The following is a 110831-nucleotide window of genomic DNA, read 5'->3' as shown; positions in this document are numbered from 1 at the left end:
CAGCCACTCGGCCTTCTCGGCGAATCCGGACTGCGTCTCCTCGACATTGGTGAAGCCGGTCACCTCGTACCCGGCGAACGCGTTCGAGCCGTCCTCCGTGGTCGCGGCGAGCAACGCGGCCGGGCCGTGGCAGACGACGCCGAGCGGCATGCCGACTTCCAGGGCGGTGGTCAGGAGCCTGCCGGATGCGGCGTCGACGGCGAGGTCCTCCATGGGGCCGTGGCCGCCGGGGTAGAAGACGGCGGCGTAGTCGGCGAGGTCGACCTCCTCGAGCTTGAGCGGCCGAAGGAACTCGCTGATCTCCGCCAGTGTCGTGGCGACCTTGTCGGCGCCTTCCTGGCCGCCGTTGAACTGGGGCGCCAGGCTCGCCTGGTCGACGGTCGGCACGACGCCGCCCGGTGTCGCGACGACGATCTGGTGTCCTGCGGCCGTGAACGCCTCGTACGGCGCGACGACCTCCTCGGCCCAGAAGCCGGTCGGGTGCTGGCTGCCATCGGCCAGCGTCCAGTGGTCGGCGCCGGTCACGACGAACAGGATCTTGGACATGGTGTCTCTCCGAGGCTGGAATCTCTGACGTTCTGTGCTCAGAACGTCAGTCGGTGCTGTTCTCGAAGGTAGGTGGGGGAACCCAACGAAATCCAATAGGCTGACCCATATGGACGATAGGAATTCCAATGGGTCGACGGGAATAGCGCGGGGGGCCGCCTCGGACGGGGCATCCGTCGCATCCATGGCGCAGGCCGCCTCCGGGGGCCCGCTCGACCTGAACCTGCTGCGTACGTTCCTTGCCGTGTACCGGTCGGGTTCCTTCACCGCCGCGGCCCGGCTTCTGGGCCTCTCGCAGCCCACCGTCACCACCCAGATCCGAGCCCTGGAGCGGCAGGTCGACCGGGAGCTGTTCGAGCGGCTGCCGCGCGGCGTCGCGCCCGCACCGTACGCGGACGCGCTCGCGGCCCGTGTCGTGGACCCCCTCGACGCCCTCGCGGCGGTCACCGGACACGGCGGCCCCTTCGACGGCGCCCCCGCGGAGCCCGTCCACCTCGCGGGCCCGGCGGAGATGCTCTGCCACTGCGCGCTGCCCGCGCTCGCGCCGCTGGTCGAGAAGGGGGTCAGGCTGCGGGTGACGACGGGCCTGACCGATCGGCTCATGGACGAGTTGCGGGCGGGGCGGCACGACCTGGTGATCGCGACGGCCCGCCCGCGCGGGCGCTCCCTGAGCTCCGTGCCGCTTGCGGACGAGGAGTTCGTGCTGGTCGCCTCGGCTGCGTGGGCCGAGCGTATCGGCGGCCCCGCGCGCATCGCCGCCGAAGGTCCCGGGGTGCTGCACGGCGTCCCCCTCGTCACCTACGCCGAGGACCTGCCGATCGCCCGACGCTACTGGCGCCACGTTTTCGGCAAGCGGCTGACCTGCGAGGCCTCCGTCACGGTCCCCGACCTGCGGGGCGTACTCGCGGCCGTGATCGCGGGCGCGGGATTCTCCGTGCTGCCCCGCTATCTCTGCCGCGACGCACTGGCCGCCGGCGCGCTCGTCCTTCTCCACGACCCTCAGGACGCCCCGATCAACACCGGCTTCCTGGTGCAGCGCCCCGGGTCCGCGGACAACCCGCACGTCGCCCTCGTGCGCGACCACCTGGTCCAGTCGGCGCGCTCCTGGTAGCCGCGGCGCCTACGCGCCGTCGGCCGCCTCCTGGGTGATCTGGTCCCACTGGGCGCCCATGGCCGCGGCGAGCGCCTGGGCGGCGGACAGCGGGCGGACCATCACCATGAGCTCGTCGATCAGCCCGTCCTCGTCGACGTGGAGGAAGTCGCAGCCGGTGACCTGCCGGTCGCCGACCCGCGCCTCGAAGACGAGCGCCGAGTCCCGTCCTGAGGCGTCGTTGATCTCGCGTACGTACCGGAAGTCCTCGAAGACCCGCGTCACGCCGCGCAGGATCGCGGCGGTCGTCGCCTTGCCCGGATAGGGGCGGAACACGACCGGGCTGGAGAAGACGATGTCCTCGGCCAGGAGCGCCTCGATCGCCTCGTGATCGTTGGCCTCGACGGCCTTGCGGAAAGCCTGCATGCCCACACCTCGCATCGTGAGAGATCCCGGGGGACCTCGATCGACATCTATAGTCAATTTGTTGAGTAGGTGTGAAGGAGAGTAATCACATCGGTGTACGGTGTCCAGATGTCTCTCAAGTACGCGGTGCTCGCGGCGCTCCTGGAGGGCGAGTCGTCCGGCTACGACCTGGCCAAGATCTTCGACGTGTCCGTGTCGAACTTCTGGTCCGCGACTCCCCAGCAGCTCTACCGCGAGCTGGAGCGGCTCGCGGGCGACGGCCTGATCGACGCGCGCGTGGTGCAGCAGGAACGCAGGCCGAACAAGCGGATGTTCACGCTCACCGAAGCCGGCGCGCGGGATCTGCACGCCTTCGCCGCCGAGCCCCCGCGGCCCATCGCGATCCGGGACGAGCTCATGGTCAAGGTGCAGGCCATGGACGGCGGCGACCCCGCCGCGACCCGGGCGCTGATCGAAGAGCGCATGGAGTGGGCCCGCGGCAAGCTCGCCCGGTACGAACGGCTGCGCCTCCACCTCCTGGGCGGCCGCGACGAGGCGGAGTATCTGCGCGACGCCGAGCGCATCGGCCCCTACCTCACCCTGATGGCGGGGCGCTCCCTGGAGGAGTCGAACCTGCGCTGGGGTGAGCGGGTCCTTGAGATCCTCGACCGACGATCCAACTACGCCGAAAAGGGCGGAGCTTGAGGAGGCAGCAGTGGCAGCAGTGAATGACGCGGATGGCCTGCGCGAGGTGCGGCCGGACGCCAGGCCGAGTGCGGTGCTCACCGACTTCGGCGGCGTCCTGACCACCAGCGTGCTCGAATCGTTCCGCTGCTACTCGGCGCGGGTGAGCGACGATCCGCTGCTGATCGAGCGGCTCTTCCGGGAGGACACGGAGTCGTCGGCGCTGCTGGTGGAGCACGAGTGCGGGCGCCTGGGCGAGGCCGAGTTCGAGCGGGGCATCGCGGAGCGGCTGAGCGAGAAGGGCGTGGAGGTGGAACCGGCGGGCCTCGTCGCCGCCATCGGAGCGGGCATGCGGCCGGACGAGACGATGCTCGCCGCGCTGCGTGGACTGCGCGCCCAGGGCGTCCCGGTGGCGATCGTGTCGAACGCGCTCGGCGACGACTGCTACCAGGGATACGACCTGGAGGCGCTCGCGGACGCCGTCGTGATCTCCAGTGAGATCGGCTCGCGCAAGCCGGGCCGCCGTATCTACAAGGCGGCCTGCGAACGCCTGGGCGTCGAACCGTCGGCCTGCGTCATGATCGACGACCTGGAACACAACCTGACGGGTGCGGCACGGCTCGGCATCCGGGGCCTGCACCATCTGGACAGCGACGAAACGGTCAGTGCTCTGGTCGAGTTGTTCGACGTCAACGCCAACTCCGTCGCCGGAACTGCCCAGTAGACACCCGCATGCGGGGTCCCGCCCCACAGATCGGACCCCGCATGCCGAGCCCTGCGCGTCGGGTCTCGCACGCCGAGCCCCGGTCCGGCGTGCGTCGGCTGCCTCGCCTATCCGGCCGCGTACACGTCCTCGACGTAACGCCCCTGCGCGGTCAGCTCGTTCAGCCACTGCTCGGAATCCGCCGCCGTGGCCCCCGGCGTACGGTCCCGGTGGAGCGTGCGCAGGGCCTCGCGGACGCCCGGTGCCATGCGTGAACCGTCGCCGCACACGTACACCCGGGCCCCGGCGGACAGCAGGTCCCACACCTCGTCACCCTCCGCCGCGATGCGGTGCTGGACGAAGGCGACCCCGTCGACGGGGGCCGCGCTGAAGGCGGGGCGCAGCGAGACCGCTCCGGCGGACTCGGCGGCGCGCAGCTCCTCCGCGTGCAGGAAGTCGGCGTCCGGAGCGTCGCAGCCGAAGTAGCAGAGGGCGAGCGGGAGTTGATCCCCCTCCTCCGTCAGCCTCGCGCGGTCCGCGATCGTGCCGCGGAAAGGGGCGAGACCGGTGCCCGCGGCGACCATGATGACCGGCGCCGCGTCCGCGTGGTCGATGCGGAAGGCCTCGCGGCACGGTTGGACGCGGGCCAGGACGGTGTCGCCCGGACGCACCCCGTTGAGATGACCGGAGCCCGTACCGCGGTACAGCGGCCCGCTGCCCGAGCGGGCCGGTGCCTCCAGGAGGGACACCATCAGGTCGGCGTGGCCCGGATGCGCGCCCGGCGAGGAGGACACCGAGTAGTGCCGGGGCCGCAGTGGCGTGAGGACGTCCAGGAGCTGGGCCCACCCCAGCGCCCCGCGCAGGGCCGGGCACGCCTCGACCAGTTCGAGCAGCGTGCGCCCGTCGGCCGCGCGGGCCGCGGCGTCCTCGGCCAGGGCGCCGAGGGTGGCCCGCTCGGGCGGGCAGGGGTTGGCGGCGGCGAGCACGGCCAGTTGACCCGCGGTGGGTTCGTCCTGCAACTCGACGTGGTGAGACAGGAGTTGACGTACAGTCAGGGGGCGGTCGACGGCCAGGCCGTCCCGGCGCGGGCGACCGGAGCGGATGTCGAGCACCGTGTCCAGGTCCACACCGAGCGCGCCAGCGGCCCGCTCCACGAGCGCCGGGTCGTTGACGGGCAGCACGGTGAGGTGGTCGCCGGTGCGGTAGGTCACGCCGTCCGGCAGGGCGAGCCGTACGAAACGCTTAGTCCGGGGATGGCCGGGCGCGGTGAGGTCGTAGGCCTCGCTGACCGTCGTCGGCACGAGCCCGTGCCGCGCGGCGAGCGCGTCCAGCGGGCCGCCGGTCACCTCGCGCACCTCGTACGCGTCCGAGGCAGCGTCAGGACCAGATGCTTCGAGCGCGTCGGGATCGCCGTACTGCTCCAGAAGCGCCCCGCGCAGCCGCGCCGTGAACTCCCGTACCGCGCCGCCGAGATCACCCGACGCGTCGGCCGCCGTGCGCTCCAGGAGCCGGGTGCCGCCAAGCTCCGCGAGCCGCTCGTCGAAGCGGGTCGGGACGTGCTGATACGTGGCGGCCCAGTTGCGGTCGCCCACGCCGAGGACCGCGTACGTGACGTTCTCGGCAGTGGCGGTGGGGGCGCCGTCCAGCCAGGAGGCGAACACCGTGGCGTCGTCGGTGGGACGGCCGTTGTACGAGGCTGCGGTGATGACGACCGGGCGGTCGGTGGGCAGGGCGCCCGCGTACTCGTCCAGCGGCGCGACCTCCGTGTCGCAGCCCACCGAGGCGGCCTCGTCGGCCAGTTGGGCGGCGAAGTCCCGGCAGGTCCCGTAGTTGCTGCCGTGCAGGAAGAGCGCCCGCGTGCCGGGCATGACGCGCGCGGGCAGCACGGCGGCGTCCGGCTCCGCGACCGCATGGCCCGCCGTCGCGCCCGGCAGTGCGCCGTGCACGCGGTCGGCTGCGGTGCGTGGCGTCAGCGTGAGCGTGAAACCGTCGGGCTTGAGGGTGAGCGTCTCCTTGACGGTGAGCCGGTAGTCGGCGTGGTCGTGCAGCCGGTAGCGGTGCACCAGCATCCCGAGCAGCATGGTCGCCTCATGCAGCGCGAACTGCCGTCCGATGCAGGCCCGTTCACCAGTACCGAACGGCTTGAACGCGTGCGGAGAGCGCGCGGCCTCCGCCTCCGCGGTGAAGCGCGCAGGGTCGAAAAGTTCCGGGTTGTCGCCCCACACGGGCTGCCGGTGCAACATCGGCGTGAGCACGGTGACACCCTGGCCCGCACGCAGCGGGATGCGGCCGCCGAGGAGCGTGTCCTCGCGGGCATGGCGGCCGAACGCGGCGGCCGTCGGCCACAGCCGCAGCGCCTCGTTGAGCACCTGACGGGTGTAGGTGAGCCGCCCGATGTCGTCGAAGCTCGGCTCGGGATCGGCGTCGTCGCCCCAGAGGGCATCGACCTCGCGCCGCACCAGATCAAGCACCGCGGGGTGCTTGGCCAGGTAGTACATCGCGAACGACATCGCGCCGGACGTCGTCTCGTGCCCCGCGATCAGGAAGGTGATGACCTGATTGCGGATGTTGGCGGTGTCCAGCTTCGTGCCGTCGCCCGGGTGCGTGGCGCTGAGCATGAGGCCGAGCAGGTCCTCGGCAGGTTCCGCGCCGGGCGTGTCGCCGGACCGCGCCGAGATGACCTCGTCGACCACCTGCGCCAGATGGTCGGCGTCGGCCCGGAAGGCCGCGTCCGCCGCCGAGTGGTCACTGCCCGGCGTGCGACTCAGCCGCGTCATGCTCCACTCCAGGCAGCGGACCATGGACTCGACGAAGGGATGGGGCTCGGGCCGCTCGAACGAGCCGAAGTCGTAGCCGAATCCGGCGAGCCCGATCGTGTCCAGCGTCATCCGGGTCATGTCGCCGGGCACGTCCACCGGCCGCCCGTCCCGCGCTCCGCGGTCCCACGACTCGATCAGCCGCCGGGCCACGCGCAGCATCATCGGGTGGTACGTCCGCATCGAGCCCAGCGCGAACGCGGGCATCAGGATGTCGTGCGCGCGGGTCCAGTTGGGCTCGTCGTTGTACGCGGTGAACAGGCCGTCGGCGGTGAACTCGCGCACGTTCTCCAGGGCGGGGCCGACGTGCTTGGCGAAGCGGTTCTCGTCGGCCAGCTCGGTCACGAGATCGAGATCGCTCACGAACAGCGCGTCGCGGCCGTGCAGCCGCCGCCGCACCACGGGCCCGTGCCGCCGGACCAGTTCCATGACCTGCTGCAACGGAGCGGGCCCTGGCCCGGTGGCGGAAATGTCGATGAGCGGTACGCCGTCGAGGTCGGAGCCGCCCTGGGGGAGGGGTGCGGTGGTGGTGGGGGGCATGGCGTGACAACTGCCTTTCGCCGTACGGAAGTCACTGCTCACCAGCTTGATCGCCGATCCCCGCGGGTCCGCGCCGCAGGGCTACATGATTGTGTAGTGGCGCATGACGCCCCGCTCTTGACTGCCCCCGCTCTTGACTGCCCCCGTTCCTGACCGCCCTGCTCATGGCCGCCCGCTCACGACTGCCCTGGAAGGAGTCGCCCTGTGGACTCCGCGGACTCCGTGCTGTGGCGCAACCGCGCCATGCTCCTCTTCAACCGCATCCCGATGCCGGTCGCGGTCTGCGACGCGAGCGGGGCGATCATCCTGGCCAACCCCGCGATGGCTGCGCAGTGGGGGGAGACCTCCGGCACCCTGCGGGATCGCAACGTGCTCGAACTGTTCCGCCCCGAGGAGAAGACACAGGTGCTCCGGATCGCCGAGGCGGTGCGCCTCGGGCACCGCTCGCGCTATCCGGTCGCGGTGCACTGGGAGGCGGCCGACGGGGTGCGGCGCCACGGCGAGCTGACGGCGGAGCCGGTGAGCGACACGGTCGACGAGGCTCCGGCCCTGCTGGTGCTGCTGCGCGTCGTGGGCGAGGACCGCCCCCCTGCTCCGGAGCCCGTCGAAGCCGCCTCGGCGGCCGAGACCCGCATCCTGGCCCTGCTCGCCGGCGGCGCCACCACGGCTCAGGTGGCCCGCGAGACGGGCCTCACCCGCGACGGCGTCACCTACCACCTGCGCCGCCTTACCGAGCGCTGGGGCGCGGCGAACCGGACGGAACTGGTGGCGCGGGCGTACGCGCTGGGGGTTCTCGCTCCGGGGGTGTGGCCTCCGGTCCTGTGAAGCGAGCCTGACGGGCCCTTCTCAGCGGGGTGGGGGCTCAGTTCTCAGCGGGGCGGGGCTCAGTTCGGGGTGTCGCTCGAGTCGGCCTCGGCGCGGCGGTACTCGGCGTTGAGGCGCTTGGCCTCTTCGAGCTGGTCCTCGAGGATGACGATGCGGCAGGCCGCCTCGACCGGGGTCCCCTGGTCCACCAGCTCGCGGGCGCGCGCGGCGATCCGCAGCTGATAGCGGGAGTAGCGCCGGTGGCCGCCCTCCGACCGGAGCGGTGTGATCAGCCGGGCTTCTCCGATGGCTCGCAGGAAGCCGGGTGTGGTGCCGAGCATCTCGGCGGCCCGCCCCATGGTGTAGGCGGGGTAGTCGTCGTCGTCCAGACGACCAGTGAGCGGGGTATCTGCAGTCATGTCACCTCGTTGTGCCAACGCGTCGAGGGGCCTTGGTGCCGTACGGCACCAAGGCCCCGAAGGAAATTCAACACCATCTGTCGGCCCAGTTGCTGCGCCGACCTCTTATTTCCGCCTTCCGGCCCGAGAACAGCCGGGAATGCGGGGATCGCTGATGCGTGACCGAGGACCACCTTCCAATCCGGGGTCTTGCGGCACCCGGGCCGAATCGATCTCGGGCCGGGCGATCCTGATGGCGTCTGCTCCTCCGTCCTTACCGGGTCTATAGCTACGAGAGAAACCCTAATCATGTCACCGGCCAATGTCTATGGTAGCGAGAGTAGATTTTGTGTGCTGACTCCCGGGGATGCACGCACAGGGCATACGAAGCAGGGCATACGAAGCAGGGCATACGAAGCAGGGCCCCGCCGGCACATGCCGGCGGGGCCCTCTTCGTATGCCCTGGTGTCGTGGCCCGCGTGTCCTGCTACGCGGACGTGGAGGCGCCCAGCATCGCTGACGCCGCCTCGAGCGGGGTGGGGTCGGGCCGGGCCGCGTCCTCCGAGGGGGTGCGGCAGGTGAAGCCGAGCTGCGTCATGGCACGGGTGACTTCTCCGGCGCTGAAATCACGGCGGTCCTGTCGGGTGATCACCGCGCCCACCTGCTTGATGGGGTAGTGGCGGCGGCCGATGATGACGGAGTCGCCCGTGACGGGCTCGGGCTTGATGCCCTTCATCGCGTCGAGCACACCACTCTTGGTGAGGTCGAACGGGAAACGGGCGATGACGCAGCGCATGATGCCTCACAGGGGGTGAGAGGGGCCGACTGACAGGAGTGGGGCGCTCGGTGTACGAGGGCGAGAGCGTCCCGGAGGGGGACCTGGTCCGCTCAGGCGGAGCCTTCGCGGACGGCGACGAGCCGGGTCCGATCAGGCCGCCGGGCTGGCGGCGGAGGGCCCCTGTCCGGCGAGGCGCGGAGCGCGGTCGGTGCGCCGGTCCTGGGCGCTGCGGCTCCGGCGGCCCCGGGCGGAGGAGGAACTGCCGCGGCGGGGGCGCTCCGCGGGCGGCATGGTGATGGTGACCGGTACGCCCGAAGGAGCCTGGGCGCCGGTGATGCGGCTCAACTCCTCGTCGCCGGAGCGCACTTGGGCGGTCTGCGGGGTGATCCCCGCAGCGGCCATCAGGCGGCTCATGTCGCGCCGCTGGTTGGGCGTCACGAGGGTGACGACGCTGCCGGACTCACCGGCGCGGGCCGTACGGCCGCCTCGGTGGAGGTAGTCCTTGTGGTCGGTGGGCGGGTCGACGTTCACGACCAGGTCGAGGTTGTCGACGTGGATACCCCGCGCGGCGACGTTGGTGGCCACGAGCACCGTCACATGACCGGTCTTGAAGTGGGACAGCGTGCGCGTGCGCTGCGGCTGCGACTTGCCGCCGTGCAGCGCCGCGGCGCGGACACCGCTGTTCAGGAGGTGCTCGGTCAGCCGGTCGACGGCGTGCTTGGTGTCCAGGAACATGAGGACCCGGCCGTCGCGGGCCGCGATCTCGGTGGTCGCCTGGTGCTTGTCCGCGCCGTGCACGTGCAGCACGTGGTGTTCCATCGTGGTGACCGCGCCCTTGGACGGGTCGACGGAGTGGACCACCGGGTCGGACAGGTAGCGGCGGACCAGCAGATCCACGTTGCGGTCGAGGGTGGCCGAGAACAGCATCCGCTGGCCCTCGGGGCGCACCTGGTCGAGCAGCGCGGTGACCTGGGGCATGAAGCCCATGTCGGCCATCTGGTCGGCTTCGTCCAGGACGGTGATGCCGACCTGGTTCAGCCGGCAGTCGCCGCGGTCGATGAGGTCCTTGAGCCGGCCGGGCGTGGCGACGACGACCTCCGCGCCGGAACGCAGCGCACCGGCCTGCTTGCCGATCGACATGCCGCCGACCACGGTGGCGAGCTTGAGGCGCAGCGCGCGGGCGTAAGGGGTGAGGGCGTCGGTGACCTGCTGGGCCAGTTCGCGGGTGGGGACGAGGACCAGGGCAAGAGGCTGGCGCGGCTCGGCGCGTTGGCCTTCCGTACGGGAGAGCAGCGCGAGTCCGAAGGCGAGGGTCTTGCCCGAACCGGTGCGGCCACGGCCGAGAACGTCGCGGCCCGCAATGGAGTTGGGCAGGGTCGCACCCTGGATCGGGAACGGGACGCTCATGCCTTCGCGGACGAGCGCGGCGAGCAGCGGCGCCGGCATGGCGAGCTCGGCGAAGGTCTCGACGGCCGGGAGCGCGGGGGTGACCGTGACCGGCAGGGCGAACTCGCCCTGGGGTGCGGACGGTCGGCGCCCGTAGCCACCGGAGCGGTTCGGACCGCCGGAGCGGCCGCCGCTCCTGCCGGAACCGGAGCCGTAGCTGGAACCGGAGCCGTAGCCGGAACCGGAGCCGTAGCTGGAACCGGAACCGGAGCCGTAGCCACCGGAGCGGGAGCGGGAAGAGCGGTCATTCGTGCGTGAGCGGTTCATGTGGAACCTTCCTTGATGCGGCACGTACCAAGGAATTTCCGCAGCGAGAACGCAGCGCGGAGAAACACGAGAACGGGCCGGAGTAAATGCGTGAAGCGGATCCGGCCGGCGGCAGGTGTTCTGCGGGCGGATGCGCGGGAACGTGTGACGTTCCGGACAGGGCACGGCGAACAGCAGGTCGATGACGAAAGTCGATGACGAAAGTCGATGACGAAGTGTTCGCGCGGGAAAATCCGTGGCCCTGGATGGTGCGTGGGTGGTGCTCGAAATGCACGAGCTGGGGCCCGCACCCCTAGGTGCGGGCCCCAGCTGCGAAGTACGCGTGAGCGTCAGGCGGGAACGATGTTCTCGGCCGTCGGGCCCTTCTGGCCCTGGGCGATGTCGAAGTTCACCTTCTGGCCTTCCTGGAGCTCACGGAAGCCCTGGGCGGCGATGTTCGAGTAGTGGGCGAAGACGTCGGGGCCGCCGCCGTCCTGCTCGATGAAGCCGAAGCCCTTTTCCGAGTTGAACCACTTCACGGTGCCAATAGCCATGTTAAATCTCCTTCGGGGCAGTGCCCGGAGTCCGCACCGTGCGGACTCCGCGTCGCCGCGATGATCGCCCCGCCGGAAATGACCGGAAATACAAAAGTGCTCCCACCTGCCCAAAAGAGCGGTGAGGGCACTTGAAGTTTTTTGGGAACCACAACTGCAACTGATATTGAGACTAGCACGTTACGGTCGGTGCCGTGTGGTAGAAATTCCCGTTCCGACTGTCGCCCCAGATATTCTCAGCGCGCGTCGCGCTGATTTCTGTCACGGCCGACACATATATTGCGCCGCTCGAAACGGTCACCCCGTGGTGTGCGGGTCGATGCGGCCGTGGATCTGGAATCTGCCGACCGTGTCACCACCGGCCGGGCGCAGGCTGACCGCGACAGGGCCCGCGAACGTGTAGCCCTGCTCGGCGGCGTGCCGGTGTACCTGAGCGGCGAGGTAGCGACCCAACTCCGCGCTTGTGGTGGTGAGTTGGCGATGGCTGTCCGGCGGCAGCTCGATGACGAACGCGTTGGGGACGAGGACGCGCTCGCGCCCGAGGATCAACGCGCTGTCATCGCACTGCCGGCGCAGTATGGCGACCACTTCCCCGCGCTTCTGCTGGGACGGAACGAGCGTCGTCCACACGGTAGTTGTCCATCGCTCCATGGTGTCTTCGATCCGGTTGATGAGTCGCATGGCGCTTCGGCTGCCCGGTGTCGAAGGACACATACTCACCCAATCGGGTGGTCGGACCGGCGGGCAGGATCGGCGGGTGTGCGGCTCCCGGCACCGAGGACCAGTGCGTAGGGGTCCAGGCCGCGGCCAGGGCCTCCAGGTAGGACGGTGCCCAACTCCAGCCCCGCGTCGCTCAGTACCCGCGCCCCGTGCACCTGCCCGGTCTCAGCCTCGCCCCCGGATGGACCAAGTTCCCCGGAACAGGCTATTGATACGGAGAGTCAAGTCACGGGAATGTAACGGAGGATGGGGGGTAAGAGCCCGTGCACGGCGCGCTCTCACCCCGAGGGCGCCTTGCGTTCCGGGAGTGACGATGGTGACCATGACGAACAGTGCTCCAGCACCCGTGATGTCGTTCGCGGAGCGACATACCACCGGCCCCGACCAGCGCACGGCCGATCTCCGGGCCCTCTCCAACACGCTCTTCGCCCGCCTCGACGCGGTGGAGGAGGGCACGCCCGAGCACTCCTACGTACGCAACTCGCTCGTGGAGCTGAACCTCAACCTCGTGCGGTACGCGGCCCATCGGATGCGCCCGCGCGACGAGTCGTACGAAGACGTCGTCCAGGTGGGCACGATCGGCCTGATCAAGGCCATCAACCGCTTCGACCTCCAGCGCGGCGTGGAGTTCCCCACCTTCGCGCTGCCGACCATCATGGGCGAGATCAAGCGCTTCTTCCGCGACACCACCTGGGCCGTGCGGGTGCCGCGCAGGCTTCAGGAGCTGCGCCTCGACCTGGTGAAGGCCACCACCGACCTCGAGCAGACGAACGGGCACGCCCCGACCACGGCCGAACTCGCCGAGCACCTCGATCTGGACCAGGCCGAGATCAGCGAGGGCCTCACCGCCGCGAACGGCTACACCACGGCCTCCCTGGACTTTCCGGCCGACGGCGTCGACTCCGACGACACGCTGGCCGACCACGTGGGCTACCGCGATCCCGAGCTGGACAAGGTCGAGGACCTGCACTCCCTCAAGCCGCTCATCGCCGCACTTCCGGAACGCGACCGCAGGATTCTCGCGATGCGTTTCGCCGCCGACATGACGCAGAGCGAGATCGGTGCGGAGCTGGGCATCTCCCAGATGCACGTCTCGCGGATCCTCACCCGGACCCTCGGCGGGCTGCGCGCCAAGATGCTCGACAAGAGGTAGCAGCAGGGCGTGAGCCGCTCGGAGCTGTTTCGGGAGAGGCCACTGGGCTGACCTCGGTACGATGGCGCCTGGGGGTGCGATGTCCACTGAGACCCATCGCCTGACCATCACCGAGCTCGCGAGTTGCTCCGACTCCGCGGTGCTGCGGGTCAGCGGCGAGCTGGACCAGTCCTGCGAGGAGTACTTCCTGCGTACCCTCGGCGCTTCAGTCGAGGCCGGGCACCGGCATCTGGTCCTGGATGTGACCGCGCTGATGTTCTGCGACTCGCGCGGACTCAACTGCCTGCTCGCCGTGCGCTGGCTGCTCGCCCGCCGTGAGGGCAAGCTGCTGCTCGCGGGTGCGGGGCGCCGGCTCTCGGAAATGCTCACGCTTACCGGCAGCACGGAACTGCTCCCCGTCCACCGCACGGTCGGCCAGGCCCTGCTGACCCTGCCGGCGGAGGACCGCCCGCTGTGGCCGCCGAGGGAGCCCTAACCCCGGCGGCCCGCTGCCGCGTCACTCCGTGCGCAGCGCCGTGGCCGTGTGGGTCCTGGCCGCCAATACCGCGGGGAGCAGCGCGCCGAGGAGCGCGATGACGACCCCGGAAAAAGCGCGTGGACACCACGAGCCGACCCGCCGGATCGGCGGCCGGGGGAGCCGGGTTCGCCTCCGGGGGCTCTCTTCCTCAGCCCGACCACCGTCAAGACGCACATCGGCCGCATCCTGTCCAAACTGGACCTCCGGGACCGGGTCCAGGCCGTGGTACTCGCCTACGAGACCGGACTGATTCTCGCCGGGAGGCCGGAATGAAGGTGCCTGAACGGCTCGTGGCCGCAGTCGAGCTCCTCGACGTCGCGCCGGACGACCGCGTCCTCGAGATCGGCTGCGGGCGCGGGGTTGCCGCCGCGCTGATCTGTGAACGGCTCGTGCGGGGGCGGCTGTTGGGGGTTCCGTACGACGGCGTCGACCCGGGCACTGCCCGGGTCGACATTGCTCATGGTCGTGGGACGCCATCAGGCCTGACGGGTCAGTGGCGGCCTCGGAACTTGCGGAGCATGCGCTTGGCCTGGGCCCGCTTGCGGGGGTCGGCCGACGCCTGGCGGACCTGGCGGATCGTGCGCTGTCCCTGGGGGCTCCGTACGAACTGCTTGATGCGGTCGATGACTCCGGGCATGCCGACTCCTAAGAATTCGAGAACTACCAGCCTACGACGGATGCCCAGGGGCAATGGTCCGATGGTCCTCCTGTGGCATGGCAATGCAGATGAATAGTGTGCCAATGGTCCAGTGAAATAGGAGCCTGTTGAGCCAGTAGGGCTCTGGATGGTGTGATGTGTCCGTCGATGGCGCTGCGGATTCCCGCGGCGCCTTTTTCATGCGGACAGATCGTGCTGGAAGCGAAAGGGGCGGGGGAGCCGTGCTGAAGAGGGTGTTCGTGGCGCCGGACCCGGGGAGGACGCGGCTGCGGTTCGCCGCGCGGGCCGTCATCGGCATCGCGCTCGCGGTGGCCGTGTGCGGTCTGGCCGGGCACTCGCTCGTCGCGGCGATCACCGGCGGGCTCGCGGCGCTGCTCGCTCTCTTCACCGTGGGCGACGCGACGGTGAAGGGGCAGGCCGTCACCACGGCTCTGCTCCCCGTGGTCGGTTTCCCGGTGCTTGCCCTGGCGGCGGTCCTGCACGACGTACCCGTGGCGCGGGACGCCGCTTTCCTCGCCGTGATGGGCGTGGGTGTGTACGCGCGGCGGTGGGGGCCTCGCGGGCACTCGCTCGGGGTGTTCGCGTTCATGATGTTCTTCGCGACGCAGTTCCTGCACACGGTGCCGGGGCAGCTGCCCGAGCTGTTCGCCGCCATCGTGATGTCGCTGTGCGCCTCATCGGCCGTGCGGTTCGGGTTCTGGTGCTACGAGCGCCGCCTGCCGCCCCCCGCTGTCCCCGCCGCGCCGGGTGGCAGGGGCCTGGCCAGGACGACCACCCGGCAGGCGGTCCAGGCGACGCTCGGCGGCGCCTTCGCCCTCGCGGCCGGGCAGGTGCTCTCCGACGAGCGGTGGTACTGGGCCGTGGGCGCCACCTGGTGGGTGTTCGTGAACACCGCGTCGAGCGGGGAGACCCTCGTACGGAGCTTCCGGCGGGTCCTCGGCACGGTCATCGGGATCGGCGCGGGCCTTCGTCCTGGCGATCCCGCTGCACGGCGCCCCGGTGCCTTCGGCGGTCATCGTCGCCGTCTGTGTCTTCGGGATCTTCTACACGGCCGCAGTCTCGTACACCTGGATGATGCTGGCGGTCACGGTGATGGCCGGCGTGCTCTACGGACTGCTCGGGGTGCTGGACCCGGGGCTGCTCGCCCTGCGGGTCACGGAGACCGGCGTGGGGGCGCTCGGCGCCGTCCTCGCCGTGCTCCTCGTCCTGCCCGTCACCACGCATGCCACGACCAACGCCTGGATCGAGCGCGCCCTGCGGTGTGTGCACACCTGCACGGCGGAGGCCGCGGCCCGGCTCGCCGGGTCCGAGAGCGCCGATCCCGGGCCGCGCGTCGCCGAGCTGGAGCAGCTCTTGGGGAAGGTGCGCTTCTCGCTCGCTCCGCTGGTGCACCCGCTCAGTCCGCTGCGGGCCCGCAAGGCACGCGCGCGTCAAGTGCTCGCGCTGCTCGACGCCTGCGCCCGCGAGGTGCGCGGGCTCGCCTCGATCGCCGCGGACCCCGAGGCCTCGCACGACGACCGGCTCGCCGCGGCCTGCTGGCGGGTGGAGGCCGCCGTGGCGGCGCTCACCGCGCCGGAGCCGGCACACGCCCCGTCCGCCGACGCCCTCGCCCTGCCGCAGCCCTCCACCGTCGAGCCCGTACTGGCCCATCTGCACGGCCTGGAGAAGGCACTCGTCGAGCTGGCCGTGCCGCTGCGCAGCTCGACCCGGACGCCCCTGATCGGGGCCTGAGCAGGCCCGTTCCCCTCGCGGGGCGACGCCGGACCGAGCACGCCGGGCGATCACACTCATCGAAGACTCCGCCGATGACACATGAGTGGCTCATCGCGTGGTAGACGAACTCCCGCTCCTCCGGGCGCCGGGCCACGCCGCGCGTCTCCGCCCGGAGGGTGCTGCCGGGCCATGCGGCACTCGACCGGAGAGGGATGCTGACCATGCAGGAGGAGTCACCGTCGATCGTGCATGACGTGTCGGTCGCGGCAGCCGTCGGACGGCACGCGCTGCCGAACCCCGGCAGTGCGGCCCGCTGCTCACCGACGGCTCACCGGCCAGTGAACCCCTGACGCCCACGGCCTTCGTCGATGCGCTGGGCACACGTGTCGACGACGACGCGGGGCAGGCACGCCGTGCCGTCACCGCGGTGCTCGGCACGGTCGCGGAGGTCGTCGACGACGCGCTGCTGCGCCGCATCCACACGCAGCTTCCGCCGGGGCACGCGGGTCTGTTCGGTCGTACGGACCCCGCGTGACCTCCGACGAACAGGAGCGGCTCCGGCTCCACCGAACGGGCAACGGACGGCACAGACAGCTCACCCCCCTGAAGGGAGGCTTGTGATGGCACGGACGGTCCCCGAGGGCAAGCCCGTGAAGGCAGGCAACACGGTGAAAGCGCGCAAGAACGTAAAGGCGCGCAAGCCCGCGAAGGCAGGCAACTCCGCGAAGCCGAGCAATTCCGCGAAGGCAGGCAAGCCCGCGAAAGCAGGCAAGCCCGCGAAGGCGTCAGAGGCCCGGCGCGCTCCCGGCGCGCCGCCGCTCTCCGCCTGGGGGCGCGCGATGGCCATGCTGCTGGCCTTCGCGGGGACGGTGGTCTTCGCGGTGCTCCTCGCCCGGCTGACGCTGGAGCCTTCGGCCGCCTCCGAATCCCTGACGCACAGCAATCTGCGCCCCGGCGACTCCATCCGTGACTACCTCGCCCAACCCGCGTTCCGCGACACCGTCAAACAGCTCGGCGGCAACATCGTCCTCGGCCTGCCGTTCGGCATGCTGCTGCCGGTGCTCGTGCCCCGCGTCCGTGGGCTCCTGCGCGTCATAGCCGTCACGGCACTGGTGATGCTGCTCGTCGAGCTGGCCCAGGGTTTCCTCGTCACCGGGCGGGCCTTCGACGTCGACGACGTCCTGCTCAACACCACCGGTGCCGTACTGGGTTACCTGCTGATCGGCCGCAGGCTGGGCCGCGCCGTGCATCCCCGCCGCCGGCACTGGTGGCACCGCTTCACGAAGCGGCCGACGGCAGCCAAGTAGCGGCGGTTCAGGCGGTCAGGGCTGTCAGGGCGTCAGGGCTGTCAGGCCGTCAGTCGGCCGATGGCCTGCGGGTCGAGTCCGGTGAGCCGGGCGATGCGCGCGGCCAGCGCCCTGTGCACCAGAGCCGGCGACGCTTCGTGTGCCTGCAGCCAGCCGTGGACGGCGGGGGTCTGTGCGCACTCCAGGGCGCCGACGGCGGCCAGCGCGGTCCCCAGGCGGGGGTGTTGGTCGGGAAGGAGGAAGAGGTAAGCGTCGTCGGCCATCGTGGGGGCCGCCTTCTCGATCGGACATCAGCGGCGCACTGATGCTAGTGCTCCTGGGGCGGCCGCAATCCCGCCTTGCTCCCGGCGTCCCCCGACGGGGTGTCAGCGGGTGGTGAGCATCCCTTCGCGCAGGCGGGCCAGGGTGCGCGACAGGAGGCGCGAGACGTGCATCTGGGAGACGCCCAGACGTTCGCCGATCTGCGACTGGGTCAGTTCGTCGACGAACCGCAGACGCAGGATCTGCCGATCGCGCTCGTCGAGTTGGGCGAGCAGCGGTGCCAGGGCGTGGAAGTCCTCGACGAGCTCCATGGCGGGGTCCTCCGCGCCGATGAAGTCGGAGAGGGCCGCCTCGCTGTCGTCGCGGTCGCCGTGCACGGTGGCGTCGAGGGAGGTGGTGTTGTAGCCGTTTGACGCCGTGCGGGCCTCGATGACCTCGTCCTCGGTGAGGTCCATCAGCTCGGCGAGTTCGCTGATCCTGGGGGAGCGACCGAGGCGGGTGCTGAGCTCGTCGGTGGCCTTGGCGAGTTCGACGCGGGCCTCCTGGAGACGGCGCGGAACGTGGACGGCCCAGGATGTGTCGCGGAAGAACCGCTTGATCTCACCGACGATGTAGGGCACGGCGAACGTGGCGAACTGGACCTCGCGGGAGAGCTCGAAGCGGCCGATGGCCTTGATCAGACCGATCGTGCCGACCTGGACGATGTCCTCCATGTCGTCGCTGCGGTGACGGAACCGCCCGGCGGCGTACCGGACCAGCGACATGTTCATCTCGACGAGGGTGTTGCGGGCGTACTGGTACTCGGCCGTGCCCTCTTCGAGCGTGGCGAGCCGCGTGAAGAACAGCTTCGACAGGGCGCGGGCGTCCTTGGGCCCGACCCCCTGGGGGGATGCGATCTCCGGCAGGCCCGACAGGCCCGGCAGGTCCGGCAGTTCCGCGATGCCGCTGTCGATGGAGGCGTCCGTGGATGTACCGGTGGCCGTTGTCATGTTGCCCTCCCCAGTCCGCACCGGCCCTCCGTCGTCCCCCGACCGGCCGGTGAAGCGCACGTACCCCCGCGTCGGAGCTTCATGCGCCGAGCCGTGCAACAAGATCCGTTATCTGTTGGGGCGTTACAGGTTCGCGTTGCCGGGCAAGTGAGCAACTCGGACAGCGGCCACCCCATATTCGGACAGAGGCCACCCCGCACGAGGAGGGCTCATGAAGACGCACGGGATGCGACTGGACACCGGAACGGCTGACCAGGCGGTCTTCGACAAGAGGCCGGAAGCCGTCGCCGACGCGCGGGACTTCACACGGGCCTTCGTGGGCGGGCTCCGCCCCGCCGTGGGCACCCAGGATGCCGCGAGCGTAGAACTCGCGGTCTCCGAACTCGTCACCAACGTCGTACGGCACGCACGGGGTACGTCGTGCTCCCTGCGCCTGCAGGCGCAGCCGGACGGCATAGCGGTGGTGGTCGGCGACGCCGATCCGCGGCCGCCGCAGGAGCGGGCGCCCGACCTGGCCGGCGGCACCGGCGGGTTCGGCTGGCCCATGGTCCAGCACATGGCCAAGGCGGTCACCGTGACCAGCGGGCGGAACGGCAAGACCATCCGGGCCGTCCTGCCGCGCTAGCGGCGACCCCGCGACCCCGCGACCCCGCGACCCCGCGACCCCGCGGCATCGCGGCATCGCGCCGCGAACGCCGTGCCGCGAACGCCGTGCCGCGACGCCGCGCCGGGACCCCGCACGGCGAGGCGTACGGCATGAGACCGGGCGCACGGGGCAGGAGAGGTCAATGGACGACCTCTCGCAGCTGCTCCAACAGACCATGCGGCGCCGTCACTTGACGCCGCAGGCGGTCGCGGACAAGACCGGGATCCGCACCCCGCGCATCCGGGCCTTCGCGGAGGACGGAGCCGAGGGGCCCGTCCGCCCGACCGACGAGGAACTCGCGGAACTGGCCGGCGCCCTCGCACTGCCCGCCATCAAGGACGCATCGCGGCCCACGGCCGCGGCGACCTTCCCCTGACCGCGCGGAACCCACGGTGACCTGCCGTTCGCGGTCATGGCGTGGACAATCGGCCCGATTCTGAGGCATGTTCACCGGGCACGCACAGGGTGGATCACCCCGTGGGAGGGGTAACTGCGCGGCTAACAGACGTGCGGACCGTGCGGGAGCGGTCCGCGCCCCCGCGCCGCCCCTGGGGGTGCACCATGCGGAATTTCCTGCGCAGGGCCGGATCCGGATCCGCCGCTGACCGCGGTACGCGGCGGAGCGCGCCGGAGCACTGCCCGGCCGGCCCCCACCAGCGTGCCGTCGACGCGGCTCGCCCGGAGCGTGCCGTGGGCCACGAGGACGCCGTCGCGCCGTCGGCGCCGCGCGCCAGGGACGGCGCACCGGCGGGACCAGCGCTGCGCGGCGCCGCCGCCGAGTTCATCCGCCTCCACCACGCCGAGACCCGCCGCGGTGACCCCGCCCCGCGGATCGCCCAGGTGTTCGCCGAGATCGCGGAGGCGGGGACGTACCGCCACACCCACGAGGAGCTCGTCTTCGGCGCCCGGCTCGCCTGGCGCAACGCCGCCCGCTGCATCGGACGTCTGTACTGGCGCTCCCTGCGCGTCCTGGACCGCAGGGAGCTGACCGCGGCCGAGGACGTCGCCGCCGCGTCGGCGGATCACCTGCGGGACGCGGTCAGCGGCGGGTGCCGGATCAGGCCGCTCATCACCGTCTTCGCGCCCGACGCCCCCGGCCGTCCGGGGCCCCGCATCTGGAACGAGCAGCTCATCCGGTACGCCGGATACCCGGGCCCCGGTGGACGCGTCGTCGGCGACCCGCGCAACGTCGGGATCACCGCGTTCGCGCGGGCCCTCGGCTGGCCGGGCGGCCCCGGCACCCCCTTCGACGTACTCCCCCTGGTGATCCAGGGCTCCGACGACGGGCCCCGCTGGTTCCGGCTGCCGCCCGACGCCGTGCTGGAAGTCCCGATCGAGCACCCCGACCACGCCTGGTTCGCGGGGCTCGAACTGCGGTGGCACGCCGTGCCCGCGCTGGCCTGCATGTGCCTGGAGATCGGGGGCGTCTGCTACCCGGCGGCGCCCTTCAACGGCTGGTACATGGGCACCGAGATCGGCGCCCGCAACCTCGCCGACAGCGACCGCTACGACCTGCTGCCGCGCGTCGCCGAGCGGCTCGGGCTCGACACGGCGAGCGACCGCTCGCTCTGGAAGGACCGCGCCCTCGTCGAGCTCAACCGTGCGGTGCTCCACTCCTTCGACAAGGCCGGCATCACCATGTCCGACCACCACACCGAGTCCCGGCGCTTCCTGACCCACCTCGGCCGCGAGGAGAGCAAGGGACGCAGCGTAGGCGCCGACTGGTCCTGGATCGTGCCGCCGCTCTCCGGCAGCACGACACCCGTCTTCCACCGCACGTACGACACCGTGGAGCGGCACCCCGCCTACGTCCACCACCCGGAGGCCCTGGCCAGGACGCGCGGTGAAAGCAGCGGAGCCTTGGTCTAGACCGACTGCTAGCGTCTGCCGCACGGGCGTCCCCTGGACACGGCGCTCGGTCGAGAGTCGAGAGGGGAACGCAGTGGTCGGCAGGCACGGGATGAGTCAACGGGCGTACATCGGGTCCTTCACCGCGGCGGGCGGCGCCGGAATCCTCACCGCGGCCGTCGACGCGGACAGCGGTGCGCTGACCGTTCTCAGTACCACGGACACGGTCGCCGACCCCTCGTACCTCGCCCTCTCGGCGGCGGGCGACACGCTCTACGCCGTCAGCGAGACACCCGACGGCGCCGTCGCCGCGTACCGCCTCAATGGCGACAAGCCCGAGCAGGCCGGGCCGCCGGTCGCGGTCGGCGGGGAGGGGCCCACGCATCTGGCCCTGCACGCCGGGCACGTCCTCACCGCCAACTACGGCTCCGGCAGCGTCACCGCCGTGCCCGTGCGCTCCGACGGCAGCCTCGCGCCCGCCCTCTCCGGCGTCCTGTCGCACACCGGCGCGGGGCCCCACCCGCAGCGCCAGCAGCGGCCGCACGCCCACCAGGTCCTGCCCGACCCGAGCGGCCGCTGGGTGGTGAGCGTCGACCTCGGCACCGACTCCGTACGCATCTGCGAGCTCGACGAGGCGGGCGAGCCGACCCTGCACCGCGAGGTCGCGCTGCGGCCGGGCTCGGGCCCCCGGCATCTCGCCTTCCACCCGCGCGGCGACCGCGCGTACGTCCTGAACGAGCTCGCCCCCACCGTCACCATCTGCGCCTGGGACGCCGCCGACGGGGCCCTCAAGCCGCTCGGTGAGGCGGCCGTGCTGCCGGGTCCCACGGACGGCGACGGCGATGCCTACCCCTCCGAGGTCGTCGTCGCGCCCGACGGCCGCTTCCTGTGGACCGCAACCCGCGGCCAGGACGTCATCTCGGTGCTCGCGCTCGACGAGGCGGGCGACACGCCGCGGCTCACCGCCACCGTCCCCTGCGGCGGGCACTGGCCGCGTGATCTGGCCATCGACCCGTCGGGACGGTTCCTGTACGCGGCCCATGAGCGCTCCGGTGACGTGACCTGGTTCGCGATCGACCCGGCGACGGGCATCCCGCGCCGCGCGGGCTCGATCCCGGCCCCGGCCGCCTCCTGCGTGATCTTCGGCTGAGCGCGCTCGCGTACGCCGATGGGCCCACCCCCTGCATCAGGGAGCGGGCCCATCGGCGTGACGGCATCAGTTCTGCCGGCGCGGTGCGGTCAGTGGACCGGCGCGCCCGACGGCTGCGGGGCGATCCCGAGTGCCGTCGCGTACTTGGAGAGGGCGAGCTTGCCGATCGCCGGGTAGGCGCCGAGCGACTCGGCGACCGAGCAGCCGGCCTCCTTGGCGGCCGCGTCGAGCAGGCTGCCGTCGATCTCGGGACCGATCAGGTACGGGGCGAGCGCGAGCTGCGTCGAGCCGGAGCCGCGCAGTTCCTCGGCGGTGCTCGCGATGGCGCCCTCCTGGTCGAGGGCGGCGGCCATCACCGGCACCGCGAGGCGGGCGGCGAGCAGCATGCCGGTGATCCCGGCGGCCTGCACGGCCTCCTCGCCGCCGACCGTGGCGAGGATGATGCCGTCCGCCGCGGTGGCCACCGTGAACAGGCGGGCGCGGTCGGCGCGGGCCAGACCGGCCTCCGAGAGGCGCACGTGCAGCGCCTCGGCGAGCAGCGGGTGCGGGCCGAGGACGTCCGTCAGCTCGGCGGGGGCGCGGCTGTCCATCACGGCCTGCCGCACGCGACGCATCAGCGCGTTGTCGGGGCCCGCGAGGAGGGGCACCACGACGGCGACGGGGCCGTCCGGCTCGGCGACGTCCGCCCCCGCGGCGCGCGCCTGCTCGTAGCGCGCGGTGCGCTCGGTGGCGGCGTGCGCGAGCACGGACTGCAGCGAGGGGAACTCCGGGAACGAGGCCGTCGTGGCGTCCTCGGTCCCGTCGAGGTACCCGATGCGTGCGTCGAGGCCGGGCAGCTCGGAGCGGGCGATGCTCACGACCTCTTCGGCGAGGCTGCGTGTAGCGGTGCTGGGTACGCCCGGTACGGCGAGAACGAGCGCGGGCGCGTTCTCGGGAGCCGCCACGGGCTCCGGGCGGCGGTGCCGACCGGGCTGGCGGGGTCGCGGCATTCGTACGGGCAGGCCTGATGCGGGCCCGGTGGGGGAGCTCATGGCCCCGCATGCTACTGGTCTTCGGGGCTTCGCTGTTCGGGGAGGGTGCAGGTGGGCGGTATAAGTCCGCTTTTGTCTTATGAGTTACGCGGAGGTCGACTGTCACCTCGGGGAGCAGTCAACCCGACGCGGTCAACTGTCCTGCTCCGTCTCCCTGTGCACGGTCAGCATCCGCGGGTCGAGCGGCAGGCGAAGCCGGTTCGCGGCGACGTCGGCGGCGATGCGCACGGCGCCGTCGAGCGGATCGCCGGCGGCCGGAACGAGCCGTACGTGCGGCAGGTGGACCTGCAGCTCCGCCCGGACCGGGCCGAGCAGCGCCTCGCCCATCTTGAACAGGCCTCCGGTCAAAGCGACTTCGGGCCGCTCGCCCCTGCTCACCGCGTCGGGCGCCGGGCAGACGGCTGCAGCGGCTTCGGTGATGTGCCGGGCGGCGTCCCGCAGGATCGCCTGGGCCACGGGGTCGTCGGGGGCGCAGCGCGCCACTTCGGGTGCGAACGAGGCGAGCAGGGCGGGCCGGTCCGTACGGGGATAGAGCTGTCCGGGCAGGCCCGCCAGGGGCCCGAAGAGCTCCTCGGCGCGGGCGAGCAGCGGCTTCGAGCCGCGGTGCCTGCCGTCGAACGCCCGCATCGCCGCCTCCAGGCCCGCGCGGCCGATCCACGCGCCGCCCCCGCAGTCGCCGAGGAGATGCCCCCAGCCGTCGGCGCGGTGCCAGGCGGTCAGGTCCGTGCCGATCGCGATCATGCCGGTGCCCGCGGCGACGACCGCTCCGGGGTGCTCGCCGAGCGCGCCCGCGTACGCGGTGACGGCGTCCGCGGCGAGCGCCAGGTTTCTTGCGCCCAGGGCCTGGTGGAGCGCGGACGGCAGCTGGGCGCGCAGGTCGTCGCCCAGGGTCGCCATGCCCGCGGCGCCGATGGCCACGGCGGTGATCCGCCCGCCGCTGGCCCGGTCGAGCAACTCGCGGGCCATGGGCACCAGTTGCCGCGTGAAGTCCCCGGCGTCGATGCCGCGTGCCCCGGTGCGGACCGGCTCCTGCGAGCTCACCGGTGCGGGGCAGCCCGCCCCGTCCGGACTCCCGGGGACTGCGAGGCCGACCCGCAGCCCGGAGCCGCCTGAGTCCACCCCGAGGACGTACGCGGCGCCGTCCGTCACGGAAGCCGCCAGTCCACCGGCTGCCCGCCCTGCTGGACCAGCAGATCATTGGCCCGGCTGAAGGGGCGCGAGCCGAAGAAACCGCGGTCCGCCGACATGGGCGAGGGGTGCGAGGACTCGACCGACGGCAGTGGGCCGAGCAGCGGCCGCAGATTGCGGGCGTCGCGCCCCCACAGGATGGAGACGAGGGGGCGGCCGCGTGCGGCGAGCGCCTTGATGGCCTGCTCCGTGACCTCCTCCCAGCCCTTGCCCCGGTGCGCGGCGGGACGCCCCGGGGCCGTGGTGAGCGCCTTGTTGAGCAGCAGGACGCCCTGCTGGGTCCAGGGCGTCAGGTCGCCGTTCGACGGCGGCGCGACGCTCAGGTCCGAGCCCAGCTCGCGGTAGATGTTGATGAGGCTGCCGGGCAGCGGGCGCACTTCGGGTGCGACCGAGAACGACAGACCCACCGCGTGCCCCGGGGTCGGATAGGGGTCCTGGCCGACGATCAGCACCCGCACCTCGTCGAAGGGCTGCTGGAACGCCCGCAGGACGTTCGGCCCGGACGGGAGGTAGGTGCGTCCCGCGGCGATCTCCGCGCGCAGGAACTCCCCCATCTCGGAGATCTTCCCGGCGACGGGTTCGAGGGCCTTCGCCCAGCCGGCTTCGACGATTTCATGCAAGGGTCGTGGTGCCACGGCGTCACCCTACTGCCGCAACCGGGGCGTCGATCAACCGATGGCCGCCGCCCTGACGCACAGTACGTCGGGCAGGTGGGACGCCAACTCCCGCCAGCTGTCCCCGTCGTCCGCCGACGCATACACCTCGCCGTTGCGATTGCCGAAGTAGATGCCCGCCGGGTCCTGGTCGTCGCTGCACATCGCGTCGCGCAGCACCGTGCCGTAGTGATCGCCCGTCGGGAGGCCCGTGCTGAGCGGCTCCCAGCTCTTGCCCGCGTCGGCCGTGCGGTAGACGCGACATCGGTGGTCGGCGGGGACGCGGTCCATGTCGGCGTTGATCGGGAAGACGTACGCCGTGTCGCCGCGGTGCGGGTGGGCGACGGCGGCGAAGCCGAAGTCCGAGGGGAGGCCCTCGCCGATGTCCGTCCAGTGCGCGCCCGCGTCGTCGCTGCGGAACACCCCCCAGTGGTTCTGCAGATAGAGCCGGTCCGGGTCGACGGCGTCCCGCGCGACCTTGTGCACGCACTGGCCGAACTCCGGGTTCGGGTCGGGCAGGAAGACCGCGGAGACGCCGTTGTTCGCGGGGGCCCAGCTCTTGCCGCCGTCCAGGGTGCGGAAGACACCGGCGGTGGAGACGGCGACCGTCACCGCGTTCGCGTCGCGGGGGTCGGTCAGGACGGTGTGCAGGCCTTCACCGCCGCCGCCCGGCACCCACTTGTCGCGGGTGGGGTGCTCCCAGAGCGGGCGCACGAGCTCGAAGGTCTCGCCCCGGTCCTGGGACTTGTACAGGGCCGCCGGTTCCGTGCCCGCGTACACGACGTCCGGTTCGGCGGCGGCGGGGTGCAGCTGCCAGACCCGCTCCAGGGAGGCATCGGTGTCCTTGGGGAACTTGACGGGCGCCTTGGGCGGCTCCGTCCAGGTCCTGCCGAGGTCGTCCGAGTGGAAGACGGACGGGCCGAAATGGGAGCTGTCGCCGCCCACCAGGAGGCGGGGGGAGCTGCCGCGGGTGTCGATGGCCACCGAGTAGATGGCCTGGGCGTTGAAGTACGGACTCTCGTCGAACTGCCAGGTGCTCGTGCCGTCGCGCTTGCGGCCGATGAAGAGGCCTTTGCGGGTGCCTACGGTCAGGATCATGTCGGCCATGGCGGCCACCTCCGGGGACGTCATTGTCTCAGGTAGGGCACAGTCTGCACCCAGGCACTGACAGTTCCACCTGTACCGGGCGTTCACGCAGGTCGGGGCGGGTGTGGTGGAGGTGGCGCGGACCTCGGGACGTCACTTCCGCCGACCGGTTTCGGACAGCTCCGCCGCCACCCGCGCGATCGTTTCCGGCCCCACCCGGCAGCACCCCCCGATCAGCCGCGCCCCCGCGTCCCGCAGGCCCGCGACCTGACCCGCGGTGAAGTGGGCCGGGCCCCGCCAGGCCCTGGCGGTCGCGTCCCACGTCTCGCCGCTGTTCGGGTACGCCACCACCGGCTTGCCCGTGATCCGTGCGGCCAGGCGCACCGCCGCGTCCGCGTTCCGCGGGTCGCAGCAGTTGATGCCGACCGCGAGGATCTCATCGGCGTCGGCGGCCAGCGCGAAGGCCTCCGCCAGGGGCTGGCCCGCCCGTGTGTAGCCGCCGGAGACCGTGTACGAGAGCCAGGCGGGCACCCCCAGGCCGCGCACCGCCCGCAGCAGGGCCCGCGCCTCGTCCGTGTCCGGGACCGTCTCCAGGGCCAGGACGTCCGGTTCCGCGTCGGCGAGGACCTCCAGGCGCGGGCGGTGGAAGCGCTCGAGCTCCGCCACCGTCAGGCCGTAGCGGCCCCGGTACTCGGAGCCGTCCGCGAGCATCGCCCCGTACGGGCCCGCGGAGGCCGCCACCCACACCTCACGGTCGGCCTCAGCAGCCGCCTCGCGGGCCGACTCCACGCTCAGGCGCAGCAGTTCGGCGGTGCTCACCGCGTCGATGCCGTGCTGCGCGAAGCCCTCGAACGTCGCCTGATAGCTCGCCGTGGTGGCGATGTCCGCGCCCGCTTCGAAGTACGCCCGGTGTGCCGCCACGACCGCCCCCGGGTCGTCGGCGAGGAGCCGTGCCGACCACAGGGCGTCGCTCAGGTCGTGCCCGGCGGCCTCCAGCTGGTTGGAGAGGCCGCCGTCGAGCACGAGCGGGCGGCGGGTCAGGGCATCCGCGAGTTTCACACTGCCGACGCTAGTCGAGGCGCGGCCAGGGGGAAGTGGCATGCCACCTGGTGTCCCGCGCTGTTCGGGGTGCTCACCGGCGGCTCCGTGGTGGCGCACACCTCCTGGGCCACGGGACATCGGGTGCGGAAGCGGCAGCCCGACGGCGGTTGCGCGGCCGACGGGGTCTCGCCCTCCAGGGGCGTGCGGCCTGGGTCCTTCGCCGCCTCCGGGTCCGGCAGGTTGACCGTGTCCAGAAGTCCCCGCGTGTAGGGGTGCAGCGGATGGGCGTACACCTGTGTCGCCGGGCCCGACTCGACCAGCTTGCCCAGGTACATCACGCCGACCGTGTCCGCGAGGTGGCGCACCACCGCCAGGTCGTGCGAGATGAACAGATAGGTCAGGCCGCGCTCCCGCTGCAGCTCGCGCATCAGGTTCAGGATCTGCGCCTGCACGGAGACGTCGAGCGCGGAGACCGGCTCGTCGGCCACCACCAGGTCGGGGGAGAGCGTCAACGCCCGTGCCAGGCCCAGGCGTTGGCGCTGGCCTCCGGAGAACTCGTGCGGGTAGCGGTGCACGGCGCCGCGCGGCAGGCCGACCGCGTCCAGGAGTTCGCCGATCAGCTGCTCCTGGTCGGCGCGGCTGCCCACGCCCTGGATGACCAGCGGCTCCCGCAGGATCTCGCCGACCCGCATCCGGGGGTCCATGGCGGCCGTGGAGTCCTGGAACATCAGCTGAACCCGCCGCCGGTGCGCACGCCGCTCGGCCCGTGACATCCGCGCCGGGTCGTGCCCCTCGAAGCGCACGTGCCCGGCTGTCGGCTCCTCCAGGCCCGCGACGATCCGGCCGAGCGTGGTCTTGCCGCACCCGGACTCGCCGACCATGCCGAACGTCTCGCCCTTGCGGATCTCGAGCGACACCCCGCCGACGGCGCTGACCGTGCCCCGACGGCGCGAGAAGGCGCCGCCCTTGAGGGGGAAGTCCTTGACCAGGGCGTCCAGTTCGAGGAGTACGTCGCCGGGGGCGCGCGGCGCGGGCACGGTCGGCGGGACCACGATCTCGTCCTCCGATGCGCTGTCCGGCACCGGATGGAAGCAGGCGAACCGGTGCTCGTCGCCCCGCAGTTCATCGTCCGTGAGCCGGGGCTCCTCCGTCCGGCACTCGTCCGTGGCGAAGGAGCAGCGCGGCGCGAAGCGGCAGCCCGCCGGGCGCACCGCCAGGCTCGGCGGCAGGCCCGGGATCGTGTGGAGCGCGGTGCCGTTGTCCGCGGCCCGTTCGGGGAGCGAGGCGAACAGTGCCTCCGTGTAGCGGTGCCGGGGGCCGGCGAACAGGCCGCGCACGTCGGACTGTTCGGCCACCTTGCCCGCGTACATCACCGCGACCCGGTCGACCCGGCTTGCGATGACGCCCAGGTCGTGCGTGACCAGGATCATCGCCATGCCGAGCCGCTCACGCAGGCCGTCGATCAGCTCCAGGATCTGGGCCTGCGTCGTCACGTCCAGGGCGGTGGTCGGCTCGTCCGCGATGAGCAGCTTCGGTTCGCAGACCAGGGCCATGGCGATCGCCACGCGCTGGCGCATGCCGCCCGACAGCTGATGCGGATAGGCCTTCATGCGTTCGGTGGGCTGTGGCATGCCGACCAGGCGCAGCATCTCCTCGGCCCGCGCCCACGTCTCTTTCCTGCTGAGCTCGGGACGGTGCAGGACGAGCGGCTCGGCCACCTGCGCGCCGATCGTCATCGTCGGGTTCAGCGAGGTGAGCGGGTCCTGGAAGACCATGCCGATGGTGTTGCCGCGTACGCCCTGAAGGACCGGGGCGGGAGCCGTGGCCAGGTCCCGGCCGTCGAACAGGACGCGTCCGCCGACGACTTCGCCGCCGGGCGGAAGCAGGCCGAGGACGCTGAGCGCGGTCATCGTCTTGCCGCAGCCCGACTCGCCCACGATGCCCAGGGCCTCACCCGGGGCGAGTTCGAGGCTGACGCCGTCGAGGGCGTGGACGGTGCGCTCGCGCGCGGTGATGTCGACGCGCAGATCGTCGATCCTGAGCAGCGGCTCGGACGTCGGCAGCGGCTCGGACTTGAGCAGTGGCTCGGTCATCTCGTCGGTTCTCCCTTACTTCCTCAGCCGTACTTCGAACGCGTCCCGCAGCCCGTCACCGATGAAGTTGAACGCGGCGACGACCAGGACGATCGCGATGCCCGGCGGGAAGATCAGCCACCAGTAGCCGTTCTGTGTGTAGGTGATGCCGGCCGAGAGCATCGAGCCCCAGTCGGCCGAGGGCGGCGGGATGCTCAGGCCCAGGAAGGCGAGATAGCTGACGTAGAGGATGGCGTCGGCGATCTGGAAGGTGCAGTTGACGATGACCGTGCCGATCGCGTTCGGCACGATGTGCTTGAACACGGCCCGCGTGCCGCCGCCGCCCATCATCCGCATCGCCTGTACGTACTCGCGGTCGCGCAGCGAGAGCGCCTCGCCGCGCACCAGGCGGGCGGGGGAGAGCCAGGCGACCGAGGCGATGATGACGATGAGGACACCCTTGCTGGGCGTGATGATCGCGGCGACCACGACGAGCAGGAACATCGCCGGGATCGCGAGCGCGGCGTCCGTGATCCGCATCATCGCCGCGTCCACCCAGCCGCCGAAGTACCCCGCGACGGCGCCGTACACGGTCCCGAAGACCGTCGCCAACAAGCCTGCCGCCAGGCCTATTTCGAGCGAGGTCTGCCCGGCGACCATCAGCCGCCCGACCATGTCGTAGCCGAGGTCGGTGGTACCCAGGAGGTGGCCGGGGCTGCCCGGCGCGAGATTCGCCTGGGACAGGTCGGTGTGCACCTGCTCGGTCGGGTGGATCAGCGGGCCGAGGTAGCTGAAGGCCAGGAGCAGGAGCAGGACCACCACGCCCGTCAGGGCGAGCTTGTTGCCGGTGAAGACCTGGAGGGTGCGGCGGGCGAGCGAGGGCGTGGCCTGCGCCGCCGCCTCGTTGCCCGGAGCGGCCTCGGGGGTGACGTCTGCGGTCGCGGTACTCATGCCACGCTCCGGATCCGGGGGTCGAGGACGGCGTACAGGATGTCGGTGAGCAGCGAGCCGACGACGGTGGCGACGCCCACGACGAGCGTCACGCCGAGCAGCACCGGGAAGTCGGAGCCCTGCGCCGCGTTCCAGAACAGCAGCCCCATGCCGGGGTAGTTGAACATCGACTCGACGACGAGCGCGCCGCTGAAGAGCGTCGGCAGATAGAGGCCGAGCAGCGTGGCCAGCGGGATCAGCGCGTTGCGCAGGACGTGGCGAACCATGATCCGGCGGCTGGACTGGCCCTTGGCCATCGCCGTACGGACGTATTCCTCGGTGAGGTTGTCCAGGACCGCTGACCGCATGTAGCGGCTGAACATCGCCACGATGCCGAACGCCATGGTGACGACCGGAAGCACCAACCCCGTGAAGTCGCCGAGGAGTTCACCGACGCTCTCGCCCTGCGGTGCCTCCGCCGGGAGGATCGGCAACACCTGCGCGAACACGATGATCATGATGAGCCCGAGGAAGAACACCGGCGTCGCGTAAAGGAGGAAGGCGAGCCCCGTCAGGGCGTAGTCCGACGCCTTGCCGCGTCGCACGGCCTGGAGCAGACCCAGCGGGACGGCGATGACCACGGCGAGCACGGTGGAGAGGACCGTCAGGAGCAGGGTCTTCGGCAGTCGCTGCTTGAGCAGGTCGAAGACCGGCGAGTTGAGCTTGAACGACTCGCCGAGGTCCCCGGTGAACAGCCGCTTCAGGTACATCACGTACTGCGCGGGCAGCGAACGGTCGTAGCCCTGCTGGTGGTTGAAGGTCTCGATCTGCTGCGGAGTGCCCTTCGGGCCGAGGATGGCGCGTGCGGGGCCGCCGGGCAGCATGTGCAGCAGCGTGAAGACGATGACCGAGACGAGGAACAGCACGACGAGCGCCTGAAGGAAGCGCTTGACCAGAAAGCCGGTCACTTGTCGGCTCCCTTCTTCTTGACGTAGTACCAGTCCTGCGGCGCGAAGGTGACGGTGGGGTTCTGGCCGATGCCCCGCAAGTCGTTGCGGATCACGGAGACTTGATAGGCGGGGTTGGGCATCCACATCACCGGGAGCTGCTCGGCGAGGTATTCGCCGTACGCGTGCATCGCCTTCATGTCGGGCGAGTACTGGACGGCGCGAATGATCCGGTCGGCCTTCTTGTCGCTGTAGTTGCCGAAGTTGGCGGAGGCGCCGGTCGAGAAGAGCTGCTCACCGCTGGGGTTGAGCGGGTAGTACCAACTGCCGGCCGTCCCGAAGAACGACATGTCCCAGTCGCAGCCGGGGTCCTTCGCCTTGCAGGGCACGGAGTTGCCGAGCACCGAGTTCAGCGGCTGCTGGCGCACGGTGAGGTCGATCCCGCCCTTGGAGAGCGAGGACTTGAGCTCCTGCATCATGTTCGTCGTCTCGGTGGAGCCGGACTGGGAGAGCAGGGTGAGTTCGAGCGGGGTGTTCTTCGCGATGCCCTTGCCGCACTCGTCGGCTCCCGTTCCGGGGCGTACGCAGCGTGCGGTGCCGTCCACCGTCTTCCAGCCGTGCTCGGTGAGAAGCCGCTGAGCCTTCTTGACGTCGAAGGGGTACTGGTTCTTCTCCATCGCCCCGGACAAGTACTGGCTCTTCGGTGTCACCGGGACCGGGCCGAGCGTCGGCGTCGCGCTGCCCTGCCAGATGACGTCGCTCATCGCCTTCTGGTCGACGAGGTGCTGCATGGCCTGGCGGATGTACAGCTGGTCCATCATGGGGCCCGCCTGGGTGGAGTTGAAGTTGTAGACGATGTACGTCGCCGCCCAGCCCTCCCACGGATCGACGCGGTAGCCCTTCTCCTCGAACCTCTCCTTCTGTGCCATGACCGACGGCGGGATGTAGCCGTAGTCGACGCCTCCCGACCGCAGCACGTTGTACTCGGAGTCGGCCGTGGTGAAGGGCTTGAAGACGACCTTGTCGAGGTGCGGGCGCTGCGACTTCGGGCCGGTGTACTTCTCGTTCGGCACGATGGTGACCTGGCCGCTGTCGCGCCAACCCGCCAGCTTCCACGGCCCGTTGACCGTCTTCCAGAGCGGGTCGGTGCCGTACGACCCGAGGCTCTTGGCGTGTCGCGTGAGCCGGGCGAAGACGGTCTTGGCGCCCGCCTTGGTGCGGTCCCAGTCACCGACCTCGCCGCCGTCGGTCCTGGCGTCCCAGGCGTGCTGGGGCAGGGCCCGCATCAGGGTGAGCTGGTTGGCGGTGAACCAGTCGGGGTTGTACGCGCGGCTCAGATGCAGGCGCACGGTGTGGTCGTCGACCGTCTCGAAGCGCTTGACGTTGTCGGGCATCGTGCCGACCGAGTAGTTGCCCCAGCTCGTCTTGTTGGCCTTGACGAGGTTGAACCAGAACTCGATGTCGCGTGCGGTGACCGGCTTCCCGTCGGACCACTTCACGCCTTCGCGCAGCGGCACGGTCACCGTCTTGTTGCCGTCGCTGAACTTCGGTTCCTGGCCCAGCGTGCTCGGGCCGTGCGTGGTCAGCTCACCCTTCTCCTGCACGGCGTCGTACACCGGCATATAGAGCAGTGACTGGATCCCGTAGTTGTACGAGGCGCCGTAGCCGGGGGCGCCGATCGGGAAGATCCAGTTGGGCGTCGCGGCAGGTGGCAGCGCCATCGTGGCGGTGCCTCCCTCGACCGGAGTGCCGCCGGTGGGGCCCATGTCGACGCGGCCGCCCTCCTGGGTGCAGCCGGTCACCGCCGTAAGGGCGAGCGCGACGGCCGCGGCCGCCGTGGCCATGAGGGCGCGGCGCCGCGCGCGGGGACATGATCGCCTTGAGCGCATGGCGAAGGGCCTCCAAGGATGCGAGAGCCGGACCGTGCCGGAGATCGACGGGCGGCGCCTGAACGCTAGGACCGGCGACAAAATCAAGTCAAGAGCTTCGTTCGGCAAGAAGTCCTAAAGTCGGGAGAGTCTGGCCAACTTGCTTCGAAGGGACTTAGTGTTCGTCCCGATGTCGAATGAACTGATCGAAGCAACTGGGGGCGGCATGGCCGGAACACCGCACGGCGAACCGGGCTCGGCGCAGCACATCCTGCAGCTGGTCTCCTCGGGCGCCGCCTCCTCCCGGGCCGATCTCGTACGGGAGTTGGGGCTCGCCCCCTCCACCGTGTCGCTGCGTGTGCAGGAACTCGTCGCTGCCGGTGTGCTCACCGAATCCGGCGAGGGAGCCTCACGCGGTGGCCGCCGCCCCCGCCTCCTGCGTGTCCACGCGCAAGGCGGCGTCGCCCTCGCCGCCGACCTCGGCAGCCACCACGCGCGCATCGGCGTCGTCGACCTCGGCGGCACCGTCCTGGACGCCGTCGACCTGCCGCACGACATCACCGCGGGGCCCGAGTCCGCCGTCGACTGGCTCTGCGGTCAGGTCGCCGAACTGGGCGCCCGGCAGCGCGCCGCGGGCCGCACCGTCCGCGCACTCGGCGTCGCCTTCCCCGGCCCCGTGCAGCCCGCCCAGGGCCGCGTCCTGAGCCCGTCCCGCATGCCGGGCTGGCACCGCTATCCGCTGCGCGACGTCCTCGCCGAACGCCTCGGCATCCCCGTCACCGTCGACAACGACGCCACGATGATGGCCGTCGGCGAACACCGCACCGCTCGCCCCGACCTCGACCACCTGGTCGTGGTCAAGGCGGGCCGCGGCATCGGAAGCGGCGTCATCGTGGCGGGCCGCCCGCACGACGGCGCGGGCGGCGCCGCCGGAGACATCAGTCACGTACGCATCGAGGCGGCGGGCGACCGCCCGTGCAGCTGCGGCAACATCGGCTGCCTGGAGACCGTGGCGAGCGGCGCCGCCCTCATCCGCGAACTCGGCATGGAGGGCGTCGAGGTGGCGGACACCACCGAACTCCTTCGCCTGGTCGCCGACGGCGACCCGCAGGCCACCACGCTCGTCCGCACCGCGGGGCGGCACATCGGCACGGTCCTGTCCGTCGTCGTGAACTTCTTCAACCCCCAGGCCGTCGCCCTCGGCGGCGTCCTCGCCACCGCCGAACCGCTCGTCGCCGCCGTACGCGGCGTCCTCTACGAGCGCTGCCTGCCCCTGGCCACCGCGGACCTGGAGATCACCACCACCGTGACAGGGCGCGACGCGGGCCTCCTCGGCGCCGGACTCACCGCCCTGCGCCAGAACCTCCCCACCCCCACGTCACCACAGGACCCGTCGTCCCAGGAAGAGAGCGTCCAGGCATGACCACCCCCGCAACGAACCAGCGTCGCCTCCGCATCGGCATCGGCGGCATCGGCATCGAGTCCTCCACCTTCTGCCCGCACCGCTCCACCACCGACGACTTCCGCCAGACCCGCGGCCAGGACCTCCTGGACCGCTACACCTGGACCCGCCCGGAGTCCGACCTCGCCTACACGGTCGAGTGGGTGCCGCTGCTGCACGCGACCTCGCTGCCCGGCGGCCCGGTGGAGGCCGAGTCGTATCTGATCCTCAAGGACGAACTGGTCACGCGCATACGGCAAGCGGGCCCCCTGGACGGCCTCGTCTACGACATCCACGGCGCGATGAGCGTCATCGGCCTGACCGACGCCGAGGCCGACCTGACGGAAGCGGTCCGCGCCGCACTCGACGCCGTCGGCACCCCGGACGGCGGCCGCCCGATGATCTCGACCGCCATGGACCTGCACGGCAACGTCTCGCGCCGGTTCGCCGAGCCCATCGACCTGCTCACCGCCCACCGCCTCGCCCCGCACGAGGACGCCTGGGAGACCCGCGAGCGCGCCGCGCGCAATCTCGTACGCTGCCTGCGCGAGGGAACCCGGCCGCACCGCGCCTGGGTGCAGGTGCCCGTGCTGCTCCCCGGCGAGAAGACCAGCACCCGCCTGGAGCCCGCCAAGTCCCTCTACGCCTCGCTCGCCGACATCGAGCGGCTGCCCGGCATCCTCGACGCCGCGATGTGGGTCGGCTACGCCTGGGCGGACGAGCCGCGCTGCAAGGCCGCGATCGTCGTCACCGGCGACGACGCCGAACTGGCCGCAGCCGAGGCCGAGAAGCTGGCACGGCGCTACTGGGACGCGCGCCACGACTTCGTCTTCGTCGGTCCGACGGGCGGCGCCGAGGAGTGCATCGAGAAGGCGGTCGCCTCGGACAAGCGGCCCTTCCTGATCAGCGACTCCGGCGACAACCCCACGGCGGGCGGCGCGGGCGACCTCGCGTACATGCTGGGCAAGCTCCTGGAGAACGACGCGATCCGCTCCGGGCAGGTCACCGCCGTCCACCCCGGCATCACCGACCCCGTGGCCGTCGCCCGCTGCTTCGAGGCCGGAGTGGGCGCCGAGGTCACCCTGAGCGTCGGCGGCAAGGTCGACGCGCACCACGGCGGCCCGTACGAACTCACCGGAACCGTCGTGGCGTTGCAGCGCGCGGCCGAGCAGAAGGACCGGGCGGAGGGCGGCGCCTACGACCGGGGCGTCGACATGGCGGCGGTGCGGACCGGCGGCGTGACCGTGATCCTCGTCGAGCGCCGCAAGCCCTTCCACACCCTCGCGGACTTCATGGGCCCGGCGGACGGCGGCCTCGGCATCGACCCGCGCACGTTCGACCTGGTGGTCGTCAAGATCGGCTACCTGGAGCCCGAGCTGCACGACATGGCCGCCGACTGGCTCCTCGCCCTCACCCCCGGCGGCGTCGACCAGGACCTGCTGCGGCTCGGCCACCACCGGGTGGAGCGGCCCCTGTACCCGTTCGACGAGGACGCGTACGACGGCGGTGCGGGACCCGACCTGACGGCGTCCCAGCTGGGCACGCCCGCCAGGTGAGAAGGGGCTTCACCGGCCGGAACGGTTCTGCGAAGGTGATCCCTTCGAGCCCGCGAACCCGCCCGGAGGAGCCCCCGTGAAGCGTGCCGCCACCCTGTCCGCCCTGGTCTGTCTGCTCGCCGTCACGGCTGCCGCGCCCGCCGCGCCCGCCGCGCCCCAAGCGCCCGACGCCGGGCGCGGCAAGGACCGCCACCACGGCAGCCTCCTGGACTCCGTGCCCAAGTCGGGCGTCCTGAAGGTGTGCACGACGGGCGACTACCGCCCGTTCACCCACCTCGACCCCGCCGACAAGACGTACAGCGGCGTCGACATCAAGATGGCCGAGGACTTGGCCGAGAGCCTGGAAGCCAAGCCCAAGTACGTGGCCACGACCTGGGCGAACCTGACCAAGGACGTCGCGGCGGGCCGCTGCGACATCGCGGTCGGCGGCGTCTCCATCACCCTGCCGCGCGCCCGCCAGGTCTACTTCAGCGAGCCGACCCGCGAGGACGGCAAGACGCCGATCATCCGCTGCGCCGACAAGGAGAAGTTCGGCGAGGGCACGCTCAAGGACATCGACAAGCAGGGCACCACCGTCATCGTGAACCCCGGCGGCACGAACGAGCAGTTCGCGCGCGCCAACATCAAACAGGCCACCATCAAGCTGCACCCGGAGAACACCACGATCTTCCAGGAGATCATCGAGGGCCGCGCGGACGTGATGATGACGGACGCGAGCGAGACCCGCTACCAGTCCAAGATCCACCCCGAACTCTGCTCCCTGCACCCCGAGAAGCCCTTCACCTTCTCCGAGAAGGCGTACGCAACTCCGCGCGGCGACGAGGAATTCAAGGAGTACGTCGACCAGTTCACACACCTGGCGACGCATGACGGGACGTACGCGCGGTACGAGGCGGAGTGGATGGGCGCCCCCTCGGGTTCCTAATCAGGGGTTTCCCTGAGGTGGTCCCCGATGTCGGGGCGGGGTGGCCGTCCTACCTTCCATGGCATGGCTTCCTTCCGTGATCGCTGTATCCACAGCCGGCAGGGTGGTCGGCTCGCCTCGACCACCACCGCCGACATCGACGAGCTCGTGGCCGGGCTCAAGGACAGGCCGCGCGTCGTCCTGCACTTCCACGGTGGACTCATCGACGACACGCTGGGATTCGCCAACGCCGCGCGGCTCGCGCCCGTCTACGAGGCGGCGGGCGCCGATCCCGTCTTCTTCGTGTGGAGCAGCGGGCTCCTGGAGACCTTGCGGGGGAACCTGCCGCAGATCCTGAACGAGAGCGTCTTTCGCACGCTGCTCAACAGGGTCACGCGGTACGCCACCGGCACCGTGTTCCGGCCGCCGGGACAGCGAGCTCTCGGGGCGGTGGCCACCCCTGCCCCGAGGGCTGTGGCAGCCGAACTCGCTCAAGTGCGGGCGGGACAGGAGCCCTACGCGCGGCTGACCGCACCGCCGGAGGTGCCGCCGCTCAGCGAGTCCGAGCAGCAGCAGATCGCCGCCGAGCTCTCGGCGGACATCGAACTGGCCGAGCGCACCCGGGAGATCGTGAACTCGGTGGTGCCCCCGGAGCAGCAGACCCATGAGCCGGCCGCCGCGGCGCGAGACGTCATCGGGGGGCGTGCCGCGGCGGCCACACTGATGTCACCGGATGTCGTGGCCGACCTCGCGGCCAGGGCGGGCACGGGGGAACGTGCCCTGGTGAGCACCGCGTTGATCGTGCGCAAGACCGTGCGGGTGGTGGCCGCCGTCGTCGGCCGCTTCCGGCAGCGCACCGACCACGGGCTGTATCCGACGGTCGTCGAGGAGATACTCCGCGAGTTCTACCTCGCCAACGTGGGCGCCGCGATCTGGGACGCCATGAAGCGCCAGACCGCCGACACCTTCACCGCCCCCGACGACGAGGTCCGCGCCGGACGGTACTTCCTCGACCGGTTCGCCGAGCTGCTTGCCGCGGGGACCCGGCCCCAGGTGACCGTGGTCGGCCACAGCGCGGGCGCCGTGTTCATCAGCAACCTGCTCGACGACCTCGCCCGCAGGCGTGACGCGGACGACGACCCCCTTCCCGCCGACTTCCGGGTGCGGGACGTGGTGCTCCTCGCGCCCGCCTGCACGGTGGCGCTGCTCGCGCCCGTGGTGCGCCGCAAGGCCGAACTCTTCGACCGGTTCCGGATGTTCACCATGACCGACCCGGCGGAGCAGGCCGACCACCTCGTGCCGTTCCTGTATCCGAGGTCGCTGCTCTACTTCATCTCCGGAGTCCTGGAGCGCGGGCCGTCAAGGCAGTCGGCCGTCACACCGATCGCGGGCATGCAGCACTGGTACCTCGACCCCGCCGCGGTGGGGCCCGACTCGGACGACCTGCGCCGCTTCCTGCGCGCCGACCCCGCACGCACGGTCTGGTCGCCGGGCGTGGGCGCGGGGGCCCGCAGCCACACCGCGTTCGACGACGACCCGCAGGTCCTCGTGAGCGTGGCCGCCATGCTCGCCGACTGAACGGCGCAAGGCTGAACGAGGGGGAGAGTGGGATGAACGACCTGCACTACGCCGTGGTCGTCGGCATCAACCGTTATCCGGCCATCGGTGACCTGCAGGCCGCGCGAGGTGATGCGGTCCGGTTCCGTGACTGGCTCGTCGACCCCAGGGGCGGCGATGTGCCCGCGGACAACGTCACGCTGGTGACCGCCACCGAGGAGCAGGAACGCACGGCGGACTTCATGACGGCCGTCCCGACCAGGGAGAACGTCGACCAGGCGCTCTACCGGGCGAACGTCGCGGTCCAACGGGCGATCGAGGGGCGGCCCGAGGAGGAGTGGGAGGCCGCGAGGCAGCGGACCCGTCTCTACTTCTTCCTCGCGGGACACGGCTTCATGACACCTCCCAACAGCACCGCGCTGCTGATGGCCAACGCCGCGTTCGACCTGCTCGGCAATCACCTCGCAGTGGGCCAGTACCTGGACTGGTACGAGTCGTCGTCGCCGTTCCGCGAGATCGTCTGCTTCGTGGACTGCTGCCGGACGAGCAACGGCAACGGCTCCATGTTCCCCTTCGGTCCGCCCTTCACCACCACGGTGGGAGCCCTGGAGAAGGTCGACTGCTTCGTCGGGTACGCCACCTCGCAGGGTGACCCCGCCTACGAGCAGCAGGACGCCGACCCGGACCTCGCGCGCGGTCACTTCACGACCGCGCTCCTCGACGGTCTCGGCGGCCGCAGCGTCACCCGCAAAGGGCTCATCACCTCCGACAGCCTCGCGGACTACGTCGTACGGCATGTGGAGGACCGCACCCGGCACCTGCTGGTGCCGCAGCAGCCCCGGTTCGTCAAGGCCAGCGCCCCGATGGTCTTCGTGCGGGACGTGGAGAACGGCATGCCCTCCGTCACGCTGCGCTTCCCGGAGGGATTCCGGGGCTGGGTGCAGCTGCGGGGCGGCGACCCGGACGAGGCTCCGCTGCGGCTGTACGTCGATGCAGCGGAGTACGTCGAGAAGCTCGCCCCCGGGCTCTACCGGGTGACGCCGGAGAGCTGGACGGCGGACGACTTCCAGAACCGTGGATTCTTCGAGGTAATGACAGGTGGTGGCAATGGTGTCCAGCTCTGAAGCCCCTGACGGGCGGCGGCGCACACGAGGGGAGACGGCGAAGCACGTGCCGTTCGTCGTCATACCGGACACCCCGTCGGTCCTCGTCACCGTCACGGACTCCGCGTTCCGCGAGGTGGCGCACGCGATGGGCACCATCGACACGACGCTGCCGCCCGGCATCTACCGCATCGAGCAGCGCTTCGGCGGCGAGGTGGAGAGCCGGTTCGTCGAGGTCGGCACCGAGCCGTTCACCGAGCGGCTCGCGCTGCCCCGCCTGCCCACGCCCACGCCCGTCGAAGGCACTCCCACGACCCGTGAGGACCACCGCGCGGCCGCGATGCGCTGGAGCACCGAGGCGACGCACGGCGGGGGCCCGCCGACCCTGATGGTGCTGATCCGCAATCTGCGCCGGGGCTGGCAGCTCGACCCGTTCGCCCTGGAGATCGCCGACGAGCACGGCATGCCCGTGGACGGCGGAGCCGGGGGCTGGGAGCCCGCGGGCGGCCAGGAGTGGTCGGCCTGGAGTGGTGAACTGCCGCCCGGCGGCTACCGGTTGAGGACGCGCAGGGAGCCTGCCGACGGACTGCCGCTCGCGCAGGCGCTGCACGTGCTCGACGGGTGGACGACCCTGGTGTTCGTGAGCAACGGACCGCAGGGTCCGCAGCCGCAGTTCGCCTCGATCCAGATGGTGCGCCACGGCGCCGGCTGGCAGCCGGCGGACCGCACCCTGGGCCTCGCCATGGAGGCCGCGCTGTCGGGCCTGCGGCAGGGGATCGACCTCGTGTCGACACAGCAACTGCTGGGTCTCCTGGACGCGAAGAGCGTCAACCCGTTCCTCGGCGTCATCGGGGCGCACGCCCTGCTGCTGCACCCGACCCCCGATCTGGGGCGGATCGGCAGCCTCCTGGAGCGCCTCGTCCACTACGCACCCGCCCAGCCGGACATCGCCGCCCTGTGCACCCTGCTCGACGAGCCGGTGCCGCCGGTCGCGTCACCGCCCATGTTCGCGGCCTCCTGCCGCCTCCTGGTCCGGGCGGACTCGGCCGCCCCGGGGGTCCTCCAGGACGGCTCGGTGGCCGAGAGCGTGGCGGAGCACCTGGTGGGGCGCGGTGTCTGGACGACGTGGCTGGAGCAGGAGCCCCGGCGGTCGGCCGTCGCAGTGCGCGGCGGCATCGTCCCGGCGGTGCGGGGGGACGATGCCGCCGTGAGGCGATCCCGGGCAGCCGATCCGGTCGACCGGGTCCGGCGCTACGTACGGCAGATCGCGAACGTCGAGGAGAAGAGCGTGGCCGACGTACTGAGCCGCATGGAGCCGAAGGACCTGTCACGCAGGACCGGCATACCCCATAAGGCGGTCGACCAGGCCATCGAGGAGCTCAGGCACCCGCGAGGGAAGCCGGAGGGAGAGTGACGCCCGCAGGGGGCGTGCGGCTTGCCCGGGAAGTGACGCCGCGACGGCCCGGAGGCGGTGCCCCCGGCCGTCGCGGGTCCCGACATCTCCGCTCCCGCGCACGGCACCCCCGTGTCCGTGCGCGGGGGAGAGTCGGTGGCCTGCCGGCCGCGTCCCCCAACACGGCCGGCAGGGGCGGGTGGGACGACCTGCAGCCCGTGCACCCCCGAGCGCGCACGGACAGACAGGCCGACGGTGACGTGGTGGCGCGTCACCCGTTCTTGAGGAACCCCCGCCGCGGTCACGGCCACCCCCGTCAGATCAGCGCGTGGCGCACCATCGTGACGAACTGCTCCGAGGGCTCGACGCCGATTCCGTGCGGAGCAGCCCGCGGAACACCTTGAAGTGGCGCACCGCCTCCGCGAGGTTGTTCTCGGCGAGGTGCACCGTCACGACCGCCCGGTGCGCGCTCTCGCGCAGCGGATCGATCCGGGTGCTCTCCAGCGCGGCCTCCAGGGCGGGGGCGTACTGCTCCTGCGCGACGAGCCGGGCCGAAAGGGCTTCCAGCGCGTGCAGCCGCAGCTGGTGCAGCCGCTCGCGCTCGAACACAACCCAGTCCTGGTGCCAGCCGGGCAGCAGCTCACCCATGCCCATCAGCGAGGCGCACGCGGCCCCGGTCCCCTCTGCCGAGGACGCCAGAATGCGGTGTGCCGTGGTGGTGAAGTCCTGGATGTCCATCCGGACGCGCCGGCTGAGCGCGAGTACCCCGGGCCGGGGACTCATGACGGCCGAACTCGTCGCGTTCAGACGCCAGATGGCGGTACGGAGGCAGGCACGCGCACGCTCCTCGGTCACGTCGGGCCACAGCGTCCCCGCGAGCACCGAACGTGTCGCGGGGCCGCGGAGCCCGAGCAGGGCGAGCACCTGCTGCCCGCCGACGGGCACGTCGACCTGCCCGCCGCCGTCGCCCTCGCCGCCGCTGAGGTGGAAACCCCCCAACAGCCGCAGGCGTAGGGCCGGTGGCGCGTCGCCGCATACCGCCGGACGTTCCGTGACAGCCATCTGTGCACCCCCAGTCGTGCATCCCATCCCCTGACCAGCCAAGAAACTACGCCGGGCAGGGGCCGGGGTGCCTCAGGGAACCGCCCAGGGATATCCCCGGTGTGCCGGGGCTCCGGCCAGGGAGGGGGTGGCCCCAGGGGACGGGCCGGGACCCGGGGGCCCGGCTAGGACGAGGTGCGTCGCTCCTGGGGGGCGAAGTGGTGCACGAGCCCGATGCGCGAGGTGATGCCGAGCTTCGTATAGGTGTGGCCCAAGTGGTACTCGATGGTCTTGACGCTCAGCGCCAGGGCGGTGGCGATCTGCCGGTTGGTGAAGCCCTGCGACGCCAGACGCGCGACGGCAAGCTCCTGCGGGGTGAGTCCCTCGGCGGCGGAAGCGGAGTCGGCGGCCGCCGGATCGTGCGCGGGCCGGGGTGGCGCGGCGCGCCCGCAGGCGTCCAACTCCCGCTCGCACCGCGCCAGATAGGGCGTGGCGTCCAGTTCGCTCATCGTCGTGTACGCCGCCTGGAGCTGGGCCACGGCGACCGAGCGGCGGCCGATCCTGCGCAGGAACGCCCCGTGGTCGAGCTCGACGCGGGCACGGCCGAACGGCGAAGGGAACTGCGCCGCCTGGTCGTGCGCGCGCAGGAACGACGCCTGGGCGCGGTCCGTCTCGCGGCGCGCCGCGTGCAGATTGCCGCGCACCCGCGCCGCGGCGGACAGCGCCGAATGCCGCCCGCGCGCCGCGGCCCGCTCCTCGTAGGGGCGGAGCACCGCCTCGGCCTCGTCGAATTCGCCGAGCTGGATCAGCGCGTCGACCAGGAGTTCACGCCAGGACACCACGCCCGGTTCGTTCACGCCGTCGTGCGAGGCGAAGTCGAGGAGCGGGCGCAGCGCCTCGACGACCCGCTCCGGTTCCGCGCGGGCCTCGGCGAAGGCTCCGTGCGCGGATGCCGCGTACGCGTAGGCCAACGCGCTCTCGTCGCAGCCGGGCGCGTCCAGGGCGAGCCGCAGGTGCACCGACGCGCGGTCCCAGGTGCCGCGCGCCGAGAGGATCCAGCTGGCGATGGCGTGTGTGACGGGCTTGAGCCACGACTGTTCGGTGTCGTCGGCGATCGACGCGGACGCCTCGGCGTGGATCAGCGCCTCGTCCCAGTCACCGAGCCGGTGCAGGGTCTGGGCCAGCGCGGACGCGGAGAGCAGCCGCAACGGCACCGTACCCCTGCGACAGTTGGCAACGGCTCCCAGCAAGTCGGCGCGGGCGCCCGGCAGATCGTCCGACCACAGCCTCAACTGGCCGCGCGCGAGGAGCAGATCGATGCTCGCGGGCGGAACCAGCAGCGGGTCGGGCAGGTCACCGGCGAGTTCGATGCCCTTCTTGGCGAATCCGCTGAGGCCAAGGGCGAGGAGGTGGTTGAAGCGCAGCATCCGGCTCGGGCCCTGGAGGGTGGACAGACGCTGCGCGCGCTCCGCCCACAGGGCGGCGTCGGCGGAGCGGCCGCGCATCACGGCGGCGTAGCTCAACTGCTCGGCCGCCCGCGCGGCCAGCGAGGGGTCGCTCCCGTGGTCGCACTGGTTCCAGGCGTCGACGAGCAGCGTCTGCGCCTGCTCCATGCGCCCTTGGACGCGCGCCACATAGCCGCGTACATAGCCGCGCAGCGCCGGGTCCGCGCCGGCCGGGAGGCCGGCCGCGAGCTCGGCCGACTCGTGCACCCGGCCGTCGAGCAGCAGCGCCTCGACCGCCTCGACGGCGAGCCGGTCGCGTTCGAGGTCGGTCGTGGCCACCCGTGACGCGTGCCGCAGGTGTGTGCCCGCGACCGCCCACTGCCCGGTGGCGGCCTCGCGCCGGGCGCACGCGGCGAGCGCGGCGGCGAGATGCTCGTCCGGGCCCGTGGCGGCGAGCACGCGGTGCCGCAGACTCGCGTAGTCGTCGTCGACCAGGGCCGCGGCGCGGGTGTGCAGGTCGGCTCGGTGCGCGGGGCCGATGTCCTGGTAGACGGCGGCGTGGACGAGGGGGTGCGGGAAGGAGATCCCGGGCGCGGCGCCCGGGTGCGTCTCCTTCAAGAGCCCTGCCTTGACGGCCCGTTCCAGCGCGGGCAGCGGCGCGGGGACCCGCGCGAGCGAGGCGGCGGCGCTCAGCGGGCAGGAGAGCCCGAGGACGCTGACCGCCTGGACGAGCCGCAAGGCCTGGGGGCCGCACTCCGCGAGGTTGGCGAGGACCAGCATCGCGTACGAACGGGGAGCGGGCAGGGGTGTGGTGACGTCCCGCAGGACGTGCGAGGGCACCTGGTCCAGGAGCGCGCGGGCGTGCAGCGGATTGCCGTGTGTGTGGTCGCGGAGGCGTACAGAAGCGGAGTGCGGGAGCCGGTCGGCGCCCAACTGGGCGCTCAGGGAGCCCAGTTCGTACGGGCTGAGTCCGTGCAGCGGGATGCGCCGGGTGCGGACGTCGGCGAGCAGCCGGCGGATGCCGTCCGGTAGTTGGGGGGCCTGCGGGTCCCGCGCCGTCACGATCGCCAGGACCTTGTCGACGCGCAGCCGCCGCAGGGCGAACGTCAGGGCGTTCAGCGAAGCGGAGTCGGCCCAGTGGGCGTCGTCGAGCACCAGGATGACAGGGCCCTTGTCCTGCAGCTCGCTCAGCAGGTCGAGCAGTCCGAAGCCGGCCGCGAGCGGCGGCAGGGTGCCGGGCGCCGAGCGGGGCGTGCGCACCAGCGACCCCAGGCTGTCGGGCAGCGGGAGAGGGCTCTGCCCGACGAACTGCGCGAGCACCCCGCAGGGCAGCACGCTCTCGTTCTCCTCGCCGCTGGCCTGCAGCACGCAGGCGTCGCCCGCCGTGTCCAGGAACCTGCGCACCAGCGCGGTCTTGCCGATGCCGCCGGGCCCGTCGATCAGGACGAGGCGCGGCACACCCTCGCACGCGTGGCGGAACTCCTCCTGGAGCACCGCGAGTTCATGCGTACGACCGGAAAACGCCTCATGGGGCGCCGGTGGGTGGGCATGGCCGTTCAGTGTGTCCCCGGACGTCATCACCGCCCCCACGTGTCGGCACCCGGTACGGGCGCCAGGACTGTGACGGCGACCCGTGCCGGGCGCATGGCCCTGAACGTCCACGATGATGCCGGAACCGGTCTGGTACAAGCAGATTGCCCGCTCCCGGAGAGCTGTTTGCCGTGCCGTGGAATCAGGCGCCCCAGGAGTCGCCATCCGCCGCGGAAGCGGGTTCTCCGGTCTCCGTGGACGCGTCCGGGGGCGGTTCGAGGAGCGAGAGCAGTTCGAGCCAGCCGTGGAACGGCACGCAACGCCCTGTGTCCCCTTCCTCGTTGCCCTCGTCCACCACGTTTCCGTGCACGCCCCCAGGCGAGCGGAACACCTCGATGACGTAACGCACAACGCCCTCCCGAGGGCCGGTACGGGCCCCGAACCGTGACACATCGCGACAGCGCCACGGTACGAACGCACATCCGCCCGTCGCTTCGGGGAGTCACCTAGGGATGTCCCCAGTCGGCGGCCCTTGGCCAAGGCTGTCGCCGGCCCCGAACGCCCCCCGGGATCCCGAACATCCCCTGGAATAACGCAGGTTGATGTGTCCCGCATCACTCTCTGTGGCATCCTTGGCCTCCACACGCATCAGTTGCACGCGGGGGTGTCACATGGTTGCGCCGACGGAGCGCGCCCCGGAGGGCGGCGGAACCCGTACCCCGGAATCCAGGGAAAAGACCTTCCTCGGGCAGCAGTTCACCCTTCATCTCGTGGCGATGCTCGTCCTGGCCGCCGTCGCGGTCTGGGGCGGCACGGCCGGCGCGGTGACCGCGGCCACTCTCTTCATCGCGTACGCCTCCACGATGACGGGGCGCGCGGCCAAGAGTGAACGCCCGGAAGCGGCCCAGCACTTGCGGGCCTTCCTCGGCGCGGTGCTCGTCGCGCTGCTGGTCGGGGCGCTGGCCTGGGGCATCCGCTCGTCCGTGGCCGCGGGCAAGCCGGTCGACGTGACGCCCCATGCGGAACTGACGGGCGCCACCCTGGACGCCGACGGAACGGCCAGGCTCACCGTGAAGTCCGATCCGGGCGACTACGGAGAGCTGAAGGTGACCCTCGCGGCGCGTGACGGGGTCGCGGGCGGATCTCCCTGCCTCGCTCTGAGCAGCCTGCGGTTCCAGGGCGCGGACATCGACGCGAAGGGGCCCGTCGACCTGGCGGGCACCCTCACCACCACGCTCGATCTGGGGGACGGCACGGGACCGGAAGTCGCGGTCGACATTCAATTGGCCGGCGGCGACGACTGCCGGGTCGGCCTCACGCTCGAGAAGGCGGAGTACCGCCGGTAGCCCAAGGGAGAGTCCATGTCCTGCAGAGCGCGACGTCCTCGGCTCATCACCGCCGCATGCCTGCTCGCCCTCAGCCTGACCGCCGCGTGTGGCGGCGGGTCGGGGAACGGGTCCGACCACGCCGAGCCTTCCGGCGGTGCCACCACGAAGAGCGAGGCGCCGCCCTCGATCTTCGACGCGAAGACCCTCAACGTCGCGGTGAAGAAGGGGCAGCCCGGCTTCAGCACGCGCAGCGAGGAGGAGGACGACTTCGCCGGATTCGAGGCGCAGTTGGTGGAGTTCCTCAGCTCGAAGCTCGGATTCAAGGCCGCGGACTGGGACGTCCAGTCGCGCGACCGCGAGAACGTGCTGCGTGACGGCAGCATGGACATGGTGGTGGCCACGTACTCCGTCACCGGCGAGCGGGACAAGGCGGTCGACTTCACGGCCCCGTACTTCAAGACGTACCAGGGGGTGCTGATCCGCAAGGATTACACCGGCATCGCCAAGCTGGCGGACGTCGACGGGAAACGGGTGTGCAGCGTGCGCGGCTCCACAGGCGACCCGGACAGCGAGCAGGACGAGAAGGCCAAGGAAGCCATCCGGGCCGCCCTGGGCCAGAGCGTGGTGGCCGAGCTCCGCAACAGCTACAAGACCTGCGTCAAGGAGCTCATCAACGGCAACTTCGAAGCCGTCTGGACGGACAAGATCATCCTGGAGGGCTTCGCCCAGGACCCGCGGTACGTCGACGAGGTCGAGGTGGCGCGGAGCATCACGGTCAAGAACCGGCAGTTCTACGGCATCGGCCTGCGGGAGGGGCAGACCGCCGACTGCCACCGCCTGAACGACGTCCTGGAGGACTTCCTGCAGACCAGTTGGTCGCTGGCCTTCCGGACCTACTTCCCCGAGGTCACGGCGCGGGCGAGCGCCTTCGAGCAGGACTACAAGCCCACCGACTCCGAGTTCAGGAAGCTCAAGAAGACCTCGTGCGGCGGCAATTAGCCCCGGGCGGCGGCTAGTGGCCCCGGGCGGCGGCTAGTGGCCCCGGGCGTCGGGGCTGGCGGGGCTCACACCATCCGGTGGTACTGCTGCGGGGTGGCGACGTCGCCGCCGAGGTCGTTCGCGGCGTGGCGGGCCCACGAGGGGTTGCGCAGGAGTTCGCGGCCCAGGAGCACGGCGTCCGCCCGGCCGTCGGCGAGGATCTTCTCGGCCTGCTCGGGTTCCGTGATCATGCCGACGGCGGCCACGGGCAGCGCGGTCTCGGCCTTGACCCGTGCCGCGAACGGGACTTGGTAGCCGGGGCCGGTCGCGATGCGCGCCCGCGGGGCGTTCCCGCCGCTGGACACGTCAAGGAGGTCCACGCCGTGGGCGTGCAGGTCCTTCGCGAGGCGGACCGTGTCGTCGGCCGTCCAGCCGTCGCGCTCGTCCTCGGGGTTCTCCGTCAGCCAGTCGGTCGCGGAGATCCGGAAGAAGAGGGGCAGCTCCTCGGGCCACACCGCGCGGACGGCGGCGACGACCTCGAGGGCGAGCCGGGAGCGGTTCTCGAAGGAGCCGCCGTACTCGTCCGTGCGGCGGTTGGTGAACGGCGAGAGGAACTCGCCGATGAGGTAGCCGTGGGCGCCGTGGATCTCGACCACCTGGAAGCCGGCGTCGAGCGCGCGCCGGGCCGCGTCCGCGAACTGGCGGACGACGTCGCGGATCTCCTCCGTGGTGAGTTCGTGCGGCAGGTGGTGGCCCTCGTCGAAGGGGAGCGCGCTGGGTGCGAGCGGCTGCCAGCCGTGCTCGTCCGGGCCGATGGGCCCGCCGCCCTTCCAGGGGCGGTCGGTCGAGGCCTTGCGGCCCGCGTGCGCGATCTGGATGCCCGGAGTTGTGCCGTGGGTCTTCAGGAAGCCGGTGATGCGGCGGAAGGCCTCGACCTGCGTGTCGTTCCATATCCCGAGGTCCGCGGGGCTGATGCGGCCCTCGGGGCTCACGGCCGACGCCTCGACGAGGATCAGGCCGGTGCCGCCCGCGGCGCGCGCCGCGTAGTGGGCGAAGTGCCAGTCGCCCGCCACACCCGCGTTCGGCCCGGACACCTCCGCCGAGTACTGGCACATCGGCGCCATCCACACGCGGTTGGCGACGGTCAGTGATCGCAGGGTGTAAGGCTCGAACAGCGCGCTCACGGCGGCCTCCATTCGTCACGGGCGTTGGTACGGCCCGTACGGTAGACCGCTGAATACGGCAGAAGTCAAACTACGATGGCTCTCGTACTATGGAGGCCTTCGAGAAGACGTGAAGCCCGGATGAAGTGGAGCCGTCATGACGACCGCCGCACCGATCAGCAGCCGTGCACTCGACCATCCGCAGCGCCCCGAGATCCGGCTGGAAAGCGTGCTCCACGCGCTGTCGGACCCGATGCGCCTGCGGGTCGTGCGGCAGCTGGCCGGGTGTAAGCCGGGTCTCGACGGTCTCTCCTGCTCGCAGATCGACCTGCCTGTGACGAAGTCCACGAGCACCCACCACTTCCGGGTGCTGCGCGAGAGCGGCGTGATCCAGCAGATCTACCGCGGCACGGCCAAGCTGAACGGGCTGCGCCGAGCCGACCTGGACGCGCTGTTCCCCGGCCTGCTCGACAGCGTCCTGGCCGCGGCAAGGACGCAGGCGGAGCGCACGGGCGCCCCGTAAGGGGCGCGCGGCGAACGCGACCAGCCCCCACCGGGCCCGCGGACCGGTCACCACCCGAGCCAGGCGCGGCGCCGAGGGGCCTACGACAGATCGCCCCGCGCAGCGGACCGCAGCCCCGGCCAGTCCGGGATCTTCACAGGGCCGCGGCCCAGCGAGATGCCGAGCTCCGCCTCCGCGCGCTCGATCCCGAGCCAGCCCTGCCACTCGACGGGGTCCTGCCCGGCGTCGCGCAGAGCGGGCAGCGGGTCCTCGGGCACCCGTTTCCGTACGAGGGCGGGGGCGTCGTCCAGCAGGGAGAGCACCGTCTCCTTGGCGCACGGACGGTTGGTCCCGATGACGCCCGTCGGGCCCCGCTTGATCCAGCCCGCCACATACTCGCCGGGGGACGTGGCGCCCGCCCGCAGCACGCGCCCCGCCGCGTGCGGCACCGTGCCGAGGGCAGGGTCGAACGGCAGGCCGTCGATGGGGACCCCGCGATAACCCACCGAGCGCAGGACCAGCTGCCCCGCGATGTCCTCGTACTGCCCCGAACCCGTCACCCCGCCACGCCCGTCCGGCAGCGTGCGCTCGAACCGTACCCCGCCGACCCGGCCCGCGGCGTCCGTCACGGCCACGGGGCGCAGGAAGAAGCGGAGCCGGATGCTGCGCGGCAGGTGCTGCGCGGGGCGCTCGGCCCAGCCGCGCATCACCTCGATGTTGCGGCGGATCGCCGCGGGCAGGCCGGAGGGGTCGGCGTACGCCGGATCGAGCGCCAACTCCTCGGGATCCACGATCACTTCGGTGTCCGGGAGCGAACCGAGCTCCCGCAGTTCCTTGGTCGTGAAGCGTGCCTGCGAAGGGCCGCGCCGCCCCACCATGTGGACCTCGCGCACCCGGCTCTCGGCCAGCACGCCGAGCGCCGCCTGCGGCATGTCGGTGGGCCGCAGCTCCGCCACACCGCGCGCCAGCATCCGCGCGACGTCCACCGCCACGTTCCCGACGCCGATGACGACGGCGGACTCCACGCCCCCGATGAAACCGTCGGCCGTCGCGTCCGGGTGCGCGCTGTACCAGGACACGAACTCCGTGGCCGAGTGGCTCCCCGGCAGATCCTCGCCCGGCACGCCCAGCTTGCGGTCGGCCGCCGCGCCCACGCAGTAGACGACCGCGTGGTAGAGGTCGAGCAGCCGCGCGACGGGGAAGCCGTTCGGGCCGATCTCGATGCCGCCCAGGAAGCGGACGCGGTCGTGTTCGAGGACCGTGCGCAGGTTGTTCTGGAGGGACTTGATCTTCTCGTGGTCGGGTGCGACCCCGTAACGGACGAGGCCGTACGGGCAGGGCAGCCGGTCGATGACGTCGACGCGCACCCCCGGCACGCGTTCCTGCTGGACAAGGGACTGCGCGGTGTACACCCCGCTCGGGCCCGATCCGACGACGGCTACCTGCAGCACGGCGGTGCTCCTTCCGCGAGGCGGCCTCGGGGATGAATTCAGCATCGCACCCCAGTGGGCTGAGGGGGAGATGCGGTGTGCCGTTCGTGACCTAATGCGATCGCACGGCTACCTTTTGATGGTGCTTGAGAGCCCCTTTCTTGGCGTTTCTGATCACTATCAACCGAATGCTGATGGCTCACCCTCTTTCTCCCCCTATGCCCCACCCTCGTTCCACGTCCGGCTGACCTTCGGGGACGGAGCGGCCATCGACGCGCGGGCCGTGGTGTCGGAGGGGCGGGTCACCCTGGAGGGTCTGCACGCCCGGCCGCCGCATCCGGCCGACGGGCCGATGTGCCCGCACCTCAATCCGGAGCTGACTCCGGAGCTGTGCCCTGACCTGAACCCTGAGCTGTGCCCGCACCCTCATCCGCAGGACCCGCCCGCCCTGCGACGCGCCCGTCCCTCCTGGCCGCGCGGGCGCACCGGGCGGCTGATGGCGGCTCAGGAGTATCGAGCGGCGCAGGCCGACGGGCGGGACCCCGTGCTCGCCGTGATGCACGCGACCGGCCGCAGCCGCCGCAGGTCCCTCAAGCTCATCGCGTCCGCGCGGGACGCGGGCGCCCTGCCCCCGCGCCACAACCGCCGCCAGGGTCCTTCGCCCGGTCGTTGATCACTGAGCCCACCGCGGCGTCCACGTCCCGGCGTCGTGCGGGTCGGGCCGCGTCGCGGCGAGGTGGTCGCGCAGGGTGGTGAGCGCGGGGTGCGGGTTGTCGCCGCGCCAGATCAGTGAGTGCGGGTACACCGGCGTGGGCTCGCGCATCGCGATGCGCCGCAGGTCGTGGTCGGCGGGCCAGACGAGGCGGGTCTGCTCGCCGACGAAGGTGGCGAGCGTCGAGGACCCGGCGATCGTGTCGAGCAGTGGCTCGGTGCCGAAGTCGGGCCCGGTCGCCTCGATGGAGATCCCGAACGCGGCGCCGAGCGCCTCGTAGTAGGCGGCCCATTCCGTACCCGGGACGATGCCGGGCATCCAGATCCTGTGCCCGGTCAGCTGCGCGGGGGTCACCGCTCGGGCCGCCGCGCAGGGGTGGGCCGGTCCGGCGAGGAGCTGCACGGGCTCGTCGTACACCCGGGCGGCCTCGATGCCCTCGGGCAGCTGGCGCGCGGGCAGGGTGAGGGCGCGGAAGGACGCGTCGATCGTCCCCGACCGGACGGCGGTCAGGGCCGCGTCGGCGTCGAAGAGCGTCACGACGTCGAGCTCGATGCCGGGATGCGCCCGGCGGAAGCCGCTCAGCAGCCCCGCGGGCGCGAGCCGCCGCCCGATCACGTCGACCCTCAGCGCCCGGCGGCCGGGCCGCACGGAGGCCGTCGCCCGCTCCTCGGCCCGCAGCAGATCACGGGCGTGGGGCAGGAACGCCTGACCGTCGACGGTGAGCCGGGCCCCGCGCGCGGTACGGGTGAACAGCCGCACCCCGAGGTCCTTCTCAAGACCGGCCACGCGCTTGGAGACCGCCTGCTGGGTGATCGCGAGGGCGGCCGCCGCCTCCCGGAACCGGCCGGTGTCCGCGACGGCGACGAAGGTGCGCACGGCAGGGAGATCCACGCCCGCCATCCTAGGAGTACAACCGACGGTTGTGGCCGCCCCCGCGATGCGGTTGTTTGACCCGCGGGCCTGGCGCCGGTTTGGATGCCGCAGGTCAAGGTGGGGTTGTTCGAGCGCGACGGCAAGGGGTGGCACCGGCGGATGGGAGCCAGGAGGTCCCTCGGGCGACAGTTCGGATGGCTGTGGGCGGCCTACACGGTCAGCGCGTTCGGCACGCGGCTCGCGTTCGACGCGTTCCCCTTGATCGCGATCCTGGCCCTGGACGCCGGCCCGACGGAGGTGTCGGTCCTCGCGGCGGCGGGGTTCGCCGTGGGCGCGGTGGTGGCGGTGCCGCTCGGGCCGTGGGTGGAGTTCCACCGCAAGCGTTCGGTGATGATCGCGATGGACCTGGTCCGGTGCGCGGCGCTGCTCAGCATCCCCGCCGCGTACGCCTTGGGCCTGCTCGGCTTCGTCCAGCTCCTGGCCGTGGCGGTCGTGGTCGGCGCGGCCGACATCGCCTTCACCGCGGCGAGCGGCGCGTGTATCAAGGCGCTCGTACGGCCGCAGGACCTGCTCGTCGCGAACGGGCGCCTGGAGTCCACGAGTTGGACCGCTCTGGTGCTCGGGCCGCCGCTCGGCGGGGCCGCGATCGGGCTCTTCGGCCCGGTGATGACGGTGGTGGCCGACGCGGTCAGCTATCTGCTCTCGGCCCTGGGGGTGCGCGCGATCGGCGGCAAGGAGCCGCGACCCGTCCGCGACGACCCGTCACCCCGGTTCCGGGCGGGCGACCTGCTCGACGGATGGCGGTACATCCTGGCCGGTCCCGTGCTGCGTCCGCTGTTCTTCAACACGGTCCTGAACAACGGCCTGATCATGGCGACCTCGCCACTCCTCGTCGTCCTGATGGTCGGTGAACTCGGCTTCGCGCCCTGGCAGTACGGCCTGGCCTTCGCCGTGCCCTGCGTCGGCGGCCTGATCGGCTCGCGGCTCGCGGGCCCGCTCGTCGAGCGGTTCGGGCGGCACCGGGTCCTGCTCGCCGCGGGGACGCTGCGGGCCTGCTGGCTGATCGGCCTCGCCTTCATCGGCCCCGGCGCCGCCGGGCTCGTGCTCGTCATCGTCGTCGAGTTCGGTCTGATCACGTGCTCGGGCGTCTTCAACCCGGTGTTCTCCACCTACCGGCTCGACCACACACCGGCGGACCGCGTCGCACGCACCCTGTCCGCGTGGTCGGTCACCAGCAAGCTCAGCATCGCGGCGATGACGGGCCTCTGGGGCCTCCTCGCGGGCGTCACGGGGCCGCGCACCGCGGTCGGGATCGCCGGGATCCTCATCCTGGCCACCCCGTTGCTGCTGCCGCGACGTGACCACGCGCCGCACGACGAGCGGAACGCCGCGGCCCGGAGCCAGGCCTGACGACCCCGGGGCCGACACCCCACGCCACGCCTCACATCTTGCGCATCCTGCCGATCTCCGCCGTCTGCTGTGCGATCACGTCGTTCGCCATCTCCTCGACCAGGATGTTGTTGCCGTCCGAGAGCGCGTCCGTGGCCATCGTGACCGCGCCGTTGTGGTGAGTGATCATCAACTTCAGGAAGAGCTCGTCGAACGTCTTGCCCTTCGCGGCCCGCAGCTGCTTCAGCTGTCCCTCCGTGGCCATGCCCGGCATGGTGCCGTGGTCGTGCCCCGACTGCTTCTTCGCGCCGCCGTTGTTCTTCAGCCAGCCCTTCATGGCGCCGATCTCCGGGCGCTGCGCGGCCGCGATGCGGTCGGCCAGGCGCTTGACCTTCGTGGACTCGCCCCGTTTCGGGGCGAGTTCGGTCATCTTCAGGGCCTGGCCGTGGTGCGTGATCATCATTTGGATGTAGGTGAAGTCCGCGGAGTTGGGGCTGTCGTCGTCGGTTCTCTTCTTGGCCGCGTCCTCGGCGGACATGGTCTCGGCGCTCTCGCCCGGTTTGCCGGGGGCGATGACCGAGGGCCCTGGCGCGGCCTTCTTGCTCGGCTGCGAACCGGCGTCGGAGCCTTCGGAATCGCAGGCGCCGAGCGCCAGAACGGCGGCCGTGAGGAACACGGCGACGGCGGGCGTACGACGGTGGTGCACGGCTGCCTCCTGTGGCGCGCGGGGGAGTTGGGGACCGTCCTAGCACGCTTACGCGTGGAGTTGATCAAAAACTTTCATTACAGATGCGTTGCCACCTGTTGATCTGTGCATGATGAGCACGATACTGCGGGGTGTCGGTGAACCGTTCAACTATGAACGGCGACTAGGGAGGACGCAGTGACCCTGTTGAGCAACTCTCGAACACGGCGCAGACGCCTCGGCGTCGGCGCGGCCGCGCTCGGTCTGATCGCCGCGCTGTTCAGCGCCGCGCCCGCCGGAGCGACGCCCGACCCGGGCGACTCGCCCGCCGCGCCCAAGAGCGTGTCGAAGAGTGATGCCGCCGAAGCGAAGGCGGCCATGAAGAGCGGGAAGATACCCGCGCCCGACGAGATCGTGCACTCGGCCAACATCAAGCATCTCGCCAACATCCCCAAGGACGCGCTGCCGGGCACCAACTCGGACCTCGCCTTCCAGGGGAAGTACGCCTTCGCGGGCAACTACGACGGCTTCCGCATCTTCGACATCAGCAACCCGAAGAAGCCGCGGACCGTCTCGCAAGTCCTGTGCCCCGGCTCCCAGAACGACGTCTCCGTCTCCGGGAACCTGCTCTTCCTCTCCACCGACTCCTCGCGCAGCGACGACTCGTGCAACAGCACGTCGCAGCCCGCGACGGAGAAGTCCTCGTGGGAGGGCATGAAGGTCTTCGACATCAGCGACAAGTCGAACCCGAAGTACGTCTCCGCCGTCGAGACCGCCTGCGGCTCGCACACGCACACCCTGGTGCCGGAGAAGCGGAACGTCTACGTGTACGTCTCCTCGTACTCGCCCAGCGCGACGTTCCCGGACTGCCAGCCGCCGCACGACGGCATCTCCGTCATCAAGGTGCCCCGCAAGGCCCCGCAGAAGGCAGCGGTCGTCGACTTCCCCGTGCTCTTCCCGGGTGAAGGCCCCGACGGCGGCGGCAACCCGGGCGGGCCCACCAACCCGGGCGTCTCCAAGACCACCGGCTGCCACGACATCACCGTGCTGCCCTCCAAGGACCTCGCGGCGGGCGCCTGCATGGGCGACGGGATCCTCTTCTCCATCGAGAACCCCGAGAAGCCCAGGGTCATCGACCAGGTCCAGGACAACAAGAACTTCGCGTTCTGGCACTCGGCGACCTTCAACCAGAAGGCCAACAAGATCGTCTTCACCGACGAGTTGGGCGGCGGCGGTGCCGCCACCTGTGACGAGGCCACCGGGCCGGAGCGCGGCGCCAACGGCATCTACGACGTCATCGGCAAGGGCGATAAGCGCAAGCTGGTCTTCAAGAGCTACTACAAGATCCCGCGCCACCAGGCCGCGACCGAGAACTGCGTGGCCCACAACGGCTCGCTGATCCCGGTCAAGGGCAAGGACCTGATGGTCCAGGCGTGGTACCAGGGCGGCGTCTCGGTCTGGGACTTCACCAACTCGTCGAAGCCGAAGGAGATCGGCTACTTCGAGCGCGGTCCCCTCAGCGCCGACACGCTCCAGACCGGCGGCTCCTGGTCGGCGTACTACTACAACGGCTACGTCTACTCGAACGACATGGCCAAGGGCTTCGACGTCCTGAAGATCGACGACAAGCGGACGGATCCCGCCGAGCGGGTCCGTATCCGTGAGCTCAACGTCCAGACCCAGCCGGACTACTTCGACTGAGTGGACCGCTGAGCGGATCGCCGAGAGGACCGCGTCTCCTGCGCGGCCTGATCGTCGACTCGCGCATGTGTCCCGTCGGGCGGCTCGTCGCCCGGCGGGACCCCGAGCTCCCACGCGAGCCCGTACCGCTGGAACAGTTCGGCCCGCAGCGCGCCCGCCGGCATCGGCGCCCCCGGGAGCAGCAACGCGAAGACCGCGCCCATCAGGAGCGCGCGCAGCAAGGGATAATCGGTGTCCACGTCGAGCGACCCGTGGCGTACGACGGTGTCGCGGAGCAGTTCGGCGAGGTGCTGCTGCTCCGGGCAGCGCACGAAGCCGTCCGCCTGGAGGATGCCCGCCATGTGGGTGCGCATGAGGACGGGATGGTCCCGGGCCAGGCCCAGGATCGCGTCGATGGCGCGGGCCAGGAGCTCATCGCCGTCCGTCGTCAGCGGCTCGCGCTCCAGCGCGGCCTCGAGCGTGCGGTGCATCAGGCGGTGGACCGCCGATTGCAGGAGCTGTCGCTTGCCGGGGAAGTAGTAGGACACCAGACCCCGGGCCGAGCCCGCGCGGTCCGCGATGTCGCCGAGGGTCGTCGCCTCGTACCCGCGCTCGCTCACGAGGTCGACCGTGGCCTGCAGGAGTCGTTCCCTGGAACGCCTTCGCAACTCTTCATTGACCGATGCGCTACGCGGGGACATCCTGTAACTCCTGCGTTGACTGGCTGAGAGCCAGTATACTCGGCGTGTCTCGGGCCAAGACCCCCAGTGGGTCCTTCATGGTCCGGTGTGGCCTGGAGCAGGCAACACCGCGGGGGAGTGTTGCCTGCTCACAGGTGCCGATCGGCCGGAGCCTCCTTACAGTGGGCCGGGGGGCCGAGGAGGCGTACTGAGATGGATCAAGAGCAGATTCTGTCCCGGATCGCGTCGATGGTCGACGACGAGCGGACGCTGCGGGAATCCCTGGCTTCGGGAGCGATCGACGAGGCGACGGAGCGCGCGAGGCTCGGCGTGCTCGAACGGGAACTGGACCGGTGCTGGGACCTGCTGCGCCAGCGGCGCGCGAAGGCCGAGTTCGGCGAGAACCCCGATGAGGCGCGGGCGCGGCCCGCCGCCGAGGTCGAGGGCTACCAGTCATGAGCCGAGCCCCCGTGCGGTACGGGGAAGCCTCCCGCGACGCCTGACACCTCAGCCCCGGTCGACGAGCCCGAGAACGGGACGCAGTCCGTCCGGCCGCCGGTCCACCGGCAGGTGGTCCACGAAGTGCACCGCACAGCCGAGCGCCGCGGCGCCGGCGTCCGCGTGCCGGTCGTCGCCGACCATCAGCGCGTCCGCGGGATCGACGCCGAGCGCCTCGCAGGCCCGCGCGAACAGGCGGGGGTCCGGCTTCTGGATCTCGTGCTCGTACGACAGGGCGTAGGCGTCGACGAACGGGTCCAGGCCGTGGGCGTGGACGACGGGGCGCAGGTCCCATCCGATGTTGCTGACCACCGCGACGCGGACGCCCCGCTCGCGGAGTCCGGTGAGCACATCGGCCGCGTCCGCGTAGGGCCGCCAGGCCTCCGGACTCATGTGGCGGTCGTAGAGGGCGTCGTGCAGGCGGGGATCGGGCAGCGGGACCTCGCGCGACAGACCCGTGAACGCGGCGCGGTGCTGTGCGGCGCTGCGGTCGCGCTGGGCCCACAGCTCGGCGAGGCGGGCGGGCACGGCGGTGGGGGGCGGCCCGGCGGGCAGTGCGCCCGCCTTCTCCAGGTCGGCCGCCAGACGCTCGAACTCCGCCGAGGGGAGCGGAAGCCGGGCCTCCCGGAGCACCGCACGCAGCCAGGCCCTGGTGGACTCGATGCGGAACAGGGTCCCGGAGAAGTCGAAGAGCACGCCCGTGATCGTCATGGCAAGGATCCTCGGGGACCGGCCGACAAGGGGTCAAGTGGCCCCGGGCGCAGGCGCGTTACACGGTGTTCGGCCGTGTGCGGTGCTCAGCTTGTAGGGAGTCCGGCGTGGAGGGCGGCGGGATGCCGCGCTCCATGGTCGGCCGATCATCGTGTTGCTCGTGTTGCTCGTGTTGCTCCCGGCGACCGTCGCGGCCGTGCGCGCCACCGGTCGCGACCGGTGGCGGATCAGCCCCGGCCTCGCCCGTGGATCCGCGACGGCGGGTCGGTCAGGCCGATGCCGGTCGCCCTCCCCGTCACGCGGCGGTGTCGGCCGTGCGGGCGTCCGGCCGGTACGCGTACGTCGCGATCGCGAGGGCGACCATCAGCGCACCCAGGAGCCAGCCGCCGACGACGTCCGTCGGCCAGTGCACGCCGTTCCAGATCCGGGTCACGCCGACCCCGACGACGGAGACCACGGCGATCGCCACACCCGCGCGCCACACGGCGGGCCCGACGCCGTACAGGCGCAACAGCCACAGGAGCAGCCCGCAGACGACCGTGGCCGTCATGGCGTGCCCCGAGGGGAACGCCGCGAAGTGCGCGGAGTCCACCGGGTCCGGCCACGTCGGGCGCGGCCGGTCGAGCGCCGCCTTGAGCCCCTGCTGCACCACCGTGCCCACCGCGCACGCGGCGGCGATCCACAGCGCAAGCCAGTACGCGCCGCGGAAGGCGAGCCACACCACGGCCACGGTGCACAGCGCGCGCATCGTCCACGGGTCCCACACCCAGTCGGTCAGGATGCGGCTCGCGTGGGTGAGGCCGTCGTGCGCGACGGCCCAGCGGTGTGTGGTGCGCGCGATGTCGCCGTCGAGCGTGTGTAGCGGGCCCCACTCCAGCTCGACCAGGACGATCAGCAGGACCGAGGGGACGCACAGGAGGGTGGCGATGAGCGCGGCACGGGAGCCGCGCGGGCGGGGCGGGCTGGGTGGCGAGTCGGGTGGAGCGGCGGAGTGCATGGGGAGATCCTCGCCGACGGGTGGTGGCGGGGGCCATACCGGGGGCGCGATCCCTGCGGGGCGAGTACCGATGGCCTCGGTCACGGGCGGGCGTCGCCGACCCGGCGCGCGTCGGTCTCCGTGCGGCAGGCCGTTATCCCAGCGCGCGCAGGCCCGGCACGAACGTCACCAGGAGCGGGACCACCGGCACCAGCGCCGCGGCTGCCGTCAGCCGCAGCCGCCGCCCCGCGGTGAGCCTCGGCCGCGCGGAAAGCAGGCGGTGCACCCGCTGCGGCACGTGCGCCTGCGGGGTCGGGCAGGGGCCGAACACGCCGCGGTCTTCGTTGAGCTCGACCAGGGCAAGGGCGATCGTCAGGCGCCCGAAGCGACGCGATGCCACGTCGTCGGCGGCGAGCTCGACCAGGCGGTGCATCTCGCCCCGGAACGCGGCGAAGACCGGCACCTGCGGAAACCCCGCCGCCAGCGCGCCCGAGCAGTGCAGCAGCCAGTCGTGCCGCGCCTGCGCGTGCCCCTGCTCATGGGCGAGCACCGCATCCAGCTGACGGCCCTTCAGGCGGCGCAACGCCGCGGTGGTGATGACCAGTTGGGGTGCCGTGCCCGGCAGCCACCAGGCGTCGGGGCGCTCACCCTCCAGGACCACGAGACGGTCGGCGCCGGGCTCTTCGCCGGGCAACAGCGGTGCGCGCAGGAGGAGTTCGGCACGCCGCCTGCGGCGCCTCGTCCGCGCCCGGGAGATCTCCCGGGTCAGCATCGCCGCGGTCCAGACGCCGCCCAGGGCAAGGGTCACAGCGGTCGCCGGGGCCCAGGATCCGCCCGCCCCGAGCGCGTACGCGTCCACCACGTCGTGCGACGCGGGCGCGAAGACATGGCCGCGCACGGCCTGCCACGCGGCGGCGGCGCTCAGGGTCATCGAGAGGGCGCAGCACATGAGCACGCCCGCCACGACGCACTGCCACGCCCACAGCGCGACCACCGGTTCGCGCTCCGGCCAGTCGGCGCGTGCGAGGAGACGCGGGGCGACGACGGCGGTCAGGGCGCCCAGCAGCAACAGCGCGACGGGGAGCAACATGCGTCAAGACTATGAGGGCGGCGCTGCCGGAGGGTATGGCCTATCGCCTCAAGTGACGCACGACACGGCCGATGGTGGGTCATCACCCCTTACGGCCGCGCCGTCGCGGTGTCCTGGGCCTTCCCCGGCGGTCTACAGCGTCAGGAGCATCGCGATCATGGCGATCCCCATGGACAGCCGGCACACCATCGCAAGCTCCGTGCGGTCGGCCCACCCCGTGACCGGGCCGCCGCCCCCACCCTCCGCGGCCGCGAGGCTCGGCACGGGTGACGGCACGGGCAGGAGGCGGACCCCCGACCAGAGCACGTACCCGGCGAAGTACAGCAGCAGTGCCCCGGTGAGCGCCGGTGAGCCCCCGCCGCCGTGGCCCGCGTGCGCGGTGGGCGTCGCGGCCATGGCAACCGCCATGTGGACCATGGCGCAGGCGCCGACCAGATGATGCAGGTGGTGCCGGTCGCGCCGGGCCGCCCAGAGGGCGCGGAGCGCCGCCGCGCCGAACACGGCGGCGTAACCCAGCCAGGCCCAGCGCGGCGGCGTCAGGACGGCCGCGGGCAGGGCCATCAACGCCATCGCGAACCCCATGAGCGCCTCGCCGCCGGCTGCCCGGCGCTGTTCCTCGACCCTGCTGCGCATCCGCAGCAGACAGTAGGACCCGGTCGCCGCGCACAGCGCGACGAGCAGCCAGCCGGCCTGCGCCGGTCCGTGCACCGCGCACCTCCCCGATCGACGGTGTCGTCGGGTCGATGCCCTGGCACGGGGCGTCGTATGCGAGCGCACGGGTGTACGCGGGGAGCGCGGAGGGGGGCAGGAGGGGCTCCTCGGGGCTAATAGTTTCTGAGTAAAACACTTGCTAAGGTTTTGGGTATGAGCAGTACGCCGCCACCTTCGCCCCGCCCCTCCAGCCCCGCCCGCGTCCGCCGACTCCCGCTCGCCGGTGTGCTGCGTCCGGGCAGGCCGTCCGACATCTGGTTCAAACCCGCGTCGAGCGTGGTCGTCGCCACCGCGATACCGAATCTGACGCTCCTGACGATCGGCCGCCTTGACCTGGTGATGTACACGATGGCGGGATCGTTCTGCGCCCTCTACACCCACAACCTCCCCTACGCCGCCCGTGCCCGCGCCCTCGCCGGAGTCGTCGTGGGCATGCTGGCGAGCGTCGGCATCGCCATGGTCGCCGCCTCGCTCACCACGTCGGCGGCGGTGCTCGTCGCGGTCGGCGCGCTGCTCGCCGCCGCGCAGAAGACGCTCTGCGACGCGACCCGCATCGGCCCGCCCGGCCACCTCATCTTCACCTTCATCAGCTCCGCCACCCTGTTCGCGCCGCAGGCCATCGGGCAGGTCCCCGGCCACCTCGCCCTGACGCTCGGCGCGGGCGCCGTGGCCTGGCTTGTCGGCATGGCCCCCGCCCTGATCCGGCCGCACGGCCCCGAGCGCCGGGCCACCGCACGGGCCCTGCGCGCGGCCGCCGCGTACGCCGACGCTGCGGGCCCCGGCCGCGAGCGCGCCCGGCAGGGGGCTGCCGCCGCCGTCCACGCGGCCTGGCAGTCGCTGCTCGCCACCGGCACCCGCACGGCGGCCCGCCGCGCCCTGGAGCGCCTGGTGATCCGCGCCGAGGACGCCCTGGCGGCGCCCGCGGCGGCGGACCCCGCCCAGCTGCGCTCCTGGGCGGACGGCCTGCGGGGAACGGGCGCGGTGCCGCGCCCCGGCGACGTACGCCCCGAAGCGGACGACGAACTCATCGGAGTGGAAGCCGAGTTGGCGGAGGGTTCGGCCAAGGGCTCCCTGCTGCGGCGCCTCGGGCCCGGCTCGCCGCTGCTGCCCATCGCGCTGCGGACCGCCGTCGGCTGCGCGCTCGCGGGGTACGCGTCGCTGGCGCTCGGCGTCGGCCGCCCCTACTGGGCACTCGTCACGGCGGCCTCGCTCTACCAGGCCAACGTCACGCTCACCTGGAACAGGGGAGTGCAGCGCGTGGTCGGCAACATTGTCGGGGTGCTCGCCTTCGCCGCGATCGTCCCGCTTGCCCACCTCAGCCAGGCCACGCTGATCGTCTGCTGCCTGGCGCTCGCCTTCGGGGCAGAGGCGCTGATGGGCCGCAACTACTGGCTCGGCAGTGTGTGCGTCACGCCGATGGCGCTCCTCGTCACCGAGTTCGCACGGTTCCAGGAGCCCGGAGGTCTGATGCTCGACCGGGTCGTGGACACGTTCGTGGGCGCGCTGCTCGGCATCGTCGCGGCGATGGCCGTCACCAACCGGCGCGCCGCCGACCACATCGAGCTGGCCATCGACGCCACGGACCGGGCCCGAGCCCGCGCCGAGCAGGCCCTGACCGCACCTCGCGGTACCTCAGGAACCCCCGGCGCCCTGCGCCCGGCGCGTCGCGGCCTGACCGCCGCCCTCGTCGACCTGCGCACCGCCCATGACGCCGCGGCGGGCGAATGGTGGCAGCGCGCCCTGCCGGAGCAGCGGGTGATGGCCGCCGAGCAGGCGGGACACCGTACGCTCGCGGCGACGGTACGCGGCATGGAGCACGGCGAGCGCGTACGGGTGTGACGAGCAGGACGCGGAAGGGCGAGGGCAGGGGCGCATGAGGAACGGGAGCGAGCGGGACGCGGCGGAGGAAGCCGCGGCCCGTGCGGGAGACGGTGGCGCGGGCGCGAAGGGCAGCACCCCGGGAGCGCCCCGTGACACCGTCGCCGCCGTCGTGCGGCAGTGGCAGGCGGCACGGCCAGACATCGACACCGGCCCGATGGAGGTCATCGGGCGGATCAACCGCTGCGCGGCCCTCCTGCAACAGGCCGAGGACGCCCCGCTGCGCCGCGTCGGCCTGACCCGCCCCGAGTTCGACCTCCTGGGTGCGCTGCGCCGCACCGGCCACGAACTGACCCCCGGCGAACTGGCCCGCGAGACCTTCTCGTCGGGGGCCGCCGTCACCAAGCGCCTCAAGCAGCTCCAGGAGCGCGGGCTGGTCGACCGGCGTGCCGACACCCGTGACCGCCGCGTGTCGCACGTCGGCCTGACCGACACGGGCCGCGACCTCGTCGACTCGATCCTGCCCGACCAGCTCGCCTACGAGACCGTGGTCCTCGCGGGGCTCGACGACGGCAGTCAGGGGCAACTCAGCGCGCTGCTGGGGGACTTGCTGTCGCAGCTCGAGGGGCGGCTCGGGCTTTCGCCGGGGTTCCGGGGCTGAGCCCGGCGCCGTCAGTGGTCCTCGACGGACGCCGCAAGCAACTCCCGTGTCTCGGGCTCCACATGCTCCGCGTAGTACTCGTGCAGCGCCGTGCGGCCCAGACGGGCTGCGAGAGGGCCGTCGCCCGCGGTGATCGCCGCCAGGACCTCGCGGTGGTGGGCTATGGAGCGCTCCATCCAGGCCGTGGTGTCCGTGACGCCCGCGATCTTCTTCTCGATGACCTCGACCACCGCCTCGTGCACGGCGCGTGCGCACAGGCCCAGGAGTGAATTGCCGCTCGCCTCGGCGATCGCGCGGTGGAAGAGCGCGTCCGCCTCGCTGAAGGCGTGCAGGGACGCCGGGCCGCCGCCGCTGAGTGATTCCATGCGGGCGATCTGCTCGCGCATCCTGGCCAGGTCGTCCGCGCCGTGCAGGCGGGCCGCGAGGCGGTTGCTCTCGGCGTCCAACACCATGCGGAACTGCACCAGTTCACCGAGCGTCGCCACGCTGGAGCGCGTGAGGCGGCCCAGGGCCTGGCTGAGGTTGTCGGGCGAGACGCCGAGCACCTCGGCGCCCAGCGGGTCGCCGGGACGGGAGCGGATCAGGCCCGCGGACTGCAGGACCCGCAGCGCCTCGCGGACGGTTGAACGCCCCACGCCGAAGCGGTTGACGAGCTCGCGCTCGGCGGGCAGCCGGGAGCCGGGCGGCAGATCACCGCTGAGGATGCGCTCCTCGATCTGCTCCGCCACCCGCTGATAGGCGCGGACGGGTGTGACCGGCCGGAACAGGTCGGTGTCGTCGGCGGCCATCGGCCCGCCCCCTCCACGGTACGTAGCTGATACGCGATGCCGGCGCGGGAAAACCAAGATCTGGTGGTTGACCCGGCCGTGAACGTGGAGGCAGAGTACGGGAACTCAACTGGTCTGACCAGTCGACTGGCCTCGTGGTCGGCCGACTTGGAGGGTTCCATGCACACCAGCTCACGTCAGACGGCCTCAGGGCCCACCGTCGCCGACCCGGCCGTCGACTCCGCCGCCGTCGTCGCCTTCACCCAGGACCTGGTCCGGCTGCGTACCGTCAACGCGGCCGGAGCCACCGAGGTGGAGAAGCCCGCGGCCGAACTCGTCGCCCGGCTCTTCACCGAGTTCGGCTGGGCGTACGACGTGGTGGAGGTCGCGCCGGGACGGCCCAACACCGTCGCCGTCATCGAGGGCGGAGGAGGCGACGGGCCGACCCTGATGTTCGAGGGGCACATCGACGTCGTCACGGAAGGGGATCCGGGGGACTGGAGCGTCGATCCCTACGGCGCCGAGATTCGGGACGGAAGACTGTGGGGCCGCGGCTCCGCCGACATGAAGTCCGGCGTCGCGGCGATGATCTACGGGGTGCGGGCGTTGCAGCTCGCCGGGCCCTTCCCCGGCCGCGTGGTCCTCGGCGTCCTGTGCGACGAGGAAGGGCTGATGCTCGGCGCGAAGGCGTTCGCCGCAACGCCGCTCGCGCGCGAGGTGGACGGCGTGATCGTCTGCGAGCCGGAGGGGTACGAGGTGTGCACCTCCGCCCGCGGCGGCATCCGGCTCCGGCTCGATCTCGACGGGGTGATGGCCCACGGCGCCATGCCGCAGGAGGCCAAGAGCCCGATCGTCGCCGGGGCGCGCATCGTCGACGTACTCGAGAATGTCCAGGCCTGGGCCCAGGAGCGGTACGGCACCCACCCGCACGCCGGAAGTGTGACGGTCACGCCGACCGTCCTGCACGGCGGCGACCCCGACCAGCTCAACGTCATCCCCGCACACGGACTCGTCGGCATCGACGTACGCACGATCCCCGGCACCGATCACGTGGAACTCATCGAGCGGGTCAGGGGGTTCGCGGTGGAGGCGGCCGGGAGTGTGGGCGTGAACGTCGGGCTCACCGTCGTCGACGACCGGCCCGCCATCGAGATCGCCGAGGACCACCCGGTGGTCGCCGCGCTCGTCGACGGACACCGTCACGTGCACGGTGAGCCACCGCCGTTCGGGGCCGTGCCGGGCACCACGGACGGGACCATCCTCACCCGCGACGCCGGTCTGCCGACCGTCGTCTACGGGCCGGGCGGCAAGTGGATCGCACACCAGAAGGACGAGTTCGTCGAGGTGCACGAGATCGTCGAGTACACACGGGTGTACGCCGCCGCCGCGCGCTCCTTCCTCAACGGCACCACCGGAGGCGCACGATGACCAGTCCGACGACCTGCCCCGAAGGGCTGCCCGTCGGGGACGGCTGGGTGTCCGCGCCCGGCAGCGAGCCCATCCGCTTTCCGTACGACGGCACCGAGATCGCCGCGGCGCCGGTCGGTGACGAAGACCTCGCGGGGCGGGCCGTCGAGCACGCCGCGGCGCTGCGAGTGACGGTCGGCAGGCTGACCGCCGGGGTGCGGCGACAGGTGCTCGACGGTGTCGCCGGCGCGCTGGCCGACGCCGTGCCGGACCTGGTGGACCTGCTCGTCCTGGAGACCGGGAAGCCGCGGGTCGACTGCCGGGTCGAGATGCACCGGGCCGTGGCCACCTGGCAGGCCGCCGCGGACGAGGTGGCCCATCTGCACGGGGAGACCGTGCCGTTGGACCTCCAGCCCTCCGGGGAAGGCCTCTTCGGGTTCTGGACCCGGAAGCCCGTGGGCGTCGTGGTCGGCATCGCGGGCTTCAACTACCCCGTCCTCCTCGCCTCCCACAAGGTCGCACCGGCGCTCGCCGCCGGCTGCCCCATCATCGTCAAGCCCGCACCGGCCACACCCCTCGCCACCCTGCGGCTCGTCCATCTCGTACGGGAGCAGCTCGTGGCGGCGGGCGCGCCCGCCGGAGCGGTACAACTCGTCACCGGGGACGCCGAGGTCGGCCGTACGCTCACCACCCATCCGGAGGTCGCCGCGGTCTCCTTCACCGGATCCGCGGCCGTCGGCCACCGCATCGCGCGGGACGCGGCTCCCCGCAAGGTGGTCCTCGAACTCGGCTCCAACGCGGCGCTCGTCGTGGCCGCCGACGCCGATCTCGACGCGGCGGCCGACGCCGTGGTGCGGGGCGGGTTCTACGCATCGGGCCAGGCCTGCATCTCCGTACAGCGGGTGATCGTCGTGGACGCGGTCGCGGCGGAGTTCGAGAAGCGGCTCGCCGAGCGGCTGCCCGACGTGGTGGTCGGCGACCCCCGCGACCCCGGGACCCGCGTCTCGGCGCTCATCGACGAGAGGGCGACGGACCGGGTGCTCGGCTGGGTCGGACGGGCGCGGGACGCGGGCGCGCGCCTCGTGGCCGGTGGAGTGCGCGACGCGGGCGGCAGGTGCATCGTCCCGACCCTGCTCGCTGACGTCCCCGACGGCGAACCGGCCTGGGACGAGGAGATCTTCGGGCCGGTCGTCTGCCTGCGCACGGTGCCGGATCTGGACACCGCGTACGACGTGGTCAACGCCAGTCGCTACGGCCTGCACGCGGCCGTCCACACCCGCGGCCTGCGGGCCGCCCTGGAAGCCGTGGACCGCCTGGAGGTCGGCGGCGTCGTCGTGAACGACGTCCCCGGCTACCGCAGCGACATCGCCCCCTACGGCGGAGTCAAGGACTCGGGCATCGGCCGCGAGGGCCCCAGGTTCGCGATCGAGGAACTGACGGTGACGCGGATGGCCGTGATCAGGCCCTAGCGCCCTCAGCGGACGACGGTCGGTCACCCGAAGCCACGGCAAGAGAGGCAACACCACCATGGATTACGGCAATCTGTTCCGGCTCGACGGCCGCCGCGTCGCGGTCGTGGGCGGCGGCAGCGGCATCGGCCGCGAGGCCGCACGCGCGCTGGCCGCCCAGGGCGCGCACGTCGTCGTCGCCGACCGGGACACGGCGGGGGCGGCCGAGACGGCGGAGCTCGCCGCGGCGGACGGCGGGAGCACCGGCACCGCCGTCCCCCACCCCCTGGACGTCCTCGACCCCGACGCGGTCCGTGCCGCCGTCGCCGCATGGGGGCCGCTCGACGGTCTCGTGGTCACCGTCGGGGCCAATGTGCGCAAGCGCGTCGCCGACTACAGCCTCGAGGAGTTCGACCGGGTCATCGCGCTGAACCTGCGCTCCTACCTCACGCTCATCCAGGCCGTCGCCCCCGGAATGGCCGAGCGCGGCCGGGGGAGCGTGGTCGGGTTCGCCTCGATGCGGGCCTTCCAGGTGGAGCCGGGGCAGGGGCCGTACGCCGCGTCCAAGGCGGGCCTGGTCCAGCTGCTGCGGACCGCGGCCGCCGAATGGGGGCCGCAGGGCGTGCGGTTCAACGCCGTCGCGCCCGGCGTCGTGCGTACTCCGCTCACCGACCAGATCGCCGCCGACCCCGCATGGTTCGATGCCTACGCCCAGGCCTCCGCCCTCAAGCGATGGGCCCGCGCCGACGAGATCGCGGGCGCCGTCGCCTATCTGGTGTCGGACGCGTCCACCTTCGTCACCGGCACCGTGCTGAGCGTCGACGGCGGCTGGACCGCGGTGGACGGCCGTTACGACCCGTCCTTGTGACGTGAGCGTTCGTGTGCCCTGAGCCCCCGTGTTCCCTGAGCGAACCTCCCCCTCCGCTTCCCCGGGTGCGCCCCATGCCATCCCTCAAGGAGTCCCCCCATGCCCCCGACAGCTGACGATGCCGCGAAAGACGGCCCCCTCGACGGCTTGCCCACCCTGCGCGGCGTGGCCCGCCCCTCCCTCTGGCTGCTCCTCGTCCCCGTCCTGCTCTACGGCGCCGCCCCCTTCGTCGCCAACCGCATCGAGCCGCGCATCCTCGGCGTCCCCTTCCTCCTGGCCTGGGTCATCGCCGCCACGGTGATCAGCCCCCTGGTCATCTGGCTCGCCGCCCGCCTCGACCCGGCGTACCGCGCGAACGCCGTCGAGCCCATCCCGGCCGACGACACCGCGGCCCCCGACACCGAAGGAGGCCGCCGATGAACGGCTCCGCAGCCGTCGCCACCACCGTGTTCGGTCTCGCCATGGTCGCCACCATCGGGATCGGCGTGTGGAGCGCCCGCGGGCGCTCCAAGGGCCTCGCCGAGTGGTCCGTCTCCAGCCGCGGACTCGGCGTCCTGTTCATCTGGCTGCTCATGGCCGGCGAGACATACACCAGCTTCTCGTTCCTCGGCACCGCGGGCTGGTCGTACTCCTTCGGCGCGCCGATCCTCTACCTGGTCGCCTATCTGACCGTCGGCTTCGCCGTCGCGTACGTGGTCGGCCCGGCCCTGTGGACGTACGCGTCCCGGCACGGCCTCATCTCCATCGCGGACATCGCCGAATTCCGGTTCCGCTCACGGCCGGTGGGGGTCCTCGTCGCCGTCGTCGCGACGGTCTTCATCGTCCCCTACATCCAGGTGCAGATTCAGGGCATGGGCGTCGTCGTGAACGCGATGACGTACGGCAGCGTCGACCTCAAGGTCGCCGCCGTCATCTCCTTCGTCGTGGCGGAGGTGTTCATCCTCGTGTCCGGGCTGCGCGGCTCGGCGTGGGTGAGCGCGCTCAAGGACATGCTGGTGATCGTCGCCGTCGTGTTCCTCGCCGTGTACATCCCGATGCACTACCTCGGCGGCTTCAGCGACTTCATGCAGCGCATGGTGACCGAGAAGCCCCAGTGGCTGACCTTCCCCGGGCACGAGTCCGGCGGGCGCAACGCCATGTGGTTCCTCAGCACCGTGGTCCTGAACGCCGTGACGATCACCATCTTCCCGACCACTGTGGCCGGCTACCTGAGCGCCAAGAGCCCGAACGCCCTGCGCCGCAACGCGCTGCTCCTGCCCTGGTACCAACTGCTCCTGTTCGTCCCGATGGTGGTCGGCGCGACGGCCCTGTTCGTGATGCCGACCCTGGGCAATCCCGACCTGGCCCTGTTCGCCCTCGTCACCGACTCCCTGCCCTCGCCCGTCGTCGCGCTCATCGGCGTCGCGGGCGCCCTCTCGGCGATCGTGCCGATGAGTGTCTTCATGCTCTCCATCGGCACGCTGTGGGGCCGCACGGTCCTCGGCGGCGGCAACGGAGCCGATCCGCGGGCTCGCCGCCGCGCGCCGGGAAGGAGCGGCGACGCGAACGACATGCGCGCCAAGCGGCTCTCCCAACTGGTCTGCGTCATCGCGGGTTTGATCGCCCTCGCGGGCAGCCTCTTCTACCCCAACACCCTCGTGGAGCTCTCCGTCCTGTCGTACGAGGGACTGGCGCAGCTCGTCCCCGTCGTGCTCCTCGCCTTGTACTGGCGGCGGCTGACCGCCAGGGCCGCCGTCGCCGGGATGCTCACCGGGCTTGTCGTGATGACCGTGCTGTGGGCCACGGAGAACGACCCGTACCACGGTGTGAACGGTGGCATCATCGCGCTCGCCGCCAACCTCGTCGTGCTGCTCGCGGTCGTCTGGCTCGCACCGGGCCCCGGCCCCGCGACGGTCACCGACATCGACCCCGCAGTACCGGACGAGAGTTCGGCGGACGCGACCGTGAAGGAGACCCGCTGATGACGGACGGGGACGTGTTCGAGGTGCCGGGGCTTCAAGAGCCCGTGGAGCTCCGGATCGACCAGTGGGGCGTCCCTCATCTGTACGCCGCGTCGCAGGACGACCTCTTCCTGGCCCAGGGCTTCAACGCCGCCCGCGACCGCCTCTTCCAGCTGGACCTGTGGCGGCGCCGAGGACTCGGCCTGCTCGCCGAGGTGTGGGGAGAGCGGTACGCCGAACACGACCGTGCGGCACGGCTGTTCCTCTACCGAGGTGACATGGCCGAGGAGTGGCGCGCGTACGGGGACGACACGGAGCGGGTGACGACGGCTTTCGTCGCCGGCATCAACGCGTACGTGACGCTGTGCCACTCGCGCGGTGTCGAACTCCCGCCCGAGTTCGCCCTGTTGGGCTACGAGCCCGCGTACTGGCAGCCCTCCGACGTGGCCCGCATCCGCAGCCACGGCCTCCAGTACAACCTCCGCGACGAGGTCGCCCGCGCCCTCACCCTGCGCGACCACGGCCCCGACGCGGAGGACCTGCGCCGCCGCCGCGAGCCCGCACCCCACCGGCTGCGCGTCCCCGAAGGCCTCGACCTGTCCGTCATCCCGGCCGACGTCCTGCGCGTGTACGAGATGGCCACCACGCCCCCGTGGGCGGCGGGCGCGGCGCCCCGGCAGGGCCTGGACGGCTCCAACAACTGGGTCATCGCCCCGTCCCGCACCGCCACCGGCCGCCCCCTCCTGGCCAACGACCCGCACCGCGGGATCGCCCTGCCCGCCCTGCGCTACCTCACGCACCTCTCGGCACCGGGCATCGACGTCATCGGAGCGGGCGAACCGGCCCTGCCCGGCATCTCCATCGGCCACAACGGCCACGTCGCCTTCGGCCTGACGATCTTCCCGATCGACCAGGAGGACCTGTACGTCTACCGCACGAACCCGGCGGACCCGCACGAGTACTGGTACCAGGACCGCTGGGAGCCGATGACGCGCGTCACGGAGGCGATCCCGGTGCGCGGCGGCGACGCGGTCCCGGCCGACCTGTGGTTCACCCGCCACGGCCCGGTCATCCGCGAACTCCCCGACCAGAACGCCGCGTTCGCGGTGCGTGCCGCCTGGCTCGGCCCCGGCATGGCCCCCTACCTGGGCAGCATGGACTACATGCGGGCGGCGGGACCCGACGCGTTCGTGGCGGCGATGCGCCGCTGGGGCGCCCCCGGTGAGAACCAGGTCTACGCGTCCCCCGACGGCACGATCGGATGGCGCCCCGCGGGCCGCGTCCCCATCCGCCCCGGCTGGGACGGCACGCTCCCGGTGCCGGGCGACGGCCGCTACGAATGGGACGGCTTCCTTGACGTGGAGGAACTCCCCTCGGCCCGCGACCCGGCCCAGGGCTGGTTCGCCACGGCCAACCAGCTGAACCTGCCGCCCACTTACCCGAACGCGCAGAAGACGGTGACGTACGACTGGTACGCACCGACCCGCCACGACCGCATCACGGAGGAACTGGGCGCACACGCGGCCTGGACGGTCGAGGAGTGCGTCCGCCTCCAGACGGACTACGTGAGTCTGCCTGCGCGGAGGGTGCAGCGGCTGCTCGCGGGGCTGGGGGTGGGGGACGGAAGCGCGGTGTCCGGTGCCTCCACGTTTGATGAGGGCACGGTCACCGCCACCGCGCCGGACGCGACCGCCCCCGGTATCCCCCTCTCCGCCGCCCTCGCGCTCCTCCGTGACTGGGACGCCCGCCTCACCGCCGAGTCCCCGGCCGCCGCCCTCTTCGAGGTCTGGTACCGGCGTCACCTGCGCCCCGCCCTCCTGACGCGGGCCCTCGACGGGATCGTCGGCGAAGAGCGGCGTGACCTGGCCCTGGCGCGAGTGCTGCCCGTCGAGGACGCGGCGGCGGACGCGCGCGTCGATCTGGAGCTCCTGGACGGGGACCCGGATCCCTCGCTGCTGCTCGGCACGCTCTGTGCCGCCGTCGAGGAACTCACCGGGCTGCTGGGAGCGGATCCGGACGGCTGGTCCTGGGGCGCTCTCCACCACGCCCATCCACACCACCCCATCGCCGCCCTGCTCGACGGGACCGCCCCGCAGTGGGCCTCCGTGGGCCCGCTTCCGCGCGGCGGGAGCGGCGACACCGTGGGAGCCGCCGCCTACGGGCCCGGGTTCCGGCAGACCGCGGGGGCCACCTTCCGGATCGTCGTGGACGTCGGCTCCTGGGACGACTCCGTGGCGATGAACTCGCCGGGGCAGTCCGGCGTTCCGAGCAGCCCGCACTACGACGACCTGTTCGCGAGCTGGGCCGCCGACGGTTCCTTCCCGCTCCTCTACTCCCGCGACGCGGTGGAGAAGCACACGCGGCGGACGATCGTGCTGCGGCCGTCCGCCGCGCCGGCCCGGGAGCCTCAGGCGGCGGACCCGAAGGGCAGGTAGTCCACCTCGTACCCGAAGTAGCGCGGACCGGCGAGCGCGAGGCCGCCCGGTGTGATCCAGCGCGGGTCGCAGCGGGCCGCGATGACCGTGACGCGCAGGCCGTAGCGCAGGCCCTCCGTCGTCACCGGGTCGCCGGTCTCGCTGTCCAGGACACAGATGAGGTCGGGTGTGGTCGCCACCGTCACGCCGTCGCGCCGGGCGATCAAGTGCTCGTTCTGGAAGCCGAGTTCGAGCAGTCGGCCCTTGTCGTCCCGGGCTCCCTCGACGCGGGCGCTGCCGCGCGCGAAGCCGCCCTCCGTGCGACGACTCACATCGACCACCTTGCCCGTGAGGAGGGAGACGCCGGCCAGCATCGCAAGGGCCGCCGCCACCGGATCGCCGTGCGCGGCCCGCGCCTCGCGCACCACCGCGCCGAGCCGCCCGGCGAGCGTCAGTGTCGCGGGGACCAGGCCGTCGGCCAGCTGATCGCCGCGCAGCACCGTGTCCGCGCAACTGACCTGGCCGCCGAGCTCCACGCACACCGCGCGTGCGATCCGCTCGGCCGCGTGATTGTCGACGGCCTCGACGATGACCGTGTTGCCCTTGTCGTCGGCCAGCGCCATCGGCGAGTTGGTGATCCCGGCGAGGCCGGGCAGCACCATCTGCGCCTCGGGGAACGCCCGCCCCATCGCGTCCCCGTCCACGAGGGGAAGACCGGCCCACGCGGCGCACGCGATCGGCAGCATCGAGTTGACCCCGCCGACCTCGAGGGGGGTGAGGTGGGTGGCCCGGCGCCCGAGGCATCTCTCCAGGGCGCTGAGCGCGGCCAGGTGCTCCTGGCCGTTGGGCAGGCGTTCCAGGAGGACGGTGGGCGCGCCCATGCCGGAGATGGGGACGACGGTCGCGTCGGCGTCGACCTCGTCGATGTGGACCACCGGCACGGGACCGTGCGCGCGGATCGCCTCGCGGGCGAGCAGCTTGCCGATGTAGGGGTCGCCACCGCCGCCCGTGCCGAGGATGCCCGCGCCCCGCGCGATGTCGTCGAGGTTGTCGAGCGTGACCTCACGCATGGTTGATCGCCTTGGCGCGGGGGCCCGTGGCCCCGGGCAGGCGCCCCGGATCGAGATCGCCCACCGCCTTGACGCGGACGCGCGTCGCACCGCCGGGCAGGTAGGCCAGCGGCACCTCCTCGATGTCGACGACGCGTACGGTGCCGGGGCGTGCCCCGGCAGCCAGCGCGCGCCCGACGGCGTCCTCGCGGGCCCCGTCGAGCACCGCGTCCCTGCGCCCCTCGGGGATGTGGAAGACCCGGTCGACCTCGCCGCCGACCTGCGCGATCGCCGCGCCCACCGCGTTGGCCACGTCGAAGTGCTCCGGCCTGCGCACATCGGCGAAGCCGGGCAGCCCGTCGCGGACGAGGACGGAGCCGCCCCCGACGGCGACCACCGGAAGCACGGCCGCCGAGGTCCGCATGCGGTCGACGCCTTCGGCGAGCCGCTCGGCGATGCGGTCCAGGGCGCGCTCGGTGAACTCCCGACCCAGATGGGCGACCTGAGAGCTGTCCCCGATGTCCGCCCGGCCCGCCGCCACCGCGAGGTCCGTGGCCGTAAGGCGCGTACCGCCGAAGACGAGCGCTTCCTGGGTGAGCAGGTACCCGACCGACCTCGGCCCCGTCTCACCGTCGTGCGACACCCGGGAACCGCCGCCGATGCCGAGCGAAAGGACGTCAGGGATACGGAAGTTGGTGCGGATCCCCGCGGCCTCGCTCTCGCCCGACGCCTCGCGCGGATACCCACCGGCCAGGACGCCGATGTCGGACGTCGTGCCGCCCACGTCGACGACCGCGCAGTCCCCGAGCCCGGAGAGGAAGGCGGCGCCCCGCATCGAGTTGGTCGGCCCCGACGCGAAGGTCGCGACGGGGCAGGCGCGTGCGAAGTCGACGTCCATCAGCGTCCCGTCGTTCTGCGACAGGAAGACCGGCGCCGTGATCGACATCTCGGCCAGCGCCTTCCCGAACGACTCGACGATGACGGTCGCCAGATCACGTAACGACGCGTTGATGATCGTGGCGTTCTCGCGGGCGAGCAGTCCGACCCGGCCCACCTCGTGCGAGAGCGAGAAGTGCACGCCCTCGCCCAGTTCGTCCCGCAGGATCTCGGCGGCGCGCCGCTCGTCCGCCGCCGCGACCGGCGAGAACACCGACGACACGGCGACCGAGGTGAGCCCGCGCGCGGCGATGTCGGCGGCCGTCCGCCTCAGCTCGTCCGGGTCGAGCGGCGACAGCGGCCGTCCGTCGAACTCTCTTCCCCCATGGCAGAGATAGCCGTGCCCGCCCACGGCCGCCCGCTGCCGTGTGGGCCAGTCCGCCATCGGCGGCAGGGCGGCGGTGGCGGGAAGGCCGAGGCGCACGGCCGCCACGGGGGTGAGCCGGGCGCCCTCGACGAGCGCGTTCACGAAGTGCGTGGTGCCGATCATCACCGCGGTGACGGATTCGACGGGCGGCGCGAGGGCCCGGACCGCGGCGGTGACGCCGGAGGTGATGTCGGGGGTGGTCGGTGACTTGACGGCCGCGAGCACGCGGTCGTCAAATCCGAGGAGTGCGGCGTCGGTGTTGGTCCCACCGACATCGATGCCGATACGCATGGTGGTGGAGTCCTTCGTGTGGCGACGGGTGACGCGTAATACGGACGTGACGCACGTCGTGATCAATCGGCCGGTGAGACGGCGCCCTGGGAGCGTCCACCGGCCGTCCGACGGAGGCATCGCCCTTCAGACGACGGCTGCGGCTTTCCGGAGCCCTTCGCGCCAGGGCTGACGCAGCGAGGCCCGCGGGAAGTCGAGAGCCACGGCTACCCCACCACTGGTAGTCGCCCCACAGCCGCACGACCAGGGAGGCATCGGTCACCCCGGCGTGCGCGCGCCTCCCGGTCGTGCTCCCGCGCGAAGGCCGGCGCCCGCAGCGTGCGAGCACCGGCCTGAGTCATGCACGGGCCATCGCGGAGATCCATCAGAAGGGCCCTAGGGGAGCCGCGGCTTCTCCGGCGCCATCGAGCGCCCCGCCACCTGAGCGGTCACCCGCGCGTGGATCTCCTCCGGGGAGAGATAGACGTCCGTCATCTCGAAGTCCTGCAGCGTGGCGGGCCGCCCGGACTGGAACCCGGTCCGTACGTAGTCGTCGCCCGCGAGCGCGTTGAGACCCCAGTTCGCGGCCGTGCGGAAACGCGCGGTGACGGTGCGCAGCGCCCCCAGGTGATAGCCGCGCGCGACGACCTGGGCGGGCAGACCGGTCAACTGGACGCCCATCGGCTTCGACACGGCCTGGATGCCGCCGAGGTCGACGACCAATCCCATGTCCTTGTGGCGATAGGCGGTCAGCGGCCGGCCCCGCAGCGCCGCGGTCACGTTCTTCGCCGCGGCCCAGCCCTGGCGCATCGCGTGCTGCGCGGTCGGCGGGCAGACCGCGTCGCCGCCCTTGACCAGGTCGGGGACGGCCGCCGCGTCGCCGAGCGCGAACACACCGTCCATGCCCGGCACCGTCAGCTCCGGGTCGACGACCAGGCGGCCCCGGTTGGTGTCGGCGCCCAGCGTGGCGATGAGCGGGCTCGGCGCGACACCGGCGGTCCAGATCAGCGTCCGGCAGGGCAGCGTGCGCCCGTCGGTGAGCGTGACGGTGTCCTCGGTGGCCTTCTCCACCGTCACCCCGAGCGACACCTCCAGGCCCCGCCGCCGCACGATGGCCAGGGCCTTCTCGCCGAGCCGGTCGCCCAGCTCGGGCATCAACTTCGGTGCCACGTCGACCAGATGCCACTTGATCTGCGAGGCGTCGAGCCCCGGGTAGCGCTTGACGGCGGCACTCGTCAGACGCTGCAGACACGCCGCCGTCTCCGTACCCGCGTACCCACCACCGACCACCACGAACTGCAGCCGGGACTCCCGCTCGGCCCGGTCCGAGCTCGCCGAAGCCAGGTCGAGCTGCGAGATCACGTGGTCGCGGATCCAGGCGGCCTCGGCCAGCGTCTTCACGCCCACGGCGTGCCGGTCGACCCCGGGGATGTCGAACTGCCGGGTCACGCTGCCGGGGGTCAGGACGAGGTAGTCGTAGCGCTCCACGACCTCCTCGCCGTTGATCTTCCGTACGATCACGGCCTTCGCGTGCGGGTCCACACCGATGGCCCCGCCCGGCACGATCGCCGTACGGCGCAGCATGCGGCGCAGCGGCACCGCGACCGACTGGGGGGTCAGCACGCCCGCCGCGACATGGGGGAGCAGCGGGAGATACAGCTGATGGTCCTGCGGGCTGATCAGCCGCAGTTCGGCGTCCTGCGCCTTGAGCGTCCGCTCCAGCTTGTGCGCGCACTCCATACCGGCGAAGCCACCGCCGATGATCAGAATCCGGGGACGTTGCATAAGAGATCGCTCCAGGGTTGGGCGAGGGGTCCGGTCAATCCTCCGACGAGGGGCGGCCCGGCGCACCTCGGATGCGCCGGGCGGGGAGCCCGGGTACCCCGAACCGCCGGAGGGTTACCCCGAACCGTCGAATCAGCCCCCTGCCCCGGCGAACCGCGGTTAGTCCCACGGATCGTGCGCGTTTCAAGGCGGTGGCGGAAGTACGCGCGCACGAACCTCCGTTGGGGACGCCGCTCTCAGATCCCGGGCCGGTACCGGATGGGGTGGTCCTCCGGCACCTCGACGACGACGATCTTGACGCCGTCCGGATCCGCGATCCACATCTCGACCAGTCCCCAGGGTTCCTTCACCGGCTCCCGGACCACCTCGACGCCCCGCGCCACGAGGTCCGCGTGCGCCTCCCGCGCGTCCGCCACCTGCAGCCACAGCTGGAGGCCCGGCGCGGGTGGGGCCTCCGAGCGGCCGGAGACCTCCAGGAAGCCGCCGCCCAGGAAGTAGACCGTGCCGCGCTCGGGGCCCGTACCGAACTCGCGGTAGACGGCGAGGCCCAGTGCCTCGCCGTAGAAGGAGCGTGAGCGCTCGGGGTCGGTGGGGCGGAGAAGGGTCCTGCTGCTCAGTACATGCACCATGCGGCCGCACCTTAGTGGGGGGATACGCTCGACGGTGCCTTGCCCACGCCGCGCCGGACAGCGGTGGGCCAGAGAGATCGGAGAACCCGCCCATGGACACAGCGCCGCGCCCGAACACGAGCGACGTCACCTTCCGGAGCGCCACCGAGGCGGACGTCGGCGCCATCGTCTCGCTCATCGAGTCGGCGTACCGCGGTGACTCCAGCCGGGCGGGCTGGACCACGGAGGCGGACATCCTGGAGGGGCAGCGGACCGACCCGCAGGGTGTCGTCGAGGTCATCGAGTCGCCCGTCAGCAGGCTGGTCGCGGTCGAGCGTGACGGCGAGATCGTCGCCTGCTGTCAGCTCGAAGACCGGGGCGAGCACGCCTACTTCGGGATGTTCGCGGTGAGCCCTGCGCTCCAGGGCGCCGGCCTCGGCAAGGTGATCATGGCGGAGGCCGAGCGGACCGTCCACGAGGAGTGGGGCGCGCAGGAGATGCACGTGACCGTGATCTCCCTGCGCACCGACCTCGTCGCCTGGTACGAGCGGCGCGGCTACCGCCGTACGGGAAAGATGACGCCCTTCCCGTACGGCGACGAGCGGTTCGGTATCCCGACGCGGGACGACCTGCAGTTCGAGCTCCTGGTCAAGCCCCTCGTCTGAGTACCGGCGCCGAAGCGGACGCGCCGGGGTCAGGCCGTGAACCGGCCCGTCCGCTTGATCTCGGGGTAGTCCGTGGTCGCGCCGTCCAGCTGCAGCGCGCGCACGAGGCGCAGATCGTCCTGCGTGTTCACGACCCAGCCGATGATCCGCAGGTCCGCCTTCTTCGCACGCTCGACGATCTCGAGCGTCAGGCGCCTGATGTTCAGTACGAGCGTGGTGGCGCCGACCGCCGTCGCGCGCTCCACGACGTCGGTGCCGAAACGGCTCGCGACGAGTGCGGTGCGTACCCCCGGGACGAGGCGCGCGATCTCGGCGATCGCGTCGTCGTGGAAGGAGATCACCTCGACGCGGCCGACCAGATCGCGCCGGTGCATCACCTCGGCGAGCGCGCGGGCGGCGGCCACGTCCTTGATCTCGGCCTGCAGCGGCGCCTTCACGGCGTCCAGGACCTCTTCGAAGACGGGGATGCGCTCGCCGCGCCCCGCGTCGAGCTCCCGGAGCTCGGCCAGGGTCTTCTCGGCGATCGGTCCCTTGCCGTCGGTCGTACGGGCCACGTCGGCATCGTGCATGACGACGAGGGCGCCGTCCTTGCTCAGATGCAGATCGAGCTCGATGAGATCGAGGCCCGCGGCTTGCGCGGCGATGAAGGACCGGAGGGTGTTCTCGGGTTCGACACCCATGACCCCGCGGTGACCGATGGTGAGGAAGTTCAAGGTTCACTCGCTTCCGTCGACGGCGGCTCGGTGGCCACGCGGCGGTGGGGTCCCCCGTTCGAGCGCAGCCGAGAGCGGGGGAGGAGGTGCCACGCGGCAAGGTCGCAGCCTAACGGCCCGCCTCCGTGAAGGAACCGCTCGTACCGGGGTGCCGCGAGGAATCGGAGTCGTCCGCTCTGCTTCCCATGATCCCGAGGAGGAGCCCGGTGATGACGGCGGCGGCAAGGACGGCACGGGTGGTCACAGGTGCACTGCTCCATACGGCGGGGTCGGCTGACCCCGCCCGTCCTACCGGCTGCCGCCCTCGCGCCGCGAGCCACGTCACCCTTGGGTGGGCGAGTCCTCGGGGGGTTGACCGGGGGTCGTGGGGCCGGGTGTTTCCGCGAGGTCGGCGAGCATCGCCTCCGCCAGTTCGATCTCCGCCTCGAGCCGCCGCCCGCTCCAGCGGAGCGCGATCTGCGGATGCGCCCACGCCTCCACCCCTTCCGCGCGGGCCAGGGCGTCGTGGACCTCCTTCAGCTCGCCCCGCGTGTGCGCGATGTGCGCGGTCACCAGGGCCCGCAGATGATCCGGCGCCGCCAGGTGCCCGAGCCAGACCCGCAGCAGCAGCGGGTGCTTCAGGACGGGGGGCCCCGCGTCCTGGGCGCCCCCCGCCCACCCGGCGAGCGCCGCACGGCCCTCGGTGGTGATGGCGTACGACCGCTTCGCGCGCGGCTCATCGGGTCCCGAGCGCCGCGACGTGGCGTACCCGACCGCTTCGAGGCGGCGCAGTTCGGCGTAGATCTGGCTGATGGCGGGTGCCCAGTAGAAGTGGCGCAGCGAGGCGTCCGCCCACTTCTTCAGCTCGTACCCGGTCCGCTCGCCGGGGAAGGAGAGCAGGCCGAGCACCGCCCACGCGGTCGGCGGCAGCTCGGCGGGTCGCTGCGGTGAGGTGGGTCCGGGGGCTGCCATATGACTGATTGAAGTGAACGTCACAGCGGCGGCGCAAGATGTGTGCGGTGTGGACGGCATGCGCGGGTATACGGGCTTCATGAGTGATCAACCGACGCCGCACATCCGCAGACTGCTCGGGGCCACCGACCGCCTCGCCTTCCACCGCGTGGCCGCCCGCTCCTGGCCGGCGGCGGAGCCGGTCCTGCCACGGCTGAGCCGGAGCGCCGACCACGGCCTGCTGTGGTTCGGCATCGCCGCGGGAGTCTGGGCGTTCGGTGGCGCGCGCGGCAGGCGCGCCGCGGTGCGCGGCGTCGCGTCCCTCGCCCTCGCGTCGGCCACGGTCAACACCCTGGGCAAGAGCGCGGTGCGGCGCTCCAGGCCGGTCCTCGACGCGGTGCCGGTGATACGGCACCTGTCCCGCCAGCCGATCACCAGCTCCTTCCCGTCCGGGCACTCCGCCTCCGCGGCGGCCTTCGCCACGGGCGTGGCCCTGGAGTCGAGGGGCCTGGGGGCGGCCGTGGCCCCGGTCGCGGCGTCGGTCGCCTTCTCCCGCGTCTACACCGGCGTGCACTACCCCAGTGACGTCCTGGTCGGCGCCGCCCTCGGCGTGGGCGCCGCCTACGCGGTGCGCGGCATGGTGCCCTCCAGGGCGCAGCTGCCGCCGCCCGCGCGGCCCCGCACGGACGCGCCCGCGCTGCCGGACGGCGATGGCCTGATCGTGGTGGTGAACCCCTCCTCCGGCGCCCAGCCGCAACTCATGGACCCCGTCCGGCAGTTGAAGACGGCCCTGCCCCGTGCGGAGGTCGTCCTGTACGAGGAGGACGCGGGGCCGCTGCCCAAGGTCCTGGAGGAAGCGGCCAGGGACGCGGCCCGGCGCGGCGGCGTCTTCGGCGTGTGCGGGGGAGACGGCACGGTGAACGCCGCCGTGACCCCGGCCCTGCGCTTCGACGTGCCGCTGATGGTGCTGCCCGGCGGGACGTTCAACCACTTCGCCGCCGACCTGGGCGTCGACACGGTCGCGGACGCCTGCGCTGCCCTCGCCGAGGGCAGCGCGGTGCGGGCCGACGTCGGCCGGATCAAGCCCCTGGTCGCCGGGACCGGTCCTGACGGCCGGGCGCACTCCGAGCCGGTGTACTTTCTGAACACGTTCAGCCTCGGCGCTTACCCCGAACTCGTACGCATCAGGGAAGAGTGGTCCCCCAAGGTCGGCGGTCCGCCCGCCGCGCTGCTCGGCGTCGCCCAGATCGTGCACACGGGGCGGCCGTTGAGCGCCGTGGTGAACGGGAAGGCCCGCTCGATGTGGCTGCTCTTCGCGGGCAACGGCGCCTACCGCAGCGCAGGCATCGCCCCGGTGCGCAGGCACGACCTGGCCGACGGGCTGCTCGACATCCGCATCGCGAACGGCGGACGCTTCGCGCGCACCCGCCTGCTGGCCGCGGCGCTCGCCGGTCAGCTGGCCAAGACCCGCCTGTACGCGTCCGCCAAGGCGCAGCGCCTGGTGATCTCCAGCCTGCCCGAGGACACACAGATGGCGTACGACGGCGAACTCGCCCCCGCGCCCCCCGCGCTGCTCCTCGACAAGCTGCCCGAAGCGCTCACCGTGTACCGGCCGGCCTCCGACTGACCGCGGCGCGGGCGCCAGGCGGGGGCGTTGGAGGCATTACGCCAAGCGGAGCACTCGGCGTGCGCCCCGGGCCCGGCGCCAGTGTCCTTGCGGTCATGGGTTACGACATAGACAGCCCGCGTGAAGCGGGCACCACACGACGTGACGTACTGAGCGTCGCCGCGGTCCTCCTGGCCGGCGGCGCCTTCACGGTGGCGGGACCGGCACCGCACGCCGCCGCCGAGACCGACGGCGAGTGCGGCATCGGCTACGACCCGGAGTTCGAGGAAGCACTCGCCGAGGCCGACGAGGCGATCCCCGAGGACCGCGCGCTCGCCCCCCAAGGACCTCCCGGCAAGTTCGCCCTGCCGCTGCGCCGGCGCTTCCGCGTCACCGCACGCTACGGAGTGCGCGGCAACTGGCTCGCCGGACACCACACCGGCATCGACCTCGCCGTCCCCAAGGGGACCCCGGTGCACGCCGTCGGCGGGGGCACCGTGGTGCTCGCGCGCTGGTCGGGTGCGTACGGCAAGGCGGTGACGGTGCGGCTGCGGGACGGGCACTACTCGGTGTACGGGCACCTGTCCCGCATCTCGGTGCGCCAAGGGGCCCGCATCGGCACCGGCGACCGCATCGGCAGCAGCGGGGCCACGGGGCGCGCCACCGGGCCCCACCTCCACCTGGAGATCCGGGCCCGGCGCGGCTACGGGTCGGACATCAATCCGGTCACCTATCTGGCGAAGCGCGGGGCCCGGCTGTTGTGAGAGCGCCCAGGGGGGGAACGCCCGGGGCACCGGGAACGCCGGGTCCTAGCCCACGGGGGCGCGGCCCGCGACCGCGGTGGAGGTCGTCGTGGTGTGGGCCAGGCGCGCGGTGCGTGCCGGGACGTCGACCGTGTAGGTGTCCACGGTCATGGACCGCTCCGAGACCTTGAGCACCATGAAGCCCACGTCGGAGAAGTTCTGCCAGGCGGCCGGGTGGTCGAAGTGGGCCCTGCCGTCACCGGACTTGGCGGCGGCCCCGCAGACGATCTGGCGGGTGCCTGCCGTGCGGGTCGTGGGCTCCAGGATCTGCAGGGTGTGGTCGTGGCCGGACAGGATCAGATCGGCCCGGCCGCACACCACCTCCTCGTACAGCTCCTTGAGGTGGATCCCGCTCGTGTAGTGGCCGATGACGAATCCGTCGTACGAACCGGCGCTGCCGTGCTTCCCGTTGTTCAGGTAGGGGTGGTGGCCGAGGATCACCTTCCAGCGGGCCCGGGACGCCGACAGCGCGGTGTCAAGCCACTGGCGCTGGGCTCGCATGTAGGGGCCGTCCCACTTGTACTGGCGCGAGGTCTGGGCGACCGTCGAGGCGACCGGGTTGGTGTCGAGGGCGAAGAACTCCACGACCGGATCGGCCGCCGCGCCCGGCGGTTCGGTGTGCGGCAGCGTGACGTTGTAGTAGCGGCTCGGCATGTACCAGCGCGGGGAGGAGGCCGCGTAGGCGACCTCGCGGTCGCCGCGCGAGGGGTCGCCGCCGCTGCCCGGGATCAGGCCCGAACAGTCGTGATTGCCCAGGACCATGAGCCAGGGCACGTCGATGCCGGTGTTGGGCTCCTCGAACTTGGTCCGGAACTCGGAGTCGTGGTCCGACTCGGGCCCGTTCTCGTAGATGTTGTCGCCCAGGCCGACGGCCAGCGATATCCCCTCGTCGCGGCAGACCCGCCGGGCGGCCTCCGTCACGGCCAGTTGCTCCTCGCCGCCGGTGCCGGAGTCGCCGGTCACCAGGACGGCGAACTCCCCCTTCCGGTTCGGCCCGTCCGGGAGCGGGAACTTCGCGGCGCCCCGCGCCGCCGCGGCCTGTCCCGCGCCGAACGGCAGGACGGCGAGCGCGGCTCCGGCGGCGGCACCGCCGAGCAGCGTGCGCCGGTGCAGGGTGAGGGCCTGCGGGCCCCACCGCTCGGTGAGGTCCCGGGCGAGCGGGGCATCGGCCCGCAGCCACTGCTTCTCGGTCAAGTCCGCGCGCGGCGGGATCAGTTCGTCATCGCACATCCGAGCGTTCTCCCATATCGGCGCGGACAGGGGAAGACGATCAGGCGAATTGCCGGTGTCGGACAGGTCACCGCGCCCGTGACCGGCGTCGTAGGGTCATCGGCGTGGAGCTCAGACACCTGTCGGGATTTGTCGCCGTGGCCGAGGAACTGCACTTCGGCCGCGCCGCCGAACGCCTGCACATCGCCCAGTCGCCCCTGAGCCAGCAGATCAAGCTCCTGGAGCGGGACCTCGGCGTGAAGCTGTTCGACCGCACCACCCGCACCGTCCGCCTCACCCCCGCGGGGCAGGCGCTCCTGGAGCCCGCGCGGCGGCTGCTCGCCGACGCGTCGGCGGTGCGCCGCACGGTGCGGGCCGCGCACCTGGGCGAGATCGGCCGGGTCAGCGTCGGCTTCGCCGGGGCCAGCAGCTACTCGGTCCTGCCGCTGCTCACCCGCGCCGTGAACTCTCGACTCCCGGGCATCGAGCTGGTGTTGGAGGGGCAGACCTACGCGGGCGAGGCGCTGCGGCGGGTGGCTGACGGGTCCCTGGACATCGGCTTCGTGGCGCTGCCCGTGCGGCGTGGCATCACGGCCCGTGTCGTGCGCATGGAGCGGCTCGTGCTCGCCCTGCCGGACAGCCACCCGCTGGCCGCGCGGCCCGAGGTGCCGGTGGGTGAACTGGCGGGCGAGCCGTTCGTGACGTTCCCGCTGTCCCGCGAGTCCGCCGTGCGCGAGGCCACGGTGCAGGCCTGCCACGAGGCCGGGTTCGCGCCCCGGATCGTGCAGGAGGCGCCGGACTCGTACAACATGCTGGCCCTGGTGGGGGCGGGCGTCGGCCTCGCCGTCGTGGTCGAGTCGGCCCGCAACATCCACCTGGAGCACGTCGTGTTCCGGCCGCTCGCCGGCGACGACGTCCCGGTCCTGCCCATCGCGCTGGGCTGGCGCAGCGGCAACCGGTCGGCGGCGCTGCACGCGGTCCTGCGGGTGGCCGAGGACGTCCTGCCGCTGCCCGCCGACGCACCTGATTCTGCTGGATGACGTCTCAGTACGGGCCGTTATTGGTCTTGGACACCTCCTAATGGTGGAGGGCAGAGTGACCCACGTCTCGCGACGGCGCGAGGACCGGCAGCCGGCCGCTCGGCTCCCTTCCCCACCTCGTCGGCCTCCGTCGCGGGATCTGCCGCCACGAGAGGACGCTCGTCATGCAGCAAGACGCCCCGCTCCCCGGGGAACCGGCCGACGCCCCTGCCCCGAGGGCGCCGGAAGCCCCCGATCCACGACTTGCCCGTGAGGCGCGCCGCGCGGGCGTCACCGCGTTCGTCGGCACCACCATCGAATGGTTCGACTTCTACATCTACGGATCCGCTTCGGCCCTGGTCCTCGGAAAGATCTTCTTCGCCGAGGCCTCGCCCGCCGTGGGCACCCTCGCGGCCTTCGCCACCTTCTGGGTCGGCTTCCTCGCCCGCCCCCTCGGCGGGCTGATATTCGGGCACTTCGGCGACAAGTACGGCCGCAAGAAGGCCCTCGTCACCACCCTCACGATGATGGGCGCCGCCACGTTCTGCGTCGGCCTGCTCCCCGGATACGCGCAGATCGGCGCCGCCGCTCCGATCCTCCTCGTCCTGCTCCGCATGATCCAGGGCGTCGCGATGGGCGGCGAGTGGGGCGGCGCCGTCCTCATCGCCACCGAGTACGCCCCGCCGGGCCGCAAGCTGCTCTACGGCGCCTTCGCCCAGCAGGGCTCCCCGGTCGGCAACCTCCTGGCGACGCTCGCCTTCCTCGGCATGGCCGGGCTCCCCGACGCCGCCTTCGAGTCGTGGGGCTGGCGCGTGCCGTTCCTGTTCTCCGCGGTCCTCGTCGCCGTCGGACTCTTCATCCGGCTCAGGCTCGCGGAGACCCCCGAGATGCAGGCCGCCCTCGCCCGGAAGAAGACCATCAAGCTGCCCATCAAGGAAGTGCTCACGCGCTCCCCGATGCTGGTCCTGCTCGGCGTGCTCGCCGGCACGGCAGGCGTCGCGATCACCTACGTCAAGACGACGTTCGCCCTCTCCTGGGCCACCAGCGACCTGGACTTCGACCGCACGACCTTCCTCACGGTCATCTCGCTCGCCCTCGTCGTGCAAGTGATCGTGCAGCCCTTCGGTGCCGTACTCGCCACCAAGTGGCCGGTGCGCAAAGCCGTGTTGTGGATGCTGCTCCCCGAATTCGTCCTGCTGCCGCTGATGTTCGTCCTCGTCGGCACGGGCGACTTCTGGCTCGCCGTCCTCGGCATGGGCCTCGCGACCTTCCCGCACGCCATGTACTACGCCGCGCTCGCCGGGATCCTCGCCCGCGTCTTCCCCGTGGAGGTCCGCTACACGGGCATGTCCCTCTCGTACCAGCTGTGCACGACCCTGTTCGCCGGGACCGCGCCGATCGTCTCGCAGTACCTGCTCACGGCCTTCGACTCCATCTGGCCGGTCGTCGCCCTCGGCCTCGGCTACACCGCGCTCACCCTCGCCGGTGTGCTGCCCCTCCTGGCCCGCACCGGCGACCCGGCCGACGACGCCGCCGACGCCGCCAAGTCCCGTACCGCACAACCCGCCTGACCTGGAGTCACCTGTGTCCTCGCCGTCTCCCGTGAACTTCGCCGACCGCGACCCCGCCCTGCGCCCGCTGCTCGACCGCCTCCTGACCGCCGACGACCGCGCCCGCGTCGAGCCGCTGCTCGCCGAACTCGGCGAACTGGCCGCGGGCGACCTCGACCGGCAGGCAGCCCTCGCCGACGCCCACCCCCCGCGCCTGGTCCCGTACGCCCCCGACGGCACCCGCGTCGACGCGATCGAATACCACCCGGCCCACGACCGCGCGGCCTCCATCGCCTACGAACGCTTCGGCCTCGCCGCGATGTCCCACCGCCCCGGCGTCCACGGCTGGCCCACCAAGATCCCGCACACCGTCAAGTACGCCCTCTCCTACCTCTACGTACAGTCCGAGTTCGGCATGGCCTGCCCGCTGTCCATGACCGACTCGGCCGCCCGCATCCTGCGCCTGTTCGACCCCGGTCGGTACGCCGCGGAGATCGCCGCGCTCTCCTCCACGGACCCCGAACTCCGGGCCACGGGCGCGATGTTCATGACGGAGCAGCAGGGCGGCACGGATGTCGGTCTGACGCAGACCCTCGCCACCGACCGGGGCACGCACTGGACCCTCACCGGCAAGAAGTGGTTCGCGTCCAACCCCGCCGCCGACGTGATCCTCACCCTCGCCCGCGTCCCCGGACAGGGCGAGGGGACGCGAGGCCTGGGCATGTTCCTCGTCCCGCGCCTGCGCCCCGACGGCACCCGCAACGCCATCCGCGTCGATCGCCTCAAGGACAAGCTCGGCTCGAGGTCCATCGCGAGCGGCGAGGTGACCCTGGAGGAGGCCTACGCGACCCCGGTCGGCCGGCTCACCCACGGATTCCGGCAGATGGCCGAGATGCTGAACGTCTCACGCCTGTCCAACGCCATGCGCGCCACCGCCCTCATGCGCCGCGCCGTCCGCGAGTCCCTCGACCACACCCGCACCCGCCACGTCTTCGGCAAGCCCCTCTTCGACCAGCCCCTGATGCGTGCCACGCTCCTGCCGATGATCCTCGACACGGAAGCGGCGCTCGCCCTGGTCCTGGAGGCCGCGGCCCGCCTCACGGCCGCCGACGACGGAGACGAAGCGGCCCAGGCGCTGGTCCGCGTCCTCACGCCGCTCGCCAAGTACACCCTGTGCAAGCGCGCCCGCACCGTCACCGGCGAGGCCATGGAGATCCGCGGCGGCAACGGCTACATCGAGGACTGGGTCAACCCGCGGCTCGTGCGCGACGCCCACCTCGGCTCCATCTGGGAGGGATCGTCGAACGTCATCGCGCTCGACGTGCTGCGCTGCATGCGCCGCTTCGGCTCGCACCGCACCCTCGCCGACACCTACGGCGACCGCGGCCCGGTGAAGCACCGCTGGGAACTCCTGCGCGAGCAGGGCGACGCTCTCCTCGAACTCCCTTCCACGGAACAGGAGATGAGGGTCGGCCGGTACGCGGACCGGCTCACGCACGCCGTCATGGCGACCCTCCTGCACGACCAGGCCGACCACGAGACCCAGGCGACCGGCAACGGCCGCGCCCTCCTGGTCGCCCGCACCTACACGGCGCTCCTCGACGACCCGGACGCCCTGCCCCGCACCGCCCTGGACCACCTGGCCGCACTGGCCGAGGGTGGGAAGGTCACGATCGCCACGGCCGAGGAGTCCGCCGCACATGCCTGCTGAGCCCCGCCCCGCGTCCCCCCTGGCCGGAATGAAGGTCGTGGACCTCTCCAAGATCCTCGCCGGTCCCTACGTCACCATGTCCCTGGCCGACCTGGGCGCGGACGTCATCAAGGTCGAGCACCCCCAGGGCGGCGACCCGACCCGCGCCTGGGGCCCGCCCTTCAATGGCCCCGACGCCACCTACTACTTGGCGGCCAACCGCAACAAGCGCTCGGTGACCCTGGACCTCAAGTCCCCCGAGGGACAGGAGGCCGTGCACCGGATGCTCGCCGACGCGGACGTCATGGTCGAGAACTTCCGGCCCGGCAGCTCACTGGCCGACGTCTTCGACTACCGCACCCTCAGCGAGCGCTACCCACGCCTGGTCCTGCTCCACATCTCGGCGTTCGGCGACACGGGCCCACTGCGCGACGAACCCGGCTACGACATGGTCGCCCAGGCGAGCGCCGGGCTGATGTCCCTCACCGGTGAGCCGGAAGGCCCGCCCGTCAAGGCCGGTTACGCGATGGGCGACCTGGGCGCCGCCCTCTTCGGCCTCATCGGCGTCACATCGGCTCTCGTCGAGCGCGAGCGCACGGGACGCGGCCAGTACGTCACGACCTCCCTGTACGAGTCCCAGCTCGCCCTGCACATCAACTGGGCCACGGGCTACTTCGCCACCGGGGAGCGGCCGGGCCGCCTGGGCTCGGGCCACCCGAGCCTCGTCCCGTACCAGGCCTACGCGGCATCGGACGGCCACTTCGTGATCGCGGTCGGCAGCGACGGTCTTTTCCGCCGCCTGAGCCAGACGCTCGGCCACCCGGAGTGGGCCGACGACCCGCGCTTCGCCACGAACCGCGCCCGCGTCACCCACCGCAAGGCCCTCAACGCCAAGCTGGAGGCCGTCCTCGTCGACGACACCGTGGCGCACTGGTGCGGGCTGCTCAAGCCGCGCGGCGTGCCCGTCGCCCCCATCCGCACCCTCGACGAGGTCTACGACTGCCCGCAGACCGAGGCGCTCGGCATGGTCCAGAAGGTCGACCACCCGGATGTCGGCCCACTCCAGCAGGTCGCCTTCCCCGTCAGCTTCCGCGGCGAGCGCCCAGCCGTACGGACCGCGCCGCCCACGCTCGGCCTGCACAGCAGGGACGTACTCGCCGAACTCGGCTACGACGAGGCGGAGATCGACCGCCTGCTCGACGACCCGCAGCACCCGTAGACCCGCCACACACGCAAGGAGCTCGACCATGCCGTTCCCCGCCCTCGACGCCGTCGACCCGCTGAACCTGGAGGCCCTCCTGACCGACGAGGAGCGCGCCGTGCGCGACACGGTCCGCCAGTACCTCGACGCGAAGGTGGAGCCGCACATCGCCGACTGGTTCGAGTCCGGCGAGCTGCCGGACCTGCCCGAACTCGCCCGTGAATTAGGCAAGATGGGCCTGCTCGGCATGCACTTGGAGGGATTCGGGTGTGCCGGAATGTCGGCGCGCGCGTACGGCATCGCCTGCCGTGAACTGGAGGCGACCGACTCGGGGCTGCGCTCCTTCGTCTCCGTACAGGGGTCGTTGGCCATGTTCGCCATCCACCGCTTCGGCTCCGAGGAGCAGAAGCAGGAGTGGCTGCCGCGCATGGCGGAGGGCTCGGCCATCGGCTGCTTCGGCCTGACCGAGCCCGACCACGGCTCCGACCCGGCCTCCATGACCACCCGCGCACGCCGCGACGGCGACGACTGGGTGCTCGACGGCCGCAAGATGTGGATCACGAACGGTTCGGTGGCGGCCGTCGCCGTCGTCTGGGCGCAGACGCAGGACGGCGTACGAGGCTTCGTCGTGCCGACCGACACCCCCGGCTTCTCGGCGCCCGACATCAAGCACAAGATGTCCCTGCGCGCCTCGGTGACCAGCGAACTCGTCCTGGACGGCGTCCGGTTGCCCGCGTCCGCGCAGCTCCCCGGGGCGCGGGGTGTGGGCGCCCCGCTCACCTGCCTGAACGAGGCGCGCTACGGCATCGTCTGGGGCGTCACCGGAGCGGCCCGCTCGGCCTGGCGGTCGGCGCGCGACTACGCCCTGCAGCGCGAGCAGTTCGGCAGGCCGATCGCGGGCTTCCAACTGACCCAGCAGAAGCTGGTGGACATGGCCCTGGAACTCCACAAGGCGACACTGACCGCCCTGCACCTGTCCGCCCTCAAGGACTCACCGGCCGGGGTCCACCCGGCACAGATCAGCTTCGGCAAGCTGAACAACGTACGCGAGGCCATCGAGATCTGCCGCACCGCGCGCACGATCCTCGGCGCGAACGGCATCTCGCTGGAGTACCCGGTGATCCGGCACGCCAACAATCTGGAGTCCGTGCTGACCTACGAGGGCACGAGCGAGATGCACACGCTCGCCCTCGGCCAGGCACTCACCGGGCACGCGGCCTTCCGTTGACCGCCGGTCGCCGGTGATCTCAGGCGCTGAGCTCGTGCAGCGCGGCGCCCACCAGCGTTCGTACGCCCGGCAGCAGGACCGAGAGGTCCGGGGCGAACAGGGGGCTGTGATTGCCGGGCACCGCGATGATCTTCTCGGCGAGCTCCTGGCCCGGGGCGGCCTGCCAGTCGGCGTCCGGCGTGGAGGGCACGAACCAGAAGTCGTAGGCCACCCCGGTGGGCACGAGGAGGGAGAAGTCCTCGCTGCCCATCGCGGGCCCGAAGTCGAACACGCTGTCCTTGCCGAGCAGTTCACGGTGCACGGCCGCGATCTCCGCGTCCAGCGCCGCGTCGTTGACGGTGGCGGGAAAGCCGGCGCCCGTGTTCACCTCGGGCGGTGTCGTGCATCCGGCGGCCTGGCACTCTCCCTCGACGATGCGGCGGATGGCGGTCAGGACCCGCTCGCGCACGTTCACGTCCTGGGTACGGAGGTTCAGCCCGAGCCGGGCCTCGGCGGGGATGATGTTGGGCCGCTGACCGGCGTTGAACTGCCCCGTGGTGAGCACCACTGAGTCCGCCGCGGACACCTCGCGGGACACGACGGTCTGCAGCCGGGTGACGATGTGGGCGGCCGTCACCACCGGATCGACGGTGGCCTCGGGCCGTGAGCCGTGGCCGCCGACGCCGTGCACCACGATCTCCAGGTCGTCCGCGGCCGACATGATCAGCCCCGGAGTATGGGAGACGAGACCCGTGGCGCCGGGGGCCACGTGCTGGCCGAAGACGGCATCGGGGCGGGCAAACCGTTCGTGCAGCCCGTCGCGGACCATGGCCCTGGCCCCGCCGCCCGCTTCCTCGGCCGGCTGGCCGATCACGACGAGCGTGCCCGACCAGGTCTCGCGGGCGGCGGCGAGCGCCTCGGCGGTGAACGTCAGCCAGGTGACGTGCATGTCGTGGCCGCAGGCGTGCATGACCCCGTCGACGGTGGAGGCGTACGCGAGCCCCGTGGCCTCCGTGACGGGCAGCGCGTCCATGTCGCCGCGCAGCCACACCACGGGGCCGTCCCCGTTCTCCAGGACGCCCACGACACCCGTACCGCCCACACCGGTGGTCACCGCGTACCCGGCACCGCGCAGCCGTTCGGCGAGGATTCCGGCCGTGCGGTGCTCCCGGAAGGAGAGCTCGGGGTGGCGATGCAGGTCCTGGTACACGCCCTCGAGGTCACGCATCTTCAGCCCTGCGGTGATGTCCAGGGTGAGGCTCGCTGCGGTGGCTGCCATGGGCTTGCGGCTCCTTGCGGTCGAGGTGTCCCTACGCGATCACCTTTGCACAGGGGGCCCGGCCCGGCAGGGGCCCAGCGGGCTCGAAAGGTGCGCTGGGCGGCAAGGTGCAAAAATCAGCCCATAACCCCTCCAGGAGGAGCGTGGTCAGTGTGTCCCGGAACCGCCGTCTGATCCTGGCCTCGCCCGCCGAGGTCTGGAGCCTGCTGTCCGACGGCCACCGGTACGGGGAGTGGGTGACGGGAACCCAGGAGGTCCTGGTCGCGGACCCGCACTGGCCGGCGGTGGGCGCGCGCCTTCGGGTGCGGGTCGGCGTGGGCCGACTGGTCCTCGACGACACGGTCGTCGTCCGCATCAGCGAACCGGAGAGCCGCCTCCAGCTGGAGGCGAAGGCGGGCCCGTTCGGAGCGGCCCGCATCGCCATGCACCTGATCCCGTGGGGCGAACACACCCTCTTCATCCTGGACTGGCACCCGCTGCGGGGCCCCGGCATCCGGATGCACGGGCTCCCGGTGGACTACGTCGTCGCGATCCGCAACGGCATGATGCTGACGAAACTGGCCCGGATCGCGGTGAGCGAGCACGGGCGGAACGTCTGAGACGCCCTCTGCTTGCCCCTGCCCTATGAGGTCTTCCAGAAGTCGTACTGGTGGTCCTTGGCGAAGTCCACCGGGTGGATGCCCCCGGGGCCCGAGGCGAGGGACTGGGTGTTCGTTTCGGTGGGGGTGGCGGGCTTCCAGGGTGCCTTGCCGGTGCGGGCGAAGTCCGTCCAGATGCGGATCATCGCGTCGGACAGGTCGCGCTGGGCCGGATCGAGCTGCTCGTAGTCGTCGATCTCGAAGAGGTAGGGCAGCTCGAAGAGGTGTCCGGCACCGGCAGGGAAGCCGGGCTTCGGGTACCTCGGGTCCGCGTACCAGGGGGTTTTCATCTCGGCGAACTCGTAGGAATACGTGGGTACTTGGGCGGCCAGCGCCCGGCCCGTCTCGATGGCGGGCTTGGCGTACTGGGCGTCGGTCAGGGCTGCGGCCAGCGCCAGGGCGGGGGTGTCGTCGTAGGCGCTGATGGGGTAGCGCGCGGCGATGGTCGTCGCCTTCGCCTTGCCGAACTCGTCCTCCAGGCGGGTCCGGTAGTCGGATGCGTCGATCGTCGCGTCCGGGTCGCCGGTGGCCTGCTTCTTGGCGAGCTCCATGCCGTAGACCATCGCCCGCTGTTCGTCGCGGTTGATGCCCTGGAGGACCGGGACCGTGTTGAACCGGCCCTTGGCGAAAGCTTCCTCGGGTGTCAGCGGAAGCAACTCACCGCCGTAGACGGGGGAGTAGTGCGGGCCCTGCCCGAAGTTGTGGATCAGATGCTTGATGGGCGCCTTGCGCCAGTTCTTCACGCCGGGCTGCTTCTCGATGTCTGCGGCTGTCTTCTCGCCCTGCCGCAATGCCTCCGCGCGGCTGGTCTTGCCCTCGGTGCTCGTGCAGGGGCCGCTCTGTGAGATGACCCGGTCGAAGAGGCCCGCGGAGGAGGGCGCGACCAGGTGGGCGCAGGTGCTGTGGGAGCCGCCGGACTGCCCGAAGAGGGTGATGTTGCCGGGGTCGCCGCCGAAGGCGGGGGCGTTGTGCCGCACCCAGCGCAGGGCGGCCTGCTGGTCGAGGAAGCCGTAGTTGCCGGACTCGCCGCGCCGGGAGCCCCTCTCCAGTTCGGGATGGGCGAGGTAACCCAGCGCCCCGAGACGGTAGTTGACGGTCACGACGATCACATCGCCCTGCGCGGCGAGCCGCTGGGCCCCGTGCATGGCGCCCTCGCCGTCGGTGTGGTCGCCCCCGTGCAGGTAGACCATCACGGGGCGGGGCTTGGCGGGGTCGGCGCGTGGGGTGGTGACGTTGACGAAGAGGCAGTCCTCGGAGTCGGACTTGGGTCCCGCGGGCGGGATGAGTCCGGTCTGCGGGCAGGCGGATCGGGGCTCGGTGGCGTCCTTGATGCCCTGCCATCTCTTCGCGGCGGCGGGGGGCGCCCAGCGTCGCTCGCCGGTGGGCGGGGCAGCGTAGGGGATGCCTTCGAAGGTGCGCACGGTGCCGGTGACCGTGCCGCGTACGGCACCCTTGTCGGTCCGCACCACCGAGGGGCCGGGGTGGTCGGTTGTGCCGGCGGCGGCGGCGGTGGCGGTGGCGTTGGCGGCCAGAGCCGCCACGGTTCCGGTGGCGAGTGTGACGGCGATGGCTGCGTGTGCTGTTCGCTTCAACATGTAGACGAGCGTATGGATTTGGGGGCCCGGCGAGCAGCCGGACAGCCACCAGCCGCAGGGTGGTGCCAGCACCACCCTGTCCCGGGCCCCGCAGAGCCGAAAGCTCGGTCAGAGCGCGAAGACGCGGCGCGCGTTGCCGGACAGGAACAGCTCGGTGGCCTCGTCGTCCAGGTCCAGTTCGGCGAGGTGCTCCAGGGCCTTGCTCGGGGTGATCATGGGGTAGTTCGAGCCGAACAGGACCTTCCCGCGGCCCCGGCCGCGTACGTAGTCGACCAGTTCGCGCGGATAGCGGCGGGCGGTGTAGGCGCTGGTGTCGACGAATACGTTGGCGTGTTTGTCCGCCACCGCGATCATCTCCGTGGTCCACGGGTAGCCGATGTGCCCGCACACGATGGTCAGTTCGGGGAAGTCGAGCGCGACCTGGTCGATGTACGGGATGGGCCGACCGGTCTCGGACGGGCGCAGCGGACCGGTGTGCCCCACCTGCGTGCAGAACGGGACGTCGAGTTCCACGCAGGCGGCGTACAAGGGGTAGTACAGCCGGTCGGTGGGCGGGAGTTGCCACAGCCAGGGCACGATCCGCAGGGCCACGAAGCCGAGTTCCTCCACCGCGCGGCGCAGTTCCCGCACGGCCTGGACCGGCCGGGTGAGGTCCACGCCGGCCACCCCGCGCAGCCGTCCGCCGGCCTGCGCGACGAACTGGGCCACTTCGTCGTTGCTGATCAGCGGGCCCTGCGGCCCGTACCAGGCCGCCGAAAGGCCGATTTCGACGTCGGCCTCGGCCATCGCGGCCACGGTGGCCTTGACCGGCAACGGCTCCTCAAGCGGCTCAAGTCCTGTCCAGCGACGCAAGGACTCGAACATCGCGTCGTTGGAGTGACGGAGCGTGGGGTGCTGCATCCACACGTCGATGACCGGCACGGGTTCCCTGCCTCTCTCCGGGCGCCGTCGGCCACGCTGCACCGATAGCCGCTAAGCGTTCGCTTATCGCGGACTTTAGTCGCCATGGAGCGTAGGCAGCCACCCCTCCGGCCTCTGCCTAGCCGAGGCCGGAGAGCGCCCCGAAGAGGTGGAAGGCGCCGACCATGGGCAGCGCGAAGGCCGCCGCGGCGCCGAGCGAGGTCAGGCGTACGCGTGCCGTCCGGCCCAGGCTCAGCGGCAACAGCACGCCGAGGGTCAGGAAGGCCGCGGCCGTGCCGTAGTAGTGCAGGGTCCACGCGTAGTACAGGCCCTCCATCAGGAACACCCCGCCGAGCGCCGCCGACCCGATGACATGCGGGACGTGCCGACCGCTCCGCCACCAGGACCCCGCGAGGCCGAAGAGCGGTCCGGCGACGACGCCGAGCGCCAGCCAGGCGAGCTGCGGCGCGAGGGAGCCCGCGCCGACGCGGTCCGGGCCCCACTCGGCGTACGCGTAGTAACCGGCGACGGCGCCCACCTGCGTCAGCGCTCCCGCGACCGCGGCCATGACCCTGCCGACGCCCCACGACGGCGCGCCGGCCACGGCTCCAGCCGCGAATGCCGCGGATATCCACACGGCACCGGAATTGGCGAGCTGTTGGAACGCGTCGGGCAGGACACCCTGGAGGACGTTGGTGAGGATCCCCACCAGCAGGCCGCCGAGCAGGCTCAAGAGCCAGAACGGTCGGCTCCTGCTGGAGGGGGATGCTTCCTTGGACGGTCGGGCGTGGGCTATCGCGGACTCAGGCACGTCGAGTCACTATACATATCGAGTATACCCATCGCGTATACCGTCGCGTATGGCTAGGACGTATACCTATCGCATGGACAGAACGGACCGCGCGACCGACTCCGTTGCTTGACGTCAGTGCACGACGTCGAAGACGTTCTTCTGCAGACCGTTCGCGTACGCCTCGTGCTCGACCAGCTTCAGCTTCTGGGTGTCCTTGTCCGTGTCGCTGAACAGCCGCTTGCCCGCGCCGAGCAGCAGCGGGAAGACGAGCAGGTGGTAGCGGTCGATCAGGCCGGCGTCCGAGAGACTGCGGTTCAGGGCGGCGCTGCCGTGCATGATGATCGGGCCGCCCTCGGTCTTCTTCAGCGCGGCGACCTCGTCGAGCGAGCGCAGGATCGTGTTCTCGCCCCAGCCCGACACCAGGTCACCCTCGCCGAGCGTGGTGGAGACGACGTACTTCGGCATCAGCTTGTAGTCGGCGAACTCCTCCATGTCCGGCCAGACCGGGCTGAACGCCTCGTAGCTGACCCGGCCGAAGAGCATCGCCGTGGCCTCCTCCTGTTCCCGGCCCTTGATCTCGTACGCCTCCGGGAGGAACTCCACGTCCTTGAACGTCCAGCCGGAGTTCCGGTAGCCGGGCTCGCCGCCCGGGGCCTCGACGACGCCGTCGAGCGAGACGAAAGCGGTGCTGATCAACGTACGCATCTCTGGTTCTCCTGGTCGGTTGTCTCCGGTTGCCGCTTCATCCTCGCGGCTACGGGGGTACTGACTGCGGTATATGCAAGAACTCATCGGAAGGCGGCGTGATCATCTCGCGGCTCGGAAAGCCGTTGTCCGCTCTGGTCGGCTCGTTCTACTCTGACGCCTAGGCCCGCCCCCAGCCCCCGGAACGGCCCGCCACACCGCTCGCGCCGCCGCGCCGAGCGACAGCCGGGTCGGCCATGCGGACCGCCGGGTCCGTACTTCCTTGCAGCGAACGCACGGACACCGGCCCGTCCCGCCGGTTGTTGCACCAGGGGCCACTCCCGCGGCCTCAGCCATCAGCCGGTGCGGACACCCGCTCCTGGGGCGTCAGGGGGAGCCTGCCCCCAGGAGCGCCGCGGCCGCCGCCGCCGACTTCGGCGGCGGTCTCGGCGGCGAGCAGTCGCGCACCGCCATCTCCGGCTCCCGGCGCACCGATTCCCGTGCGGATCCTCTTCCCGCTGCCACCCCCGGGGTGAGCAGCGGATACGGTGCTCTGGTGATGGATGGGGAGGGGACGGTGCCCGGGACCGCGCTGCTGATTGCGGCTGCGCCGGTCGGCAAGGCCCGGATGGTCGACGCGGCTTCCGTGCTGCCCGTGCTCGCCGCGGTGTCGCCGGGGGTGCTCGCCGGGACCGCGACCGCGAGCGTCGTGGAGCTCGCGGACCCGCTGGACCCGCAGACGGTGCTCACCCGGCTGCGCGCGGCCGCGATGACGCCAGGGCCCTTGACGGTCTATCTGGTCGGGCAGTTGCACCTCGATCGCCGTCAGCAACTGCAGCATGTGGCCCTGGCGCGGACCACGGCGGCGACGGTGCGCTACACCGGATTCCCCTGGCACTGGATCGCCCTGGAGCTGCGGCTGCGCCCGCCGGGCAGCACGACCGTCATCGCCGATCTGCATGCCGACAACGACAGTTGGCAGCAGCTGTCGCGGCGACCCCTGGACGTGGGCACGGGCGTGGCGCTGTACGGGAGGATCGCTCCTTCGCCCGGCCGACGTGCCGTCGCGGTGCCCTCGTACATGAAGGCGCTGGCCACGGTCTTGCGCAGCGGGCACCGGCCGCCGCTGCCGGACCTGCATCAGCACGTCGCCGCCCAGGTGTTGGCGGAGGGCGCGACCGACATCGTGCTGTCCGCCGACCCTGCCGTCGCCTTCCTGGCCGGCGGCCCCGCAGGCACGCGAAACCAGCAACAGGGCGGCCCCACGCCTGCCGCGCCACCCTCCGCGGCGCCACGGACCGCGGGCGCGGATCCGCACGCGGCGATCACCAAGGCCGTGGAAGCGGGACGGCACGGCGAGGCAGCGGCCATGGCCGCGGCGTGGGAGCAGGAGGCGCTGCGTACGTACGGGCCGTCCTCGCCCGAAGTGGTGCACTGGATGGAGGTCCGCGGGCACTTGGCGATCTTCGCGAAGGACCCGGGACGCAGCTGCGAGATATGGCTCGCCGTGGTCTCCGCGAGGATCACGGCCGGCCAGGCTCCCGACGCCCCCGATGTCGAGGCCGCCGCGGACCTGGCCCACCACCAGTGGGAGCAGGTGCGCGACCCGGACACCGTCCGCGAACTCGGCCCGGCACTCGTGGCGTTGCGCCGCCGCGTGCCGGGCCGTCAGCGCGGCACGGTGAACCTCGTCCAGCAGCGCCTCGTCCAGTTCCACACGCAGGTCGGCTGAGGCCGCCGACCCCGCGCTCACATCGCGGGCGCCGGTGTGCCCGTGACCGAGCCGTCCTGGCCCGGTGCGCCGAACCACCTCGACAGCCCACCGACCAGCTCCTGCTGGTCTTCCCCGGCCCACGCCACGTGACCGTCGGGCCGCAACAGCACAGCGGGCACGTCCAGTTCCTCGCTGACGTCGACGACGTGATCGATCCGATCGGCCCACCCGGCGGCCGAGAGCCGCCCGGTCTGGTCGAGCAGCAGTCCGCGGCCCTCGTGCATCAGCTCGTAGAGACGCCCCCGCTTCAGCCGCACGTCCCGCATCCGCCGGCCGAGCAGTTCGTGGCCCTCGCCGAAGTCGTAGCGGACGTCGACCGCGGTGATCATCCCGGTGACGTACCGGTTCACCTCCTCGAAGTCCATGAGCTTGGTGAACAGCTCCCGCAGCGCGGTCGCACCCGGATCGGTCCCCAGGAGGGTGATCTGCGCCCGGGTGTTGTCGAGGACGCGGGCACCCACCGGGTGCCGCTCGGCATGGTAGGTGCCGAGGAGCCCGTCAGGCGCCCAGCCGTTGACCGCAGCGGCCAGCTTCCAGCCCAGGTTGAACGCGTCCTGCACACCGAGGTTGAGCCCCTGCCCGCCGGTCGGCGGGTGGATGTGCGCCGCGTCACCGGCCAGGAGCACCCGGCCGACCCGGTAGCGCTCGGCCTGCCGGGTGGCGTCGCCGAACCGCGAGAGCCAGCGCGGCGAGTGCACGCCGAAGTCGGTGCCCGCGAGGGCCCGCAGCCGCTGCTTGAAGTCGTCGATGGTCGGCTCGGTCGCACGGTCCTCGGCGACCCCGTCGGCGGGCACGACGATGCGGTACGCCCCGTCCTCACTGGGGGCGACGCCGAACCGCAGCTGGGTCTTGCGGACTTCCTCGACGACGGCCTCGATCGTCGCCGGATCCTCGGTCACCTCCATCTCGCCCAGGAGCGTCTCGACCGTGGCGGGCAGGCCGGGAAAATCGACACCGATCAACTTGCGTACGGCACTTCGGCCGCCGTCGCACCCGACCAGGTAGCGCGAGCGCAGGCTCGTGCCGTCCGCGAGTTCGACGCTCACCCCGTCCTCGTCCTGGCTGATGTCGACCACTTCGCAGCCGCGCCGGATGTCGGTACCGAGTTCGATGGCGTGCTCGTGGAGCAGCCGCTCGGTGACCGGTTGAGGGGTGGCGACGCCGTAGGGGTGCGCCGTGTCCAGTCGGTCGGGCCAGGGCTTCATGATGCCGCCGAAGAGACCGCCGACCGAGAACTTCTCGTTGACCGCGAGGAATCGGTCCAGGAGGCCGCGCTGGTCCATCACTTCGACGCTGCGCGCGTGCAGACCCTGCCCGCGGGACTGCGTGGTCGGCTCCGCCAACTTCTCCAGGACGACCGTGCGCACACCCTGCAGCCGCAGCTCGCTCGCCAGCATCAAGCCGGTCGGTCCGCCGCCGACCACGATCACGTCAATCATCGTTCTCATTTCGCTGGGTTTCCGGCTGAGGCCGGTGATTCTGCGTCACGACGGGGGCCTTGCCGCAAGGCCCCCCATGCGCTATACGTTGAGCATGGCAAGGAGTTCGTGCACTCCTTGCCTTTGTCGTGCGCGGCCACAAAAGTAATTCAGGAACGATCAACTCCGTTTCACTGTGCCCGCAACGGAACTTGGCGGGGCGGGAAAGCGTTGGCAGGGTGACGCGTGGAACGCGCGCGGACGAGCTAACAGGTAGCCGAGGTGGCACGGATGGCGATGTGGGACCGGATCAAGGACCAGGCAAAGGGTCTGCAGCAGCAGTCGCAGGGGGGACGCAGCAGCTCCGGCGGTCACGGACGCCCGGGTTCGGGGTCGGGGTCGGGCGGGTCCAAGGCGCAGCTCGTGGGCGTGCTCAAGTCCCAGCTGGCCTCCCTCAAGACGGAGCTCAAGAGCGGTTCCTACCGTGACGCGAGCATGGCCATGTGCGCGCTGGTGGCCGCCGCCGACGGCTCGGTCGACCCGGCCGAGCGCCGGCACGTGGAGTCGCTGATCCTGCAGAACGACGTCCTGAAGAACTTCCCGCCGGAGCAGTTGCAGCAGCGGTTCAACAAGCACGTCGACCAGCTGTCGTTCAACTTCCAGCAGGGCAAGACCGAGGTCATGCAGGAGATCGCCAAGGCGGCGAAGAAGCCGATGGAGGCCAAGGCGGTCGTGCAGACCGGCTTCGTCGTCGCCGGGGCGGACGGGTACATCGCCCCGGCCGAGGAGCAGGTCCTGCGCGAGGCGTGCGCGGCGCTCGGCCTCTCCCCGCAGGAGTTCGGCCTCTGATCCAGGGGACGCACGCCGGTGCGTGAACCGGGGTCCGCACTCTCGCGGTGTGGACCCCGGCCCAGAAGAGCCCAAGGAGAGGCCCAGGAGGCCGAGGGAGGCCCGAGAGGTCTAGGCGACCTCGTCCGGCCACTGCCAGCTCATGCCGTAGATGCCTTGCCGGCACTGTGCCGCGTACAGATGAGCCGCGCCGGAGGAGTCCACGGTCAGGGGGCGTACCTTGCGCTGCTGGGCGGAGGCGTTCTCCCGGTAGTAGGAGTGGCAGATCGCCGGCGGCCGCTCGTGGGGGAAGTGCACCTGGAGGAGATAGGCGTCCTGGTTGCCGCGTATGCCCCGCTCGTGGAGCGTCGTCGGGTGGTCCTGTGGCGCGGTGCGGATCTCGTAGTCGACGGTCGTGGTCTCGCCGAACGACAGCGGACGGCCGAATCCGATCTGGAGCATCACGCCGCCCGAGACCGCGTCCTGCCGCATCGATTCCAGTTGTCCGCAGTGGACGGTCGCTTCGGGCGGCCCTGCGTCGGGATCGTCCAGGAAGTGCAGATTGATCAGCCGGTCGGGACCGTCGCAGACGGCGCGGACCAGGTGGTTGATGGTCAGTCGACTGACGCAGCCCCGCCGGTCGAGGTGCAGGACCTCGCGGGTGAGGAGAATGGCGATCCCCTGGTTGAAGCGAGGGAAGGCGTCGCCGAGTGCCTGTTCCTGCCGGGACGCGCGACCGTAGAGACGGCGGGTCGCGTGCTCGTCGACATGTACGGATGGGCGGCGCCCGCGCGGCCGTTGGGGCTGCAAGAGCCCGGAGAGCTCTCCGGGCGCCAGGTCGAGGATGCTCTCCAGCGCGACCACGGCGCGCAGTGAGTCCGAGCGCTCGGGGCGGGTGCGGTCGCGCTGCCAGTAGCTGAGGGTCGCGGGTGTGAGCCGTATGCCGCGGGCGGTGAGCCGCTCGCAGATTCGGTCCAGGGGGAGCCCGCGGCGGCGCACCGCTTCGCGCAGGGCCACGGCGAACGGCGCGGGGTGATTCGTCGAAAAGGCCGCCCCCGTACCGGATTTCGAGTTGTCCGACGTCAGTCCGGATGGGACCGTCACGAATTTCGCCTCCCGGCATGACAGATGACGATCCGCACCCCCGGAGCAGGTGCAATTGCCCGGAGAATGCCGATGTGCGTCACCGCTGGGCATGGCCGGACACGGGCGACGGACAAAAGGAATTCCCGGCCTGACGTCTCGCCTACCAAACCCCGCCGGACCGCGTACGTCAATATCCGTAACGCCGCTTCCGTGTCACGTATCGGGCCCGGAGCGATCGGCTCGCCGGCACCGGCTGCGCGGCTGCTCTGCGGCAACGCCCGTACGGCGGCGTCCCGATGCACCTCTCCCCACCGCTCCACGCCCGCGGGCGCGCATTAAGTGTTTACCCCTTTCGCCTTAAGGGCCGGTGCCCCGCCATGCCTTGTGCGGCCACCGGAAGTGACGGGATGGTTTCGCCCAGCGGCGCGGTCCGGGAAATCCCGCGAACGGCGCCGATGGATGTTCGGTGCACCAAATTGACCCCACCCCGGTGCACCGAACGTCCATATGCCACCCCCCACTTACCCTTGGAAGGCATTCCCATGGCGCATGTTCGGCATTACCTCCTCGCTGCCGCGGCAGCCGGGGCCCTGGTGGCCACGACGGGTGTCACCGGCGCGCACGCCGACGCATCCCCGACGCCGCGCTACGAACCGCAGATGATCGAGGCCCTGGCGGACACGCTCGGTGTGAGCGAGACCGCCGCCGTACGGCGCCTCGACGAGCAGGCGGACCAGCAGCGGAGACTGGACCGACTGCACCGGGACGGTGTCCGGACGGACGGCGCGTTCTTCGACGCGAAGGGCGAACTGACCGTGAACGTCGGCACATCCCGCGCGGCGGCGCAGGTGAAGGCCACCGGCCTGACGGCCCGCATACCGGGCCGGGGGGAGGCGGAGCTGACGCGCGTCACCTCCGCACTCGACGCGGCGGCGGCCGAGCGGGTCCCGAGCGGCATAGCCTCCTGGGAGGCGGACCTGGCCTCCGACACGGTCGAGGTCACCGTGGCCGACTCCACCACGCCGGCGGCGCGCGCCTTCCTCAAGGAGGCCCGTGAGTACGGGGACGCCGTCCGGGTGGTCAAGGGCGGGCAGGACCTGGAGCCGAAGGCGGCCGTCTCGCCGGGCAGCCGGATGAACATCAACAACCAGCCCGGTTCGTGGTGTTCGGTCGGCTTCGGCGCACGCAACACCGCAGGCCGGCAGTATCTCGTCACGGCGGGCCACTGCGTGGTCGGCAACCCGGGGCTCTACTTCAACGGCTCGAAGTTCGCGACCGGCTCCACGACCCGCTTCGCGCTCGGCCAGAACAGCGTGGACATGGGCCTGGCGACGATCCAGTCGGGCTCCTCGATCACCACGGCGGTCGGCACCTGGGGCAACGGCGCATCGGTCCCGGTGCGCGGCAGTCAGCGCGCGGCGGTCGGCGCGACCCTGTGCAAGTCGGGCTCGACGACGGGCTGGACGTGCGGACGGGTCGGCGCGTACAACGTGACCGTCACCTACACCGATCGCAACGGCGGCCCGGACACCGTGGTCAGCGGCCTCGGCCGGTCCACGGTGTGTGTGGAGGGCGGCGACAGCGGCGGCGCGTACATCGCGGGCAACCAGGCCCAGGGCATGACATCGGGCGGCCCGACGAACCAGTCGTGCGGCGGGGTGAACGACCAGGGCTCCTCGTACTTCCAGCCGCTGGACGACACGCTGCGGTACTACGGCCTGACGCTCAACACGAACTGACCTTCCGCGCCTGAGGATCACGCCTCCCCGGGAGGGCCGCCACGGCCCTCCCGGGGATTTCTGTGCGCTGCCGCCCCGAACCGTGGAGCCAAGTGGTGCTGTCGTCCTCTTGCAAGTTCGACACCTGACGACTAGTCATATGACTATCCGAAACAAGAGCGCCCACCCCGAAACAAGAGCGCCCACCGTGCGGCGGCGGCTCAACTCCCTGGAGGGCACGTGAAGTTCTCCGTCATCTTCGAAGCGCAGCTCGCCGACCCCACCGTCGAGCGCGAGCACCGACTCTTCCGCGACAGCGTCGAACAGGCCGTCCTCGCCGAGGAGATGGGCTTCGACCGCGTCTGGGCGGTCGAGCACCACTCCCTCAAGTGGTACGCCCATATGAGCGCCCCGGAGATCTTCCTGACCTGGGTCGCCGCCCGCACCCGCACCATCCGCATCGGGCACGGCGTGGTCTGCATGCCGTTCCGGTTCAATCACCCGGCACGCGTCGCCGAGCGTGCCGCCATGCTCGATCTGCTGTCCGGCGGGAGGCTCGACCTGGGGGCAGGGCGCGGTGGGACGCTCCAGGAGACATCACTCTGCGGTGTCGACAGGGAACGTACGACCCAAGAAGTCGAGGAAGCGCTGCAGATCATCGGGAAGGCCTGGGCGAGCGAGGAGTTGGAGCACCATGGCGCGCTGCTCGACATCGATCCCCATCCGATCCTGCCCCGGCCGCACCAGACCCCGCACCCCCCGCTCTTCCTCGCCTGCAGCAGGACCGAGACCCTGACGCAGGCCGCCGAACTCGGCATCGGCGCCCTGGTGATGGGCTTCGCGGGGCCCGAGTCGATCGCCGGGATGCGGGCGGCGTACGACGCGGCGATCGCCGCCCGCAGCGACGCGCGCTTCGTGTCCAGCGTCGTCAACGACCACTTCTCCGTGCTCTGTCCGACCATCGTGCTGGACGACCGGGACGCGGCCCGGAGCGTCGGCATCCGCGGTCAGCGGTTCTTCGCGCAGTCCATCGGGCACTGGTACGGCGGCGCGGGCATCCCCGACGAGGACGTGGTCGAAGGGGCCGACGAGGCGGCCGCGATGCGCGAGGCCGCCGAGCAGGTCGTCGCGCGGCTGCACGAACACGACATCCCGGTACGGCCCACCGCCACGGCGACCTTCAACGCCGATCACGCCTACGGGACCGCCGACGACGCCATCGCGTACGTGGAGCGGCTCCGCGACGCGGGTGCCGACGAGATCATGTGCCTCATCCAGATGGGCACCGTCCCGCAGGAGGCCTGCCTGGAGACCCTGCGGCAGTGGGGCGAGAAGGTCATCCCTTACTTCCGTGCGCAGGAGACGGGGTGATGGCAGCAACGGGGAGATGACTGCAGACGTGACCGGTGACGACGCGTGCGGCGATCGTCTCGCCCCGGACGCGCGGCCCCTCGTCGACGCCCTGAGCGCCGCCTTTCCCGACATCGGCGGCACCGTCACCGACGCGGCAGAGGCCCGCCGTATCCTCGCCGCGGCCCCCGCTTCGGGGAAGACGGCAACCGCCGTCGGGAAGGTCGAGGATCGGGTCGTCCCCGGCCCCGTCGGGGCCCCGGACCTGCCCGTGCGCACCGAGAAGCTGCGTCTGGCGGGGGTGGCGGTGACACGCGGGCACCATCCGGAGATGTTCCACGGCCTCCTGGGCTTCCCGCGGCTTCTGGACGATGCGCGGTCAGCCGTGGCAGGTGCGGCAGAAGCAGTCGCCTTAACGGCGTCCGACAGGAAAATTAGCGGTGATGTTGGGGGTAAGGCAGGATAATTTCCCGAGTCTCCTCTTGTGGTGGAGAGTGTCGCGCGCATACGGTGTTCTAACGCGAGGTTCTCCCGTGGAGGTTGACAAGTGACGGAAATTCTTGTGCAGAAGGTTACGGAGGGGGCGGTTCCTCCCGCGAGCGGAGGTGCCCCCATGGGAAGGGTCGTGGAGCACCCGGCTTGGCCGATGCTCAAGGACGCCGTGGAAGAGATCCGCCCGTGGCAGTCCGCGGACGGCTCGATCGACTTCGACGCGGAGGGCGCCCCGGCGAAGTCCGTGGCCGAACTCGCCGTGGACCGCGCGATATCCGCGATCGACCAGCTCGCCCCGCTCCTGCCGCACGACGCCGCGTACCACAAGGCGCTCGGCACGGACCTGCGGCGTTGGGCGGACGGCGGTTTCCAGGTGCCGGACTTCCTCGACTCGCTGCTCGCCTTCCAGCCCGCGGCGCACCGCGAGGACGGTTTGCAGCACCTCGTGGTCTTCCCGATGTACACGCAGAACGGCAATCCGGACCGCAACCTCGAAGCGGTCGTCCTGCGCATGGTCTGGCCGGACTGGCTGGCCGATCTCGAGCGCACGCGCTACGACAACCCGCTGTTCTGCGGCATCACCTTCGAGGACTTCACCGCCGGGTACGACACGAACTCGGCCGTGCTCTTCCCCGAGACCATCGCCGTGCGCGAGGCCCCCGAGCGCTTCAGCTGGGGCGGCATCTTCTGCGACCGCGAGGCGGCCCGCTTCCGCCGCGTCACCGAGGCATCCGTCGACATCCTCGGGCTCGAACTGCCGGACGACATCCGCGAGATGATCGGCGACCAGGACCGCTGCCAGCAGGCGTTCGTCCTGTGGGACATGGTCCACGACCGCACCCACAGCCACGGCGACCTGCCCTTCGACCCCTTCATGATCAAGCAGCGCCAGCCGTTCTGGATGTACGGCCTGGAGGAGCTGCGCTGCGACCTCACCGCCTTCAAGGAGGCCGTGAAGCTGGAGGCCGAAGGCATCCCGCAGGCGCGTGACGTGCAGTACGCCGTCCTCTTCGACCGCATGTTCCGCTTCCCGGTCACCGGCGACCGCGTCAAGAACTACGACGGTCTGGGCGGCCAGCTGCTCTTCGCGTACCTCCACAAGCACGACGTCGTCCGCTGGACCGACAACAAGCTCAAGATCGACTGGGAGCGCGCGCCGCAGGTCACCAACCAGCTGTGCGCCGAGATCGAGGACCTGTACCGCGCGGGCATCGACCGCCCCAAGCTCGTCCACTGGTTCGCGGCGTACGACCTGGTGTCCCAGTACCTCGCCCCGCACCCCGGATCACGCTGGGCCAAGGGCCCCGACGCCCTGGATGTGCAGCTTCCGCCCCGAAAACTGGTCGACGACGTGCTTCCTGACGAATTTCCGCTCAGCATGTTCTATGAGGCGCTCTCCAAGAAGCTCAAGCACGTGATCGCCTCCACCAAGGGGATCACCGCGGCGCGCGCCGAGCAGGTCGCCGCATGAGCGACCGCACCAAGGAGGCGAGGACGATGTCCGCACTCGATGGAGCCGTGGTCGCGGTCGCGGGAGCAGGCGGGCCGGCAGGCCGCGCCACGCTGCTGAGGCTCGCCGAGGCGGGCGCCACGGTCGTGGCGTCCGACGCCGACGCGGCCCGCCTCGCGGAGGCCGTGGACGCCGCGCGGTACGCGCACGGCGGGGCCACGGTCATAGGCGACACGGTCGACCTCCTCGACCTGAACGCGACCCGGGAGTGGGCCACCCGCACGGAGAAGGAGTTCGGGCGGATCGACGGCCTGGTCCACCTCGTGGGCGGCTGGCGTGGCAGCGCCACCTTCGCCGAGACCGACCTCGCCGACTGGGACCTGCTCGAAAAGCTTCTGATCCGCACCGTGCAGCACACCTCGCTCGCCTTCCAGGACGGCCTGCAGCGCAGTGACCGCGGCCGCTATCTCTTGATCAGCGCGGCCGGCGCCTCCAAGCCCACGGCGGGCAACGCGGCGTACTCCGCGTCGAAGGCCGCCGCCGAAGCCTGGACGCTCGCCCTCGGCGACGCCTTCCGCAAGGCGGGGGGTGAACAGGGCCCGAAGTCGGCGGCTGCCATCCTGGTGGTCAAGGCGCTGGTGCACGACGCGATGCGCGCGGAGCGGCCCAACGCGAAGTTCGCGGGCTTCACGGACGTCAAGGAGCTGGCCGAGGCCATCGCCGGAGTCTGGGAGCGGCCCGCCGGAGAAGTGAACGGAAACCGCCTGTGGCTGACAGAGAAGCCGTGACCGCTCGCGACACCCGTGACAGAGAAGCCGTGAACCCTCCGAAGACCGACGCACGCCGCCACCACGACCCGGACGTGCGGGGGTTCGCGAGCGACAACTACGCGGGCGCCCACCCGGAGGTGCTCGCCGCCATCGCCCTCGCCAACGGCGGTCACCAGATCGCGTACGGCGAGGACGACTACACGGCCAACCTCCAGCAGGTCATCCGCGGCCACTTCGGCCCCACGGCCGAGGCGTTCCCGGTCTTCAACGGCACGGGGGCCAACGTCGTCGCGCTCCAGGCGATCACCGACCGCTGGGGCGCGGTGATCTGCGCCGAGTCCGCGCACATCAACGTGGACGAGGGCGGCGCCCCCGAGCGCATGGGCGGCCTGAAGCTGCTCACGGTGCCCACACCCGACGGCAAGCTGACGCCCGAGCTGATCGACAAGCAGGCGTTCGGCTGGGACGACGAGCACCGCGCGATGCCGCAGGTCGTCTCCATCGCGCAGAACACCGAACTGGGCACGCTCTACACGCCCGACGAGATCCGCGCCATCTGCGACCACGCGCATGGGCTCGGCATGAAGGTGCACCTCGACGGCTCGCGCATATCGAACGCCGCCGCGTCCCTCGACGTCCCCATGCGGACGTTCACGAACGCGGTCGGCGTGGACATCCTGTCCCTGGGCGGCACGAAGAACGGCGCGCTCTTCGGGGAGGCTGTCGTCGTCCTCAACCAGGACGCCGTCAGCCACATGAAGCACCTGCGCAAGCTGTCCATGCAGCTCGCCTCCAAGATGCGCTTCGTCTCGGTGCAGTTGGAGGCCCTGCTCGCCAAGGACCTCTGGCTGCGCAACGCCCGGCACGCGAACGAGATGGCGCAGCGCCTGGCGGAGGGGGTGCGTGCCGTCCACGGCGTGGAGATCCTCTACCCGGTGCAGGCCAACGCCGTCTTCGCGCGCCTTCCGCACGACGTGAGCGAGCGGCTGCAGAAGCAGTACCGCTTCTACTTCTGGGACGAGGCGGCGGGCGACGTCCGCTGGATGTGCGCGTTCGACACGCGCGAGGAGGACGTGGACGGGTTCGTGGCGGCGCTCAAGGAGGAGATGGCGCGCTGACGCCACTCCCTGGATAGCTGCATAGGTATGCGATCGACCGTAAAAGCATTGACGCACGGTCGATCGCATTTCTATGCTCCCGTGCCATGCAGCTGATCCAGGAAAACCCTGACCTGTCGGCGTACTTGGCCGCCGACGACGTGGTCGACCACCACCATCCACTGGTCCGCGAGATGGCGGCCGGTCTCGCAAAGTCATCCGCCGATACGTACGCGTACGCCCGTGCCGCCTTCGAGTTCGTGCGCGACGCCATTCCGCACTCGCAGGACTCGGGCCGCATGGAGGTCACCTGGCGCGCGTCCGACGTCCTGAGGGAGCGCACCGGCATCTGTACCGCCAAGTCCCACGCCCTGGCCGCCCTGCTGCGCGCCGAGGACATTCCGACGGCGTTCTGCTACCAGCGGCTGCGGGACGACAACACCAGCGGTTACTCCCTGCACGGCCTTGTGGCCGTACGCCTCGACGGCGCCTGGCACCGGCAGGACCCGCGCGGGAACATCCCGCCCGGGGTCGATGCGCAGTTCCGTCTCGGCGAGGAGCGGCTGGCCTGGCCCGCGGATCCGGAGTCCAATGAAGTGGACTATCCGGTCCTGTACGCTGAACCGAGTCCAGTGGCGCTCGGTGTGCTCAAGCAAGCCCGCGACCGGCTGCACCTCTGGCAGATCTACCCCTCAGAACTGTGACGCACGAACTGTGAGGCAAGCCGGACCATGACCATCGACCTGACCGTCTCCGACGAGGTCCGCGCCCTCGCGCCCGGCTTCACCCACGTCGCCATCGAGGCCTACGGGCTCGTCAACGGACCCAGCACCGACGAGTCCTCGGCCCTCCTCGACGAGGCCGCGCGCCGCCTCGCCGTGCGGCTCGACGGCCGCGACCCGCACGAGGACCCGCACATGGTGGCCTGGCGCACGGCGTACACCGCGTTCGGCGCGAAGCCGTCCCGTACGCGCAACTCCGCCGAGGCGCTGGCCAAGCGCGCCCTCGCCGACGGCGGCCTGCCGCGGATCAACACCCTCGTCGACGTCTACAACGCGATCAGCGTCGCCCACCTGATCCCGGTCGGCGGCGAGGACCTGGACCACGTCAAGGGCGGCATGCGCCTGGTGCGGGCCGACGGCACCGAGGACTTCGTCACCATGGCCGGGGGCGAGCGGACCGTCGAGCACCCGGACGCGGGCGAGGTCGTCTGGTGCGACGACGAGGGCGTCACCTGCCGCCGCTGGAACTGGCGCCAGGGGCCGCGCACCCGCCTCACGGAGGAGTCGGTCAACGCCATCTTCCTGCTTGAGGGGATGGGGCCCGACTCCGGCGTCGTGGAAGCGGGCGCCGAACTGGCCGAACTCCTGGAGAAGTTCAGCCGCGGCGCGCGGCTCACCGTCCACGCGCCGGAGCGGGCGTCGAAGCGCCCGGAGTAATCGATTCAGCTCGCCTCGGCGGCCTTCACCTCGGCCGGAGTCGGCGCGGTGCCGCCGAGGTGCGCCGGCATCCACCACGTGTCGTCCGGACCCTTGGGGCGTACGGGATAGGCGCGCTGCGCGGCTTCGAGCAGTTCCTGGCAGCGCTCGCGAAGGCGCCGGGTGATCGCGCCCGCGAACTGGTCCTTGGGAGCCTCCATCGGCTCACCGACCCTGATGGTGATCGGGATGTGGCTGCGCTTGAAGTTGCGCGGTTGCCCCTTGGTCCACAGCCGCTGCGTGCCCCACAGCGCCATCGGGATCAGCGGGACCCCGGCCTCCTGGGCCATGCGCGCGGCGCCCGACTTGAAGCTCTTCAGCGTGAACGACGGCGAGATCGTCGCCTCGGGGAAGACCCCGATGATCTCCCCGGAGCGCAGCGAGTCGAGCGCGTGCTGGTAGGCGGCCTCGCCCTGCGTGCGGTCGACGGGGATGTGCTTCATCCCGCGCATCAGCGGGCCGGAGATCTTGTGCCGGAACACGGACTCCTTGGCCATGAAGCGCACGAGCCGCTTCTGCGGCAGGGCCGCGAGACCGTCGAAGATGAAGTCGAGATAGCTGATGTGGTTGCTGACCAGCACCGCGCCGCCGGTGCGAGGGATGTTCTCCGACCCCTTGCAGTCGATCTTCAGGTCCCATGCCTTGAACAGCGTTTTCGCGGCACCGATGACCGGACGGTAGACAAGCTCTGCCATGGGTGGGGAGGGCCCTTCGTGTCTGCCTTGGGAGGGGGCTCCCGGCGGGAAGTTACGCAGCCGTAGGTTTTTCGGCTTTGCGCAGATCGTGCCCCAAGAACGGACGGCTGGCCACCCATCGTGCCCGGCGAGCGCGAGATTCTCGTCACGTTGGGAATGTTCGCGGGCGCACGGACGCTGAAGTCGGGGACGATTGGATCATGACGCGGGGGCGGGAGGCTGACGTGCGGATACGTGACGCGGGGGAGTCGCCCGACGTGGTGGCACCGGGCATGTGGACGGGGCACGAAGTGGGCGAGCGCGCCACGCTCGTGCAGTTCTCCAGCGCCTTCTGCCAGCCTTGCCGGGCCACTCGCCGCGTCCTCGCCGAGGTGGCCGGAATGGTCCCCGGTGTGTCGCACGTGGAGATCGACGCCGAGGCCGAGCTCGATCTCGTACGGCGACTGCGCATCGTCAAGACGCCGACGGTCCTGGTGCTCGACGCGGACGGACACATCGTGCTGCGCGCGACCGGGCAGCCGCGCAAGGCCGACGTGATCGCCGCACTCGGCAGGGCCGTGTGAGATCGCGGGCCGGTGGGAGGAGCGTCATGGCGCGGGGAAGGGATGGCGCGACACAGGGATGGGGCGGCGTGGGACAGGGGCAGCAGCTCGCGACGAGGCGTGGGCGGGAGAGCGCGATGCCGCCCCTCACGGGCGCCGCGAGCCGTCTTTCACATCGCGGAACGGACTTGACTGCGCCCGGCATCTATCGCCAGCCTGCTCCCATGCCTCCGGAGCTCCTTCTCTACGAGCGTGTCCACGTGGACCTCGCCCGTCATGCAAGTGCGCGCTGTCCGGGCTGCTGAGCAGCCACGGAACCGCTCGTACCTCCTGCAGAAGGACAAGTCCATGACGGCTACGCCCGATCTCCGCACTCCGCAGCTCGCCTCCCCCGACCTCCTGCGCTCCGTCTTCCGGCAGCACGCGGCGGGGGTCGCCGTGATCACCGCTCAGGGCGCCTCGGGGCCCGTCGGCTTCACCGCCACCTCGCTCGTCTCGGTCTCCGCCGAGCCCCCGATGCTCTCGTTCGGCATCGGAACGGGCGCCTCCAGCTGGCCCGCGGTCTCGGAGGCCGAGCACGTCGGCGTCCACATACTCGGCGAGCACCAGCTCGACCTGGCCACGACGTTCGCGCGCAGCGGCGCGGACCGCTTCGGGGCCGGCACGCGCTGGTACGAGGGGCCCGAGGGGGTTCCCGTGCTCGACGGCACGCTTGCCTGGCTGGTGTGCAGGGTCGCGGCGCGGGTGCCCGCCGGTGACCACCGGATCGTCCTCGCGGAGGCGGTGCTGGGTGACCCCGCGGGCGCGGGGCGGCCGCTGCTCTACCACCAAGGGCGCTTCAACGCGCTGCGCGACTGAGAGTTCCCGGTCGACCCTCTTCGCGCGATTACAGAGCGTTGGGAAGGTCACAGTTCAAAGCGCTTGCTTAGTGGGAATGTAATAGGTGTACTGGCGAGTAATATGCTGGTCGGAGCGCGGGCCGCCCCGACCGGGATCCGCCCCTTCAGGCGCCTATGCTGCCTGCAAGAAGGCAGTGGCCAGAGCAAGGCAGCAGCCCAGTAAAGACGATGCAGTAGGAGAGCCGGCGTGAGCTTGAGGATCGTTGTCACCGTGAAGTACGTGCCTGACGCCACCGGCGACCGGCATTTC

At 71.5% G+C, this 110831-nt stretch carries 104 protein-coding genes and 2 pseudogenes (1 of these 106 running past the window's edge); 56 read left to right on the top strand and 50 right to left on the bottom strand.

The features are described 5' to 3' along the window. Nucleotides 1–546, bottom strand: the 5' portion of a protein-coding gene (locus AC5P1C_RS18455) for a type 1 glutamine amidotransferase domain-containing protein (protein WP_493866944.1). Its footprint begins 150 nt before the window's first position; only the first 546 of its 696 coding nucleotides appear in the window; the start codon lies at nucleotides 544–546; its stop codon lies off the left edge, out of view. Nucleotides 547–730: 184 nt separating this feature from the next. Here AC5P1C_RS18455 and AC5P1C_RS18450 point away from each other — a divergent pair, with 184 nt between their 5' ends. Beyond that, nucleotides 731–1657, top strand: a complete 927-nt coding sequence (locus AC5P1C_RS18450) for a LysR family transcriptional regulator (protein WP_493866943.1) — start codon at nucleotides 731–733, stop codon at nucleotides 1655–1657. Nucleotides 1658–1666: 9 nt separating this feature from the next. On the opposite strand, the gene AC5P1C_RS18445 is transcribed toward AC5P1C_RS18450, so the two are convergent. Further along, nucleotides 1667–2062 carry a nuclear transport factor 2 family protein gene (locus AC5P1C_RS18445; protein ID WP_493866942.1) on the bottom strand — a complete coding sequence of 132 codons (396 nt, stop codon included), beginning with the start codon at nucleotides 2060–2062 and terminating at the stop codon, nucleotides 1667–1669. Between the two features lie 108 nt (nucleotides 2063–2170). Between AC5P1C_RS18445 and AC5P1C_RS18440 the strand changes: the two genes are divergently transcribed. Next, nucleotides 2171–2746: a PadR family transcriptional regulator gene (locus AC5P1C_RS18440; protein WP_493866941.1), complete on the top strand. Its 576-nt coding sequence runs from the start codon at nucleotides 2171–2173 to the stop codon at nucleotides 2744–2746. 10 nt (nucleotides 2747–2756) lie between these two features. Beyond that, nucleotides 2757–3449, top strand: coding sequence for an HAD family hydrolase (locus tag AC5P1C_RS18435; RefSeq protein ID WP_493866940.1), 693 nt, complete (start codon nucleotides 2757–2759; stop codon nucleotides 3447–3449). 107 nt (nucleotides 3450–3556) lie between these two features. Here AC5P1C_RS18435 and AC5P1C_RS18430 read toward each other — a convergent pair whose 3' ends face one another. Continuing rightward, the gene (locus AC5P1C_RS18430) at nucleotides 3557–6784 is read right to left on the bottom strand and encodes a bifunctional cytochrome P450/NADPH--P450 reductase (protein WP_493866939.1); all 3228 of its coding nucleotides are present in this window, start codon (nucleotides 6782–6784) and stop codon (nucleotides 3557–3559) included. Nucleotides 6785–7027: 243 nt separating this feature from the next. Between AC5P1C_RS18430 and AC5P1C_RS18425 the strand changes: the two genes are divergently transcribed. Beyond that, the gene (locus AC5P1C_RS18425; RefSeq protein WP_493867095.1) at nucleotides 7028–7609 is read left to right on the top strand and encodes a helix-turn-helix transcriptional regulator; all 582 of its coding nucleotides are present in this window, start codon (nucleotides 7028–7030) and stop codon (nucleotides 7607–7609) included. A 59-nt stretch (nucleotides 7610–7668) separates the two neighbouring features. Here AC5P1C_RS18425 and AC5P1C_RS18420 read toward each other — a convergent pair whose 3' ends face one another. The 5 genes from AC5P1C_RS18420 to AC5P1C_RS18400 all read right to left on the bottom strand — a co-directional run bounded on the left by AC5P1C_RS18420 (nucleotide 7669) and on the right by AC5P1C_RS18400 (nucleotide 11691). After that, nucleotides 7669–8007, bottom strand: a complete 339-nt coding sequence (locus tag AC5P1C_RS18420) for a helix-turn-helix domain-containing protein (RefSeq protein ID WP_493866938.1) — start codon at nucleotides 8005–8007, stop codon at nucleotides 7669–7671. Between the two features lie 466 nt (nucleotides 8008–8473). Then, complete coding sequence (locus AC5P1C_RS18415; RefSeq protein ID WP_493866937.1) at nucleotides 8474–8782, bottom strand: SCO5918 family protein; 309 nt, start codon at nucleotides 8780–8782, stop codon at nucleotides 8474–8476. A gap of 132 nt (nucleotides 8783–8914) precedes the next feature. Next, nucleotides 8915–10477 carry a DEAD/DEAH box helicase gene (locus AC5P1C_RS18410; protein WP_493866936.1) on the bottom strand — a complete coding sequence of 521 codons (1563 nt, stop codon included), beginning with the start codon at nucleotides 10475–10477 and terminating at the stop codon, nucleotides 8915–8917. Nucleotides 10478–10806: 329 nt separating this feature from the next. Continuing rightward, nucleotides 10807–11010, bottom strand: a complete 204-nt coding sequence (locus AC5P1C_RS18405; RefSeq protein WP_361840963.1) for a cold-shock protein — start codon at nucleotides 11008–11010, stop codon at nucleotides 10807–10809. A 297-nt stretch (nucleotides 11011–11307) separates the two neighbouring features. Then, nucleotides 11308–11691, bottom strand: a complete 384-nt coding sequence (locus AC5P1C_RS18400; protein ID WP_493866935.1) for an FhaA domain-containing protein — start codon at nucleotides 11689–11691, stop codon at nucleotides 11308–11310. 388 nt (nucleotides 11692–12079) lie between these two features. Here AC5P1C_RS18400 and AC5P1C_RS18395 point away from each other — a divergent pair, with 388 nt between their 5' ends. From AC5P1C_RS18395 to AC5P1C_RS18385, 3 genes and pseudogenes are all read left to right on the top strand, one after another. Beyond that, entirely contained in the window at nucleotides 12080–12883 is an 804-nt protein-coding gene (locus tag AC5P1C_RS18395; RefSeq protein WP_493867094.1) for an RNA polymerase sigma factor SigF, read from the top strand. A 79-nt stretch (nucleotides 12884–12962) separates the two neighbouring features. Continuing rightward, the gene (locus tag AC5P1C_RS18390) at nucleotides 12963–13358 is read left to right on the top strand and encodes an STAS domain-containing protein (protein WP_493866934.1); all 396 of its coding nucleotides are present in this window, start codon (nucleotides 12963–12965) and stop codon (nucleotides 13356–13358) included. A 183-nt stretch (nucleotides 13359–13541) separates the two neighbouring features. Next, nucleotides 13542–13673 (top strand): annotated as a pseudogene (locus AC5P1C_RS18385) (response regulator transcription factor); the annotation flags it as partial. Here AC5P1C_RS18385 and AC5P1C_RS18380 read toward each other — a convergent pair. Together AC5P1C_RS18380 and AC5P1C_RS18375 are read right to left on the bottom strand one after the other, a co-directional pair. Further along, the gene (locus tag AC5P1C_RS18380; protein ID WP_493867110.1) at nucleotides 13634–13861 is read right to left on the bottom strand and encodes a hypothetical protein; all 228 of its coding nucleotides are present in this window, start codon (nucleotides 13859–13861) and stop codon (nucleotides 13634–13636) included. The pseudogene AC5P1C_RS18385 and the gene AC5P1C_RS18380 overlap by 40 nt on opposite strands. Before the next feature lie 29 nt (nucleotides 13862–13890). Continuing rightward, a complete protein-coding gene (locus tag AC5P1C_RS18375; RefSeq protein ID WP_202121071.1) occupies nucleotides 13891–14037 on the bottom strand; it encodes a hypothetical protein in 147 nt (48 codons plus the stop codon). 242 nt (nucleotides 14038–14279) lie between these two features. Here AC5P1C_RS18375 and AC5P1C_RS18370 point away from each other — a divergent pair. The 3 genes and pseudogenes from AC5P1C_RS18370 (at nucleotide 14280) to AC5P1C_RS18360 (ending at nucleotide 17078) form a co-directional block, all read left to right on the top strand. Further along, nucleotides 14280–15789: pseudogene (locus AC5P1C_RS18370) on the top strand (FUSC family protein). A 295-nt stretch (nucleotides 15790–16084) separates the two neighbouring features. After that, nucleotides 16085–16306, top strand: a complete 222-nt coding sequence (locus AC5P1C_RS18365; RefSeq protein ID WP_493867093.1) for a DUF2267 domain-containing protein — start codon at nucleotides 16085–16087, stop codon at nucleotides 16304–16306. 85 nt (nucleotides 16307–16391) lie between these two features. After that, a complete protein-coding gene (locus AC5P1C_RS18360; protein WP_493866933.1) occupies nucleotides 16392–17078 on the top strand; it encodes a VanZ family protein in 687 nt (228 codons plus the stop codon). 41 nt (nucleotides 17079–17119) lie between these two features. Here the strand turns inward: AC5P1C_RS18360 and AC5P1C_RS18355 are convergent, their stop codons facing one another. Both AC5P1C_RS18355 and AC5P1C_RS18350 read right to left on the bottom strand, forming a co-directional pair. Beyond that, entirely contained in the window at nucleotides 17120–17341 is a 222-nt protein-coding gene (locus AC5P1C_RS18355) for a DUF6003 family protein (protein WP_493866932.1), read from the bottom strand. Nucleotides 17342–17443: 102 nt separating this feature from the next. Then, complete coding sequence (locus tag AC5P1C_RS18350) at nucleotides 17444–18328, bottom strand: RNA polymerase sigma factor SigF (protein WP_493866931.1); 885 nt, start codon at nucleotides 18326–18328, stop codon at nucleotides 17444–17446. A 211-nt stretch (nucleotides 18329–18539) separates the two neighbouring features. Here AC5P1C_RS18350 and AC5P1C_RS18345 point away from each other — a divergent pair, with 211 nt between their 5' ends. The 4 genes from AC5P1C_RS18345 (at nucleotide 18540) to AC5P1C_RS18330 (ending at nucleotide 21972) form a co-directional block, all read left to right on the top strand. Further along, nucleotides 18540–18953: an ATP-binding protein gene (locus AC5P1C_RS18345; RefSeq protein WP_493866930.1), complete on the top strand. Its 414-nt coding sequence runs from the start codon at nucleotides 18540–18542 to the stop codon at nucleotides 18951–18953. Between the two features lie 163 nt (nucleotides 18954–19116). Then, nucleotides 19117–19350: an XRE family transcriptional regulator gene (locus tag AC5P1C_RS18340; RefSeq protein WP_493866929.1), complete on the top strand. Its 234-nt coding sequence runs from the start codon at nucleotides 19117–19119 to the stop codon at nucleotides 19348–19350. A 185-nt stretch (nucleotides 19351–19535) separates the two neighbouring features. Next, nucleotides 19536–20843, top strand: a complete 1308-nt coding sequence (locus AC5P1C_RS18335; protein WP_493866928.1) for a nitric oxide synthase oxygenase — start codon at nucleotides 19536–19538, stop codon at nucleotides 20841–20843. 91 nt (nucleotides 20844–20934) lie between these two features. Continuing rightward, nucleotides 20935–21972 (top strand): lactonase family protein, encoded by a 1038-nt coding sequence (locus AC5P1C_RS18330; protein WP_493866927.1) that lies wholly within the window; start codon nucleotides 20935–20937, stop codon nucleotides 21970–21972. Between the two features lie 89 nt (nucleotides 21973–22061). On the opposite strand, the gene AC5P1C_RS18325 is transcribed toward AC5P1C_RS18330, so the two are convergent. The 9 genes from AC5P1C_RS18325 to AC5P1C_RS18285 all read right to left on the bottom strand — a co-directional run bounded on the left by AC5P1C_RS18325 (nucleotide 22062) and on the right by AC5P1C_RS18285 (nucleotide 32764). Then, a complete protein-coding gene (locus AC5P1C_RS18325) occupies nucleotides 22062–23003 on the bottom strand; it encodes a sirohydrochlorin chelatase (protein WP_493866926.1) in 942 nt (313 codons plus the stop codon). Between the two features lie 132 nt (nucleotides 23004–23135). Further along, nucleotides 23136–24152: an N-acetylglucosamine kinase gene (locus AC5P1C_RS18320; RefSeq protein WP_493866925.1), complete on the bottom strand. Its 1017-nt coding sequence runs from the start codon at nucleotides 24150–24152 to the stop codon at nucleotides 23136–23138. Then, nucleotides 24149–24826 carry a uracil-DNA glycosylase gene (locus tag AC5P1C_RS18315; RefSeq protein ID WP_493866924.1) on the bottom strand — a complete coding sequence of 226 codons (678 nt, stop codon included), beginning with the start codon at nucleotides 24824–24826 and terminating at the stop codon, nucleotides 24149–24151. Before AC5P1C_RS18315 ends, AC5P1C_RS18320 begins: the two co-directional genes overlap by 4 nt. 33 nt (nucleotides 24827–24859) lie before the next feature. Continuing rightward, on the bottom strand, nucleotides 24860–25951 hold the full coding sequence (locus tag AC5P1C_RS18310) for a WD40/YVTN/BNR-like repeat-containing protein (protein WP_493866923.1): 1092 nt from the start codon (nucleotides 25949–25951) through the stop codon (nucleotides 24860–24862). A 132-nt stretch (nucleotides 25952–26083) separates the two neighbouring features. Further along, entirely contained in the window at nucleotides 26084–27031 is a 948-nt protein-coding gene (mmuM, locus tag AC5P1C_RS18305) for a homocysteine S-methyltransferase (protein WP_493866922.1), read from the bottom strand. Further along, nucleotides 26986–29064 carry an ABC transporter ATP-binding protein gene (locus AC5P1C_RS18300; protein ID WP_493866921.1) on the bottom strand — a complete coding sequence of 693 codons (2079 nt, stop codon included), beginning with the start codon at nucleotides 29062–29064 and terminating at the stop codon, nucleotides 26986–26988. The genes mmuM and AC5P1C_RS18300 overlap by 46 nt, the downstream gene beginning before the upstream one ends. Nucleotides 29065–29079: 15 nt before the next feature. Beyond that, on the bottom strand, nucleotides 29080–29994 hold the full coding sequence (locus AC5P1C_RS18295) for an ABC transporter permease (RefSeq protein WP_493866920.1): 915 nt from the start codon (nucleotides 29992–29994) through the stop codon (nucleotides 29080–29082). Further along, complete coding sequence (locus AC5P1C_RS18290) at nucleotides 29991–30941, bottom strand: ABC transporter permease (RefSeq protein ID WP_493866919.1); 951 nt, start codon at nucleotides 30939–30941, stop codon at nucleotides 29991–29993. The genes AC5P1C_RS18295 and AC5P1C_RS18290 overlap by 4 nt, the downstream gene beginning before the upstream one ends. Then, nucleotides 30938–32764, bottom strand: coding sequence for a peptide ABC transporter substrate-binding protein (locus AC5P1C_RS18285; protein WP_493866918.1), 1827 nt, complete (start codon nucleotides 32762–32764; stop codon nucleotides 30938–30940). Before AC5P1C_RS18285 ends, AC5P1C_RS18290 begins: the two co-directional genes overlap by 4 nt. Before the next feature lie 214 nt (nucleotides 32765–32978). Here AC5P1C_RS18285 and AC5P1C_RS18280 point away from each other — a divergent pair, with 214 nt between their 5' ends. From AC5P1C_RS18280 to AC5P1C_RS18255, 6 genes are all read left to right on the top strand, one after another. Next, nucleotides 32979–34211, top strand: a complete 1233-nt coding sequence (locus AC5P1C_RS18280; RefSeq protein WP_493866917.1) for an ROK family protein — start codon at nucleotides 32979–32981, stop codon at nucleotides 34209–34211. Further along, the gene (locus AC5P1C_RS18275) at nucleotides 34208–35785 is read left to right on the top strand and encodes a M81 family metallopeptidase (protein ID WP_493866916.1); all 1578 of its coding nucleotides are present in this window, start codon (nucleotides 34208–34210) and stop codon (nucleotides 35783–35785) included. The genes AC5P1C_RS18280 and AC5P1C_RS18275 overlap by 4 nt, the downstream gene beginning before the upstream one ends. Before the next feature lie 76 nt (nucleotides 35786–35861). Continuing rightward, complete coding sequence (locus tag AC5P1C_RS18270) at nucleotides 35862–36710, top strand: transporter substrate-binding domain-containing protein (protein WP_493866915.1); 849 nt, start codon at nucleotides 35862–35864, stop codon at nucleotides 36708–36710. A gap of 63 nt (nucleotides 36711–36773) precedes the next feature. Continuing rightward, nucleotides 36774–38267 (top strand): hypothetical protein, encoded by a 1494-nt coding sequence (locus AC5P1C_RS18265; RefSeq protein ID WP_493866914.1) that lies wholly within the window; start codon nucleotides 36774–36776, stop codon nucleotides 38265–38267. A gap of 32 nt (nucleotides 38268–38299) precedes the next feature. Continuing rightward, on the top strand, nucleotides 38300–39370 hold the full coding sequence (locus AC5P1C_RS18260) for a caspase family protein (RefSeq protein WP_493866913.1): 1071 nt from the start codon (nucleotides 38300–38302) through the stop codon (nucleotides 39368–39370). Then, nucleotides 39354–40763, top strand: a complete 1410-nt coding sequence (locus AC5P1C_RS18255) for a hypothetical protein (RefSeq protein ID WP_493866912.1) — start codon at nucleotides 39354–39356, stop codon at nucleotides 40761–40763. The genes AC5P1C_RS18260 and AC5P1C_RS18255 overlap by 17 nt, the downstream gene beginning before the upstream one ends. A 300-nt stretch (nucleotides 40764–41063) precedes the next feature. Here the strand turns inward: AC5P1C_RS18255 and AC5P1C_RS18250 are convergent, their stop codons facing one another. The 3 genes from AC5P1C_RS18250 to AC5P1C_RS18240 form a co-directional block, all read right to left on the bottom strand. Continuing rightward, complete coding sequence (locus AC5P1C_RS18250; protein ID WP_493866911.1) at nucleotides 41064–41804, bottom strand: AfsR/SARP family transcriptional regulator; 741 nt, start codon at nucleotides 41802–41804, stop codon at nucleotides 41064–41066. 164 nt (nucleotides 41805–41968) lie between these two features. Continuing rightward, nucleotides 41969–44806 (bottom strand): helix-turn-helix transcriptional regulator, encoded by a 2838-nt coding sequence (locus tag AC5P1C_RS18245; protein ID WP_493866910.1) that lies wholly within the window; start codon nucleotides 44804–44806, stop codon nucleotides 41969–41971. A gap of 154 nt (nucleotides 44807–44960) precedes the next feature. Further along, the gene (locus tag AC5P1C_RS18240) at nucleotides 44961–45167 is read right to left on the bottom strand and encodes a hypothetical protein (RefSeq protein WP_493866909.1); all 207 of its coding nucleotides are present in this window, start codon (nucleotides 45165–45167) and stop codon (nucleotides 44961–44963) included. A gap of 262 nt (nucleotides 45168–45429) precedes the next feature. Between AC5P1C_RS18240 and AC5P1C_RS18235 the strand changes: the two genes are divergently transcribed. Continuing rightward, complete coding sequence (locus tag AC5P1C_RS18235; protein ID WP_493866908.1) at nucleotides 45430–46104, top strand: hypothetical protein; 675 nt, start codon at nucleotides 45430–45432, stop codon at nucleotides 46102–46104. A 15-nt stretch (nucleotides 46105–46119) separates the two neighbouring features. Next, entirely contained in the window at nucleotides 46120–47085 is a 966-nt protein-coding gene (locus AC5P1C_RS18230) for a transporter substrate-binding domain-containing protein (RefSeq protein WP_493866907.1), read from the top strand. Between the two features lie 65 nt (nucleotides 47086–47150). Here AC5P1C_RS18230 and AC5P1C_RS18225 read toward each other — a convergent pair whose 3' ends face one another. Beyond that, on the bottom strand, nucleotides 47151–48248 hold the full coding sequence (locus AC5P1C_RS18225) for an NADH:flavin oxidoreductase/NADH oxidase (protein WP_493866906.1): 1098 nt from the start codon (nucleotides 48246–48248) through the stop codon (nucleotides 47151–47153). 136 nt (nucleotides 48249–48384) lie between these two features. Here AC5P1C_RS18225 and AC5P1C_RS18220 point away from each other — a divergent pair, with 136 nt between their 5' ends. Continuing rightward, on the top strand, nucleotides 48385–48750 hold the full coding sequence (locus AC5P1C_RS18220; protein ID WP_493866905.1) for an ArsR/SmtB family transcription factor: 366 nt from the start codon (nucleotides 48385–48387) through the stop codon (nucleotides 48748–48750). Nucleotides 48751–48830: 80 nt separating this feature from the next. Here AC5P1C_RS18220 and AC5P1C_RS18215 read toward each other — a convergent pair whose 3' ends face one another. Next, nucleotides 48831–50180 carry an FAD-dependent oxidoreductase gene (locus tag AC5P1C_RS18215; RefSeq protein ID WP_493866904.1) on the bottom strand — a complete coding sequence of 450 codons (1350 nt, stop codon included), beginning with the start codon at nucleotides 50178–50180 and terminating at the stop codon, nucleotides 48831–48833. Nucleotides 50181–50301: 121 nt separating this feature from the next. Here AC5P1C_RS18215 and AC5P1C_RS18210 point away from each other — a divergent pair, with 121 nt between their 5' ends. Beyond that, nucleotides 50302–50832: a DUF6214 family protein gene (locus AC5P1C_RS18210; RefSeq protein WP_493866903.1), complete on the top strand. Its 531-nt coding sequence runs from the start codon at nucleotides 50302–50304 to the stop codon at nucleotides 50830–50832. Here AC5P1C_RS18210 and AC5P1C_RS18205 read toward each other — a convergent pair whose 3' ends face one another. Further along, the gene (locus AC5P1C_RS18205) at nucleotides 50833–51762 is read right to left on the bottom strand and encodes a LysR family transcriptional regulator (RefSeq protein ID WP_493866902.1); all 930 of its coding nucleotides are present in this window, start codon (nucleotides 51760–51762) and stop codon (nucleotides 50833–50835) included. Between the two features lie 141 nt (nucleotides 51763–51903). Here AC5P1C_RS18205 and AC5P1C_RS18200 point away from each other — a divergent pair, with 141 nt between their 5' ends. Beyond that, on the top strand, nucleotides 51904–53154 hold the full coding sequence (locus tag AC5P1C_RS18200) for an MFS transporter (protein ID WP_493867092.1): 1251 nt from the start codon (nucleotides 51904–51906) through the stop codon (nucleotides 53152–53154). Nucleotides 53155–53185: 31 nt separating this feature from the next. On the opposite strand, the gene AC5P1C_RS18195 is transcribed toward AC5P1C_RS18200, so the two are convergent. Next, the gene (locus AC5P1C_RS18195; protein ID WP_493866901.1) at nucleotides 53186–53839 is read right to left on the bottom strand and encodes a DUF305 domain-containing protein; all 654 of its coding nucleotides are present in this window, start codon (nucleotides 53837–53839) and stop codon (nucleotides 53186–53188) included. A 177-nt stretch (nucleotides 53840–54016) separates the two neighbouring features. On the opposite strand from AC5P1C_RS18195, the gene AC5P1C_RS18190 reads away from it, so the two are divergent. Next, entirely contained in the window at nucleotides 54017–55519 is a 1503-nt protein-coding gene (locus AC5P1C_RS18190; protein ID WP_493866900.1) for an LVIVD repeat-containing protein, read from the top strand. Here AC5P1C_RS18190 and AC5P1C_RS18185 read toward each other — a convergent pair. After that, nucleotides 55507–56199 carry a TetR/AcrR family transcriptional regulator gene (locus AC5P1C_RS18185; RefSeq protein WP_493866899.1) on the bottom strand — a complete coding sequence of 231 codons (693 nt, stop codon included), beginning with the start codon at nucleotides 56197–56199 and terminating at the stop codon, nucleotides 55507–55509. The genes AC5P1C_RS18190 and AC5P1C_RS18185 overlap by 13 nt on opposite strands. Nucleotides 56200–56391: 192 nt before the next feature. On the opposite strand from AC5P1C_RS18185, the gene AC5P1C_RS18180 reads away from it, so the two are divergent. Further along, a complete protein-coding gene (locus AC5P1C_RS18180; RefSeq protein ID WP_493866898.1) occupies nucleotides 56392–56637 on the top strand; it encodes a DUF2630 family protein in 246 nt (81 codons plus the stop codon). Between the two features lie 48 nt (nucleotides 56638–56685). On the opposite strand, the gene AC5P1C_RS18175 is transcribed toward AC5P1C_RS18180, so the two are convergent. The 4 genes from AC5P1C_RS18175 to AC5P1C_RS18160 all read right to left on the bottom strand — a co-directional run bounded on the left by AC5P1C_RS18175 (nucleotide 56686) and on the right by AC5P1C_RS18160 (nucleotide 60161). Beyond that, nucleotides 56686–57387: an HAD family hydrolase gene (locus tag AC5P1C_RS18175; protein ID WP_493866897.1), complete on the bottom strand. Its 702-nt coding sequence runs from the start codon at nucleotides 57385–57387 to the stop codon at nucleotides 56686–56688. A gap of 295 nt (nucleotides 57388–57682) precedes the next feature. After that, nucleotides 57683–58384 (bottom strand): phosphatase PAP2 family protein, encoded by a 702-nt coding sequence (locus AC5P1C_RS18170; protein ID WP_493866896.1) that lies wholly within the window; start codon nucleotides 58382–58384, stop codon nucleotides 57683–57685. Between the two features lie 133 nt (nucleotides 58385–58517). Next, nucleotides 58518–59453, bottom strand: a complete 936-nt coding sequence (locus tag AC5P1C_RS18165) for a M56 family metallopeptidase (RefSeq protein WP_493866895.1) — start codon at nucleotides 59451–59453, stop codon at nucleotides 58518–58520. A gap of 132 nt (nucleotides 59454–59585) precedes the next feature. Beyond that, nucleotides 59586–60161, bottom strand: a complete 576-nt coding sequence (locus AC5P1C_RS18160; RefSeq protein WP_493866894.1) for a DUF5134 domain-containing protein — start codon at nucleotides 60159–60161, stop codon at nucleotides 59586–59588. Between the two features lie 156 nt (nucleotides 60162–60317). On the opposite strand from AC5P1C_RS18160, the gene AC5P1C_RS18155 reads away from it, so the two are divergent. Both AC5P1C_RS18155 and AC5P1C_RS18150 read left to right on the top strand, forming a co-directional pair. Continuing rightward, nucleotides 60318–62003, top strand: coding sequence for an FUSC family protein (locus AC5P1C_RS18155; protein ID WP_493866893.1), 1686 nt, complete (start codon nucleotides 60318–60320; stop codon nucleotides 62001–62003). Between the two features lie 34 nt (nucleotides 62004–62037). Beyond that, entirely contained in the window at nucleotides 62038–62643 is a 606-nt protein-coding gene (locus tag AC5P1C_RS18150) for a MarR family winged helix-turn-helix transcriptional regulator (RefSeq protein ID WP_493866892.1), read from the top strand. An 11-nt stretch (nucleotides 62644–62654) separates the two neighbouring features. On the opposite strand, the gene AC5P1C_RS18145 is transcribed toward AC5P1C_RS18150, so the two are convergent. After that, a complete protein-coding gene (locus AC5P1C_RS18145) occupies nucleotides 62655–63431 on the bottom strand; it encodes a FadR/GntR family transcriptional regulator (RefSeq protein WP_493866891.1) in 777 nt (258 codons plus the stop codon). 159 nt (nucleotides 63432–63590) lie between these two features. On the opposite strand from AC5P1C_RS18145, the gene AC5P1C_RS18140 reads away from it, so the two are divergent. The 6 genes from AC5P1C_RS18140 to AC5P1C_RS18115 all read left to right on the top strand — a co-directional run bounded on the left by AC5P1C_RS18140 (nucleotide 63591) and on the right by AC5P1C_RS18115 (nucleotide 71508). Continuing rightward, nucleotides 63591–64838, top strand: coding sequence for a M20 family metallopeptidase (locus AC5P1C_RS18140; protein ID WP_493866890.1), 1248 nt, complete (start codon nucleotides 63591–63593; stop codon nucleotides 64836–64838). Beyond that, nucleotides 64835–66286 (top strand): aldehyde dehydrogenase family protein, encoded by a 1452-nt coding sequence (locus tag AC5P1C_RS18135; RefSeq protein ID WP_493866889.1) that lies wholly within the window; start codon nucleotides 64835–64837, stop codon nucleotides 66284–66286. Before AC5P1C_RS18140 ends, AC5P1C_RS18135 begins: the two co-directional genes overlap by 4 nt. A gap of 58 nt (nucleotides 66287–66344) precedes the next feature. After that, nucleotides 66345–67133 (top strand): SDR family NAD(P)-dependent oxidoreductase, encoded by a 789-nt coding sequence (locus AC5P1C_RS18130; RefSeq protein ID WP_493866888.1) that lies wholly within the window; start codon nucleotides 66345–66347, stop codon nucleotides 67131–67133. 99 nt (nucleotides 67134–67232) lie between these two features. Beyond that, the gene (locus tag AC5P1C_RS18125) at nucleotides 67233–67553 is read left to right on the top strand and encodes a DUF3311 domain-containing protein (protein ID WP_493866887.1); all 321 of its coding nucleotides are present in this window, start codon (nucleotides 67233–67235) and stop codon (nucleotides 67551–67553) included. Continuing rightward, complete coding sequence (locus AC5P1C_RS18120; protein WP_493866886.1) at nucleotides 67550–69094, top strand: sodium:solute symporter family protein; 1545 nt, start codon at nucleotides 67550–67552, stop codon at nucleotides 69092–69094. The genes AC5P1C_RS18125 and AC5P1C_RS18120 overlap by 4 nt, the downstream gene beginning before the upstream one ends. Beyond that, a complete protein-coding gene (locus AC5P1C_RS18115) occupies nucleotides 69094–71508 on the top strand; it encodes a penicillin acylase family protein (protein WP_493866885.1) in 2415 nt (804 codons plus the stop codon). The genes AC5P1C_RS18120 and AC5P1C_RS18115 overlap by 1 nt, the downstream gene beginning before the upstream one ends. Here AC5P1C_RS18115 and AC5P1C_RS18110 read toward each other — a convergent pair. The 4 genes from AC5P1C_RS18110 to AC5P1C_RS18095 all read right to left on the bottom strand — a co-directional run bounded on the left by AC5P1C_RS18110 (nucleotide 71481) and on the right by AC5P1C_RS18095 (nucleotide 76523). Continuing rightward, a complete protein-coding gene (locus AC5P1C_RS18110; protein ID WP_493866884.1) occupies nucleotides 71481–72557 on the bottom strand; it encodes an S-methyl thiohydantoin desulfurase family protein in 1077 nt (358 codons plus the stop codon). The two genes, AC5P1C_RS18115 and AC5P1C_RS18110, sit on opposite strands and share 28 nt — an antisense overlap. Then, on the bottom strand, nucleotides 72550–74130 hold the full coding sequence (locus tag AC5P1C_RS18105) for a hydantoinase/oxoprolinase N-terminal domain-containing protein (RefSeq protein ID WP_493866883.1): 1581 nt from the start codon (nucleotides 74128–74130) through the stop codon (nucleotides 72550–72552). The genes AC5P1C_RS18110 and AC5P1C_RS18105 overlap by 8 nt, the downstream gene beginning before the upstream one ends. 375 nt (nucleotides 74131–74505) lie before the next feature. Beyond that, on the bottom strand, nucleotides 74506–75894 hold the full coding sequence (locus tag AC5P1C_RS18100; RefSeq protein ID WP_493866882.1) for an NAD(P)/FAD-dependent oxidoreductase: 1389 nt from the start codon (nucleotides 75892–75894) through the stop codon (nucleotides 74506–74508). 236 nt (nucleotides 75895–76130) lie between these two features. Then, nucleotides 76131–76523, bottom strand: a complete 393-nt coding sequence (locus tag AC5P1C_RS18095; protein ID WP_493866881.1) for a VOC family protein — start codon at nucleotides 76521–76523, stop codon at nucleotides 76131–76133. 92 nt (nucleotides 76524–76615) lie between these two features. On the opposite strand from AC5P1C_RS18095, the gene AC5P1C_RS18090 reads away from it, so the two are divergent. Then, nucleotides 76616–77167 carry a GNAT family N-acetyltransferase gene (locus tag AC5P1C_RS18090; RefSeq protein ID WP_493866880.1) on the top strand — a complete coding sequence of 184 codons (552 nt, stop codon included), beginning with the start codon at nucleotides 76616–76618 and terminating at the stop codon, nucleotides 77165–77167. A 29-nt stretch (nucleotides 77168–77196) separates the two neighbouring features. Here the strand turns inward: AC5P1C_RS18090 and AC5P1C_RS18085 are convergent, their stop codons facing one another. From AC5P1C_RS18085 to AC5P1C_RS18075, 3 genes are all read right to left on the bottom strand, one after another. Beyond that, on the bottom strand, nucleotides 77197–77880 hold the full coding sequence (locus AC5P1C_RS18085; protein ID WP_493866879.1) for a glycerophosphodiester phosphodiesterase: 684 nt from the start codon (nucleotides 77878–77880) through the stop codon (nucleotides 77197–77199). A gap of 109 nt (nucleotides 77881–77989) precedes the next feature. After that, nucleotides 77990–78124: a hypothetical protein gene (locus tag AC5P1C_RS18080; protein WP_493866878.1), complete on the bottom strand. Its 135-nt coding sequence runs from the start codon at nucleotides 78122–78124 to the stop codon at nucleotides 77990–77992. A gap of 77 nt (nucleotides 78125–78201) precedes the next feature. Next, a complete protein-coding gene (locus tag AC5P1C_RS18075; protein ID WP_493866877.1) occupies nucleotides 78202–78831 on the bottom strand; it encodes a helix-turn-helix transcriptional regulator in 630 nt (209 codons plus the stop codon). Nucleotides 78832–78910: 79 nt separating this feature from the next. Here AC5P1C_RS18075 and AC5P1C_RS18070 point away from each other — a divergent pair, with 79 nt between their 5' ends. Both AC5P1C_RS18070 and AC5P1C_RS18065 read left to right on the top strand, forming a co-directional pair. Beyond that, nucleotides 78911–80437 (top strand): bifunctional phosphatase PAP2/diacylglycerol kinase family protein, encoded by a 1527-nt coding sequence (locus tag AC5P1C_RS18070; protein WP_493866876.1) that lies wholly within the window; start codon nucleotides 78911–78913, stop codon nucleotides 80435–80437. A 95-nt stretch (nucleotides 80438–80532) separates the two neighbouring features. Beyond that, nucleotides 80533–81180 (top strand): M23 family metallopeptidase, encoded by a 648-nt coding sequence (locus AC5P1C_RS18065; protein ID WP_493866875.1) that lies wholly within the window; start codon nucleotides 80533–80535, stop codon nucleotides 81178–81180. Between the two features lie 45 nt (nucleotides 81181–81225). On the opposite strand, the gene AC5P1C_RS18060 is transcribed toward AC5P1C_RS18065, so the two are convergent. Further along, nucleotides 81226–82449: a metallophosphoesterase gene (locus AC5P1C_RS18060; RefSeq protein ID WP_493866874.1), complete on the bottom strand. Its 1224-nt coding sequence runs from the start codon at nucleotides 82447–82449 to the stop codon at nucleotides 81226–81228. 104 nt (nucleotides 82450–82553) lie between these two features. Between AC5P1C_RS18060 and AC5P1C_RS18055 the strand changes: the two genes are divergently transcribed. From AC5P1C_RS18055 to AC5P1C_RS18035, 5 genes are all read left to right on the top strand, one after another. Next, nucleotides 82554–83468: a LysR family transcriptional regulator gene (locus AC5P1C_RS18055; RefSeq protein WP_493866873.1), complete on the top strand. Its 915-nt coding sequence runs from the start codon at nucleotides 82554–82556 to the stop codon at nucleotides 83466–83468. 164 nt (nucleotides 83469–83632) lie between these two features. Beyond that, nucleotides 83633–85018: an MFS transporter gene (locus AC5P1C_RS18050; RefSeq protein WP_493866872.1), complete on the top strand. Its 1386-nt coding sequence runs from the start codon at nucleotides 83633–83635 to the stop codon at nucleotides 85016–85018. 13 nt (nucleotides 85019–85031) lie between these two features. Then, nucleotides 85032–86708, top strand: coding sequence for an acyl-CoA dehydrogenase family protein (locus AC5P1C_RS18045; RefSeq protein ID WP_493866871.1), 1677 nt, complete (start codon nucleotides 85032–85034; stop codon nucleotides 86706–86708). Further along, nucleotides 86698–87906, top strand: coding sequence for a CaiB/BaiF CoA transferase family protein (locus tag AC5P1C_RS18040; protein WP_493866870.1), 1209 nt, complete (start codon nucleotides 86698–86700; stop codon nucleotides 87904–87906). The genes AC5P1C_RS18045 and AC5P1C_RS18040 overlap by 11 nt, the downstream gene beginning before the upstream one ends. Nucleotides 87907–87934: 28 nt before the next feature. Next, the gene (locus AC5P1C_RS18035) at nucleotides 87935–89116 is read left to right on the top strand and encodes an acyl-CoA dehydrogenase family protein (RefSeq protein ID WP_493866869.1); all 1182 of its coding nucleotides are present in this window, start codon (nucleotides 87935–87937) and stop codon (nucleotides 89114–89116) included. Between the two features lie 19 nt (nucleotides 89117–89135). On the opposite strand, the gene AC5P1C_RS18030 is transcribed toward AC5P1C_RS18035, so the two are convergent. Next, nucleotides 89136–90374, bottom strand: a complete 1239-nt coding sequence (locus tag AC5P1C_RS18030; RefSeq protein ID WP_493866868.1) for an amidohydrolase — start codon at nucleotides 90372–90374, stop codon at nucleotides 89136–89138. Between the two features lie 152 nt (nucleotides 90375–90526). Here AC5P1C_RS18030 and AC5P1C_RS18025 point away from each other — a divergent pair, with 152 nt between their 5' ends. Then, nucleotides 90527–90973, top strand: coding sequence for an SRPBCC family protein (locus AC5P1C_RS18025; RefSeq protein ID WP_493866867.1), 447 nt, complete (start codon nucleotides 90527–90529; stop codon nucleotides 90971–90973). 23 nt (nucleotides 90974–90996) lie between these two features. Here AC5P1C_RS18025 and AC5P1C_RS18020 read toward each other — a convergent pair whose 3' ends face one another. From AC5P1C_RS18020 to AC5P1C_RS18005, 4 genes are all read right to left on the bottom strand, one after another. After that, nucleotides 90997–92607: a carboxylesterase/lipase family protein gene (locus tag AC5P1C_RS18020; protein ID WP_493866866.1), complete on the bottom strand. Its 1611-nt coding sequence runs from the start codon at nucleotides 92605–92607 to the stop codon at nucleotides 90997–90999. Nucleotides 92608–92715: 108 nt separating this feature from the next. Continuing rightward, nucleotides 92716–93528 carry an amidohydrolase family protein gene (locus AC5P1C_RS18015; protein WP_493866865.1) on the bottom strand — a complete coding sequence of 271 codons (813 nt, stop codon included), beginning with the start codon at nucleotides 93526–93528 and terminating at the stop codon, nucleotides 92716–92718. Nucleotides 93529–93646: 118 nt separating this feature from the next. Beyond that, entirely contained in the window at nucleotides 93647–94318 is a 672-nt protein-coding gene (locus tag AC5P1C_RS18010) for a DUF6518 family protein (protein WP_493866864.1), read from the bottom strand. Between the two features lie 114 nt (nucleotides 94319–94432). Continuing rightward, nucleotides 94433–95005, bottom strand: coding sequence for a dihydrofolate reductase family protein (locus AC5P1C_RS18005; protein WP_493866863.1), 573 nt, complete (start codon nucleotides 95003–95005; stop codon nucleotides 94433–94435). A 538-nt stretch (nucleotides 95006–95543) separates the two neighbouring features. On the opposite strand from AC5P1C_RS18005, the gene AC5P1C_RS18000 reads away from it, so the two are divergent. Then, entirely contained in the window at nucleotides 95544–96716 is a 1173-nt protein-coding gene (locus AC5P1C_RS18000) for a hypothetical protein (protein ID WP_493867091.1), read from the top strand. Nucleotides 96717–96733: 17 nt separating this feature from the next. On the opposite strand, the gene rox is transcribed toward AC5P1C_RS18000, so the two are convergent. Continuing rightward, on the bottom strand, nucleotides 96734–98197 hold the full coding sequence (gene rox / locus AC5P1C_RS17995) for a rifampin monooxygenase (protein ID WP_493866862.1): 1464 nt from the start codon (nucleotides 98195–98197) through the stop codon (nucleotides 96734–96736). 270 nt (nucleotides 98198–98467) lie between these two features. Between rox and AC5P1C_RS17990 the strand changes: the two genes are divergently transcribed. Next, nucleotides 98468–99025 carry a tellurite resistance TerB family protein gene (locus tag AC5P1C_RS17990; RefSeq protein WP_493866861.1) on the top strand — a complete coding sequence of 186 codons (558 nt, stop codon included), beginning with the start codon at nucleotides 98468–98470 and terminating at the stop codon, nucleotides 99023–99025. A gap of 111 nt (nucleotides 99026–99136) precedes the next feature. Here AC5P1C_RS17990 and AC5P1C_RS17985 read toward each other — a convergent pair whose 3' ends face one another. Continuing rightward, a complete protein-coding gene (locus AC5P1C_RS17985) occupies nucleotides 99137–100108 on the bottom strand; it encodes a hypothetical protein (protein ID WP_493866860.1) in 972 nt (323 codons plus the stop codon). A gap of 524 nt (nucleotides 100109–100632) precedes the next feature. Here AC5P1C_RS17985 and AC5P1C_RS17980 point away from each other — a divergent pair. The 8 genes from AC5P1C_RS17980 to AC5P1C_RS17945 all read left to right on the top strand — a co-directional run bounded on the left by AC5P1C_RS17980 (nucleotide 100633) and on the right by AC5P1C_RS17945 (nucleotide 108406). Next, nucleotides 100633–101829, top strand: coding sequence for a S1 family peptidase (locus tag AC5P1C_RS17980; RefSeq protein ID WP_493866859.1), 1197 nt, complete (start codon nucleotides 100633–100635; stop codon nucleotides 101827–101829). Nucleotides 101830–102048: 219 nt separating this feature from the next. Continuing rightward, nucleotides 102049–103179, top strand: a complete 1131-nt coding sequence (locus AC5P1C_RS17975; RefSeq protein ID WP_493866858.1) for an LLM class flavin-dependent oxidoreductase — start codon at nucleotides 102049–102051, stop codon at nucleotides 103177–103179. A gap of 16 nt (nucleotides 103180–103195) precedes the next feature. Beyond that, on the top strand, nucleotides 103196–103624 hold the full coding sequence (locus tag AC5P1C_RS17970; protein ID WP_493866857.1) for a hypothetical protein: 429 nt from the start codon (nucleotides 103196–103198) through the stop codon (nucleotides 103622–103624). A gap of 81 nt (nucleotides 103625–103705) precedes the next feature. After that, complete coding sequence (locus tag AC5P1C_RS17965) at nucleotides 103706–105121, top strand: DUF6421 family protein (RefSeq protein ID WP_493866856.1); 1416 nt, start codon at nucleotides 103706–103708, stop codon at nucleotides 105119–105121. Then, nucleotides 105118–105888 (top strand): SDR family NAD(P)-dependent oxidoreductase, encoded by a 771-nt coding sequence (locus tag AC5P1C_RS17960; protein WP_493866855.1) that lies wholly within the window; start codon nucleotides 105118–105120, stop codon nucleotides 105886–105888. Before AC5P1C_RS17965 ends, AC5P1C_RS17960 begins: the two co-directional genes overlap by 4 nt. 29 nt (nucleotides 105889–105917) lie before the next feature. After that, a complete protein-coding gene (locus tag AC5P1C_RS17955; protein ID WP_249591494.1) occupies nucleotides 105918–106988 on the top strand; it encodes a threonine aldolase family protein in 1071 nt (356 codons plus the stop codon). Nucleotides 106989–107074: 86 nt separating this feature from the next. Further along, a complete protein-coding gene (locus AC5P1C_RS17950; protein WP_493866854.1) occupies nucleotides 107075–107671 on the top strand; it encodes a transglutaminase-like domain-containing protein in 597 nt (198 codons plus the stop codon). Nucleotides 107672–107698: 27 nt separating this feature from the next. Next, entirely contained in the window at nucleotides 107699–108406 is a 708-nt protein-coding gene (locus AC5P1C_RS17945; RefSeq protein WP_493866853.1) for a B3/B4 domain-containing protein, read from the top strand. 5 nt (nucleotides 108407–108411) lie between these two features. Here AC5P1C_RS17945 and AC5P1C_RS17940 read toward each other — a convergent pair whose 3' ends face one another. Next, nucleotides 108412–109140, bottom strand: coding sequence for a lysophospholipid acyltransferase family protein (locus tag AC5P1C_RS17940; protein ID WP_493866852.1), 729 nt, complete (start codon nucleotides 109138–109140; stop codon nucleotides 108412–108414). A 200-nt stretch (nucleotides 109141–109340) separates the two neighbouring features. Here AC5P1C_RS17940 and AC5P1C_RS17935 point away from each other — a divergent pair, with 200 nt between their 5' ends. Next, nucleotides 109341–109703, top strand: coding sequence for a thioredoxin family protein (locus tag AC5P1C_RS17935; RefSeq protein ID WP_493866851.1), 363 nt, complete (start codon nucleotides 109341–109343; stop codon nucleotides 109701–109703). Between the two features lie 327 nt (nucleotides 109704–110030). Further along, complete coding sequence (locus tag AC5P1C_RS17930) at nucleotides 110031–110540, top strand: flavin reductase family protein (RefSeq protein WP_493866850.1); 510 nt, start codon at nucleotides 110031–110033, stop codon at nucleotides 110538–110540. Nucleotides 110541–110831: the final 291 nt, after the last annotated feature.

The sequence above is a fragment of the Streptomyces sp. A18 genome, assembly GCF_059026065.1.
Note: the sequence above shows the minus strand (reverse complement) of the source record. Positions and strands in the feature narration are given on the sequence as shown.

Excerpts from the sequence above, each read along its gene's own strand:
- AC5P1C_RS18150 (WP_493866892.1), top strand. The coding sequence starts at position 62,038 with ATGAGGAACGGGAGCGAGCGGGACGCGGCGGAGGAAGCCGCGGCCCGT.
- AC5P1C_RS18020 (WP_493866866.1), bottom strand. The coding sequence starts at position 92,607 with ATGTTGAAGCGAACAGCACACGCAGCCATCGCCGTCACACTCGCCACC.
- AC5P1C_RS17950 (WP_493866854.1), top strand. The coding sequence starts at position 107,075 with ATGCAGCTGATCCAGGAAAACCCTGACCTGTCGGCGTACTTGGCCGCC.
- AC5P1C_RS18310 (WP_493866923.1), bottom strand. The coding sequence starts at position 25,951 with ATGGCCGACATGATCCTGACCGTAGGCACCCGCAAAGGCCTCTTCATC.
- AC5P1C_RS18330 (WP_493866927.1), top strand. The coding sequence starts at position 20,935 with ATGAGTCAACGGGCGTACATCGGGTCCTTCACCGCGGCGGGCGGCGCC.
- AC5P1C_RS18125 (WP_493866887.1), top strand. The coding sequence starts at position 67,233 with ATGCCCCCGACAGCTGACGATGCCGCGAAAGACGGCCCCCTCGACGGC.
- AC5P1C_RS18250 (WP_493866911.1), bottom strand. The coding sequence starts at position 41,804 with ATGGCTGTCACGGAACGTCCGGCGGTATGCGGCGACGCGCCACCGGCC.
- AC5P1C_RS18285 (WP_493866918.1), bottom strand. The coding sequence starts at position 32,764 with ATGGCCACGGCGGCCGCGGCCGTCGCGCTCGCCCTTACGGCGGTGACC.
- AC5P1C_RS18065 (WP_493866875.1), top strand. The coding sequence starts at position 80,533 with ATGGGTTACGACATAGACAGCCCGCGTGAAGCGGGCACCACACGACGT.
- AC5P1C_RS18070 (WP_493866876.1), top strand. The coding sequence starts at position 78,911 with ATGAGTGATCAACCGACGCCGCACATCCGCAGACTGCTCGGGGCCACC.
- AC5P1C_RS18300 (WP_493866921.1), bottom strand. The coding sequence starts at position 29,064 with ATGACCGAGCCACTGCTCAAGTCCGAGCCGCTGCCGACGTCCGAGCCG.
- AC5P1C_RS18405 (WP_361840963.1), bottom strand. The coding sequence starts at position 11,010 with ATGGCTATTGGCACCGTGAAGTGGTTCAACTCGGAAAAGGGCTTCGGC.
- AC5P1C_RS17990 (WP_493866861.1), top strand. The coding sequence starts at position 98,468 with ATGGCGATGTGGGACCGGATCAAGGACCAGGCAAAGGGTCTGCAGCAG.
- AC5P1C_RS17935 (WP_493866851.1), top strand. The coding sequence starts at position 109,341 with ATGACGCGGGGGCGGGAGGCTGACGTGCGGATACGTGACGCGGGGGAG.
- AC5P1C_RS18175 (WP_493866897.1), bottom strand. The coding sequence starts at position 57,387 with ATGACGATCACGGGCGTGCTCTTCGACTTCTCCGGGACCCTGTTCCGC.
- AC5P1C_RS18420 (WP_493866938.1), bottom strand. The coding sequence starts at position 8,007 with ATGACTGCAGATACCCCGCTCACTGGTCGTCTGGACGACGACGACTAC.
- AC5P1C_RS18005 (WP_493866863.1), bottom strand. The coding sequence starts at position 95,005 with ATGCGTACGTTGATCAGCACCGCTTTCGTCTCGCTCGACGGCGTCGTC.
- AC5P1C_RS18050 (WP_493866872.1), top strand. The coding sequence starts at position 83,633 with ATGCAGCAAGACGCCCCGCTCCCCGGGGAACCGGCCGACGCCCCTGCC.
- AC5P1C_RS18155 (WP_493866893.1), top strand. The coding sequence starts at position 60,318 with ATGAGCAGTACGCCGCCACCTTCGCCCCGCCCCTCCAGCCCCGCCCGC.
- AC5P1C_RS18355 (WP_493866932.1), bottom strand. The coding sequence starts at position 17,341 with ATGGCCGACGACGCTTACCTCTTCCTCCTTCCCGACCAACACCCCCGC.
- AC5P1C_RS17970 (WP_493866857.1), top strand. The coding sequence starts at position 103,196 with ATGACTGCAGACGTGACCGGTGACGACGCGTGCGGCGATCGTCTCGCC.
- AC5P1C_RS18450 (WP_493866943.1), top strand. The coding sequence starts at position 731 with ATGGCGCAGGCCGCCTCCGGGGGCCCGCTCGACCTGAACCTGCTGCGT.
- AC5P1C_RS18325 (WP_493866926.1), bottom strand. The coding sequence starts at position 23,003 with ATGAGCTCCCCCACCGGGCCCGCATCAGGCCTGCCCGTACGAATGCCG.
- AC5P1C_RS17945 (WP_493866853.1), top strand. The coding sequence starts at position 107,699 with ATGACCATCGACCTGACCGTCTCCGACGAGGTCCGCGCCCTCGCGCCC.
- rox (WP_493866862.1), bottom strand. The coding sequence starts at position 98,197 with ATGATTGACGTGATCGTGGTCGGCGGCGGACCGACCGGCTTGATGCTG.
- AC5P1C_RS18180 (WP_493866898.1), top strand. The coding sequence starts at position 56,392 with ATGGATCAAGAGCAGATTCTGTCCCGGATCGCGTCGATGGTCGACGAC.
- AC5P1C_RS18105 (WP_493866883.1), bottom strand. The coding sequence starts at position 74,130 with ATGCGTATCGGCATCGATGTCGGTGGGACCAACACCGACGCCGCACTC.
- AC5P1C_RS18390 (WP_493866934.1), top strand. The coding sequence starts at position 12,963 with ATGTCCACTGAGACCCATCGCCTGACCATCACCGAGCTCGCGAGTTGC.
- AC5P1C_RS18380 (WP_493867110.1), bottom strand. The coding sequence starts at position 13,861 with ATGAGCAATGTCGACCCGGGCAGTGCCCGGGTCGACGCCGTCGTACGG.
- AC5P1C_RS18255 (WP_493866912.1), top strand. The coding sequence starts at position 39,354 with ATGGTGTCCAGCTCTGAAGCCCCTGACGGGCGGCGGCGCACACGAGGG.
- AC5P1C_RS18145 (WP_493866891.1), bottom strand. The coding sequence starts at position 63,431 with ATGGCCGCCGACGACACCGACCTGTTCCGGCCGGTCACACCCGTCCGC.
- AC5P1C_RS17980 (WP_493866859.1), top strand. The coding sequence starts at position 100,633 with ATGGCGCATGTTCGGCATTACCTCCTCGCTGCCGCGGCAGCCGGGGCC.
- AC5P1C_RS18260 (WP_493866913.1), top strand. The coding sequence starts at position 38,300 with ATGAACGACCTGCACTACGCCGTGGTCGTCGGCATCAACCGTTATCCG.
- AC5P1C_RS18280 (WP_493866917.1), top strand. The coding sequence starts at position 32,979 with ATGTCGAATGAACTGATCGAAGCAACTGGGGGCGGCATGGCCGGAACA.
- AC5P1C_RS18200 (WP_493867092.1), top strand. The coding sequence starts at position 51,904 with ATGGGAGCCAGGAGGTCCCTCGGGCGACAGTTCGGATGGCTGTGGGCG.
- AC5P1C_RS18265 (WP_493866914.1), top strand. The coding sequence starts at position 36,774 with ATGGCTTCCTTCCGTGATCGCTGTATCCACAGCCGGCAGGGTGGTCGG.
- AC5P1C_RS17930 (WP_493866850.1), top strand. The coding sequence starts at position 110,031 with ATGACGGCTACGCCCGATCTCCGCACTCCGCAGCTCGCCTCCCCCGAC.
- AC5P1C_RS18040 (WP_493866870.1), top strand. The coding sequence starts at position 86,698 with ATGCCTGCTGAGCCCCGCCCCGCGTCCCCCCTGGCCGGAATGAAGGTC.
- AC5P1C_RS18375 (WP_202121071.1), bottom strand. The coding sequence starts at position 14,037 with ATGCCCGGAGTCATCGACCGCATCAAGCAGTTCGTACGGAGCCCCCAG.
- AC5P1C_RS18245 (WP_493866910.1), bottom strand. The coding sequence starts at position 44,806 with ATGACGTCCGGGGACACACTGAACGGCCATGCCCACCCACCGGCGCCC.
- AC5P1C_RS18445 (WP_493866942.1), bottom strand. The coding sequence starts at position 2,062 with ATGCAGGCTTTCCGCAAGGCCGTCGAGGCCAACGATCACGAGGCGATC.
- AC5P1C_RS18415 (WP_493866937.1), bottom strand. The coding sequence starts at position 8,782 with ATGCGCTGCGTCATCGCCCGTTTCCCGTTCGACCTCACCAAGAGTGGT.
- AC5P1C_RS18340 (WP_493866929.1), top strand. The coding sequence starts at position 19,117 with ATGGACGACCTCTCGCAGCTGCTCCAACAGACCATGCGGCGCCGTCAC.
- AC5P1C_RS18360 (WP_493866933.1), top strand. The coding sequence starts at position 16,392 with ATGGCACGGACGGTCCCCGAGGGCAAGCCCGTGAAGGCAGGCAACACG.
- AC5P1C_RS18400 (WP_493866935.1), bottom strand. The coding sequence starts at position 11,691 with ATGCGACTCATCAACCGGATCGAAGACACCATGGAGCGATGGACAACT.
- AC5P1C_RS18335 (WP_493866928.1), top strand. The coding sequence starts at position 19,536 with ATGCGGAATTTCCTGCGCAGGGCCGGATCCGGATCCGCCGCTGACCGC.
- AC5P1C_RS17960 (WP_493866855.1), top strand. The coding sequence starts at position 105,118 with ATGAGCGACCGCACCAAGGAGGCGAGGACGATGTCCGCACTCGATGGA.
- AC5P1C_RS18060 (WP_493866874.1), bottom strand. The coding sequence starts at position 82,449 with ATGTGCGATGACGAACTGATCCCGCCGCGCGCGGACTTGACCGAGAAG.
- AC5P1C_RS18120 (WP_493866886.1), top strand. The coding sequence starts at position 67,550 with ATGAACGGCTCCGCAGCCGTCGCCACCACCGTGTTCGGTCTCGCCATG.
- AC5P1C_RS18395 (WP_493867094.1), top strand. The coding sequence starts at position 12,080 with ATGTCGTTCGCGGAGCGACATACCACCGGCCCCGACCAGCGCACGGCC.
- AC5P1C_RS18095 (WP_493866881.1), bottom strand. The coding sequence starts at position 76,523 with ATGGTGCATGTACTGAGCAGCAGGACCCTTCTCCGCCCCACCGACCCC.
- AC5P1C_RS18090 (WP_493866880.1), top strand. The coding sequence starts at position 76,616 with ATGGACACAGCGCCGCGCCCGAACACGAGCGACGTCACCTTCCGGAGC.
- AC5P1C_RS18135 (WP_493866889.1), top strand. The coding sequence starts at position 64,835 with ATGACCAGTCCGACGACCTGCCCCGAAGGGCTGCCCGTCGGGGACGGC.
- AC5P1C_RS18350 (WP_493866931.1), bottom strand. The coding sequence starts at position 18,328 with ATGACAACGGCCACCGGTACATCCACGGACGCCTCCATCGACAGCGGC.
- AC5P1C_RS18075 (WP_493866877.1), bottom strand. The coding sequence starts at position 78,831 with ATGGCAGCCCCCGGACCCACCTCACCGCAGCGACCCGCCGAGCTGCCG.
- AC5P1C_RS18140 (WP_493866890.1), top strand. The coding sequence starts at position 63,591 with ATGCACACCAGCTCACGTCAGACGGCCTCAGGGCCCACCGTCGCCGAC.
- AC5P1C_RS18170 (WP_493866896.1), bottom strand. The coding sequence starts at position 58,384 with ATGCACTCCGCCGCTCCACCCGACTCGCCACCCAGCCCGCCCCGCCCG.
- AC5P1C_RS18295 (WP_493866920.1), bottom strand. The coding sequence starts at position 29,994 with ATGAGTACCGCGACCGCAGACGTCACCCCCGAGGCCGCTCCGGGCAAC.
- AC5P1C_RS18230 (WP_493866907.1), top strand. The coding sequence starts at position 46,120 with ATGTCCTGCAGAGCGCGACGTCCTCGGCTCATCACCGCCGCATGCCTG.
- AC5P1C_RS17940 (WP_493866852.1), bottom strand. The coding sequence starts at position 109,140 with ATGGCAGAGCTTGTCTACCGTCCGGTCATCGGTGCCGCGAAAACGCTG.
- AC5P1C_RS18185 (WP_493866899.1), bottom strand. The coding sequence starts at position 56,199 with ATGTCCCCGCGTAGCGCATCGGTCAATGAAGAGTTGCGAAGGCGTTCC.
- AC5P1C_RS18410 (WP_493866936.1), bottom strand. The coding sequence starts at position 10,477 with ATGAACCGCTCACGCACGAATGACCGCTCTTCCCGCTCCCGCTCCGGT.
- AC5P1C_RS18440 (WP_493866941.1), top strand. The coding sequence starts at position 2,171 with ATGTCTCTCAAGTACGCGGTGCTCGCGGCGCTCCTGGAGGGCGAGTCG.
- mmuM (WP_493866922.1), bottom strand. The coding sequence starts at position 27,031 with ATGCCACTTCCCCCTGGCCGCGCCTCGACTAGCGTCGGCAGTGTGAAA.
- AC5P1C_RS18030 (WP_493866868.1), bottom strand. The coding sequence starts at position 90,374 with ATGGCAGCCACCGCAGCGAGCCTCACCCTGGACATCACCGCAGGGCTG.
- AC5P1C_RS18165 (WP_493866895.1), bottom strand. The coding sequence starts at position 59,453 with ATGTTGCTCCCCGTCGCGCTGTTGCTGCTGGGCGCCCTGACCGCCGTC.
- AC5P1C_RS18430 (WP_493866939.1), bottom strand. The coding sequence starts at position 6,784 with ATGCCCCCCACCACCACCGCACCCCTCCCCCAGGGCGGCTCCGACCTC.
- AC5P1C_RS18110 (WP_493866884.1), bottom strand. The coding sequence starts at position 72,557 with ATGCGTGAGGTCACGCTCGACAACCTCGACGACATCGCGCGGGGCGCG.
- AC5P1C_RS18345 (WP_493866930.1), top strand. The coding sequence starts at position 18,540 with ATGAAGACGCACGGGATGCGACTGGACACCGGAACGGCTGACCAGGCG.
- AC5P1C_RS18000 (WP_493867091.1), top strand. The coding sequence starts at position 95,544 with ATGGATGGGGAGGGGACGGTGCCCGGGACCGCGCTGCTGATTGCGGCT.
- AC5P1C_RS18035 (WP_493866869.1), top strand. The coding sequence starts at position 87,935 with ATGCCGTTCCCCGCCCTCGACGCCGTCGACCCGCTGAACCTGGAGGCC.
- AC5P1C_RS18235 (WP_493866908.1), top strand. The coding sequence starts at position 45,430 with ATGGTTGCGCCGACGGAGCGCGCCCCGGAGGGCGGCGGAACCCGTACC.
- AC5P1C_RS18130 (WP_493866888.1), top strand. The coding sequence starts at position 66,345 with ATGGATTACGGCAATCTGTTCCGGCTCGACGGCCGCCGCGTCGCGGTC.
- AC5P1C_RS18275 (WP_493866916.1), top strand. The coding sequence starts at position 34,208 with ATGACCACCCCCGCAACGAACCAGCGTCGCCTCCGCATCGGCATCGGC.
- AC5P1C_RS18100 (WP_493866882.1), bottom strand. The coding sequence starts at position 75,894 with ATGCAACGTCCCCGGATTCTGATCATCGGCGGTGGCTTCGCCGGTATG.
- AC5P1C_RS18425 (WP_493867095.1), top strand. The coding sequence starts at position 7,028 with ATGCTCCTCTTCAACCGCATCCCGATGCCGGTCGCGGTCTGCGACGCG.
- AC5P1C_RS18220 (WP_493866905.1), top strand. The coding sequence starts at position 48,385 with ATGACGACCGCCGCACCGATCAGCAGCCGTGCACTCGACCATCCGCAG.
- AC5P1C_RS18115 (WP_493866885.1), top strand. The coding sequence starts at position 69,094 with ATGACGGACGGGGACGTGTTCGAGGTGCCGGGGCTTCAAGAGCCCGTG.